Annotated in this window: 103 protein-coding genes, 1 pseudogene and 1 riboswitch (1 of these 105 cut by a window edge); of the genes and pseudogenes, 37 read left to right on the top strand and 67 right to left on the bottom strand. The window is 43.7% G+C overall.

Features of this window, described 5'->3' with window-relative positions:
* Positions 1-349: 349 nt before the first annotated feature.
* Together IHV80_RS19690 and IHV80_RS19685 are read left to right on the top strand one after the other, a co-directional pair.
* Positions 350-1,573 carry a DUF819 family protein gene (locus tag IHV80_RS19690; RefSeq protein WP_065112819.1) on the top strand — a complete coding sequence of 408 codons (1,224 nt, stop codon included), beginning with the start codon at positions 350-352 and terminating at the stop codon, positions 1,571-1,573.
* A 507-nt stretch (positions 1,574-2,080) separates the two neighbouring features.
* Positions 2,081-2,428 (top strand): hypothetical protein, encoded by a 348-nt coding sequence (locus IHV80_RS19685; RefSeq protein WP_192891977.1) that lies wholly within the window; start codon positions 2,081-2,083, stop codon positions 2,426-2,428.
* A 219-nt stretch (positions 2,429-2,647) separates the two neighbouring features.
* Here IHV80_RS19685 and IHV80_RS19680 read toward each other — a convergent pair whose 3' ends face one another.
* From IHV80_RS19680 to IHV80_RS19665, 4 genes are all read right to left on the bottom strand, one after another.
* On the bottom strand, positions 2,648-3,508 hold the full coding sequence (locus IHV80_RS19680; protein ID WP_192891976.1) for a hypothetical protein: 861 nt from the start codon (positions 3,506-3,508) through the stop codon (positions 2,648-2,650).
* Positions 3,509-3,844: 336 nt separating this feature from the next.
* Entirely contained in the window at positions 3,845-4,177 is a 333-nt protein-coding gene (locus IHV80_RS19675; protein ID WP_086712657.1) for a lipoprotein, read from the bottom strand.
* A gap of 152 nt (positions 4,178-4,329) precedes the next feature.
* The gene (gene tdh, locus IHV80_RS19670; protein ID WP_009845596.1) at positions 4,330-5,361 is read right to left on the bottom strand and encodes an L-threonine 3-dehydrogenase; all 1,032 of its coding nucleotides are present in this window, start codon (positions 5,359-5,361) and stop codon (positions 4,330-4,332) included.
* A 110-nt stretch (positions 5,362-5,471) separates the two neighbouring features.
* The gene (locus IHV80_RS19665) at positions 5,472-6,665 is read right to left on the bottom strand and encodes a glycine C-acetyltransferase (RefSeq protein WP_017094962.1); all 1,194 of its coding nucleotides are present in this window, start codon (positions 6,663-6,665) and stop codon (positions 5,472-5,474) included.
* Between the two features lie 368 nt (positions 6,666-7,033).
* Here IHV80_RS19665 and IHV80_RS19660 point away from each other — a divergent pair, with 368 nt between their 5' ends.
* The gene (locus tag IHV80_RS19660) at positions 7,034-7,765 is read left to right on the top strand and encodes an EAL domain-containing protein (RefSeq protein ID WP_192891975.1); all 732 of its coding nucleotides are present in this window, start codon (positions 7,034-7,036) and stop codon (positions 7,763-7,765) included.
* Positions 7,766-7,773: 8 nt separating this feature from the next.
* On the opposite strand, the gene IHV80_RS19655 is transcribed toward IHV80_RS19660, so the two are convergent.
* Together IHV80_RS19655 and IHV80_RS19650 are read right to left on the bottom strand one after the other, a co-directional pair.
* The gene (locus IHV80_RS19655) at positions 7,774-8,595 is read right to left on the bottom strand and encodes a helix-turn-helix domain-containing protein (RefSeq protein ID WP_192891974.1); all 822 of its coding nucleotides are present in this window, start codon (positions 8,593-8,595) and stop codon (positions 7,774-7,776) included.
* A 138-nt stretch (positions 8,596-8,733) separates the two neighbouring features.
* Positions 8,734-9,327, bottom strand: a complete 594-nt coding sequence (locus tag IHV80_RS19650; protein WP_017079740.1) for a cysteine dioxygenase — start codon at positions 9,325-9,327, stop codon at positions 8,734-8,736.
* Positions 9,328-9,702: 375 nt separating this feature from the next.
* Here IHV80_RS19650 and IHV80_RS19645 point away from each other — a divergent pair, with 375 nt between their 5' ends.
* Positions 9,703-10,635, top strand: a complete 933-nt coding sequence (locus tag IHV80_RS19645) for a LysR family transcriptional regulator (RefSeq protein ID WP_192891973.1) — start codon at positions 9,703-9,705, stop codon at positions 10,633-10,635.
* Complete coding sequence (gene gloA2 / locus IHV80_RS19640; protein WP_192891972.1) at positions 10,635-11,018, top strand: SMU1112c/YaeR family gloxylase I-like metalloprotein; 384 nt, start codon at positions 10,635-10,637, stop codon at positions 11,016-11,018. Before IHV80_RS19645 ends, gloA2 begins: the two co-directional genes overlap by 1 nt.
* A 96-nt stretch (positions 11,019-11,114) precedes the next feature.
* Here gloA2 and IHV80_RS19635 read toward each other — a convergent pair whose 3' ends face one another.
* The 5 genes from IHV80_RS19635 to IHV80_RS19615 form a co-directional block, all read right to left on the bottom strand.
* Positions 11,115-12,626 carry a PepSY-associated TM helix domain-containing protein gene (locus IHV80_RS19635; protein ID WP_192891971.1) on the bottom strand — a complete coding sequence of 504 codons (1,512 nt, stop codon included), beginning with the start codon at positions 12,624-12,626 and terminating at the stop codon, positions 11,115-11,117.
* 107 nt (positions 12,627-12,733) lie between these two features.
* On the bottom strand, positions 12,734-13,090 hold the full coding sequence (locus IHV80_RS19630) for a hypothetical protein (protein WP_192891970.1): 357 nt from the start codon (positions 13,088-13,090) through the stop codon (positions 12,734-12,736).
* Between the two features lie 301 nt (positions 13,091-13,391).
* Positions 13,392-13,787: a cytochrome b562 gene (locus IHV80_RS19625; RefSeq protein ID WP_192891969.1), complete on the bottom strand. Its 396-nt coding sequence runs from the start codon at positions 13,785-13,787 to the stop codon at positions 13,392-13,394.
* A gap of 177 nt (positions 13,788-13,964) precedes the next feature.
* Positions 13,965-14,711 (bottom strand): phosphatase, encoded by a 747-nt coding sequence (locus IHV80_RS19620; protein WP_192891968.1) that lies wholly within the window; start codon positions 14,709-14,711, stop codon positions 13,965-13,967.
* A gap of 157 nt (positions 14,712-14,868) precedes the next feature.
* Entirely contained in the window at positions 14,869-16,191 is a 1,323-nt protein-coding gene (locus IHV80_RS19615) for a GGDEF domain-containing protein (protein ID WP_192891967.1), read from the bottom strand.
* A gap of 355 nt (positions 16,192-16,546) precedes the next feature.
* Between IHV80_RS19615 and IHV80_RS19610 the strand changes: the two genes are divergently transcribed.
* Positions 16,547-19,561 carry an HD domain-containing phosphohydrolase gene (locus IHV80_RS19610; RefSeq protein WP_192891966.1) on the top strand — a complete coding sequence of 1,005 codons (3,015 nt, stop codon included), beginning with the start codon at positions 16,547-16,549 and terminating at the stop codon, positions 19,559-19,561.
* Between the two features lie 72 nt (positions 19,562-19,633).
* Here IHV80_RS19610 and IHV80_RS19605 read toward each other — a convergent pair whose 3' ends face one another.
* On the bottom strand, positions 19,634-20,662 hold the full coding sequence (locus IHV80_RS19605; protein WP_192891965.1) for a DMT family transporter: 1,029 nt from the start codon (positions 20,660-20,662) through the stop codon (positions 19,634-19,636).
* A gap of 91 nt (positions 20,663-20,753) precedes the next feature.
* On the opposite strand from IHV80_RS19605, the gene IHV80_RS19600 reads away from it, so the two are divergent.
* Positions 20,754-21,665, top strand: coding sequence for a LysR substrate-binding domain-containing protein (locus IHV80_RS19600; protein WP_192891964.1), 912 nt, complete (start codon positions 20,754-20,756; stop codon positions 21,663-21,665).
* 30 nt (positions 21,666-21,695) lie between these two features.
* The gene (locus IHV80_RS19595) at positions 21,696-22,016 is read left to right on the top strand and encodes a heavy metal-binding domain-containing protein (protein WP_192891963.1); all 321 of its coding nucleotides are present in this window, start codon (positions 21,696-21,698) and stop codon (positions 22,014-22,016) included.
* Positions 22,017-22,108: 92 nt separating this feature from the next.
* On the opposite strand, the gene IHV80_RS19590 is transcribed toward IHV80_RS19595, so the two are convergent.
* Positions 22,109-23,365, bottom strand: a complete 1,257-nt coding sequence (locus IHV80_RS19590; protein WP_192891962.1) for a peptidoglycan DD-metalloendopeptidase family protein — start codon at positions 23,363-23,365, stop codon at positions 22,109-22,111.
* Positions 23,366-23,511: 146 nt separating this feature from the next.
* Positions 23,512-24,351 (bottom strand): tetratricopeptide repeat protein, encoded by an 840-nt coding sequence (locus tag IHV80_RS19585; RefSeq protein ID WP_102277445.1) that lies wholly within the window; start codon positions 24,349-24,351, stop codon positions 23,512-23,514.
* A 323-nt stretch (positions 24,352-24,674) separates the two neighbouring features.
* Here IHV80_RS19585 and IHV80_RS19580 point away from each other — a divergent pair, with 323 nt between their 5' ends.
* A complete protein-coding gene (locus IHV80_RS19580) occupies positions 24,675-25,142 on the top strand; it encodes a cytochrome b (protein WP_264158483.1) in 468 nt (155 codons plus the stop codon).
* An 81-nt stretch (positions 25,143-25,223) separates the two neighbouring features.
* Here IHV80_RS19580 and IHV80_RS19575 read toward each other — a convergent pair whose 3' ends face one another.
* The 5 genes from IHV80_RS19575 to IHV80_RS19555 form a co-directional block, all read right to left on the bottom strand.
* Positions 25,224-25,658: a hypothetical protein gene (locus IHV80_RS19575; protein WP_192891960.1), complete on the bottom strand. Its 435-nt coding sequence runs from the start codon at positions 25,656-25,658 to the stop codon at positions 25,224-25,226.
* 144 nt (positions 25,659-25,802) lie between these two features.
* Positions 25,803-26,069 (bottom strand): hypothetical protein, encoded by a 267-nt coding sequence (locus tag IHV80_RS19570; protein ID WP_102555935.1) that lies wholly within the window; start codon positions 26,067-26,069, stop codon positions 25,803-25,805.
* 234 nt (positions 26,070-26,303) lie between these two features.
* Positions 26,304-28,088 carry an ABC transporter ATP-binding protein gene (locus IHV80_RS19565; RefSeq protein WP_192891959.1) on the bottom strand — a complete coding sequence of 595 codons (1,785 nt, stop codon included), beginning with the start codon at positions 28,086-28,088 and terminating at the stop codon, positions 26,304-26,306.
* Positions 28,082-29,845 carry an ABC transporter ATP-binding protein gene (locus IHV80_RS19560; RefSeq protein ID WP_192891958.1) on the bottom strand — a complete coding sequence of 588 codons (1,764 nt, stop codon included), beginning with the start codon at positions 29,843-29,845 and terminating at the stop codon, positions 28,082-28,084. The genes IHV80_RS19565 and IHV80_RS19560 overlap by 7 nt, the downstream gene beginning before the upstream one ends.
* 220 nt (positions 29,846-30,065) lie before the next feature.
* On the bottom strand, positions 30,066-30,584 hold the full coding sequence (locus IHV80_RS19555; RefSeq protein ID WP_192891957.1) for an NUDIX hydrolase: 519 nt from the start codon (positions 30,582-30,584) through the stop codon (positions 30,066-30,068).
* Between the two features lie 544 nt (positions 30,585-31,128).
* Between IHV80_RS19555 and IHV80_RS19550 the strand changes: the two genes are divergently transcribed.
* Both IHV80_RS19550 and IHV80_RS19545 read left to right on the top strand, forming a co-directional pair.
* On the top strand, positions 31,129-31,383 hold the full coding sequence (locus IHV80_RS19550) for a putative hemolysin (RefSeq protein WP_192891956.1): 255 nt from the start codon (positions 31,129-31,131) through the stop codon (positions 31,381-31,383).
* Positions 31,384-31,594: 211 nt separating this feature from the next.
* Entirely contained in the window at positions 31,595-32,272 is a 678-nt protein-coding gene (locus tag IHV80_RS19545) for a hypothetical protein (RefSeq protein WP_192891955.1), read from the top strand.
* A gap of 4 nt (positions 32,273-32,276) precedes the next feature.
* On the opposite strand, the gene IHV80_RS19540 is transcribed toward IHV80_RS19545, so the two are convergent.
* The gene (locus tag IHV80_RS19540) at positions 32,277-33,155 is read right to left on the bottom strand and encodes a YdcF family protein (RefSeq protein WP_192891954.1); all 879 of its coding nucleotides are present in this window, start codon (positions 33,153-33,155) and stop codon (positions 32,277-32,279) included.
* 357 nt (positions 33,156-33,512) lie between these two features.
* Here IHV80_RS19540 and IHV80_RS19535 point away from each other — a divergent pair, with 357 nt between their 5' ends.
* The 3 genes from IHV80_RS19535 (at position 33,513) to IHV80_RS19525 (ending at position 37,793) form a co-directional block, all read left to right on the top strand.
* Positions 33,513-34,883, top strand: a complete 1,371-nt coding sequence (locus tag IHV80_RS19535) for an L-serine ammonia-lyase (protein WP_192891953.1) — start codon at positions 33,513-33,515, stop codon at positions 34,881-34,883.
* 463 nt (positions 34,884-35,346) lie between these two features.
* Positions 35,347-36,810, top strand: coding sequence for a peptide MFS transporter (locus IHV80_RS19530; protein ID WP_451923563.1), 1,464 nt, complete (start codon positions 35,347-35,349; stop codon positions 36,808-36,810).
* Positions 36,811-37,010: 200 nt separating this feature from the next.
* Positions 37,011-37,793, top strand: coding sequence for a siderophore-interacting protein (locus IHV80_RS19525; protein WP_192891952.1), 783 nt, complete (start codon positions 37,011-37,013; stop codon positions 37,791-37,793).
* A gap of 126 nt (positions 37,794-37,919) precedes the next feature.
* On the opposite strand, the gene gntR is transcribed toward IHV80_RS19525, so the two are convergent.
* The 13 genes from gntR to IHV80_RS19460 form a co-directional block, all read right to left on the bottom strand.
* On the bottom strand, positions 37,920-38,921 hold the full coding sequence (gntR, locus tag IHV80_RS19520) for a gluconate operon transcriptional repressor GntR (protein WP_192891951.1): 1,002 nt from the start codon (positions 38,919-38,921) through the stop codon (positions 37,920-37,922).
* A gap of 177 nt (positions 38,922-39,098) precedes the next feature.
* Complete coding sequence (gene gndA / locus IHV80_RS19515) at positions 39,099-40,607, bottom strand: NADP-dependent phosphogluconate dehydrogenase (protein WP_192891950.1); 1,509 nt, start codon at positions 40,605-40,607, stop codon at positions 39,099-39,101.
* Positions 40,608-40,610: 3 nt separating this feature from the next.
* Complete coding sequence (locus tag IHV80_RS19510) at positions 40,611-41,108, bottom strand: gluconokinase (protein WP_192891949.1); 498 nt, start codon at positions 41,106-41,108, stop codon at positions 40,611-40,613.
* Between the two features lie 118 nt (positions 41,109-41,226).
* Positions 41,227-42,546, bottom strand: a complete 1,320-nt coding sequence (locus IHV80_RS19505; RefSeq protein WP_192891948.1) for a TRAP transporter large permease — start codon at positions 42,544-42,546, stop codon at positions 41,227-41,229.
* Positions 42,539-43,096, bottom strand: coding sequence for a TRAP transporter small permease subunit (locus IHV80_RS19500; protein WP_192891947.1), 558 nt, complete (start codon positions 43,094-43,096; stop codon positions 42,539-42,541). Before IHV80_RS19500 ends, IHV80_RS19505 begins: the two co-directional genes overlap by 8 nt.
* A gap of 65 nt (positions 43,097-43,161) precedes the next feature.
* Positions 43,162-44,178 (bottom strand): TRAP transporter substrate-binding protein, encoded by a 1,017-nt coding sequence (locus IHV80_RS19495; protein WP_192891946.1) that lies wholly within the window; start codon positions 44,176-44,178, stop codon positions 43,162-43,164.
* Positions 44,179-44,378: 200 nt separating this feature from the next.
* Positions 44,379-45,281, bottom strand: coding sequence for an EamA family transporter (locus tag IHV80_RS19490; RefSeq protein ID WP_192891945.1), 903 nt, complete (start codon positions 45,279-45,281; stop codon positions 44,379-44,381).
* A 158-nt stretch (positions 45,282-45,439) separates the two neighbouring features.
* On the bottom strand, positions 45,440-46,144 hold the full coding sequence (gene phnR, locus IHV80_RS19485; RefSeq protein WP_029189342.1) for a phosphonate utilization transcriptional regulator PhnR: 705 nt from the start codon (positions 46,142-46,144) through the stop codon (positions 45,440-45,442).
* A gap of 67 nt (positions 46,145-46,211) precedes the next feature.
* Entirely contained in the window at positions 46,212-47,921 is a 1,710-nt protein-coding gene (locus tag IHV80_RS19480) for a putative 2-aminoethylphosphonate ABC transporter permease subunit (protein WP_192891944.1), read from the bottom strand.
* Positions 47,922-47,941: 20 nt separating this feature from the next.
* On the bottom strand, positions 47,942-49,051 hold the full coding sequence (locus IHV80_RS19475; RefSeq protein ID WP_192891943.1) for a putative 2-aminoethylphosphonate ABC transporter ATP-binding protein: 1,110 nt from the start codon (positions 49,049-49,051) through the stop codon (positions 47,942-47,944).
* 271 nt (positions 49,052-49,322) lie between these two features.
* Positions 49,323-49,982, bottom strand: a complete 660-nt coding sequence (locus IHV80_RS19470; protein WP_192891942.1) for a haloacid dehalogenase-like hydrolase — start codon at positions 49,980-49,982, stop codon at positions 49,323-49,325.
* Positions 49,983-50,149: 167 nt separating this feature from the next.
* Complete coding sequence (locus IHV80_RS19465; RefSeq protein WP_192891941.1) at positions 50,150-51,568, bottom strand: FAD-dependent oxidoreductase; 1,419 nt, start codon at positions 51,566-51,568, stop codon at positions 50,150-50,152.
* Between the two features lie 152 nt (positions 51,569-51,720).
* Positions 51,721-52,731: a putative 2-aminoethylphosphonate ABC transporter substrate-binding protein gene (locus tag IHV80_RS19460; protein ID WP_017104203.1), complete on the bottom strand. Its 1,011-nt coding sequence runs from the start codon at positions 52,729-52,731 to the stop codon at positions 51,721-51,723.
* A gap of 382 nt (positions 52,732-53,113) precedes the next feature.
* On the opposite strand from IHV80_RS19460, the gene phnW reads away from it, so the two are divergent.
* From phnW to IHV80_RS19440, 4 genes are all read left to right on the top strand, one after another.
* Positions 53,114-54,217, top strand: coding sequence for a 2-aminoethylphosphonate--pyruvate transaminase (gene phnW, locus IHV80_RS19455; protein WP_192891940.1), 1,104 nt, complete (start codon positions 53,114-53,116; stop codon positions 54,215-54,217).
* The gene (locus IHV80_RS19450; RefSeq protein ID WP_192892178.1) at positions 54,214-55,653 is read left to right on the top strand and encodes an aspartate aminotransferase family protein; all 1,440 of its coding nucleotides are present in this window, start codon (positions 54,214-54,216) and stop codon (positions 55,651-55,653) included. Before phnW ends, IHV80_RS19450 begins: the two co-directional genes overlap by 4 nt.
* A gap of 97 nt (positions 55,654-55,750) precedes the next feature.
* Positions 55,751-56,569 carry a phosphonoacetaldehyde hydrolase gene (gene phnX, locus IHV80_RS19445; RefSeq protein WP_192891939.1) on the top strand — a complete coding sequence of 273 codons (819 nt, stop codon included), beginning with the start codon at positions 55,751-55,753 and terminating at the stop codon, positions 56,567-56,569.
* A gap of 440 nt (positions 56,570-57,009) precedes the next feature.
* On the top strand, positions 57,010-58,080 hold the full coding sequence (locus IHV80_RS19440) for an OmpA family protein (RefSeq protein WP_192891938.1): 1,071 nt from the start codon (positions 57,010-57,012) through the stop codon (positions 58,078-58,080).
* A gap of 130 nt (positions 58,081-58,210) precedes the next feature.
* Here the strand turns inward: IHV80_RS19440 and IHV80_RS19435 are convergent, their stop codons facing one another.
* The gene (locus tag IHV80_RS19435; RefSeq protein WP_192891937.1) at positions 58,211-58,609 is read right to left on the bottom strand and encodes an OsmC family protein; all 399 of its coding nucleotides are present in this window, start codon (positions 58,607-58,609) and stop codon (positions 58,211-58,213) included.
* 202 nt (positions 58,610-58,811) lie between these two features.
* Between IHV80_RS19435 and msrB the strand changes: the two genes are divergently transcribed.
* The gene (gene msrB, locus IHV80_RS19430) at positions 58,812-59,954 is read left to right on the top strand and encodes a peptide-methionine (R)-S-oxide reductase MsrB (protein ID WP_192891936.1); all 1,143 of its coding nucleotides are present in this window, start codon (positions 58,812-58,814) and stop codon (positions 59,952-59,954) included.
* Positions 59,955-60,072: 118 nt separating this feature from the next.
* A pseudogene (locus tag IHV80_RS19425) lies at positions 60,073-61,276 on the top strand (IS3 family transposase).
* Between the two features lie 65 nt (positions 61,277-61,341).
* Here the strand turns inward: IHV80_RS19425 and IHV80_RS19420 are convergent.
* Positions 61,342-62,709 carry a TrkH family potassium uptake protein gene (locus tag IHV80_RS19420; protein ID WP_192891935.1) on the bottom strand — a complete coding sequence of 456 codons (1,368 nt, stop codon included), beginning with the start codon at positions 62,707-62,709 and terminating at the stop codon, positions 61,342-61,344.
* Positions 62,710-62,735: 26 nt separating this feature from the next.
* Complete coding sequence (locus tag IHV80_RS19415) at positions 62,736-63,392, bottom strand: potassium channel family protein (RefSeq protein ID WP_192891934.1); 657 nt, start codon at positions 63,390-63,392, stop codon at positions 62,736-62,738.
* Between the two features lie 186 nt (positions 63,393-63,578).
* Here IHV80_RS19415 and IHV80_RS19410 point away from each other — a divergent pair, with 186 nt between their 5' ends.
* The 3 genes from IHV80_RS19410 to IHV80_RS19400 all read left to right on the top strand — a co-directional run bounded on the left by IHV80_RS19410 (position 63,579) and on the right by IHV80_RS19400 (position 67,813).
* Entirely contained in the window at positions 63,579-64,694 is a 1,116-nt protein-coding gene (locus IHV80_RS19410) for a mechanosensitive ion channel family protein (RefSeq protein ID WP_192891933.1), read from the top strand.
* 143 nt (positions 64,695-64,837) lie between these two features.
* A complete protein-coding gene (locus IHV80_RS19405) occupies positions 64,838-66,373 on the top strand; it encodes a mannose-1-phosphate guanylyltransferase/mannose-6-phosphate isomerase (RefSeq protein ID WP_192892177.1) in 1,536 nt (511 codons plus the stop codon).
* Between the two features lie 15 nt (positions 66,374-66,388).
* A complete protein-coding gene (locus IHV80_RS19400) occupies positions 66,389-67,813 on the top strand; it encodes a phosphohexomutase domain-containing protein (RefSeq protein WP_192891932.1) in 1,425 nt (474 codons plus the stop codon).
* A gap of 77 nt (positions 67,814-67,890) precedes the next feature.
* Here IHV80_RS19400 and IHV80_RS19395 read toward each other — a convergent pair whose 3' ends face one another.
* From IHV80_RS19395 to IHV80_RS19375, 5 genes are all read right to left on the bottom strand, one after another.
* Positions 67,891-68,298, bottom strand: coding sequence for a hypothetical protein (locus IHV80_RS19395; protein ID WP_192891931.1), 408 nt, complete (start codon positions 68,296-68,298; stop codon positions 67,891-67,893).
* Between the two features lie 183 nt (positions 68,299-68,481).
* Positions 68,482-69,534, bottom strand: a complete 1,053-nt coding sequence (aroG, locus tag IHV80_RS19390; protein ID WP_048612919.1) for a 3-deoxy-7-phosphoheptulonate synthase AroG — start codon at positions 69,532-69,534, stop codon at positions 68,482-68,484.
* A gap of 313 nt (positions 69,535-69,847) precedes the next feature.
* Positions 69,848-70,063 (bottom strand): DUF3820 family protein, encoded by a 216-nt coding sequence (locus IHV80_RS19385; protein WP_004730103.1) that lies wholly within the window; start codon positions 70,061-70,063, stop codon positions 69,848-69,850.
* A gap of 12 nt (positions 70,064-70,075) precedes the next feature.
* Entirely contained in the window at positions 70,076-70,747 is a 672-nt protein-coding gene (locus IHV80_RS19380; protein ID WP_192891930.1) for a DUF3313 domain-containing protein, read from the bottom strand.
* 100 nt (positions 70,748-70,847) lie between these two features.
* Positions 70,848-71,201 carry an XRE family transcriptional regulator gene (locus IHV80_RS19375; RefSeq protein ID WP_192891929.1) on the bottom strand — a complete coding sequence of 118 codons (354 nt, stop codon included), beginning with the start codon at positions 71,199-71,201 and terminating at the stop codon, positions 70,848-70,850.
* Between the two features lie 322 nt (positions 71,202-71,523).
* Positions 71,524-71,613, top strand: a riboswitch (cyclic di-GMP riboswitch).
* Positions 71,614-71,684: 71 nt separating this feature from the next.
* On the opposite strand from IHV80_RS19375, the gene gbpA reads away from it, so the two are divergent.
* Positions 71,685-73,151 (top strand): N-acetylglucosamine-binding protein GbpA, encoded by a 1,467-nt coding sequence (gene gbpA / locus IHV80_RS19370; RefSeq protein WP_192891928.1) that lies wholly within the window; start codon positions 71,685-71,687, stop codon positions 73,149-73,151.
* A 111-nt stretch (positions 73,152-73,262) separates the two neighbouring features.
* Here the strand turns inward: gbpA and cyoE are convergent, their stop codons facing one another.
* From cyoE to IHV80_RS19350, 4 genes are all read right to left on the bottom strand, one after another.
* Positions 73,263-74,237, bottom strand: coding sequence for a heme o synthase (cyoE, locus tag IHV80_RS19365; RefSeq protein WP_192891927.1), 975 nt, complete (start codon positions 74,235-74,237; stop codon positions 73,263-73,265).
* On the bottom strand, positions 74,227-75,282 hold the full coding sequence (locus tag IHV80_RS19360; protein ID WP_192891926.1) for a COX15/CtaA family protein: 1,056 nt from the start codon (positions 75,280-75,282) through the stop codon (positions 74,227-74,229). The genes cyoE and IHV80_RS19360 overlap by 11 nt, the downstream gene beginning before the upstream one ends.
* 98 nt (positions 75,283-75,380) lie before the next feature.
* Entirely contained in the window at positions 75,381-75,980 is a 600-nt protein-coding gene (locus tag IHV80_RS19355; protein ID WP_192891925.1) for a hypothetical protein, read from the bottom strand.
* Positions 75,973-76,902, bottom strand: coding sequence for an SURF1 family protein (locus tag IHV80_RS19350; RefSeq protein WP_192891924.1), 930 nt, complete (start codon positions 76,900-76,902; stop codon positions 75,973-75,975). Before IHV80_RS19350 ends, IHV80_RS19355 begins: the two co-directional genes overlap by 8 nt.
* Between IHV80_RS19350 and IHV80_RS19345 the strand changes: the two genes are divergently transcribed.
* Positions 76,790-77,020: a DUF2909 family protein gene (locus IHV80_RS19345; RefSeq protein WP_102434194.1), complete on the top strand. Its 231-nt coding sequence runs from the start codon at positions 76,790-76,792 to the stop codon at positions 77,018-77,020. The two genes, IHV80_RS19350 and IHV80_RS19345, sit on opposite strands and share 113 nt — an antisense overlap.
* Positions 77,021-77,060: 40 nt before the next feature.
* On the opposite strand, the gene IHV80_RS19340 is transcribed toward IHV80_RS19345, so the two are convergent.
* Genes IHV80_RS19340 through coxB form a run of 4 tightly spaced genes read right to left on the bottom strand, consistent with a single transcriptional unit; the run spans position 77,061 to position 81,476 of the window.
* Entirely contained in the window at positions 77,061-77,945 is an 885-nt protein-coding gene (locus IHV80_RS19340) for a cytochrome c oxidase subunit 3 (RefSeq protein WP_192891923.1), read from the bottom strand.
* 38 nt (positions 77,946-77,983) lie between these two features.
* Entirely contained in the window at positions 77,984-78,604 is a 621-nt protein-coding gene (locus IHV80_RS19335) for a cytochrome c oxidase assembly protein (protein WP_192891922.1), read from the bottom strand.
* Between the two features lie 11 nt (positions 78,605-78,615).
* Positions 78,616-80,277: a cytochrome c oxidase subunit I gene (ctaD, locus tag IHV80_RS19330; protein ID WP_192891921.1), complete on the bottom strand. Its 1,662-nt coding sequence runs from the start codon at positions 80,275-80,277 to the stop codon at positions 78,616-78,618.
* Entirely contained in the window at positions 80,274-81,476 is a 1,203-nt protein-coding gene (gene coxB / locus IHV80_RS19325) for a cytochrome c oxidase subunit II (protein WP_192891920.1), read from the bottom strand. The genes ctaD and coxB overlap by 4 nt, the downstream gene beginning before the upstream one ends.
* A gap of 462 nt (positions 81,477-81,938) precedes the next feature.
* Between coxB and IHV80_RS19320 the strand changes: the two genes are divergently transcribed.
* Positions 81,939-83,663: a phospho-sugar mutase gene (locus IHV80_RS19320; RefSeq protein WP_192891919.1), complete on the top strand. Its 1,725-nt coding sequence runs from the start codon at positions 81,939-81,941 to the stop codon at positions 83,661-83,663.
* Between the two features lie 125 nt (positions 83,664-83,788).
* On the opposite strand, the gene IHV80_RS19315 is transcribed toward IHV80_RS19320, so the two are convergent.
* The 4 genes from IHV80_RS19315 to yegD all read right to left on the bottom strand — a co-directional run bounded on the left by IHV80_RS19315 (position 83,789) and on the right by yegD (position 88,452).
* Positions 83,789-84,418 carry a LysE family translocator gene (locus IHV80_RS19315; RefSeq protein ID WP_192891918.1) on the bottom strand — a complete coding sequence of 210 codons (630 nt, stop codon included), beginning with the start codon at positions 84,416-84,418 and terminating at the stop codon, positions 83,789-83,791.
* Positions 84,419-84,568: 150 nt separating this feature from the next.
* On the bottom strand, positions 84,569-85,201 hold the full coding sequence (locus tag IHV80_RS19310; RefSeq protein WP_192891917.1) for a fumarylacetoacetate hydrolase family protein: 633 nt from the start codon (positions 85,199-85,201) through the stop codon (positions 84,569-84,571).
* A 353-nt stretch (positions 85,202-85,554) separates the two neighbouring features.
* A complete protein-coding gene (locus IHV80_RS19305; RefSeq protein WP_192891916.1) occupies positions 85,555-86,592 on the bottom strand; it encodes a porin in 1,038 nt (345 codons plus the stop codon).
* A gap of 507 nt (positions 86,593-87,099) precedes the next feature.
* Positions 87,100-88,452: a molecular chaperone gene (yegD, locus tag IHV80_RS19300; RefSeq protein WP_192891915.1), complete on the bottom strand. Its 1,353-nt coding sequence runs from the start codon at positions 88,450-88,452 to the stop codon at positions 87,100-87,102.
* 159 nt (positions 88,453-88,611) lie between these two features.
* Here yegD and IHV80_RS19295 point away from each other — a divergent pair, with 159 nt between their 5' ends.
* Positions 88,612-88,920 (top strand): cysteine-rich CWC family protein, encoded by a 309-nt coding sequence (locus tag IHV80_RS19295; RefSeq protein WP_192891914.1) that lies wholly within the window; start codon positions 88,612-88,614, stop codon positions 88,918-88,920.
* 102 nt (positions 88,921-89,022) lie between these two features.
* Here IHV80_RS19295 and IHV80_RS19290 read toward each other — a convergent pair whose 3' ends face one another.
* Positions 89,023-89,373 (bottom strand): HopJ type III effector protein, encoded by a 351-nt coding sequence (locus IHV80_RS19290; protein ID WP_192891913.1) that lies wholly within the window; start codon positions 89,371-89,373, stop codon positions 89,023-89,025.
* Positions 89,374-89,570: 197 nt separating this feature from the next.
* Between IHV80_RS19290 and IHV80_RS19285 the strand changes: the two genes are divergently transcribed.
* Positions 89,571-90,230, top strand: coding sequence for a PilZ domain-containing protein (locus IHV80_RS19285; protein WP_192891912.1), 660 nt, complete (start codon positions 89,571-89,573; stop codon positions 90,228-90,230).
* Positions 90,231-90,325: 95 nt separating this feature from the next.
* On the opposite strand, the gene luxQ is transcribed toward IHV80_RS19285, so the two are convergent.
* The 5 genes from luxQ to IHV80_RS19260 form a co-directional block, all read right to left on the bottom strand.
* Positions 90,326-92,902 carry a quorum-sensing autoinducer 2 sensor kinase/phosphatase LuxQ gene (luxQ, locus tag IHV80_RS19280; RefSeq protein WP_192891911.1) on the bottom strand — a complete coding sequence of 859 codons (2,577 nt, stop codon included), beginning with the start codon at positions 92,900-92,902 and terminating at the stop codon, positions 90,326-90,328.
* Positions 92,902-93,996, bottom strand: coding sequence for an autoinducer 2-binding periplasmic protein LuxP (locus IHV80_RS19275; RefSeq protein ID WP_192891910.1), 1,095 nt, complete (start codon positions 93,994-93,996; stop codon positions 92,902-92,904). Before IHV80_RS19275 ends, luxQ begins: the two co-directional genes overlap by 1 nt.
* A 308-nt stretch (positions 93,997-94,304) precedes the next feature.
* Positions 94,305-94,619, bottom strand: coding sequence for a GIY-YIG nuclease family protein (locus IHV80_RS19270; RefSeq protein ID WP_192891909.1), 315 nt, complete (start codon positions 94,617-94,619; stop codon positions 94,305-94,307).
* Positions 94,620-95,276, bottom strand: a complete 657-nt coding sequence (locus tag IHV80_RS19265; RefSeq protein WP_192892176.1) for a YceH family protein — start codon at positions 95,274-95,276, stop codon at positions 94,620-94,622.
* Between the two features lie 63 nt (positions 95,277-95,339).
* Positions 95,340-95,540 (bottom strand): hypothetical protein, encoded by a 201-nt coding sequence (locus IHV80_RS19260; protein ID WP_192891908.1) that lies wholly within the window; start codon positions 95,538-95,540, stop codon positions 95,340-95,342.
* A gap of 195 nt (positions 95,541-95,735) precedes the next feature.
* On the opposite strand from IHV80_RS19260, the gene IHV80_RS19255 reads away from it, so the two are divergent.
* The 3 genes from IHV80_RS19255 (at position 95,736) to IHV80_RS19245 (ending at position 97,231) form a co-directional block, all read left to right on the top strand.
* Positions 95,736-96,050, top strand: coding sequence for a DUF496 family protein (locus IHV80_RS19255; RefSeq protein WP_017105326.1), 315 nt, complete (start codon positions 95,736-95,738; stop codon positions 96,048-96,050).
* A gap of 151 nt (positions 96,051-96,201) precedes the next feature.
* Positions 96,202-96,828, top strand: a complete 627-nt coding sequence (locus IHV80_RS19250; RefSeq protein WP_192891907.1) for a D-Ala-D-Ala carboxypeptidase family metallohydrolase — start codon at positions 96,202-96,204, stop codon at positions 96,826-96,828.
* A gap of 166 nt (positions 96,829-96,994) precedes the next feature.
* Positions 96,995-97,231 (top strand): SMP domain-containing protein, encoded by a 237-nt coding sequence (locus IHV80_RS19245; RefSeq protein ID WP_102434211.1) that lies wholly within the window; start codon positions 96,995-96,997, stop codon positions 97,229-97,231.
* Between the two features lie 266 nt (positions 97,232-97,497).
* Here IHV80_RS19245 and IHV80_RS19240 read toward each other — a convergent pair whose 3' ends face one another.
* Positions 97,498-100,062, bottom strand: a complete 2,565-nt coding sequence (locus IHV80_RS19240; protein ID WP_192892175.1) for an ATP-binding protein — start codon at positions 100,060-100,062, stop codon at positions 97,498-97,500.
* A 908-nt stretch (positions 100,063-100,970) separates the two neighbouring features.
* Here IHV80_RS19240 and IHV80_RS19235 point away from each other — a divergent pair.
* Entirely contained in the window at positions 100,971-102,407 is a 1,437-nt protein-coding gene (locus tag IHV80_RS19235) for a glyceraldehyde-3-phosphate dehydrogenase (RefSeq protein WP_192891906.1), read from the top strand.
* A gap of 290 nt (positions 102,408-102,697) precedes the next feature.
* Here the strand turns inward: IHV80_RS19235 and IHV80_RS19230 are convergent, their stop codons facing one another.
* Complete coding sequence (locus tag IHV80_RS19230; RefSeq protein ID WP_192891905.1) at positions 102,698-103,756, bottom strand: hybrid-cluster NAD(P)-dependent oxidoreductase; 1,059 nt, start codon at positions 103,754-103,756, stop codon at positions 102,698-102,700.
* Positions 103,757-103,858: 102 nt separating this feature from the next.
* Positions 103,859-105,520 (bottom strand): hydroxylamine reductase, encoded by a 1,662-nt coding sequence (gene hcp, locus IHV80_RS19225; RefSeq protein ID WP_192891904.1) that lies wholly within the window; start codon positions 105,518-105,520, stop codon positions 103,859-103,861.
* Between the two features lie 275 nt (positions 105,521-105,795).
* On the opposite strand from hcp, the gene IHV80_RS19220 reads away from it, so the two are divergent.
* On the top strand, positions 105,796-106,026 hold the full coding sequence (locus IHV80_RS19220; RefSeq protein ID WP_004730036.1) for a hypothetical protein: 231 nt from the start codon (positions 105,796-105,798) through the stop codon (positions 106,024-106,026).
* Positions 106,027-106,079: 53 nt separating this feature from the next.
* A complete protein-coding gene (locus IHV80_RS19215; RefSeq protein WP_192891903.1) occupies positions 106,080-107,243 on the top strand; it encodes an alpha/beta hydrolase in 1,164 nt (387 codons plus the stop codon).
* 95 nt (positions 107,244-107,338) lie between these two features.
* Here the strand turns inward: IHV80_RS19215 and IHV80_RS19210 are convergent, their stop codons facing one another.
* The 3 genes from IHV80_RS19210 to IHV80_RS19200 form a co-directional block, all read right to left on the bottom strand.
* Positions 107,339-107,953, bottom strand: a complete 615-nt coding sequence (locus tag IHV80_RS19210; protein ID WP_192891902.1) for a LysE family translocator — start codon at positions 107,951-107,953, stop codon at positions 107,339-107,341.
* A 113-nt stretch (positions 107,954-108,066) separates the two neighbouring features.
* A complete protein-coding gene (locus tag IHV80_RS19205) occupies positions 108,067-108,987 on the bottom strand; it encodes a LysR family transcriptional regulator (RefSeq protein WP_192891901.1) in 921 nt (306 codons plus the stop codon).
* Between the two features lie 84 nt (positions 108,988-109,071).
* Positions 109,072-109,533, bottom strand: coding sequence for an Lrp/AsnC family transcriptional regulator (locus tag IHV80_RS19200; RefSeq protein ID WP_192891900.1), 462 nt, complete (start codon positions 109,531-109,533; stop codon positions 109,072-109,074).
* Between the two features lie 265 nt (positions 109,534-109,798).
* Between IHV80_RS19200 and yjeH the strand changes: the two genes are divergently transcribed.
* Positions 109,799-111,064 (top strand): L-methionine/branched-chain amino acid transporter, encoded by a 1,266-nt coding sequence (gene yjeH / locus IHV80_RS19195; protein WP_192891899.1) that lies wholly within the window; start codon positions 109,799-109,801, stop codon positions 111,062-111,064.
* Between the two features lie 15 nt (positions 111,065-111,079).
* Here yjeH and pdxR read toward each other — a convergent pair whose 3' ends face one another.
* Positions 111,080-112,540, bottom strand: a complete 1,461-nt coding sequence (gene pdxR / locus IHV80_RS19190) for a MocR-like pyridoxine biosynthesis transcription factor PdxR (protein ID WP_192891898.1) — start codon at positions 112,538-112,540, stop codon at positions 111,080-111,082.
* 90 nt (positions 112,541-112,630) lie between these two features.
* On the opposite strand from pdxR, the gene IHV80_RS19185 reads away from it, so the two are divergent.
* Both IHV80_RS19185 and IHV80_RS19180 read left to right on the top strand, forming a co-directional pair.
* Positions 112,631-113,290 (top strand): pyridoxamine 5'-phosphate oxidase family protein, encoded by a 660-nt coding sequence (locus IHV80_RS19185; RefSeq protein WP_192891897.1) that lies wholly within the window; start codon positions 112,631-112,633, stop codon positions 113,288-113,290.
* A gap of 70 nt (positions 113,291-113,360) precedes the next feature.
* Positions 113,361-114,287, top strand: coding sequence for an urea transporter (locus tag IHV80_RS19180; protein WP_192891896.1), 927 nt, complete (start codon positions 113,361-113,363; stop codon positions 114,285-114,287).
* Positions 114,288-114,339: 52 nt separating this feature from the next.
* Here IHV80_RS19180 and IHV80_RS19175 read toward each other — a convergent pair whose 3' ends face one another.
* On the bottom strand, positions 114,340-115,343 hold the 3' portion of the coding sequence (locus tag IHV80_RS19175) for an AraC family transcriptional regulator (protein ID WP_192891895.1). 4 nt of this gene lie beyond the right edge of the window; 1,004 of the gene's 1,008 nt are visible here — the last part of the coding sequence; its start codon lies off the right edge, out of view; the stop codon is at positions 114,340-114,342.

Genomic DNA, 115,343 nt, shown 5'->3' with positions numbered 1-115,343 from the left:
GAATTCAGTTTTTACAATTATGAAACATTACCTCATTGTATAAACCATACCTTAAACATGGCTATATATGCACTCATTTTAGCGACTCACTTGCCAACTAAAATCGCAATGACCATTTTCAGGGGTTTGAATAACATTGCATATATCAAAATCAGCCTGCCTCACCCCAACAAAATCATTCACAGAACCAATAAATTACGCGCTACATTCACAAATACAAACCATTTGAATTAACATAAACGTTTCAATATGTGTCTATCGTTACAATTTGTAACGAATGGAAGTTATCGGTATAGTCCTGCAATTCAAAAAGTGAGACCTTTGCGCTCACCTTAAAGGAGATATAATAATGATTACTAATGATGCTGTAATAATGGGCATGTTAGCTGTTATTCTTGGCGGTGTTTTTATCACGGAAAGTAGCCAAAATAGCGCACTGAAAAAATTCTACTCGTTCGTTCCGGGTTTATTGCTCTGTTACTTTGTTCCTTCATTGTTGAACAGCTTCGGCATCATTGATGCGTCAAACTCCAAGCTATACTTCGTAGCAAGTCGCTACCTACTGCCAAGTGCATTAGTTCTTCTGATCATCTCAGCAGACCTACGTAAGATTTTTGGACTAGGTTCGAAAGCCGTCATCATGTTCCTTACCGGTACTGTCGGCATCATCATTGGTGGTCCTCTGGCTATCTTGATCATCGACCAAATCAACCCTGACCTTGTATCTGGTGACGTATGGCGAGGCCTAACAACCGTTGCAGGTTCTTGGATTGGCGGTGGTGCAAACCAAGCCGCTATGAAAGAAGTATTTGAGGTTGATGACCAACTCTTCTCTGCAATGATTACAGTAGACGTTATCTGCGCAAACATTTGGATGGCCGTATTACTTATCATGGCTGGTCGTCAGAAGAAGATTGACGCATGGTTAAAAGCAGATACTTCATCTATCGAAGAGCTAAAAGAGACGGTTTCTAAATACCAAGAAGAGAACGCTCGCCCAACGACCACAACCGATCTAATGAAGATCACGGGAATTGCATTCGGTCTTACCGGCCTAGCTCACCTATTCAGTGACCTAATCGCACCTTGGATTTCGACCAACGCACCAGAACTCGCGAAATACAGCCTTACATCAGGTTTCTTCTGGTTAATCGTAATGGTAACAACGTTCGCGCTCATCGCATCATGCTTCAAATCAACACGCAGCCTTGAGCACAGTGGCGCATCAAAAGTAGGCTCGGCATTCATCTACATCCTAGTTGCAACCATCGGTATGCAAATGGATGTGACGGCTATCTTAGACAATCCAGGCTACTTCTTCATTGGTATCACATGGCTAACTATCCATGCCATTCTAATGATTGTGATGGCAAAGCTTATCCGCGCACCATTGTTCTTCATGGCAGTTGGTAGCCAAGCTAACGTTGGTGGCGCAGCATCGGCTCCTATCGTAGCGGCGGCATTCCACCCGGCATTGGCTCCAGTAGGTATCCTAATGGCGGTACTTGGTTACGCACTAGGCACATACGGCGCTTACATCTGTGGCCTAATCATGCAGGCTGCAGCGGGTTAATAGAGTTTCACCAAACAATTCATTGAATATAAAAATCCGATATTGGTTCGCCAATATCGGATTTTTTATTTGCGTTACCAAGACGCACTGAAACAGGAATTACAACTTAAATTTATGCTGATATTTGATTATTAGAACTTATCAAACGGCTATTTCTACTTCCTTCCTAAAACAAAATCGATTAATTACTCTTCCCTTCTACTCTCTTTGCATTGTTTACATTCAAACTAATTTAACGTCGGTTAAATTTATACATACATCTGTCATATTGCGCAGCAAGCCGTATGTGTTTAGCATCTATCCCCATAGAGAAAATTAAACTAAAGAGAAGAACTTCAACAAAAAAGAATGTATGGCGACAAACCAAGTCCTGCAAGATTGAAAGTCGCCACCCACAAAACTGTATAACAATAAATATATGAATGGTTATAAAATGAAACTATCCCAAATTACTTCTCTCAAAGAACCAAACTCTCCCACAAAGAACACTTTCCTCTAGGAGCAGGAATGAAGAATTGGAAAGTAAAATCGACAAAGCTTGATAAAGGTCAGTACCTAAATTATCGAATACGAGCGCACAGCATAAAGATTGACGCGAATGGACTGTTAGAGTTTTACGACATGGGTATCGTTGTATCTAGCTTTAGCAGTGACGAATGGTTTATCTGCTACCAAACCAATGTATTCGGCTACACCAAGAAAAGCCACTGCAACCCATTTCAATTTGCTCACTGTAAACAGCTGAAAGAGACAGAAGAAGCAAGACAAGAGATTGTCACGAACTCGCCATTAGCGCTCTTTATTAAGAATCGAAAATGTAGACCAAATCCGGTTGGTAGAAAACCAAATTCATAGTTAGTTTAAATTACGAGGAATATACAGAATGAGAAATATCCTTGATAAATTTAAAAAAGATATTGGAGTGTGGTTATTCTTAATTGTCATCTTTGGTTATTTTGTTTATGCCTCATTAAGTATATGTTGGGTCGAGATTTTCAGTTAAATGGCTAAAGCAACCTCTAGTAATGTCAATACTGAACCTTTAGCCTATTTAATGTCACAAAAGAAATCCAACTAATCGAATAAAGACGCTAGCTTATTTTCCACCACAGGGCTGATATTAAAGCTCAACATAAAATCAGGACGTGTTTCTTCGTCTTTCTCAAGGTAATAGTTCGCTTCAATGCCGAACTTCCAAGGGCGTCCGTTCAGGACCGTAGTTTTACTAACGCTGATATTTAACGGAATTTCCGCCTGATCCTTATTCCAGTCATACGAGAATGTCGGTGCAGAGCCTACCGTCCAACCACCACCTAATATTTCCACCCAAAAGACTTGAGTCGATGTCCTGTTGATTCGAGTATCAGAATGTTCGGCTCCGTCTCCAGACACACCATATAAGTGGTTGGGGAACATACCTACAACTCGTTCACTACTCGCCTTCCCGAGCATAAACTCAGGCCCGATAGCAAATTGATCCGCTGTTAAATCATTACTCCCCGTTGGCAAAGAAGCAAAGAGACCAAAAGCAACAATAGTACCCCCCTCAATTTTAGGCGCATAAGCTAAATCAAATGAGATGTCTGTAACGCCAGACTGATCCATATCCTGTGCGCTTGCCGGCCTGTCCTCATGAAAACCATTTTGCACATAAGAAATAGCCGGACGGAAGATCACTTTGTCACCATTATCCATAGGAAATGGCAGAGTCGGCTGCAGAACCGTAGCAAAACTATCCCCTCCTCCATCATACCCAGCAGAATATTGAAGTTTTAGGTTAAGGCTAGCGTAAGCTGTGTTGGGGTTTGCAAGTTCCTTTGCTGCCTGTTCTGCTGCTTGGTCGCTTTCAGTTTTCGAAATGTCGATCTTAGCGGTCGCAAAATTCGGCGTTAATAATATTCCCGTTATTATCAGTGCAAGTGGTTTACAAGCCATTGAAGCCCTCTTTAAAAGTTAAACGCGGTGTATTGCGCGTATTTTAAGGATTGCCGGTATTCAAAATGGCCATTCAGCGACATCGAATAATTACGGAGGAATTACAGATTAAGTATGAAGAGAAGTTGTCGAGTAAAAAGCAGAGTGTTCTCGATAAACATTCTGCCCTATTTACAATTTGATGAACTAAGTAGTAGCGATTACTTTAACGTTTACCATCCACTGCTATTGAAATAATAGTGCCTTAGAGCTTAACCATCATTCACTCATCTCAAGTGAGTAACTAAGCAGACGACTTTCCGTTAGTGACAGGTAATCATTAGATAAGAAGAGTCACTATTTAATCATCTTTGTTGGTGCTGTCGTACACCAAAAAAAGTTTAACGAATCTGGAATGCAAACTTCTGATTCATTACCAATCTCTTTTACTGCGATATAACGGTTTTGTGAGCCAATATAGTTCGTCGTTTCCGCCGCGACAGGGCGATATAGTTCATAACCGTCTTTCATACCCATTTGCTCGTAAACTCCGGGCTGATAGGAAGTCAGAAGAGCAGCGTTGGAAACTTCTTCTAGCAACAGAATCTGCTTACCCGTTTCCACATGAGTCACATTAGTACAGCCTGTTAAAACTAAAGCTAGTGAAGCGAGCGCGAGTACACGTTTCATGAAAGAACACTCCAAATGACTAAATAGTTTAAGGAGTGCTATTCTATATAATTACTGCATAAGTTTAAAGTACGATGTTCCAACAAAAAAGGCGACAGTAAAAACTGTCGCCTTTCTATTAAGCTTTCTTAAGTTAGCTTCCTAACTCAGAATTATTCCCAATCTAGGATTACCTTACCTGACATACCAGAGCGCATCATGTCGAAGCCTTTCTGGAAGTCGTCCACTTTGTAGTGGTGAGTAATGATTGGTGTTAGATCTAGGCCAGATTGAATCAATGAAGCCATCTTGTACCAAGTTTCGAACATCTCACGACCGTAGATACCTTTGATAACCAAGCCTTTGAAGATTACTTGGTTCCAGTCTACCGCCATGTCTGATGGTGGAATACCTAATAGAGAGATCTTACCGCCGTGGTTCATGTTAGTCAGCATGCTGTTGAACGCAGATGGGTTACCTGACATTTCTAGGCCGACATCGAAGCCTTCAGTCATGCCAAGATCAGACATTACGTCTTCAAGCTTCTCTTCCATCACGTTTACTGCGCGAGTTACACCCATTTGACGAGCAAGGTCTAGGCGGTATTCGTTTACGTCAGTAATGACAACGTGACGAGCACCAACGTGCTTAGCTACAGCAGCAGCCATGATACCGATTGGACCAGCACCAGTGATCAGCACGTCTTCGCCTACTAGGTCGAAAGAAAGCGCTGTATGTACTGCGTTACCAAACGGGTCAAAGATTGATGCTAGATCGTCAGAGATTTCTGCAGGGATCTTAAATGCGTTGAACGCAGGAATCACAAGGAACTCAGAGAACGCACCAGTGCGGTTTACACCAACACCTGTTGTGTTACGACAAAGGTGAGTACGGCCGCCACGACAGTTACGACAGTGACCACATGTGATGTGACCTTCGCCAGATACACGGTCGCCGATTTCAAAACCACGAACTTCTTGGCCGATGCCAACAACTTCACCCACGTATTCGTGACCTACTACCATTGGTACTGGGATTGTGTTTTGTGACCACTCATCCCAGTTGTAGATATGTACGTCAGTACCACAAATTGCGGTTTTCTTAATACGGATAAGAAGATCATTATGACCCATTTCAGGTTTTTCAACCTCGGTCATCCAGATGCCTTCTTCAGGCTTAAGCTTAGAAAGTGCTTTAATTTTCATAATGTTATCCAGTTCATCTCGCCTAACTGTAAGGCGAGAATCAAAAATCTATATGTTCTATTGGTTGTTGTTCTATCTAATCAAAGGATGCACAAGGCACCCCTTTAAAATTAGATGATAGCCATGTCTTTACCAACTTGGATGAACGCATCAATTGCGCGATCCAATTGCTCACGAGAGTGTGCAGCAGACATTTGCGTACGGATACGAGCTTGACCTTTTGGTACTACAGGGAAAGAGAAGCCTACAACGTAGATGCCTTTCTCTAGTGCGCGCTCTGCGAATTCAGCCGCTACTTTTGCATCACCCAGCATGATTGGGATGATTGCGTGATCAGCACCGCCCATAGTGAAACCAGCTGCTTCCATGCGAGTACGGAAGTGAGCAGAGTTTTCCCATAGTTGAGTACGTAGGTCGCCAGATTCCGCTAGAAGATCTAGAACACGGATAGACGCAGATACGATTGCAGGCGCAACAGAGTTAGAGAATAAGTATGGACGAGAACGCTGACGTAGCCAGTCGATCACTTCTTTCTTACCAGAAGTGTAACCGCCTGAAGCGCCACCCATTGCTTTACCAAGCGTACCTGTGATGATGTCGATACGGTCAACAACGTTGTGGAACTCGTGAGTACCAGCGCCGTTTTCACCCATGAAGCCAACTGCGTGAGAATCATCAACCATCACTAGTGCACCGTACTTGTCAGCAAGGTCACAGATAGCAGGAAGGTTAGCGACTACGCCGTCCATTGAGAACACACCGTCAGTTACGATAAGCGTGTGACGTGCACCCGCTTCTTTAGCTGCGATAAGTTGCTGCTCTAGCTCTTCCATGTTGTTGTTCGAGTAACGGAAGCGCATTGCTTTACATAGACGAACACCATCAATGATAGATGCGTGGTTTAGAGCATCAGAAATGATTGCGTCTTCTTTGCCTAGAATCGTTTCGAATAGGCCAGCGTTTGCATCAAAACAAGATGTGTAAAGAATAGTGTCTTCTTTACCAAGGAACGTAGATAGCTTTTGCTCTAGTTCTTTGTGAGAGTCTTGAGTACCACAGATGAAACGAACAGAAGCCATACCAAAACCGTGTTGATCCATACCGTCTTTAGCAGCTTCGATAAGGTCAGGGTGGTTAGCAAGGCCTAAGTAGTTGTTTGCACAGAAGTTTAGTACTTCTTCACCAGTCGAGATAGAAACCGCTGCTTTTTGAGCAGAAGTGATAATGCGCTCAGACTTGTAAAGACCTTCTTCTTTAACTTCTTCGATTTGAGTTTGAATCTGTTGGTAAAATGCAGAAGACATTGTCTATTCCTTCCTAATTATTATTCAGCAGCATCGCGCGCCGCATTATGTAGGGGATGTAAACGATTTCAATTCGATCATTTACACTGTAAAACTTATACCTCCTATTCTAGTTGAACATCCCCTTTTCGATTATCCCTTTAGTTGGAAAAACATTAATGAATCACAGGCATTAATAATAGTTCATCCCAGTGACACAGGGCACATTAATGCGTCTCACCTGTTCTTTTTAACGTCAAATCCCCCTTCCGTTCGTGTCTAATTTCGCTTTCATATCGAATATCAATTTTTCATCTCAGAACGATATAGTTGTGATTGTCTGCTTGTCCCAGAATGTGCGGCCGTTAAAAGTATGAGAAAGAACGCACATGACCCTATCCGATCACATCATCCAAGAAGCCTTCGAAAACGGCTGGTACACCTGCTTTTATCAGCCAAAGGTTCAGCCGAGTGTCGAGAAAGTGACTGGGGTTGAAGCGCTGTTTCGTTTAGATATTCCAGAAGAAGGGGTTTTCTCTCCAGGTGTGTTTATCGATCGTGCGTTTGCGTTGGGTTATGAAGAAGAGATCTTTTTTAGTGTGCTGGAGCAGTCGTTAACAGAGGTAAAATCGCTTTCTGTTCACTTAAACTTAGCGGTGAACATCAGTAAGAAAGTACTGGCGAATCCAGATAACGTGCAGAAAGTTCGTGAGTTACTTTGGAATGCCTCTTTCAAGGCCGAGCAACTTACTTTTGAACTCAGTGAAAATGATCAATTAGATGAGCAGCTTTGTAAGCAGATAAAGCGCTTTAAGTCTCTGGGAGTCAGAATTTCTATCGACGATTTTGGTATTGGTTACTCAGACATCAATAAGGTGATTAGCCTTAATGTCGATGAAGTGAAGTTCGATAAGTCGATTGTGAATAGTATTGAGCCAGCAAGCTCCGATTTAGTTAAGCGCACTTTGGCGTACTGCAAAGAGTCTGGCATTGAAACCGTTGCGGAAGGCGTTGAAGACACAGATACACGTCGACTGATCCACCAGCTAGGGTTTGATCGCTACCAAGGCTTTTTGTACTCAAAACCTCTACCTTTAACCGACCTAAGGTTGGTCATGTAGAGAACATCTTACAGGCTCGAGCTTAAAACAAACTCGACGCTTTTTTTCTTCTGCTTGAGGTCATGGTAACGGATGTACTTAAAGTAGATATCGTGTTTGTTTTGGATGTTCTGAGAAAAGGGATTTTTCACCACTTTCTTTATATCTGCCTTGAAAAACGGCATACCAAGCTTGCTCATGTAAGGCTCTAAATACAGGTCATACAGGAACTGACACATAGCAGGATCAAGGGTTGGAAACCGAAACTCAGTATTAGACAAATTATCCGCCATGTAATCGAAGATCTTACGACGAATCACAATGCTAACGGCGCCAACACTGCAAAGCATCTTACTTAAGCCGTCATACACCACATGACCAATAATGACTCCCTTGAAAAGAAAACAAAGCACCTGCATATCTTCTTTTTTCACACCCAGATGCTGAGAAACCTCGATAAAATCTTTGCCATAGGTTTTTAGATGCATCCCTTGAATCGACTTAAGCCTTTTCGCTGGAAGCACTCCCATGCTATATGACTCAACGCTAGTCACCTCATAGTCATACCCAATATCAACACTAAATGGACGCTCCACGTTCTTGGTTGCCGCTTTCACCTGTACCATTTCTTCTACTGAAAAGTCATAGTCGACCTGAAAGAAGCTCGCAATACCAAGGCGACGAACAAAACTAGGCAGCGTCTTTGACCTTTCCCACTGACTCACCATTACCTGATTGACACCAAAAAACGCTCGATGAGAATTGGAAAGCAATTCTGCAAATTCTTCCTGCGAAATGGAGATGGATTCACGAAGTCGCTTTAACTCTATTGGGAAATTTTCTTTATTCATCTGTCACTTACCTAGCTTTTTAACTAGTGTAGTTTACTTATCACTACTATGACATGAGGCATCGAACATAACCTCATTTAGTCAGAATCCACTCCAGAATTTGGTTGGTACTTGTAGGCAGATCGCGACAGAGAAATGTTAGATCTCGTAGGCCCAGCACTCTTGTTGTATATCGAGCAGTTCCGACTTGCCGCTCTCTAGCTGATAGAGGTGGAACTGACTTAAAGGGGGAGAATACACGTGCAACGTAATGAGCGGCTCATCGCCAGCCTGTAGATTCGATATCTGATGGATATCATTATCTTTACTAACGGTCACACTGCCCTCTTGGAAATGAGTCGACTGAGAAGCAAAAATATGGCCATTAGCCGCTGTTTCAAACAAGGTTTCCGTTGCTTGCCCATGTAGAACCTTTACGCCACAAGACGTATTCAAATGATCGTGTATTTTACTTCTTTGCCCATTTAGCCAACTCAAAATTAAAACTTCGCAGTGGTCATTTTTGAAAAGCCTTTGTCGGCAGTATGTTTCTTTATCAAAACTCGCCAACGACTTGATCTCTTCTTTACTCAGTTCGATGTTATCCAATATGAACCGAATAGAAGCCAGAGACATGGGTTTATTTGCCAGTTGTATTTGGTCCATAAACTCTTGGAAATTAAGCTCGTAATCGTTATTAATTAACGCGGCTAACGCGGGAGATTGCGTTGGGGTGATATCAGTACGTTGCAAAATACTTACCTCTGACTATGCTTTCGCTCTTCCGAACTCGAAGTTAAAAGTTCTCTTCGAACGATGAAAATATAGCTGATTCGATTCAGCACAAGTTGGGAGGATACTAACACCGTTTAAATGAATTTTAACAAGCAATCACAGGTATTTACATTCATATAACAAAAGCATCTAACAACCAATTTGAAGCAACTGAATCGCCATATTGACTTGAGATCTAAATAACTGAGTAATATGAAATAGGAACAACAAAGGTACGGCTTCCATCACGGCTACTATTGCGCGTATCAATTAATGAAATTGATTCACAAATCAGAAGAGATCAATCACAATCAAGGTTATGGTCACTGTTAAAATTAGTCTAACTGGATACTCATGATTAACCCAAAACTCATCGCCCTACTTCCCGATCTCGCCTCGTTTATCTTAGTTGTGAATGAAGGTAGCTTTACCGCCGCAGCAAAGCAGCTAGGCGTGACACCTTCAGCGTTGAGTAAACTGATCACACGTTTAGAAAAAGCGCTCTCAGTGAAGTTATTTGAACGCACCACTCGTACATTGATCATCACGCAGGCAGGCCAGTTGGTGTACGACCAAAGCGTGGTTATGATTAGTGCCGCGCAACAAGCGGTTGAGCTGTCTACCTCCGACCATACTGAACCTGCCGGCTCTATAACAGTAGCGGCGCCAGAAGCCTTCTTGAACTCCGTACTGCAGCCTTTCGTTGGTCCATTCTTAACTCAGTATCCAGAGATTCAACTCAAGCTAAGGGCGGCTGATGGCGACATCGACATATTACGCCAAGGCATCGACATTGCGTTTCGCCTTACCGACAAACCTGACGAGAGTTTGGTATTGAGAGAGCTCGGGAAAACAAACCTCGTGTTATGTGCGAGCCCCGACTATCTAGATGCCAAAGGAATTCCTAAGCACCCTACCGAGCTTTCTGAGCACGACTGCTTATATCTTGCAGAAACAGATAAAGACCACATTTGGGATTTCCTTAAAGATGATGAGTTTTACACTGTACCCGTCAGCGGACGTTACGCTGTGAACCACTCTCAGATGCGATTGAAAGGCGTTAAAGAAGGGCTTGGTGTGGGTATTTTCCATGACTTCGTGATTCAAGATGCATTAGCTGAAGGTTCTGTAGTGCAAGTACTGGAAGATTGGACCATCAAGAGTAATTACCATGGAGCTATCGCGATGCAGTTTGCTCAAACCAAGTATATGCCCGCCCGATTACGTGTGTTTATTGATTACGCGATGGAACACTTAGGTGACAAACTGGCAGGAGAAATAAACTGATGCTCGAAGGAATACACCACGCCGCCATTATTTGTTCAGACTACGAAGTCTCTAAACGCTTTTATACGGAAGTTTTAAAGCTTGAAGTGCTTGCAGAGAATTATCGTGAAGCGCGCCAGTCGTACAAGCTTGACTTAGCACTGCCTAATGGCGCTCAAATAGAATTATTCAGCTTCCCTAAGGCACCTGAAAGACCAAGCTTTCCTGAAGCTCAAGGGCTGAGACATTTGGCCTTTTGTGTTGATGACGTTCAACATGTCAAAAGCTACTTGGAAGAACAAGGCATTGAAGTCGAACCGATTCGAGTTGATGAATTTACGGGGAAATCATTTACGTTTTTCGCAGACCCGGATGGCCTGCCGTTAGAGCTTTATCAAATCTAGAGCTGTATCAAGTCTAAAGCCTTCCTCACAGAAGAAGCGCTCGCCTGATTAATAAAATGGACCTTCTCAAGTCGAGAAAGTCCGTTTGTGTACCAGTTAACTCAATGCGGTCTTGAATCTCTCAACGCGTGAAAACAGTAACCAATCCAATAGCATTGCAGCCACAATCGTTGCACCCGCGAGTGGAAACAGTACCGAAATAACAACCACAGTCACTAAGCCTGCTTTCCATAAGCCTGCATCACCAAACTTCGGTGGCGTCCCCAGCTTTCTTTGGCCAGAAGGTCTGCGCATCCACCACATTACTCCACCAGTCACCGACACCACAATGAATGCCAAACAGAACAACGCGTTTAGAAGCTTGTTGATGATGCTGATGTCACCTTGGTGCAGAGAAATACCAACGGCTAAAGTTTTGGCGAATAAATTGTAATCTTGCCATGTTACCTCTCCTAGAATGCGTCCTGAATATTGATCGAGGTGAGTCGTGCGATCTCGGGTTGGGTCGATGATGTCGCCTCCCATAGTATTCGCAGCCACGGTGTAAACGCCCGACTCTGAACGCGGGAAATTGACTTTATATTGCGTAAAACCAAGGGATTGAGCTTTTGCTATCACATCATCAATAGAGAAATTACTGGCGGATAACACATGCTGAGAATGATCCTCACCCATCTTGGAGTGATCATGAGATTCAGTCGCCTCTACTGCGTGATGTACGTGTTCGGCGGACTTATCTTGAGATAAAGGCAATGGCGTTTGCTCTAGGTTCCAAGGCATTTCCTCTTCAGAACCGTGATTTAAAGAAGCATGCGTTTCGTTAGACAAAGGAATGTCGTCCCACATCTGAGCAGGAAAAGTACTCCATGCTTGCACTAGCTTACCGCCCCAAAAACCTGTCCATGATAATCCCGAGAGAATAAACAACAGAAGAATGAATGACAGTGTTCCACCGATGTTCGCATGCAAATCACGCATTAATACACGTGTTCCTGAAGCAAATCTAAGCTTAAGAAAACCAGCGTAGCTCGCGTTGTCTCGAGGAAGCCATAAATAGATTCCACTTACTAACAGAAGGATCGACAAGCTGATTGCAACCTCAATGAGGTAATCACCCCAATCGCCAATCAGTAGTGTTCCGTGAATATCATTCGCGAGCTGATAAAGGCTATCGCTACGCGGGATTTCTCCTACCACTTCGCCAGTGTATTGATTCACCGTGGCGAAAACGGACGTTCCGTCTTCAAGTGCTACCGAAAAACGGTTGGCCAGATCAGGCGCTTTACTCGGTACAAATTGTGTCACCGAACCTTGTGGGTATTGATTTTGTACGGCAGCTAATTGTTGTGACACCTTGATCGGTTCGCCCGATACCGCAATTTCAATCGCGTCTTGATGGAAAGCAAGTTCGATTTCATCGTCAAACAGCATCACCAAACCAGTAATACTCAGCATCAACATGAATGGGATAACGAATAGCCCAGCATAGAAGTGCCAACGCCAAGTGAGGAAGTAGAGAGTTTTATTGCGATCTTTCGTTTTTACACTGCTTTTAGACTGCGAATTAGCTTGTGCTTTCGCAGTATTTTGAGATTCATTTCTCAACATTATTATTTCCTTTGACACACGCAAACATACCTTCTGAAAAAACCAGAAAGTAATCTGAGCATGGTTAACTTTACTTAATACTTTATTTTTTTAATTATTTTAGTGGGTTAGATAGAAGCAAAGTCAAAGGGAGGACCACGTGGGGCTTGCCTCGTGTAGCGTTCGCTTAGAGCCAAAAAAGCGTAGCTGTCTGAGACAATAGAACTCAGTCGAGTTGTCAGTAGTGTAGTTGGAAGTTCGTCTTGGTGAAACGTGGAAAAATGGCTAAAGGGACACGGCTTTCCTTTGTGAGTATTCGGTTCGCCTTCTTCAATTTGAACCAGTTCAAAGCCGTTGACCGTACATAACGACGCCCATACTCCCGCACTATTACCATGAGCATTGATAACAGGCATTAATGTTACTAGCACCCAGCTTAATGCAGTGGCAAGTAACATGGAGAAGTTGAACGAGGTTCGGCGCATTATTCCTAATCTTTATAAATTTCCCTTATTATGAGGCACTTGTTATATAGGTAAACGTAAAGATTAACATCAGGTTAAAAAATTGAAGCTAACGCACACTCTTTTTAGTTAAAAACTGGTTACAACGAAAGAGCCAAGAAAATGTGACGAAACTCTACTCAGCAAACTGTTTATAACAAAGACAATAAAAAACGCCGCCTTACAACTTCTTTATAAGAAGAATGTAAGGCGGCGTTTTAGAAATCGAATCTTGAGATTTTGCTCTTTGTTACGTATCTAGCAAACGCTCTTGATTAACGAATTAACCGAATATCTTGCTCCAAATGCTTGGATTACGCTTCTCGTGATACTCTTCACGAAGGCCGTCGATAGTACGAAGCTCTTGCTGTGCTGATTCAAATTCACCCTGGTCTAGCTTCTGCTCAATGCTATCAATTGATGCGCTGATCTTTTTGAAACCTTCCATGAAGTGTTCTTCTTTCTCAATTGGGTAAACACCCGTTTTGAGCTCAGCAACTAGCGTGTCAATACGTACGATAGGCTTTTGCATCTCTTCAATGTTTTGAGCTTCTGCCGCTTGTTTGAATGCAAGCTTCATTTCTTGCATGTTTTTCTTAAGGTCAATATTAGCAAAAGCGTTGCCAGACAATAGCGAAGCAGCGATTAAGCCAGATAACAGGATTGAGCGAGTTTTCATTGTTTCTCCAGGTGAAGCGATGTCTTTGAAGGTAGCGCCATCGTTATTGCGGCACTTCGACTTTATTATTTTCGGCTAGTGTATACAAAAATCCGTCGGGCACAAAAATTGATTGTGTCGAAATGCAAACTGGCGAGCTAATCAATTACTAAAACGTAAAAAGTACCGGGCAGTCTATTACTCAAATGCCGAAAACTCGACGATAGATTGGCGACCGCGCAATAACAAAAAGGCTAGGAATTGCTGTGGCGAATGGGTAATCACCTTACTCGAATCTACGCCCACCTCATCAAGTAATGAAGACACGAGATCCAAACCGCCCACATCTACACAGAAATGCGCATCGCTACCGGTAGTAATAAACGCACCTTTCGCTTTAGCAATTCTTGCGATCTCGTAACAACGGTCAACGCTGCCAACACGGCTATTGCCTTTAAGCGTGGTGTTATTAATTTCGATTGCTACGTTATGTTCTGCCGCGCATTGAATCACAGCTTCAAAATCGAAATCAAAATTAGGATTTCCTAAGTGACCAAGTGCATCAATACGACCACCTTTAATCACATTCAGGAGCGCTTCTGTATGGGTAGCAACATCCGATGGGCGAAAAACAGGCTCATGAAAACTGGCAATCACCCAATCTAAGTTCTTATCGACACTCGGATGAATATCAATTTCGCCCTGTGTATTCATGATGTTCGACTCAACACCACGGATGATGGCAACGTCTTCAATAAAACGAGGAAGCACACGCTGATTGCTGAAGAACCAATAATGTGGCGCGCCCGGCATAGACTCGGAATGGTCGGTAGTACAAAACATAGCTAAACCGTTTTGCTTCGCCGATTTCGCGTTTTCGATCAGCGTGCTGTAAGCATGACCACTTGCGTATGTGTGGGTGTGGGTGTCTACTTTAAGTTCCATAAATCAATGCCTTAATCGCTTGGTCTAGTCAATCAATTTTAAGTTCGGTTAGCCTAATACAGCTTCTTCAAAAAATGCCCAACAGACACCTGCTTAATGTGATGCTGAGTGATTTGAAATTATATACTGTTCATCATTCAGTATTGTTAAAATTAATTCAATCGACAATAACCTGATTTCTCCCGCTATTCTTTGCTTTGTAAAGGCGCTTATCAGCAAGCATAAACAGATCATTTGGCGATGTGCTTTTCGTCGGAACGCATTCCGCTGCACCTAGGCTCATCGTTACATGAGAAGCAATAGGTGAGGAACGATGAGGAATCGGCTGACTGTGCAAAACCGTTAAGAATGAATTAAGACGAGCTCTGCTTTGCTCTATAGATGAGTTTGGCAATATAATGGCAAATTCCTCGCCTCCTATGCGAGCAGCAAGGTCTGACGGACGATTGAAAATTTGCTTCCATAACTTTGCGACTTGTTTAAGGCAAACATCTCCTTGATGGTGGCCATACGCATCATTATATTGCTTGAAAAAATCAATATCACCGATCACCAAGGTTAAAGTTTGCCCTTCGCGTTCACATCTAGCCCATTCAGACTCAAACGTTTGATTAAATTTACGTCTATTGGAGAGTGAGGTTAGCTCATCAAAAAGTGCAATCTTTGTGAGATCTTGTTTTTCTCTCTGCAACTGCTCATCACGCAACTCATATTGATACAATGTTGCCAGCAACTCTTTTCTAGGAGCTTTAGTCAAATCCTTTATGGATAGTGGCGAACTAACAAACTTGGCAAAATCCCCCCTAAACAAAAAGTAGAAGATCAGCATTGGCACACTATAGCAGGCCGCAATCAACAACTTACCCAGTATATTTCCGAATATGATAGGAACGATTTGCGGGCTTAGGCCAAAAGCTAAAAGAGGAAACACTGCTCCATCCAAACAAAGGATAAAAACAAATGCTAGCGTGTAGATGAATGCCAACGCTGGTAAGTTGGAAAGGAACTTACTCACTTGTGTAAAAATAAACATCAATAACAATATTTCGAGGAGAATCAAAAACCCTCCAAGAACAAGAACTTTCAACGACACGTCAAAGATACTGAAAGGGATTGCAAAAGGGTTCAACACATATTCCGATTCCAGCAACCAAGCCATAAAGTTAAAACCAACAAAGGCAATCAAATCCACAACCACTACTAACCGAAACATGTGTTTAAAAGTGCTAAAATCTCGCTCAATAATAATGAGCATTATAGTGCTCATCATGAATGCACCGTAAGCAATATTTCCGCCTGAAATACTTAAAGCTTCGGATAAAGGAAAGGAATAAACGGCACCAGCAAGCCCTCCCACTAAAAGCACAATACTAAGATAGTTATAAAATGCAGCTGTACGCACACGGTTTTTTAACGTAGCAAAATACAATGGGAAAATTGAGTATATTCCTACATTGAGAATATATGCTTCTAACGTCATTACTGTCCCTTCTAGGCTCAACACATACAGCACCTAGATATTTTATAGATGTGCAAAATAATTGATAATATTAACATAATAACGATCGATTAATAAAACACCCAGAATGCTTGTTTTTCTAATCAGGAATATTAATAACACTAGATATGTATTGCCTACATCGAGCCTGTCCAGCATCTCGGAGCAACCCTACCAACCACATGTGACCATCAGCACTTAAAGATAAGGCTTTATTCTCATTACACTTAGTTATCGGAAGCACGGCTTAGTCGTACCGCCGCCTTAATTGCACCAATTTTTTGCAACCTACCCAAGTTCGTCAATACTTATACCAGTTAACAAGCTGGAGTGTTTGATGAGACGAAGACGATATCCGCTGAGTATCCACATCACTAGCCTTTTCCTAATTTTGACAACACTTGTTGGTGCCGTACTTATCTCAATAAGCTATCGCCATTCACAAGAGTTGTTGTTAGGGACAGTGCGCGAAATCAGTAATGAACATCGCGATAAACTGGAATCGGTATTTAAGCAAGCCATCGCCCCTGTTATCACAACCTTGAATGTGATGGCTGTGAGCCCGTTTGTTTCTCATCAAACTTCGTCTACTGAACAGGAATCTTGGATTGCCTCGATAGACATCATATTCAAACAAAATACCAATTTAGTCGCGCTGTTTTACGGGTCTAATGATGGAGAGTTTAGGATTTTCCGCCCACTGAGCACCAACAAGCAAAGACTTGAAAACAACGCACCAGCCAAAGCCACGATGATGGTCAGCACGATCAACCTAAAGGGAGAAAACCTTATCTCTTACCTTGATGGCGCACATAAGGTATTGAGCATTGTGCAACAAGAGAGTGAGTTTAACCCTACCACCCGACCTTGGTTCCGCAACGCTAAACCCGATGGAACAATCAAACTCTCTGAGCCTTATCTGTTTTACTTTCTTAAAAAGAACGGCATCACCCTTTCAAGGCGAACTTATGAGGGTAATCATGTGGTTGGCGCTGATTTCACTTTGGACTCTTTGTCCTCTCAAATAAGCCAACTCGCCTATTCACCACAGAGTCGCTTGGCTTTGTTTGACCAACATTTCAACCTGCTAGGCCAACACCAACTCGACCTAGAGATACCCAACCTAAAGCCCATAGGTGATAACAACCGCACCAACAGCAACGTAGGGGACAATAAAAGATCCGGTAGCGAGCAAAGCCAGCAACTATTCAACATCCCTAAACGTGCTCAAATGGCGGCCTTAAAGTCGTCTGTTCTAGCCCCTCTTATTTCTGATGAAGAGAAATTCAACCTCAACCTAAAGAACATTGAGTACAACCTAAATACTTGGGCATTAACATTAACGCCCGTGGAGTTGACCCAAGACGTCACCCTTTATTTGGCCGAAGCGACACCACACAATGATCTGCTTTCTGATCTTATCTCGATGCGTGATAAGCAAGTTGCCGTCGCGATTGGTATGTTGTTTATCTGTTTCGGTATCGTGTGGTTGGTTGCCAATCGCCTTTCTCAGCCTCTCAATACACTCATGCAGCTTACTGACAACATTGCTCGATTTGATTTCAGACGAACCCATTACCCCAAGAGCATGATCAAAGAAGTGGCCAACCTCGCCCATTCCATTGAGCTGATGGAGCACACACTTCATGATCTGATTAATTTACTTAGAGACACAGCAGGTAATCAGGAGTTTTCGAGATTAGCCAAGAACATAGCCCATCAAAGCTACCTAATTACCAAAGCTGAAACCATCGTGCTATTTACTCAGTCCGAAGAAAAGGATGTGTTTGATACGGCAGCCAACCTCGCCATTATTCCCTTCAAGGCCGACATCAATGACTTCATCAAGCATACCCCTTGGTTGTTGTGTCAGCTTAAATCTGGCGAGACCATTCACCTCAACCGAGAGGATAATGTTCTTAACTATTATCAAGATTCTATCTTCAATTCAGATCTGTACCTTTTTCCTCTATTGAATCGCGAGAAGTTGTTGGTGGGCATTGTTGTGATTGGCTATGAAAGACCGATCACCAAGATACAGGCAGATAAACACGCCTTTTTAAGAGAGCTGTTGAGCTTTGCCGAAATCGCCAAAGACAACATCGACCAAATGCAGCAGCAGAAAGACATGCTCAATGCCTTCATAGAATTGATTGCCTCTGCGATTGATACCAAATCGCCTTACACAGGCGGGTATTGCCAACGCGTCCCAGAGCTCACCAAATGGTTAACCCAAGCCACCATAGACGATGACCGTTACTACCCTCATTTCTCGCTCGATAACAAACAATGGGAAGAACTGATGTTAGCCGCTTGGTTGCACGATTGTGGCAAAGTGACCACGCCGGAATATGTGGTAGATAAGGCAACAAAATTGGAAACGATATATGACCGAATACACGAAGTTCGCATGCGATTTGAGTTACTCAAACAACAAGCAGAAACCGATTATTGGAAAGCCATTGCGAACGGTGCGCTCCAAGAAGAACAACTTAAAATACTCGAGCAAAGTGTGTCTGAATTGGATGAGGAATTTGCCTTCGTTGCCGACTGTAATCTTGGCGGGGAGTCGATGACGGACGAGCAACTCGAACGCTTAGACCGAATAGCCATGCGCCAATGGAAACGAACACTCGACGATCAGCTAGGGTTATCTTGGTCTGAAAAAGAGAGATTCAATCCACAACAAGACACGACAGAGAAGAGTAAAGCTGAGCCAGTAAGAAAAGACCCAACATTTCCGGTGATGGAACCACTACTTGCTGATAAACCCGAACATAAAATACCGTGGGATAATGGCTTTAACCCAGCTGATGTGTGGCAAGAAGCGTTTGTACTCAAGCCCGGTGAAGTAAAATACAACCAAGGCGAGTTGCACAATTTGAAAGTGCGTCGTGGCACCTTAAACGACGAAGAACGCTTCATGATCAACGACCATATCATTCAAACCTTCACCATGCTCAATAAGCTCCCTTACCCGTCTTATCTCAAGAACATTCCGGATATTGCCAGCGGACATCACGAGCGTATTGATGGTAAGGGCTACCCGAGAGGCTTAAATGAAGACCAATTGCCTCTGCCTTCTAGAGCGATGGCGATCGCTGATGTATTTGAAGCGCTCACCTCCAGTGACCGCCCTTATAAGAAAGGCAAACTCCTAAGCGAATCACTCAATATCATGACCGACATGGCCACCAGCGGTCATATCGACCCCAAACTGTATTTGCTGTTTTTAGAAAACAAAATCTATGACAAATACGCTAAACGATTCCTTGAAGCTAACCAACGCTGCGAGATTGATCAGAGCAAACATATCGAACGAGTAAAAGAGTACATACGTTCATTGTTTTAGGTTTTAGGTTTTAGGTTGCAGTCTGTAGCCTTTAGTCTTTAGTCTTTAGTCTTTAGTCTTTAGCCTCAATGTTTAGCTTTTAGCGGCAGACTCCAACACCGCAGCATCCGCTACAGTCGCTACAGCCACAGCGGCTCGCGGTGTTTGCTTAGTTTTTACTTTGCTATGTCTTTTAGCCAATAGAGTATTGGTTATGCTCGCCACGACTATCAAATTGATGCCGATTAACTGCTGAGTAGAAAACACATCATCAAAGAACAAGCTCTGCCATAACGCACTAAATAGCATGTTAGTAAAAATTAAGGGAGCCAATTGAGAACCGCTGTCTGCCAACTTGTACGCTTTCGAGCGGAAGATTTGCGTGTTAATAGTAAATAGAGCTAATCCAAAAGCGCCAAGTCCAATCCAACGCAACTCATCAAAAGATAGCAGAGCCGATAAGGTTCCATTGTCCGCTGCACTCTCAAGTACATCAGGAGCAGCCGATACTGAAGTAAACACAACCATTGGTATCACAATGATTGCCGCGACCAAGAACGTCCACGCGTTAAGTTCTGCGGGTGTCAGGCTTGTCTTAGAGGCTCGGTACAAGCTCACCTGTGAGCCAGAATTAAACATGCCCGCCAATAACCCTAGCAATAGTGCTGGCCTAAAGAACTCTGAGCCAAACTCGAACTGCGACCAATCCCCTGCCATCATCACGACACCGACAAAGGTAATCGCTAAACAAGCGATGGTCGTTGTATGAATTTTGGTTCCAAACATTAACTTTTCTAACAACGGAATAAACAGCGGGCCCGTGCTGAATAACACCACACCTTCAACCAACGTTAAGGTTTGTAGTGAAGTAAGAAAACACCACTGACATGCCACCATAAAGATCGCACGCATCACCAAAGGCTTCCACATATCAAGTGAAGGTTTCGTGATCTTGTAAAACATCAAGAATAGGAATAAAAACAGACTGGGTAAGAAAAAACGCACAAAACTCAATAACGAAATGGGCATCGTTTCAGACAGATACTTAGCCATTAAGCCACTTAAAGACAAACTGAACGTCGACAACAACATGAAAGTCGTCGCCTTGGTAATATCAGACATAATTATCACCTCCTATGACACCTATTTTAGAGGCGTGACGTGATTAAAAATAGCGAGTAATATTAACCATAACTGTAAGGAAAACTTACCAATGAAAAAACTCGTTCCGCTTAAATCCGTTTATGCGTTCATCGCTGTGGCTGAAACTGGCAGCATGACCGACGCCGCTCGTGTGTTGTACGTCAGTCACTCTGCGGTAAGCCAAGCTATCAAATCATTGGAGCAACTGGTCAATAAACCGTTATTCCAACGTGTCGGCCGTCGAGTTGTGCTCAATGCCGCCGGTAAGCGATATTATCGTAAAGTCGCGCCAGCACTGGAACAGGTGATAGAAGCGACAGAAGAGCTTGCCAGAACGCCTAACGATCACCGCATTACTCTCAACATGGTCAATTCACTCGCGATGCACTGGTGGATCCCTCGAGTGCCTGACTTTCAAGCCTTTGCTCCTTCTCTTGATATCCGTATTTCCACGTTAACCGGCCCTTTTGATATAGAGCAGGAAGGTGTCGATATTGCCCTTGTCCATGGCAAACCGAACGAGTGGGACAGATATTACAGCGAAAAGCTCGGTGACGATGATCTGGTATTGGTGTGCAGCCCTACACTATTGAAAAACCAAGTGGGGTTAAGCGTTGAACAACTTGTGAAACAAAACCCAACCATTGGTGCGTTTAACCCAAGACGACAACATGATTGGCAGGTGTGGTGTGATCATTACCAAATACCAATGCCGACGTTCCACAGTAACTTGACGTTCGATGTATCCATTCAAGCCGTGCAAGCTGCAATTCGTTCACTTGGTGTATTAGTCACTCACCGCTTGTTTGTGAAAGATGACATCAGCCATGGCATGTTGGTCGAAATTAGTGAACCTGTGGCTAACCCCCATCAAGATTTCTACTTCGTTTGCCCAAAAAACAAATTAAAACAAGAAAGTGTGCTAAAACTGAGAACATGGTTGAGGCATGAATTCACACGCTCAGAGACAAAGCTCAGCTAGTAACCAATCATCTAACTTACAGAGGCCACTATGATTATTACCACCACACAATCTGTCGAAGGCAAACGCATTGTCGACTACAAAGGGGTTATTGCCGGAGAAGCCATACTAGGGGTTAACGTTTTCAAAGATATGTTCTCAGGTATTCGAGATTTCGTCGGTGGACGTTCTGGAACTTATGAAAAGGAACTGGAGAAAGCACGTAACTTCGCATTCAAAGAGCTGGAACAGAAAGCAATTGAAGCCGGTGCAAACGCGGTGGTTGGCGTCGATATTGATTACGAAGTATTAGGGACGGGTAATGGCATGTTGATGGTTTCAGCCAGTGGCACAGCTGTCGTTGTCGCTTAATCCAATCTGCAATTATTTATAAACACTTGTTCCAACCTTCAGTTTTTCATCACCAGAAGGTTGGAATAATATAATCCGAGACTGAGCTTGATTTAAATCGTTGTGCCTTGTTGCTCAGAGATGACGTCATCAAAAGACGCAATTCGAGCAAGGAATGCATCCTTGTCTTTCGGCAATATAGAACTGGCCAAAGGTAGGTCAGCCTTCATCGCGTCGACCGCTTTTCCGCGTACTAACACTTCAAAATGTAGGTGAGGCCCAGTTAAACGGCCTGTTGCACCAGATAGCGCTATCTTCTGACCGCGCTTAACCTGTTGCCCTTTCTTCACCAAGAAACGACTCAGGTGCAAATAACGAGTTGTGTAAACACTGTTATGCTCAATCACTAGATACTTTCCTGCGTAAGGGTGGTCACGAAGCGCCACAACCCTTCCGTCTCCGGTTGAATAAATCGGTGAACCCACAGGCGTTGCGAAATCAGTGCCATTATGTGGTGATATTCTTCCTGTCACTGGGTGCTTGCGGAACGGATTGAATGGCGAAGTAATTCTTCGGAATTGTTTATCTATCGGGTATCGATTAAAAGCTTGCTCAAGGCTATTACCTTCTCGGTCATAGAAACGTCCATCCGGAGCAAGAAAAGCCGCCACTTCCCTATTTCGTAATTTGATGGAGATCCCTTGCACTTCAGTTTTACCCGTTAAGTGATCTTCCGTGTATTGCTCTTTAACCAACACATTGAAGCTGTCGCCAGCTCTGAGCTCTTTGGAGAAGTTAATCTTACCTTTCAGCGTTCGAGTGATATTGGCTATCTGTGCAGTCGTTAACCCCGCTCGATGAGCCGACATCGAAAAGCTTCCCGTCACGCCACCTGCGTACAGTTTTTCTTTCCATTCCCCGGGGGTTTCAATGAATTGATAACTGAACGTGCCGTCATCGTTTTTTGTATAAACAGCCTGCTCAACTAAGCTTTCGTGGAAGATCAACTCAACGAGCTGCTTCGTTTCACTGTCCAAAAGCAGCTCTAGGTGGTCGCCAGGTTTGATGGTATCCAATTTTAACGACTCAAGATCCGCTTCCAACACCTTATGAACGGTTCCATAAGGGAGTTGCCATGATGAAAATACGTTACTAAGCGTATCACCAACCTTTACGAAGTAATGGATTTTAACCAATGAACTTGGCTTAACTTGTGGTTCAGCGCTTTCCTCATCAGAAATCTGAGAGTTTTGATAAGGTGTTATTTGAATTGAGATATCTTTTGCAGGCTCAGGTTGAAAAGAGAGCAAAGCAGCAAGTGAAAATGCGCTGATCGCAGTAATGATCAGGCCAGTGCGAAGGAACTTCATAAAAATACTTAACGGTTATAACAATGAACTTTTCGCATGTTATAACATAACAATAGGCTTAATAAAACAAGCGAAATGTTAGAAACCGTTCCGTAAAATGGTGAAAAGTATGGTGAGTGTGCAAAGCTCACCATGTCATAAAATGACTACTCTTCACATAGAGCTTCAAAGCGGTCTAAACCTCTCAGCATCTCAAAGTCAGGCTCTTCTGCCAGAAGTTCTCTCATTGAGCCACTGGCCTCAATAGAACGCTCTAAGTCGTCTATTGCCTGACCTTCTGCACCTAACCTTGCGTAGGCACAAGCACGTTGGTACAAAGCATGTGCATTCTGGTCATCCACTTCTAATACACGGTTACATAAGCTCATTGCCCAATGGTATTCTTGCATGTCCATTGCCGCATCGGCTTTATAAGTCAGCGCTTCTAAATCCCCCGGACGAACTTTTAAGATCTCATCGTAAATCTCAATTTTCTGCTCAGCGGTCTGCGCGTTTTGTGCTCTGAGCCATAAATTGTGAATCTCATTGATGATCTCAATCTCTCGGTTGTTTTCAGAGATGATTCGAGTTTTCCTTTTAAGATCCCTTTCAAGTACATTAAATTTCTTTTCGTACTCTTGAGCGATAGAATTCAATCTCTGGTCTGCCATCTCTTTAGTTGTGTGCTTAAGCTCTTTCAGTGATTGCCACCCGACCAATGCGATAAGTGAAGCGACGCCCGCAATAATGTAGAAGAAATAAGTCACTGTAACGTTGGCGTAATTCAACGATTTATCTGCGACAGAGAGTTCACGATCGGTCATTTGGATCGTTAAACGCCTTTCGAGATCTTGTTGCTCCATGCGCAATTGCTTCAACTCATCCAAGATATAACGTTCCATCAATGGTCTATCCAAATACTCTTGATCTGAGTACTTAACCTCTTCGTTTGCAAAACTCATGGTCGTGAACATTGAGATAACTGCAATCAATAAGATTCGAAGCATTATACATTCCTTATATATTTAGCTTTAAACTAACTGTATCTCGTTATAGGCATACAAGCTAGGAAGTCGGCAAGTTTGCCGTGTCTGTATTGGAATTAACACTCTAAAACATCATTGATAATTATAAAACACCTGAAGCAACATCATTAATTTATAATTAAGGAGAATACGGCGTATTACTGTTCGATATAATTAATTCGCGATGCAAATATACTAAAAACTAGTTTTGGCATCTATTTGAAAATTATTGTTATAACGATCAGAACGAGGTTAATTTGAATAATCCACGATACGATTTACTAAGCCGTGTGTTGCACTGGGTAATGGCTTCTGTGATCATCTATGCAACCATTGCAGGGTATGTGATGCACTTTGTGACAGGTCATCCAGAGCTATTTTCTTTCCTGTCAGTGCTTAACATGTCACTGGCTACTGTCGCTACGCCTTTGCTGGCGATACGATATGTATGGAGTCATTTTAGAACCTCGCCGCCCATGCCTTCATCTGTGGCTGCTGGTCAAATATGTATTGCCAAGCTCGCCCATTCACTCATGTATCTCGTTATGTTCATGGTTTTCAGCACCGGTTATTTAATGCTTAAAGAACCGTATTCCTTATTTTGGCTGACGACCGTCGACAATCTAATAACGGACCCCGCAATCAACAGCTTCTTTTTCTATTTACATCGTGCTAGTTGTATTACCCTTGCTTGTTTGATCCTCTTGCATATTAGTGCCGCGCTCAAACATCACTTCGTCTCTAAAAATTACGTGTTGAAGATGATGATCTAGATTTAAATAATCCAAACTTTTGAGCACAAACAAAAAAGCCACAGCGTGTAAGCTATGGCTTTATTCAATCTATTTAAGTGCTCAGTTCTTTTGAGTATCGATCATCACTTGCCAATATTCACATTTGGCTAAGAACTCTTTTAAATAGAGCTCTGGATTCTCTAGTTTCTCACCGCCTTTAACATCAGCGCCAGTCACTCGCCAAAAACTACGGGTAACGAGATTACGATGATAAATAAAATCGCTGATTTCATTTTTTTGCAAAGGAAGTTGTTCGCCAAACATTTGTACGTACAAACTCAACGTTGAGTCTTGTTCACTTGGCTTCTCTCTTAGAAAGGTATCCAAGTCCAAGCCTAGTTGATGTTGCGCTTCCTTTGGTAATGCTTTAGTTAACTTAGAGATAACACTAAACAGAGCCAACTCAACTTTTTGAGACGCTAATAACGATGCACCTAAAAGCGCATGTTCATTGGAAATATGTTGCTCTGTTGACGAAACGGTCGCTGTTGTCACTGTGTTAACCTCAAATAATTATAACGGGTGTTACTGAACTCGGTTCTTTTGGCTGAACTTAGAGTATGACTAGCAAGAGCGCTGTATGGCTTAGACGCTTTTACTGGGCTGAATAGAGTCTTCCAGCTAAGCAGAACTTTTTAGCTAAGCAGAATCTTTTAGCAGAACACGCTCAGCATCAATAATGGTGAAGCCCGATGCATCTTCATTCTTCTCGACTTGCACTAAACCTTTAAAACCAATCTGCGACAACTTCTTCGCAAGATGATCCGGTGCTGTTTCAAACACAACGTTCATAAAAGGCAAAGATTCAGCATCAACAAAACCATGCTCGTTAAACAGCTCCATTGCTTGAGATAAATGGTCTGAGTCGGTTAATTCAATAATTTCTACAACTTCTTCCAACAACATCTTCGATTCCATATTCGCCAGAAAGTGACTGACACAAGCCGGTTCATCTTGCTCGCATACATCCCGATGCCCTAAGACACCCCTTTAGTAGTAGGGAGATCATAACATATTAATATTCGTAAAATATGTTTTATTTTCCCTAAGCTACTGGGAATACTAGAAAAGCATAGAAGCTTATTAAGCATAAGTAGCACCAATTCGAGTTGTCGAATCGGCAGTCCTGACTTGAGGAGATCAGGCTACCGTCACTTGGGAATCGCTCGTTTCTACAATCGATTCTTGTAACAAGCCGGCATAAATACCATTGTGTGCGACCAATTGTTGATGGTTACCTTGCTCAACAATTTCGCCCTTTTCCAACACCAAAATCGTGTCAGAGTGACGAACGGTACTCAGACGGTGCGCAATCGCAATCACGGTTTTATCCTTGAAAAGACGTTGCATCGCTTTTTGAATGAGATCTTCGGTGATTGAATCTACCGAGCTGGTTGCTTCATCAAGCATCATCAGTTGCCCGCCTTGTGCGACCGCTCTAGCAAACGAAATGAGCTGCGTTTGCCCCACAGACAGGTTGGAGCCGTTCTTTTCTAAATGAAAGTCATAGCCTTGTGGTAATTGTTCAATGAACTTATCGGCGTAGACATAGCGCGCTGCTTGTTCAACCTCAGCTCTAGTAAGATGTTCCTTACCCAAAGCAATATTGAACTGAATCGTCTCTTCAAATAAGTGCACATCTTGCATCATCATTGAGAACAAGTGAGCAGAATCTTCGCTTGAAATCTGCGACAGCTCTACTCCATTCAGCAAAATGCTGCCTTCATAATCCTGATAGGTTTTAGAGATCAGACGAAGAATCGTCGACTTACCTGAACCCGTTGAACCAACAAGTGCGATTTGATGCCCTTTTTTCAGCACAAAAGAGACATTCTTTAGAACATATGGAGAGTCGTCTTTGTAGCGGAAACTCACATTTTTGAACTCAAGACTAACAAACTTTTCAAGCTGGTTTTTGACTTGATGAGATGGCAATAAGTTGCGCCCTTCTTCTTCAGTAGGCTCAACAAACAACTCTTCAATATGATCAAAAGCCGCAAATGAACTTTGAATAGAGGCAATCTGGGAAGTAAAGTCGCGAATTGGGACAAACACCTTTTCGAGCGTGTTGATGAATGCGATCAGCACACCCAATGTCAACGCGCCTTCGATGACCTGCTCTGAGCCGTACCAGATCATAATCGCGATAGTAATTGAGGTAATGCCCGAGATAAACGAGAACAAAATCGCATCGTATTTGTTGATCTTCTTTTGCGCTCGCAAAAACTCATCCGTGTAGCCTTGGTATCGTTGCTCGACTTGTTCCTCCGCGCGATACATCTGAACGGTTTTCATACCAAATAAGACTTCTTGTAGGAAGCCAATACCACGAGCCAATGTTGAGCGAGTAATCTTGTACATCACACGTAGACGATTACGCACATAGACCGTCAAGTACATCACGGGAGGCATGATAATCAGCACAATCAAAGTCAACTGCCAATCAATGAACAGCATCATAATAAGCAGCGCAATGGTGTTGATGCTATCTTTAACCAACCCAACAACAGATTGAATAAACGTCTCGCCGATGGTTTCTAGATCGCTGGTCAAGCGCGAAAGAGTCACACCAATCGGTGTATTATCGAAATAACTACGAGGCAGTTTAAGCACACGCTCAAATAGCACTGAACGCATGTCTGTGATGGTGTATTGGCCTGTTTTTCGTAGATTGTACGAATAAGTGGTGTCGACCACATAACTGGCAATCAAGACCAGAACTAAGTAGAAAACATACTCAAGCAACCCGTCCATATCTCCTTGGCTCAAATGCACGTCGATCACTTGAATAATCAACCAAGGGAACAACAAGCTTGTGACCACCGACAATGGAAGCATGGCAATGCCCAGAATTGCCGAGCGTTTGTATTTCTTAGCAAACTTAAAAAAGTGCTTTAGATACTTAACATCAACACCTTTTAACATGCTGCTGCCTCCGTTTCATTCTGTTGTAATTGCCAAGTATCGTAGTAGTAAGCACAGGTTTTTAATAAGGTGTCATGGTCACCTTTCGCGATCACTTTCCCTTCATTCAGAACAATGATTTCGTCCATGTATTCAAGGGCATTGACACGATGTGAAACCACCAGCACAGATTGATTTTTCAATCGATTAAACAGGCCTTCTAAGATCTTTCTTTCCGTTTCATAATCGACTGCTGACAGAACGTTATCCATGATGATTAAATCTGTAGGCTCTAATAAAGCACGCGCAATACTTAGGCGTTGCTTCTGACCACCCGATAACATGATCCCTTTTTCACCGACTAAGGTTTGATCGCCGTTTTCAAAACGAGTGACGTCATTCGCTAATTGGCTCAACTCAAGAACTTCATCAACCTGACTCTTTGCGAGGTTGGTATCTAAGCTACCAAAACGAATGTTGTCTTCAACCGTTGCTGAAAACAGGTAAGGGTCCTGAGTAACCGTTTTAACATAGCGACGTAGATCACTGCGCGAGAAACTTGTTACATCTGTTTCCCCGAGAAAAACGGTTCCTTCCGGCACATCCAGATGGTGATTCAAACAGTTTACCAGCGTTGTTTTACCTGAACCAATTCCGCCTAACACACCAATTTTTTTGCCTGCTGGAATATCAAAACTGATGCTATCGAGAATGAGTCGCTCCTCACCTTCGTATTGGAAACTCAGGTTACGCACGGAAAACGCCTTTCCCTTGAGGGATTCAACGTCTAATTCAGACAACTTCGCTTCATCCAGTTCTGGGATTTTCGCATTGAGAATCGTTTGTGCGCTTTGAATGCCTACCATGCCACGCTGATAAATCGTCGCGATTCTGCCTAGCTGCATCAATGGCATTGCGAGTAAAACGGAGTAAGTCAGGAAAGCGGTGATCTCACCTAAAGTAAGCTCTTGCCTCATGAGCATAAAGCCACCAAGTCCCAGAATGATGATTTTCATTAAGTCGTTGGCGTAGTCGAGAACAGGCATAAAGAACACCTGAATACGAGTGATCTTAAGGCGACATTCAAGTAGTAGCTGATTGAGTTTTTCGGTTTCTGCCTTCACCCAAGGCGACATCTGTTGGCTCTTGATCAGATCAATCCCTGACAAGTAACTCATCAACTGAGCTGACAAGTTTTGCAGTCGCTTCATGTGTTCTAAGTGCAGCGTTTTCATACGTTTGAAGCCTACTCGGAAAATCACAAAAGCGATTGAGATAGGAATAATCGAATAAAGCGTTAATTCTGGAGAGATACGCCACATGTAAAGAGGCGTCAGCGACAAGGCGAGCAACGCATTGAAGAACTGCAAGAAGCCCACCCCAAACAGCAAGCGAATGCCGCTGAGGTCATTATTGATGATGGAGATCAGTCTGCCTGACGCAAACCTTTGGTGAAAGCTGTTAGGTAAACGATTTAATTTTTGGAGAAGTGTCGTCTTAAGAGCCGCCTCTGTAATCCGCCCAGGGTTAAGCGCATAGATGCGAGACAATATACGAACCACAACCATGGCGACCGACATACCAACCACAATCCAAACATAAGTTTGAAGCTGCTGATGACCACTTGAGGAGGCATCATCAATCAAATCTATTGCCAATTGGATGTAGCGTGGTATTTCGACCTGAAGCCAATTTACGAGAAAAATGAAAACTATTGCCAACAAATAAGAAGTGCGATTCATACGCAAATAATGGGCAATAAACTGTCTTTTATTCATGGAATTCTTTCTTTGAGGACGGGTTCGCGGCTGTACCATAGATTCGTCTGGGAGCTTGGTACATTCTCAGGTTTAAAGGTACACCAAAAAGACATAGTTGACAATATCAACCAAATTCATATCTTCGTTATCTCTACTGAATTATAGTCTTTCCAGAAACAACTTTGCCGCCAAAATGGCGGCAAATAATTAGCTAGATATTGAGTAACAAAGCTAAGTGTTAAAGCATCTCTTTGGCAATCAAGTGTAGAAGATAGGTTTCACGTTCAATGCTCATGCCCTTTTTAGCACTCTCGGCCATGGTTTTTTCGTTATGAGCGATCGCTTCATGGATATTCATCCACACAGGTTTCATCCCGTTTTTCACTTCATAATCTTCGTAAGCTGTTTCACCAAGCTCACGATCGATCTTGCATGAGTAGCAGTAAGAGATCATGTGCATCATATCCGCATCATCCTTATACCAAGGACGGAACTCTTCAAAAATCCCGAATGGCTTAATGCTGTGAATATTCTTGGCGCCAGTCTCTTCTTCCAGTTCACGGACCATACCTGCGATCACATCTTCACCTTCGTCCAAACCACCACCAGGAATGGTGTAATCGTGATAACGCTCTGTATAAAGCATCAAAATATCTTCGCCATCTAACACAATCGCACGAGCCGCGTTGCGCTTATATACCGTCTTATTGTCTAGGTGATCAATATCAGGGTGAATAGTGGTTTTTAGGTGTCTCATGATTCTGACTGCTCAACTGAAATTTGGCGGCATCATATCATAGTCATCAATAGATTCGAGGTGCACAATCGCTGACAAGGACTGTTGCCCGCTCATTTTCATTGCTGCTCACTCATCATTATCGAATGGTTATCGAACCACAATAACCATAAAACCAGTACGCCTCAGACAAGGGTACACCTGTCATAGCAATAAACAGCGCAGCTTGATCCAACACTCAAAAAGCAGCTAAACATAGGGAAATATCAACCTATTTCAATATCTTGACCAAATTAACACACCCTTTTTTGAAATCTAAAATATACTCATTTCATAGGGCTTCTAATCTAGTTCTGTAGTATTTAAAGCATTCACTTTTATACCAATCACAGTAAGTAAGTGTTCAGAGATAGCGTAGGACAAAAGCTTGAGAACAAGACAGAATTTTTCGATAAGTAGTTATTCTGCAATTAAAAATTCTAACGACGTTATCGAGATTTTTAACAAGCTAGGGAACCCGTTATTTACTACGATTGGTATTAGACTTATCACGTAGGAGATACACATGAAGAAAATTGGTTTGATGGCTGTATTTGCCGTTGTATTAGGCGGTTGTGCGAACGACTATGCAGAATATAGTGAAGGCCAACGAGTTTCAGTTGCTAACCCAGCCGCGGTTTACTGTGTTCAACAAGACGGCGAATTAGACACGGTGACTGAAAACAATCAACGCACAACCTACTGTGTATTCGATGACGGCGAGCGCATCGAACAGTGGGAGTACTACCGCAATAACCACGAGCAAGAAACCGAACAGTAATCACTTCTACTACAAGTTTCCAACCTCACCGCTGTAAAAAACCACCCAAAGAAATTCTATTAAATTACGTAAACTGTCTGCCTTAAGGCAGCGGTTTACCGTATACACACACCAATTGAACAGTGTTTTATTTATGACATTACTCTGACATTAGTGAGTTTCTGCCCGATAGAATGCCAGCCTGTTACAAAATATTACAAGCCGAATTGATATGAAAAGCCAATCTAAAACGAAAGAACAAACTCACATGTCACTGGAACTCCCAGAGTTCACACTCTCACAATCAACTTCTCAGGTTATCTATAAACGCTGCCAAACAGCACTGGTAGTATTAGCGATCAGCATTGTCGCAAACCTTGCACTTCGAATTGACTTTGTATTGTTGAATGGCAATGTTGGTGAGATCTCAGTGACAGAGATGCTGCAACAGCTATTGCTTATCGTGACATCTGCATCTTTCGCTTATTTAGCAAAAGAGAAAAATGAAGTTAAGCATGCAGCTCTGCTCATCAGTGCATTTTTCGCAGTATTGTTCATTCGTGAAATGGATTTTTGGTTCGACAAAATCGTACATGGTGCATGGGTTGTCCCTGCTCTATTAGTTGCAGGTAGTGCCATTTTCTACGCAATAAAGAATGGTAAGCGCACCATTGACCAGCTTGCGCTGATCCTTGCGTCTCCGCATATGAACCTTCTAGTTACTGGCATAGTGTTGCTATTGGTGTTCTCTCGCCTATTTGGCATGGGTAGCTTTTGGCACAATGTCATGGGTGATGATTACGTTCGCGTAGTTAAAAATATCGCCGAAGAAGGCACCGAGTTACTCGCTTATTGTTTGATTGCTTTTGCCAGTTTAAAAACGGTTCATGGCATCACGAAAAAGAAATAACCGTTTATCGCCACCAGCGATGTGTGTGATCCGATTCCGGGTCTAAATATCGGTTCAATAAAGTCAGGTTTGTGTCTAGCAGCGCTAGATACTCCCTGACTTTTTTAATGTCTGTACCTGCTGGAGTTTGTTGAATACAGCTTGCCAAAACAGGTTGCAAGGTATCTATGATGCTAAACTGAGGTGACTCTTTTAGAAGGCACTCCACTCTCGTTAAAGCCTCTAATGCTAGCCTTTCAGGTTCTCGCCTTACGGACTCTAATTCACATTCAAACGAACCAGCTACAACACCTTCAAGATAGACACGATAGGTGGTCAGCACATCCATCAATAGAAACAATTGTCCTTGAGTACTTTGATGAGGATATGGCACCGCAACATGAGCATCTAGCTGACGATCTATTTGCAGTTCCACCCCAAGTGCAGAACACTTCTCGACCAGAACCTTAAGCAAGCCTTGCTCGTCCATCAACATCTGGATCTCAAAAATACGTTGCAAGTGATAGTCATTTGAAACGAAAGTCACTTTTACACTCTGCCCGCGAGCAAACAACCCGCTTTCTATCATTTCTGAAGCCAAATTCTGAATGTTCTCGACCGTATTTGTTGAAAGCTGCTCCAGTAAGATCGCGCCCAATACAAACGGGGCTTCACGCTGACTTTCCAGCTTTCGAAAATACTGGTGCATTGCATCCGCTTCAGAGAGAGTTTGGCCTTTGGTCACCCCACCACAGAATGCAACCGCAGTTTGCTGATTCGACTCTTCTACCAAAAGCTCCGCTAAAAACTCAACCAAGGCATCAACTCGACTAATCCCTTCATCAGTCAATTTATTCCCATTAAGTCGCTTACCTAGCACAATAAGGAGGTGATTAATGCTCATTTTATGTTCAAGTCTCGTTTTAGTGATTAGATAGAGTGAATTATGTATACAATATCCAGTAACAAAAGTATTTTTAAATTCTCATAGGTTGCTCGCAATAACGCTCACTATTGATAGCAACACCATATGTAATGCAGGAATAGACGTGACGCTTAAAAGCAAACATAACACGCTCTTGTATTTCATCGATCTACGCTTGTTAACACGAGTTTCAATAAAAGAAACGTTTCAAGCAAAGAACCAGCCCAATCGAGAGTTGTTTCACCCAGAGAACACGTTCACTCAATAAAGTGAAATGAACAAAATACAAATTTTATACAGAGTTCGTTCATCGAACCGTCTTCACAGGAAGTTACTATGCTGTCTATTTTTGACATTTACAAAATCGGGGTCGGGCCTTCCAGCTCCCACACCAATGGACCAATGATCGCTGGGTTTGATTTTACCCAAAAGATTGAATCGGTACTTGATCAAGTTACCCGTATTCAAATCGATTTATACGGTTCATTGTCACTAACAGGTATTGGTCACCACACCGACCGAGCGACCCTATTAGGCCTGCTTGGCAATCGCCCTGATACGATCAAAATAACCAGCGCTAATTTAGCCATGCGTAAAGCGATTGAAGATAGATCTTTAATGGTTAGCGGTAACCACGAAATTCATTTCGATGTAGAAAGCGATCTACTCTTCCACAAAACCAATCTTCCACTTCATGAAAACGGCATGACCATTTCTGCGTTTGACGCAAGCGGTAGCCTTTTGGATATGGAAACTTACTACTCAATTGGTGGTGGCTTTATCGCGACCGCTGATGAGCTGCAAAACGGCAAGTCAGAGTCAGAAACACAAGTTGAATTCCCTTTTACTTCTGCCGATCAATTACTTGAATTATCCGAACAGCAAGGGCTTAGCCTTGGTGGTTTAATCCTCCGTAATGAAGTGTCTTTCCAAGACATGGATGTGATTGACCAAAAAGCCGACCAAATTTGGAAAGTGATGTCTCTGTGTATGCAACGTGGCTTCGACACCGAAGGCATCCTTGATGGCGGATTAGAAGTGACACGTCGAGCGCCTGCTCTGTTGAAAAAGCTTGAAGCAAATGCCTCGATTGAAAACGATCCAATGGAGATCATGGATTGGATTAATCTGTTTGCCTTTGCTGTAAGTGAAGAGAATGCAGCAGGTGGTCAGGTTGTAACATCTCCAACTAACGGTGCTGCCGGCGTTATTCCTGCGGTATTAATGTACTACCATCGCTTCATCAAAGAATTAGACACTAAGCAGTTAAAAGACTTCTTGGCAGTCTCTGGCGCTATTGGCATCTTATACAAAACCAATGCTTCGATTTCTGGTGCTGAAGTAGGTTGTCAGGGTGAAGTTGGCGTATCTTCTTCAATGGCAGCAGCAGGCTTAACTGCCCTTCGAGGTGGTAGTAACGAGCAAATCTGTATTGCTGCTGAGATCGCAATGGAACACTCACTAGGCATGACATGCGATCCGATCGGTGGGCTTGTTCAGGTACCGTGTATTGAACGTAACGCTATGGGTGCAATGAAAGCCATCAACGCATCACGTATGGCGCTGAAACGCACCAGCAAGTGTCTTATCTCGTTAGACAAGGTTATCGCAACCATGTACCAAACAGGTAAAGACATGAACAAGAAGTACCGCGAAACGTCTTTAGGTGGTCTAGCGGTGATCCACATGGCACCACCTTGTGAATAATTGAGGTGCAATGAAGCGAGTAATGAAATGCTACAAATAGTTGAAGTGCAATGAAGCGATCCGACTAAAAGAAGCCCTCAGTCAGACCTCATTATTGTTAACTTAGTTTTCAATATCCAAACAAAGCCAGCCGCCAAGCTGGCTTTTTTAATGGCTAAAACCCAACGGCCAATGAAATTGATACTCACTTGAAAAACTTTACAAGATGACCTTCGCTAACTTTTCCTTTATTCGTTCATTACTTAACCACAAATGAAAATGGTTGAATTTCACACAACCATGCATCCACTAGCAAAATCTAATATTGCAAATTTCATTCATGAGAAATATCAATGCATTCATAAGAAAAGGTATATCGAGCAAAGTTCGGTTTGGGACACATGTTTCAGTTTATGTATTACTAGTAATGATATTATAATTGGGTAATTACACTACATATCAATACAAATGTGAGAATAAAATAATGTGGAATAGATTAAACAAATCAATGATGTTCGGACTTTCGTTCTATGGCGTCATGGTGATCTTGACTCGTTTCTTCCTTGAAGATCTGAACTACAATGAAGCCGACACCATGATGGTTGTTGGTGCTTTCTCTGCAATCGGACCGCTATTTGCTATCGCAGGTGGCTTTATCGCCGACAAATTTTTAGGCGCATACCGATCTTTGACCATTGCCTTTTTAGGCTTCGCAAGCGGTTATGTTTTACTGGTACTCGGTGCAGCAGCAACCAATGTACCAATGGCATTATGTGGTATCGCTTTAGCAAGTTATGCACGTGGTTTGATGTCCCCTTCTTACCCAAGTCTTTACAAACGCACGTTCAAAACTCAAGAAGATTTTGAAAACTGCTACCCTATCAACTACTCAGTAAACAACATTGGTGCGTTACTAGGCCAATACTTGTTCCCAATGCTAGTGCTTGTTGTTGGTTTCCACGGTGGTTTCCTTCTTTCAGCGGTTCTAGCAGGTGCCGCGCTTCTAATGATGATCTTTGTTCGCAAAGGCCTTGTTGAAGCAAGTGCTGACATCGATCAGCAACCAGTAAGCACTAAGAACTGGGCAGCATTCCTTGGTCTTTCTGCAGCAATGATTGGCTTGGTATTCTTCATGTTTTCTAACATGGATATTGGCCAAAACATCGTATACGCAATCGGCGGTGCAGCGATCATCTACTTTGTTTCTTTGATGTTGAAATCGAAGAAGTCAGACATGCTGAAAATGGGCACTATCTTAATCATCACATTCCTAACCACATGTTTCTTCGTGTACTACGGCCAGATGATGACGTCGATGACAATGGTAGCGATCAACACAATGCGCGGTGACCTATTTGGCTTCATTCCTGTTGCTCCAGAAGCTTCAATGGCAATGAACCCACTGTGGTGTATGGTTGCTGGCCCTATCATCGCGGGCATCTTCTCTAACCTAGAAAAGAAAAACATCAACTTCTCTACCGCGACCAAAGTAGGTTTCTCGTTCATTCTAACGGCTATCGCTTTCGGTATCCTTACAATGGCCGTAACCACAGTTGGTGACGACGTTCTGATTCGCCCTGAAGTATTCCTAGCGATTCACTTCTTCCTAGCATTTGGTGAAGTTATTGTTGGTTCAATGGTTGTAGCCTTCATCCTATCTGTCGCGCCTAAGCACATCGAGAACTTCTCAGTAAGCTTGTTCTCTGTTGCAATCGCTCTTTCAGGCATTGTTGGCGCGGTGTTCTCAACGTCTATTGCACTAGAGAAAGGTCAACAAATCACGCAAGAGATCGTACAAACGGTTTATGGCGATTACTTCCAAATGCTAACCGTTTTAGCGGTAGTGATGGTGGGTATTGCAATGGCTGCGTCGTTCATTATTCGTAAGATGCTAGAAGCAGCGAAAGCGGCTGAAGAAACGATTGAACTAGAGCAAGCAAACAGCTAATTCTGCTCACGTTAACCCGCTCTAATACATCAAGCCCTTTAGTTTTCTAAAGGGCTTTTTGTTGAGGTTGTTGTCAATATAGATCAGAGCATTCAAATTACTTTGCATCTGTGTAAATAAAAGTAAATGATAACTATTAGTATTGAGTGTTTTCTGGTTCAGGATTATGATGTGGAAATCAAAATCTAAGAGAGCCCTATATGAGCAAGCCTAGCCCTATCACATTAACCGTTACTCAAACCTCAAAAATTACTCCAAACATGCAACGTATAACGCTTAGCGGTGAGGGATTAAGTAAATATCCAACAGAATGTGCTGGCGGCTACATCAAGCTTTTATTCTCGTCATTAGGCACAACCGATTTAAGCCAACTGAGTGACGGTGAGCGCCCAACCATGCGCACCTACACCATTCGTCAGTACAACCCTGTAGAAAACTGGATTGAGGTTGATTTCGTTCGTCACATCACCACAGATTTGCAATGTGGCTTTGCCGCACGCTGGGCAATTAACGCAGAAGTGGGTGACACGATTTCAGTGGCTGGCCCAGGGTTGATTCAAGGGCTAAATCTAGAGTCTGACTGGTTCTTCTTAGTTGCAGACATGACGTCACTCCCTGCGCTTTCAGCAAAAGTAAAAACACTTCCGGAAAACGCAACAGGTCACGCTGTTATTCAGATCAATTCAGCGGCAGACAAGCAAACACTTGAAGCTCCGGAAGGGATCAAGGTCACTTGGTTAATTGAAAATGAAACCTCAGAATCCCTGTCACAAACGGTTCGCAATTCAGAATGGTTAGAGGGTCAGGTTGCGGTTTGGACAGCATGTGAATTTGAAAGCATGCGTGAACTAAGACAGCACTTCCGTAACGAAAAAGAAGTAGCCAAAGAGAACATCTACATCAGCAGTTACTGGAAACGTGGCGTTACTGAAGATGGGCATAAAGTGTTGAAGCAACAAGATGCTCAGGCGCTCGCTGGTTAAAGCTGATTAAAGCTGATTAAAGCTGATTAAAGCTGATTATCGAATACTAAAACGCCCTTAACGAAGTTCATCTCGTTAAGGGCGTTTGGGTATGAATCCAATGAAGAGCAAAACCGACCTGTCAGATTAAATACTCTCGCCCACTTCAATTTCGTAGCCAAGATCCAGCTTAGCCACCCACTCTTTACTACCTTTTAAACGCGCCACAATTTGCTCTGCCGCGACTTTACCTATTTGCTCCCTAGGTGTTAGCACAGTTGCTAAACGAGGCGTCATCGCCACTGTGATGTCGTGTCCGTGGAAACCTGCTATCGCCATCTGTTCTGGAACCTGAATACCACGACGTACACATTCGTAGAAGGCACCAATCGCCAAGTCATCGTTAGTGCAGAAAATGCCATTCACTTGTGGGTGTTTCTCGAGTAGATCACCAATCAGTTTAGCGCCGAGAGTAAACGAGGAAGCGTCTTCCGTTTGCAGTGTTACAGGCGTTTTGTCAGCTTCCTGCATCGCATGTTCATAGCCGGCCATTTTTAAGCGAGTACGCTCATCCATACGAGCTGCTAAGTAAGCAATATTAGCTCGCCCTCTATCGAGCATGGTTTTGGTCATCGCTCTAGCCGCTTCGAAATTATCAAAGCCGACGGCTTGTTCAATTCTTGGCGATACCGAGTCCATAATCTCAATCACGGGGATTGAAGCGGTCTGCAGCATTTTTCGAGATCTATCTGTATGGACATTCTCAGACAGAATAATCGCATCAACATTGTACGAGAGCAGCGAAGCAATGCTTTGTTCTTCCAGTTCAGCGCTATAACCATAGTGGGCAATCATGGTTTGATAACCCGCAGGTGCGGTTACTTGCTCGATACCACGGATAACCTCAGCAAAAACTTGGTTGGTTAGCGAGGGAACCAGCACGCCAATAGCATTACTCTTGGCATTGGAAAGGATGTCTGGCGCACGGTTAGGGATATAACCCAGTTCATCCACTGCAGCGTTGATCTTATCGCGCAATGCTTCTGACACTTGAGAAGAATCTCTCAGACATCGGCTGACGGTCATTTTGGTGACACCAACTAGGTTGGCAACATCTTGTAATGTGGGACGTTTTTTCTTATTCGACATAATTAATAGTTATTATTTTTGGTTATGTTACTGGTAACAGTGTATCCAACTGACTTGGAATTTGAAGCCTTATCTAACAAAAGGTTGATACCGCGACAAGAACATAAAAACAGATATATTTAATGCTGCTTACAGTTCAAACAATAACGCCCTCATTGCGAGGGCGTTATACATCATTTAAGCGTTAACTTTTACTTCAGTTCTTGGAGACTGACTCCAAGTTACATGGAATTTTTCAGCCTCATCTCTATCGACTCGCGAATAAGTATGAGAGCCAAAATAGTCACGTTGCGCTTGCAATAGATTCGCTGGTAACACTTCACAACGCAGAGAATCAAAGTAGCTTAATGCTGAACTGATTCCCGGCATCGGCACACCATACAAAGCGGAGTTAGCAACTGCGATACGCCAAGCAAGCTCACGCTCTTCCACCTGTTTGATGAAAGCCTCATCAAACAACAGGTTCGCTAGCTCACTATTTTGTTGGTAAGCCGATGTGATACTTTGTAAGAAAGCAGCACGGATAATACAACCCGCTCGCCAAATCTTAGCAATTTGTGTGAAGTCGAGATTCCAGCCTTCTTTGTCGGACGCCGTTTTTAGTAGATCAAAGCCCTGCGCATAAACAGACAGCTTGGCACAATACAGAGCATCATGAAGTTCAGAAATGACTTCTGCTTTATCCAACTGGCTTGCATCAGCAATATTGCCTTTTAGTAGCTGGCCGCCTTGGATACGTTGTGATTTTTGACCGCTCATCGCACGTGCATAAACCGCCTGTGCAATCGTTGGCGTTGGGCAACCTTCTTGCAAGCTGTTCACAGCTGTCCACAATCCCGTGCCTTTTTGCCCTGCTTTATCTAGCACAACATCAACAAATGGCTTACCCGTTACAACATCTTCTTGTTGAAGAATATCAGCACTGATCTCCATTAGATAACTATTAAGAACACCGTTATTCCATTGCTCAAAGACTTGTCCAATCTCTTGAGCTGGCATATCAAGCACATCACGCATGAAATGATACACTTCGCAGATGAGCTGCATATCGGCGTACTCAATGCCGTTGTGCACCATCTTAACGTAATGACCTGTGCCAGAAGGGCCAACATACGCAGCACACGCCTCACCTGCTTCAAATTGAGCAACAGGCAAACCGTTCGCATCCACTTTTGCAGCAATCGCTTCCCACATTGGCTTCACATATTGCCAAGCAGACTGGTCGCCACTCGCCATCAGTGCAGGGCCAACACGCGCCCCCTCTTCACCACCAGAAACCGCGGTGCTAAAGAAGCGTAGTTTACCTTTGTAGTTCACTTCTCGGAATTCAGTATCAGTCCATAAGCTGTTACCTGTATCGATAACAATATCGTCGCGCTCTAAACCGGCTTCTAGCAAGTTATTTACCACGATATCAACCGGTTTTCCTGCGGGAACCGACAATGCAATCACTCGTGGTTTCGCTAACCCTTGCAACACATGCTCAAGGCTCGACCCTTGTGTGAACTGACCTCTACCTTCAAAGGATTCATTAAGCTGCTTTGCTTCAGAACTGGCGCGATCAATGTTGTCAGCGTTCAAATCAAAACCTGCTACGTTGAATCCATTGTCGAGTAGGTTGAGTGCAAGGCTTTTGCCCATCACTCCTAAACCAATCATCGCGATGTCATTTTTTGTCTGAGTCATGGTTTAGCCTATCTGCTTAATTTGTTTAAGTGCGCTTGCAACCACGTGTTCAACATCTTGTGAGATATCAACAAACAGCGCCTCACTCTCATTGGGTTCAACCAAGGTTGCGAATTGGCTTTTCAACATTTCTTGACCATTAAAGTAATGGTTTTCGCGTGCTTTGTGGCGATTCCAAATCGTATCGAAACTGCCCTGAAGGTACACAATCACTAAGTCTTCATTGTTCTCTCGCAGAATGTTGCGGTATTGAGGTTTCAATGCTGAACAAGCGATCACAGCACTTGGTTGTTCGATATATTGCTTATTCAGTGTTTCCAGCCATCCTTGACGATCATCGTCTGTCAGTGGAATACCTTGACGCATCTTTTCTACATTGCTTTGTGGATGGAAATCATCCCCATCAAAAAACTGAAGCGTTAATGCTTCTGCGATACGGCTACCAATCAGGCTCTTTCCGCATCCAGATACGCCCATCACGAGTATTTTTTTGCTTTTCATAAGGCAAGCCTTCCCTAAGCCCCAACCAAAACTGGGGCTGACAATCGAATCTAATAGTTAAACTTGTGTTGCTGTTGATCGATCCCTGAACACTAAATCCGCTCAGGAACCTTTGCTGTTATTGCCACCAAAGCGCTAGCTGAGGGAAGATAATAACCAGTGCCAGAACCAGTACTTGAAGTGCAATGAACGGCAGTAGTGAAGAGAATATTTCACCCAAACTGATGTCTTTTGGTGCTACCGATTTTAGATAGAAAGCCGCAGGACCAAACGGTGGTGATAAGAACGACACCTGCATGTTTAGGCAGAACACCACACCAAACCAAACTGGGTCAAAGCCAAGGCCAGTAATGATTGGTACGAAGATTGGCATTGTTAGAAGTGCTACACCTACCCAGTCAAGGAACATGCCTAGTACCAGTAAGATAGCCATCATGATTAATAGCGTTACTGTCGCGTTACCGCCACTGAGCGCAAGGATGGTTTCTTCTACAAAATCAATACCGCCCATTAGGTTGTAGATACCAACCAATGCACTTGCACCGATACCAATCCACATGATCATGCCGCAGGTACGCATTGTTGCCATGGCACTCTCTTTCAGCATGTTGTAGTTCAGCTCGCCACGGATTAGCGCACTTATCATGATGCCAACCACACCCAAAGCAGAAGCTTCTGTTACTGAAGCGATACCTGTGTAGATACTGCCTAGAACCGTTGCGACTGAAAGTAGTGGGAAGAACAACGCTTTAAAGTAGCTGATCTCTGGCTCGTCTTCTTCCATATCTGAATCGCTTGGAAGCGGAGCAAGAGAAGGGTTCAGCTTACAACGAATCAATACGTAACCGATGTAACAGCCCGCTAAGATAAACGCAGGTAAGAACGACGCTTTAAATAGGTCGCCAATAGAAACACTCGCTGTCATACCGTAGATAATTAGAACGATACTTGGCGGAAGCATGGTACCCAATGCGCCACCAGCACAAGTTGTACCGATTGCTAGCTTACGGTCATAACCCAAACGAAGCATTTGAGGCAAAGCAAGAATACCCAAGAGTACCGTTTCACCACCGATAACACCTGACATAGACGCCAGTAGCACGGCTACCAATAACGTTTGCACGGCAACGCCACCACGAACCTTGCGGCCAACGGATTTCATGGCATCAAACAGGTCACGCGCGATACCCGAACGGTCTAATAAAGCCGCCATCAATACGAACATGGGAACTGCGAGGAAAACATAACCAGAAGCAAAGCTGTAAGTACGGCTTGCGATCAAAGGCAGGGCATCAGGACCAAACCAACATAGAGTAAAAAATATCGCGACAAAGCCTGTTACGAAGGCCAGCTGCATACCAGTCAGTAGCAAGCCAATCATCATAACCAGCATGAGCAAACTGCCCCATGCGATACCAATAGAAGATAAATCAAACATCGTCATTCTTCCTTAGACCCATCAACTCTTGGATTAGGTGCAATACAAACTGGACAACAAGAACACACAAAACGACAAAGATCAGGCCTTTCAACAACGCAGGATAAGGCGCGTTTAACACTGAGCCTGATGTCTCAAGACGGAATTCACCCCAAGGCGCAAACCACGCTTCTTCCGCAGTAAAGTAGGCCGCGTAAGCCAACATACCCGCAAAGGCCAAACCAACAATGTGGTGAACAAGATTAAGATACTTACGTGTTTGGTTAGACACTGAATCGTAGATTAGAACAACACGTACATGTTTATCAGCCGCGAAAGCGTAGATGCCGCCAATAATGAAAAGGGAACCACCAATAAATGAAGCCGTCTCGTGTACCCATGTGGTTGGGGCATCAAATGCATAACGCATCACAACTTCATAAAATGAAATCAATACAGTGAAAATGAACAGCCAGCTAACAAAATTACTGATTTTTATAATGAGACGATCAAGCGCATTTTTTGGCTTTTCGTCGTTTTCTGCTGGAGCGTGAGAGGTTTTATCTGTCATGACCAAAATTTCCTGGGAGAGTAAGGGAGAGCAATGCCCTCCCCCGTCAGTAAACTAAGTTTGAATTACAGTAAGCCGTTTTCTTCTAGGAACACAGTTACTGAGGTGTAAACTTTCCCTGCGTTGTCAGAACGCTCGGCAAATACTTTCCATTGACCCTTCGCGATTTCACGGAACTTCTTACGCTCTTCTTGAGACCAGTCGTGGATAGTAATTTCTGGGTTCGCTTGAGCTTCTTTAAGCGCAGCTTGGTCAGCCATTTTCAGCTGAGTTGTCATGTCGTAAGAGAAGTCACGTACAGACGTTTTTAGAATAGTCTGTAGGTCAGCAGGCATCTTGTCCCACTTCTTCTGAGATACTGAAATATCGATAAGCGGTAAAGAGTGGAAACCAGGTTGAACTGGGTGCGTTGCGATGTCGTTCATGCCCGCTTTTTGGTTTGTTGAAAATACCGTGTAGTCAGCGGCATCGATTACGCCTTTGCTTAGACCAGTAAATACTTCAGAACCCGGTAGGTTTACTGGGGTCGCACCCGCTGCTGCGAATACTTGCTGTACTAGGCCTTCTGGAGCGCGCAGTTTAAGACCTTTAAGATCCGCTACGCCATCGATTGGCTTTTTAGAAATGAAAGACTCAACACCTGTCGTAGAAGCACCAACAAACTGAACACCGTAAGGCTTGTACAGTTCAGTCATTAGCTCGTTACCACCACCGTAGTTCATGTATTGCAGTAGTTGAGTTGTGTCAGACCATGCACCAACCATGTTACCGATAAGGCCGAATGCTGGATCTTTACCAGAGAAGTAACCTGTTGCCGTGATATGGCCATCTAGGATGCCCATTTTGATCGCGCCTAGCGTTTCCGTGTGCTTAACCACAGCGCCAACAGGAAGAAGATCGATATCGATACGTCCATTAGACATCGTCTCTACACGCTCAGCCCACTTCTGCTGAACCTTAAAGTTCAAATCACCAGATGGATCTGAAGATTGAATTTTAAGTTTAAAGTCTGCAGCCATTGCTGAAGTAGCAAATAGACCAGTGAGGGAAACAGCAATCAGCGTTTTAGTCAGAGCTTTCATTTGGGTATCCTTATGAGTTTCACAGAGTCCGGCTTGTTGTTATATGTTACCGGTAACGTTGAGGTGTATGTTACCGGTAACTTTGCAACCTTGTCTATGAGAAGGATCACATCTTTAACAATAGTAAAACGTTTGCTATCAATAAGGAAAATGTGACTGAAAAGTCACATTATAGGTTGGAGGCGTGTTTTAATTTCTTTTTAAGTCAGTGAGATAACTAAACCAGCAATGATAAAAATGACGCCTACACCGCGAGTCACGTGCCACTTTTCCTTTAAAAAGTAGATCCCCATCACTACGCCGAAGATGATGCTTACTTGCCTAAGTGCGACAACCAAGCTGACGTTCTCTGTCATGGTCATTGCAAACAACACCAGACCATAGGTCGATGCCATCATGATGCCAGCAATGGTTGCTTTTCTGCGCAATATCCATGCATTAGTAAACTCGATTCTTTGGTTGGTTGCGAATAACCAAATACTAAGCGGAATCACGATCGCCCAAAACTGAATACCCAGGTAGAAAACCGCTGTGTGTTTGTTAGTAATGGTGGGTGTACTTAGAGGCTCTAATAATAGAAGCGCCTCTTTATCAATAATGGAGTAACCCGTGGTTCCAATGGCGGCGATTAACGCCCACAACACACCAAGATTAAGGTAAGCCTTGAGCCTCAACTCAGAGAATTGCTTAAGCGGGACAAACAAACAGCCCAATGTAATCAGTGCAAAACCAATCCACTGATTCGGCGACAGTTCATAACCAATCAACACTGTGCCCAAACCAACCATCAGCACCGGAAGTGCTCGAGCCATTGGATAAATCACACCGATATCAGCTTGTTTATAAGCAGCACCCAACCCAATCAAATAGACGATTTGACAGATCCCACTCAAGAAAACCAGTTGCCAAAATGGAAGGGAGATATTTGACAGCCCAACACTGTGAACATACCAGATTAAGTAAGGAGTCAATATCGCTGCGGCAGCAACTCCAGAGGCTAAGAAGAAAGACGAACCCGATCCTTGATTAGACTTACCTAGGACATTCCAACCCGCATGAAGCAAAGCTGAAATTATCACGATTACAATGGCAGAGAATTCCATTTCATTCCTAAATTGATAACTGATAACTGATAACTGATAACTGATAAGAACAGTCGCTGAAAACAGAGGATAAAAAAGGCCTCCAAATAAGAGACCTTTGATCGTTTCAATTGGGCAAAACTAGCAAGTTGTATGTGTGCCAGCTTTTTAACGTACGACTAGCGCTCTAGCTGCGCGATCGACTCAATACTGATCGCGTCGTGACGCCAATACTCAATATCGCAGTCAATCAAATCACCGTTTTGGTTGTAGTTAACACGTTCGACAACCATTGCTGGAGAGCCAGAAGTCGCACGCAGGGCTTGCGCCGTTTCGCCAAGCAAAGACGTTGTGCTTACTCGGTAACGGATCTTCTGATAGACCACACCAAAGTGCTCTCGGTAAATGTCAGTCAATGACTTAGACAAGTCATAGTCCAGCAAGTTGGGGAACAGCTCAGGTCGAATATAGTTCGTTACATACACAACGGGCCTGTCTTCAAGGTAACGAACTCTATCTACTCGATAAACATCCGAAAAAGGTTGAAGCTCAAGAAGCTTAGTTGCTTCCTTGGTTGCTAACATCCCTTTCGCTGCCACCAACTCTGTTTTCGGCTTACGATTTTGCGACAGAGCCATGTTGGTGAAGTTTAGCGTTTGCGTCGGATCATAACGAAGCGGATCCGGTGAGATAAACCAACCACGTCGATCTTCTCGATAAATACGCCCTTCCGCTTCAAGTGAAGACAAAGCTTCGCGCAACGTAACTCGTGTTGTATCAAACGATTCAGCTAGCTTACGTTCTGCAGGCAGCTTCTGTCGTGGCGTTAACATCCCCGACTCTATCTGCTCTACAATGACGTCTTTAATTTTTACGTACTGCACTTAATTTCCTTTCATTCTTGTTCTTGTCGTCAGCCACTCCTTGGCCAACTGCAATATAAATGGTTCGCTAGCGTTTACGCCAAGCTTGGGTGCGCTTCTCGAATAATTTGTTGATTAGCATATGAACCAACTTAGCACTCGCCGCGGATATCATGATCATTACCGCCATGGCTGCGGCTGCACCAGTTTGCCCTGCATCATCCATATTCAATACTGAAACTGACGCTGGAATCGTATTGGTAGAATACAAGAATACTACCGCAGATGTGGTGGTAAGTGCATTAATAAACAGGTATGTCGCAATATCTAAAATCGCTGGCAGACAAACAGGCACCGTCACCTTAAAGAACAACTTGTATTGAGGTAGGTTTACCGAAGCCGCCGTTGCTTCAATTTCTGAAGGCAGCTGTTTTAATGCGGTTAACGCTGTCATGTGCCCTACCGTGTAGTAGTGAACCACGGTGTTTATCACCAAGAACGCCATCGTTCCATACAAGAAGTTAAGTGGATTGCTCAAGTCGTTAAAGTAGAAGATATACCCCAAACCCAACACCATGCCCGGAACAGCCATTGGCACAACACTAAGCATCTGCATTGCCTGACGAACCGGTCCAAATGCTCTGCCCTTCTCAATGCAGTACGCACCAAGGAAAATCAAAACAGTGCCAATAACCGCAGTCCAGCCACCAAGGGTTAAAGAGTTGAAAAATGGCGTCCAACCATAGGTACTCATTTCTGCGAAGTTATAATTGTTTAGCGTTAACGCCTTGTTCCAAGGCCAAAACGTGACCATAGAACCGTATATCGCCATGCCTAGCACGATAACCACAGCAGCTGAGATGATAGTGCAATAAAGGAAACACAAGCCATCACGCATTGTATTTGGTTCTGGTTGGTACGCGACGGATCGAGTATCAAACAAGCTCTTCTGTTTCTTTTGAACCCAGCGGTCCACTGTAAACGCGAGTAATGCAGGCAACAGCAACAAAATACTGGTCACTGCACCCATTGAGAAATTCTGTTGCCCTACCACTTGTTTAAAGATATCCGTCGATAGAACGTTGTAGCTGCCACCAATTACCTTTGGCACACCAAAGTCACAAACCACCAGCGTAAACACCACGATCAGAGTACTGATCAAGCCATACTTTGCTGCAGGTAACGTCACCATGAAAAAGGTTTTGAGCGATGAAGTATTGAGAGCGCGTGCCGCTTCATACAGACGAGCATCTGAGGTCCTTAACGAGGTGGTCAGAATCATCAAGGCATGAGGGAAAGTCCAAAATATTAAGCCAAGCGAGATACCAATCAAACCGTATACCGAATTTCCTCCTAACACTTCTTTGGCGATACCTTGGTTACCAAATAAGAAGATCAGACTGATCGCAGGAATCAACGACGGAGCTAGAATCGGCGCTGAACCCAACACCTGAAAAAGCCCCTTGAAAGGCATGCATGAGCGAGTCAACGCATAGGCATAGCCAAACGCTAATACGCCAACGACAACCGTTACCAGTAGACCCAAAGTAAAGGTGTTACCTACTGATTGCCAAAGGCTTTGAGAAGAAAAGTAGGTTGCGAAGTTTTGTAAACCTACAAACTCGCCATCTGAATTCTGAACGCTTTTCTTCAACATTGCCCAAAGTGGCATCAGAATGAACAGCGTCATGACTACGGACAAAAATGCCAAAAGCCCAAACAGAATTACGTTGTCTTTACTTAAGCGAGCAACGAAAGGTTGCATTCGTCGTTGAATAAGCTGCTTAGATTGCATCATTTGAGTCGATTCCATGATTGTTACGCAGCCTCGTCTTTCATCGCCTGTAAGCTTTCAGAGGGATAAGCTCTCAAGCCCTCTTCATCAAACGCTACGTAACGAATATCGCTGCGACGCAGCTTCAATTGATTGAACTCTTTGACTGACACATCAACGATGATCTCTTTCGCCGTTGAATCATGTTGTAATTCGCACTCAACTCGATAGAAAGCCCCTAGGAACTCGCTCGATACGATTCTGACTGGCAAAGACTCGTTAAAACGGTCAACAAACTGAATTTGTTCTGGACGCACCGCGATATCAAAACGATCGCCATGCTTTGGGGTCAAGTTATCTAAAACTGGCAGCGGTAACATCGACTCAGCAATACGCATTTTTCCTTTCGCAGCAACAGAAGCTTGAATGAAGTTCATACTACCAACGAATTCAGCGACAAAGCGGCTGACTGGGTTTTGATAGATTTCTTGCGGAGCACCCACTTGTTCGATAACACCATGATTCATGACCACAATACGATCGGCCATGGTTAAGGCTTCATCTTGATCATGAGTCACCATGATGGTGGTGATGCCCAACTTACGCTGCAATTGGCAGATCTCATCACGCAGATGTGTTCTTACCTTCGCGTCAAGCGCAGAGAGCGGTTCATCGAGGAGTAGCAAACCTGGAGACAATGCCAATGCACGAGCGAGAGCCACGCGTTGCTGTTGTCCACCAGACAGTTGATTTGGGTATTTCTGGCCAGATGTTGGTAAACCAATGGTTTCTAACCAAGACTCTACCGCTTCTAGAGCTTCTTTGGTCGACATACCTTGATTTTTAAGGCCAATCGCAATGTTTTCTTCCACAGTAAGGTTCGGGAACAAAGCGTAAGATTGGAACACGATGCCAAAATCGCGCTTCTCAGGCGGTAGGAACGTCGTATCCGCTCCATTCTGCTCAATCGAGCCTGAGGTCGGTAAATCCAGTCCTGCAATCGCACGTAGTAGGGTCGTTTTACCGCAGCCAGATGGGCCAAGGAAACAGACGAACTCGCCTTTATCTATCGATAGGGAGATGTCTTTTAACGCTGTAAATTGGCCAAATTGCTTTACAACGTTTTCGATATTCAAATAAGTTTGGTTGCTCATACTACAGCACTCTTTAAATGGTATATACCAAATTTAAACTTTGAATATTGCAGTTGAGTGACAAATTTATAGAAGCTAAGTGACAGTTATATTGCAGAAGTAAAACTCATTCGAATAGAGGATGATGTTAAACATGTTCGAATGTTCAATAAGTTACATTAAAGGGTTTGCCGTTCGAGAAGTATTTGACGATGAAAGCTAATGGGCTTCTCACCGCCAAATATCAATAGATGCTTTTGTTTGTAACGATTGTTTCTAGCAGAAATAGTTCCTAGCAATGACTAAGCTCATCACACCATAGCGGAGATCCCACACGAGTACCAAAACGTTGGTGTGGATTGACTAAGTGAGGGCGGTCGGCTAATTCATAGTGTGGTAAGTCGTTGATTGAATCACAACCTTGTTGCTGACTAAACACGCTATGGTAATCCCTAGTCCACTCTTTTAGGCCAACGAACTTCCCATATGGATGGTTAGGAAGACCTAAGATCTTAGTCGTATATTGACCGGACTCTTCCACCAATTCAATGCTAACTGCATTTGGAATATTGAGCCTTTTCGCTACGCATGCGGGAACAAATGAAACAACGGCAGATAAGATGACCATCAGCTGATCTTGTATTTTTAACGACCAACTCTCGCGCATAACGTGAGGGAAGATCTTGCTTAGAACTTTGCGATCAATGCACTCCTCTAATAAATCACACACCTCTCGATGTGTTTTATTCTTGAGTGGACGAGTAGCAAATGTAAGATAAGCCTCTTCATTAAGAATCCCTTGAACATACAACGCCATTAACCGGCGTTCTTCGTTCAAAAAACTAGGATCATTAACCAAGCCTTTCTCAACCAAAAATTCGCTCCAAATCATGGCACTGTTACCATCCATGAGTGTTTCTTCTAGATCAAATACATACAGAGGGGTCGTCATATCAATTCTCACTTCAAATCAAATTTCACTTCGAACTCAGCTCTTACTTAAAAACCAACCTTGTTTCAAACCTACTGTTACCTCAAAAAATTACTGCTACTTCCAAAACTACTTAGACTTAAAAACTACTCAGACTTAACTGATAAAGAACAATCTAAACCATGGAATTACTCCACCTTGTCGGCTTTACCTGCCGCACCCGCGAGCTTTGCCAATTGCTTATCCAGCCACAATGGCGTGTTACCAGAATCTTCCGCGTTCTCTTTTCTTCGTACCGCATCCCGAACCATCATGGCGCCTACCCAACGGAATGGTTCTGGAGGGAAATGCCCAAGCGGTCCTTTGGTCAACCCACAACACGTCCAAGCGTTATCGATATCAAGCACCATAGATGACAGAATCTTCCCGCCTATACGAGTTTGAGCCACACCATTACCTGAGTAACCGAGTCCATAATAGATGTTGTTTTGGCCTTTTAGATTACCGAAAAATGGCAATCCTGTGACGGAACGATCTGAACCGCCCGACCAGTTGTAATCGAATTCACTCTGCTCCAGTTTAGGGAACAGCTTTTGGAATGATTGATTGAGAATCGGCAGATAGTTGGTGGTTTGGTTGAACATGCTTTCGACTTTATTCGCGAACGAGAATTTGTTGCCGCCTTTACCCAGCATGAGTCGTCCATCTTGGGTGTCGCGGTAGTAATGAACAAAGATTCGAGAATCCACCACCGCCACTCCTTTTTCGGGACCAAACTGTTTAAGTTTTTCTGGGATTGACTTGGTCACAACCATATCTGACGAGACAACCACAATGCTGCGTTTGAACTCTTTGAAGTGATCGAGCATCCACGCGTTGAGCGCCAAAATCACTTTATCGGAATAGATCGTCCCGCCTTTGGTTTGAATTCGAGCCGGAGAGCCATAGTCGAGTGATGTCATCTCAGTGTTTTCATGAATTTCGACACCTAATTCGAGCGCAACTCGGCGTAAGCCTCTCGCTAATAAAGCCGGTTGCACACTGCCTGCGGCTTCCGAGTAATAACCTTCAATATGACGATCTGAACCGGCTTTATCAGGCAATGACTGATCGCACTTCTTCCAGCTATTTATGCCCTGCTTGACCAATTCATTCACAACAGGCTCCATTCCACCCTTTTGAGCTTGATTAGTCGCCGTGTAATAAGTACCGCTGCGATACAGATGCGCGTCAATGTTGTGTTCGTTACAGAAAGCCTCGATCTCGTAAATAACGTTTTCAGACTCCTTAACCAGCCATTTCGCTTGTTCTTTTCCATAGAGTTTTTTCAACGTTGGATACTTTGTCGACCACGTCAGCATACACCCGCCGTTCGCGCCAGAAGCACCGCTGCCACACAAACCTTTTTCAATCACCACAACGTGCTTTTGAGGCTGTTGCTGTTTGATTAAAATCGCCGTCCATAAACCAGTGTAACCACCGCCGACAATGGCGATATCACAGTTAACGTCTTTTTGAAGCGGCTTAGCTGAATCTAGTCCCGCATTGATGCTGCCAAATTCCTGTTCCAATGCTTGCTTGAACCAATATGAGTAATGCTTTGTCATTTGTTGTACCTTACTTAAAACCTAAAGGCGTAAAACTAAAAAAGGAAGACCGAAGCCTTCCTTTGCTGATTTCTAACTTCTAATGGGCTGCGTATTTAATGGACTAAATGTCTAATGAACCAAGTAGCCAATAAACTAACTAGCTCAGCAGATTAAGATTTTGGCTCTGATTTAGCGTCAAACTTCTCAGACCATGTTTTCAGAACATCTGCACGTTCGCTGCCCATGCGAGCGAAGTCCATTTTTGCCATGTTCTTCTCTACGTTCGGAAAGTTCTCTGCTTTGCCTGTTACATCTTGATGGCCAACAACTGGGTACATTTCGATGTAAAGTTCATTCGCTGCTTTAGAGATAGACCAATCGATAACACGTTGCGCTGCATCCGAAGGCTTCACAAGACCTACCGCTTCAGATTCCCAACCGATACCTTCAGGCGTAATCACAGAAAGTGGCGCACCTTGAGTTTTTAGCTTCGCACCGCGGCTCGCCATAGAAATACCGATAGCCACTTCACCCATACCTGCTTGAACACATGGCTTCGAACCTGAGTGCGTGTAGTGAGCAATGTTTTGATCTAGCTTCTGCATGTAGTTCCAACCTTGGTCTTCACCCATGTTTTGTAACCAAGCCGAAACCTGCATGTAGCCCGTACCAGAAGACGCTGGATTTGGCATCGCAATGTGACCTTTGTAGATAGGCTTCGTTAGGTCATCCCAAGATTTAGGTGCAGGTAAGTTAAGTTGCTTAGCAACCACTTCGTTGAAACAAACTGCATTAAAGAACGCATCATTTCCATACCAAGCTTGAGTAGATTGCGGGTCGTTAAGGTTTGCACGCAACGCCTCTACACCTTGAGGTGTGTAAGGCTTAAGAATGCCCTCTTCTTTAAGCAAAGCCATAGAAGAGCCCGCAAGACCCCATACTACTTCTGCACGAGGGTTGTTTTTCTCAGCCAATAATTTTGCCGTCATGATCCCGGTAGAATCACGCACCCATTTGATGTTGATGTCCGGGTTTTCACTTTCAAAAGCATTTTTGTACTTCGCTAAAATGTCAGTTTCAAAAGCGGTGTAAACCGTCACTTCCTGTGCTGCATAAGCATTACCAGCTAATAGAGTAACTAATGCTGCAAGTGATCCTTTCATAAAACGGTTTTTCATCATTTTCTCCAGTCAGGCTCAACTCTAAAGTGAGAAGTTGCCAAAATTAAAAGTTACCGAGGATTAAAGCTGCCGAGGTTTAACGTTTCTTAAATTAGAAGCCTCATCAGAGGCACCTATATCCATAAATTCATTTCGGTTGTTAGCACATAACTTCAACTTGGTATGTACCAGATAACGAGTACTAACCTAATCGACTTTTGTGACGGTTAAATGAACAAAAAATGGCAGTTTCAAGATCGAAAACTTTCTCAAGACAAGCGACGCATTTGAATATGAAGCTTTTATGAAAATGATGTTTGGGCTATTTACGACCGTTTAAATTGGTTGTTAAAGTAACCCCAAATACTGGTATAGTCCAAAATAGAAATCACGAGAATTGAACATGAGAAACGAATACTTACTACTGACACCAGGTCCTCTATCTACTTCTGAAACTGTTCGCCAAGCGATGCTAAAAGACTGGTGTACTTGGGATGATGAATACAACAAAGACGTTGTTGAAGTGATACGTAGCAAGCTAGTGACTTTGGCGACTAAGCAAGCGGGTTATACGAGCGTACTAATGCAAGGTAGCGGCACCGCTTCAGTTGAAGCAACAATCGGTAGCGTTATCTCTAAAAGCGGTAAGCTTCTTGTTGTTGATAACGGCGCGTATGGTGCTCGTATTGCCCAAATCGCAGAATATTTAGACATTCCATGCCATGTTGTTTCCCCAGGTGAAACATCACAGCCTGACTTGAACGAAATGGAAACGGCATTGGCCATGGATTCAGGCATTACTCACGTGGCGATTGTCCATTGTGAAACCACCACTGGCATGCTGAATCCAATTGAAGACATTGCCAAATTGGCAAAACAGTACAATAAAACCGTCATTCTTGATGCTATGTCGAGCTTTGGTGGTATCCCTATGGATATTGATGACTTAGGTATCGATTACATGATCAGCTCGGCAAATAAATGTATTCAAGGCGTACCGGGGTTCGGTTTTGTTATTGCCAAGCAATCGGAACTCGAGAAGTGCAAAGGCCAAGCTCGCTCATTAAGCCTTGATCTGTTTGACCAGTGGCACTGCATGGAAAGCAACCATGGTAAATGGCGTTTCACCTCTCCAACTCACACAGTGCGTGCTTTTTACCAAGCGTTGCTTGAATTGGAGCAAGAAGGCGGCATCGAAGCTCGTCATAATCGCTACCAAACCAACCAAACTACATTGGTTTCAGGCATGCGCTCTCTTGGTTTTGAGCCACTGCTTAATGATGACCTTCACTCACCTATCATCACCTCTTTCTATTCTCCAACTCATAGCGATTACCAATTCAAAGAATTCTATGACCGTTTGAAAGAACAAGGGTTTGTAATTTATCCGGGCAAGGTTTCAAACGCAGACTGCTTCCGCATCGGCAACATCGGTGAAGTTTACCCTTCCGACATTGAAGCCCTGATTGGCGCAGTGAAAAACGCAATGTACTGGGACATTAAATAATGACGACCAATCAAGAGCCAATTCTAAAGGCGACACACTTTCGAAGCGAAGGCGATGTGAACACCACACCAGCTCGTGAGAAATGGAACGAGTCGCTAAACGATGATGCGACTCAAGCGATGTTAAAACGTGACTCTGACGTATTTCTCCATCAAGCAATGTCAACGCCTTGCCTAGACACTCTTGAAGCCGCAGAAGGCATCTACATTCAAGATGCGACAGGCAAGAAGTACATGGACTTTCACGGCAACAATGTCCATCAGCTGGGTTATGGCCACCCACACATCATTAACAAAGTGACTCAACAAATGGCCTCATTGCCATTCTCGCCACGTCGCTTTACCAATGAAACAGCCGTGCAGTGCGCTGAAAAGCTAACACAGATCTGCGGTGGTGATTTAAATCGTGTGTTGTTTGCGCCAGGTGGTACGTCAGTTATTGGTATGGCACTCAAACTGGCTCGACATGTCACCAACAATTTCAAGGTCGTTTCATTGTGGGATTCATTCCACGGCGCGTCACTTGATGCAATATCTGTCGGTGGCGAAGCTTGTTTTCGTGAAGGTATGGGCCCGTTAATGGCCGGCGTAGAGCGTATTCCACCAGCGGTCTCTTATCGTGGTGCTTTTCCGCTTAATGACTCTTTTTCACTTCACGGGCAAAGCTCAAGCGATAACAATGAGACTGCATGCGATGTGCATTATGCGGATTACCTTGAGTACGTAATTGAAAAAGAAGGTGGCATTGGTGCCTTCATTGCAGAAGCGGTTCGTAACACGGACGTCCAAGTGCCAAGTAAGGCTTATTGGAAACGCATTCGTGAGATCTGTGATAAGCACAACGTCATGTTGATCATTGATGATATTCCAAACGGTATGGGTCGTAGCGGCGAATGGTTTACTCACCAAGCATTTGATATCGAACCTGACATCCTATGTATCGGTAAAGGTTTTGGCGGCGGCTTGGTTCCAATTGCGGCGATGGTCACCAAAGACAAATACAACACAGCAGCGCAAGTCTCACTTGGTCATTACACCCATGAGAAGAGCCCTATTGGTTGCGCGGCAGCACTGGCCACCATGGAAGTGATTGAGCAAGAAAACCTACTTGAAAAAGTGCAAGCAGACAGCGCATTCGTGCGCGAACAATTGCTTCAAATGAAAGAGAAATACCCAGTTATTGGTGACGTTCGCGGCATCGGCCTGCTTTGGGGCGTGGAGTTGGTCACCGACCATATCACCAAAACCCGAGCGTTCGATGAAGCAGAAGCAGTACTTTACCAATGTCTGAACGATGGTCTGAGCTTTAAGGTGTCACAAGGTAACGTGATTCAATTGAGCCCACCATTGATCATCAGCCGTAGCGAACTAGCAGTCGCTCTGTCTGTCTTCGAAAACGCAATAGCAAAAGTCTGCAAAGACTTTGAATACCTTTGATTCGTTATCTAAATCAACATTTAAACCAATAACCTCAAACAATCATTTGTTCTCCCAGTACTTTGAACTGAGAGTGACACAGAAATAGGACACTATTATGAATACAACATCACCTATCCAAGCGGTTATCTTTGACTGGGCTGGCACTATCGTTGATTTTGGATCGTTTGCTCCAACGAGTATTTTCGTTGAAGCATTCAAGCAAGGTTTCGACTTTGACATCAACTTAGCAGAAGCTCGTGAACCTATGGGTATCGGCAAATGGGATCACATCCAAGCAGTGGGTCGAATCCCTGCAGTTGACGCTCGTTGGAATGCCCAATTCGGACGCTCGATGACAAGTGACGACGTTGATGCGATCTACGCGGCATTCATGCCTCTTCAGAAAGCGAAAGTAGCAGACCACGCAGCCCCAATTTTAAACGCGATTGAAGTGGTGAATAACCTAAAAGAGAAGAACGTGAAAATAGGCTCTTGTTCTGGTTACCCACGAGAAGTAATGGACGTACTGATTCCTGCAGCAGCAGATTACGGTTATCTACCAGACAACGTAGTTGCAACTGATGACTTACCGCAAGGCGGTCGCCCTGCTCCATTCATGGCACTTAAAAACGTCATTGACCTAGGTGTGACGAACGTTGCTGTTTGTGTGAAAGTGGATGATGCAGCACCGGGGATCGATGAAGGCCACAATGCAGGTATGCGGACAGTAGGCCTTGTACTATCAGGTAACGAAGCAGGCTTAACCTACCAAGAATATGTGGATGCCGACGAAGCGACACTTGCAGCTGCGCGTGAAAAAGCAAGCGTGAAGCTAAACAAATCAAACCCGCACTACCTAATTGATACCATCGCCGACTTACCAAATGTCATTGCAGACATTGAAAAACGTCTGTTAGCAGGTGAGCGCCCATAAGCAAAAGCGGGCTATTCGCGTAATGTAAAGTGCGCGAAAAACATCTCTAATCGCTTGAATTCAAATCCCTATCCAATCATGTACTCACTCGAGTTCAACATGTTGGGTGGGGATTTTTGCTTTATAAGCATGATAAAGCGCAAGTTTTTTACTTATTCCCCGTAGACCCACAGGTAAATAGACGAGGCTAGGCTATCGCTTAAATATAATCATTCCAACAAATGATAAAACCAACAATAAAGGCATCTTAAATATATAATATTTAACAATTTCATTGACTCCAATACGCAATCAGATTAACAATATGAGTACTGAGAAAGAAATAGGTTCACCTGAACCAACACCTTGATTTACTTATTATAAGCAGTGTCGTAACCCAATAAGTGATCGTTTTACTGGTAAGTTCAGATAAAAATAAGAGTTAATCCAAGGAAAAGATTATGAAAAAATTGTCGAAAATCATGTGTGCTGTTGTAGCCGCTTCAGGCTTAGCAGCAGCACCTTCTATTGCTGCAACGACTTACGTGGGTGCAAAAGTGGGCGTGGGCTGGCTAGACAGCGCATGCGTAAGCGGTGAAAAGTGTGATGATGATGCAATTGGTGCTGGCATCTACTCTGGTTACAATTTTAATGACAAGTTTGGTATTGAGCTAAGCTCAGACTTCCTTGGCGACTACAAGACAAGCTTTTCAAAGAACGGCACAACAGCTGCGTTCAGCGATCCACTGATCGCAATCTCTCTAACTCCGATGTACCGTCTACCAGTACAACAAGAGTTTGACGTATTCTTCAAAGCAGGTCCTGCGTACATTTCACACGGTGGCGAAGATGACGTTGTTCTTTCTGCTGGTATCGGTGTAGAGAAGCAACTGTCTTCTGATTGGGCATTACGTGTTGAATACCAATACTTTGATGATTTCGATGACAAATTCGTTCAAGATCTAAACTCGAACCTACTTTCTGTTGGTGTTAGCTACAGCTTCGGTACAGGTAACACAACGGCATCAGCGGCGGCTGCAACAGCTTCTGCAGTAGCAGTGACTCAAGCGCCATCTGAGCCAATCACAGAGCCAGCAGTTGTAGTTGAAGAGAAAACAACAGTTGTTGTGACTAAAGCGCAAACAGAGAGCTACTCTCAAGAAATGTTCGCGACTAACAGCACTGAACTATCTACAGACGGTAAGATTGCACTACAACCATTGGTTGAAGTACTTAAAGCTCACCCTCAATCAACCGTTGTTGTTGTTGGTCACACTGACTCAACAGGCGCAGCTGAATACAACATGATGATCTCTAAGAAACGTGCTGCTGCAGTAGCTGCACACATCGAAGAGCAAGGCATTGCTGCTGACCGCATCACTGCAACAGGTGAAGGCGAAGAAAATCCAGTTGCATCGAATGATACAGCTGAAGGTCGTGCTCAAAACCGTCGCGTTGACGCAACGATCCCTGGTTTTGAATACCAGCAAGAAGTGAAAGTTGAAGAAGTTATCGTAGAAGCTGCTGAATAATAGCACTCTACCTTAGCTAAAATAATAAGGGCGGAGCACTTTCAAGTGCTCCGCCCTTTTCTTTATCGTCTTTGTCCATAAGCTTTAAGCCGTAAGAATCAGCTTAACGCCAAACGGTACAATCAGAAGACTAGACGATTTCCCAACTGTGGGTCATCTCTACTCCCGCACCCAGCATTAAACACACTGAGCAGTACTTTTCTAACGAATCCGCACAGACCTTAGCAACTAGTTCAGGATCAAGATTGTCACCAGACACTTCAAAGTGAATATTAATCACGGTAAAGATTTTTGGTGCTGTTTCACGACGTGTGGTTTCAAGCTTTGCGTTACAGCCAGTGATGCTTTGACCTGCAGCTTTCAAACCATCTACCACATCAACAGAGCTACAACCACCTGCAGCCATTAGCACCATTTCCATAGGGCTTGGCGCGGTAGCACCACCGCTTCCGTCCATAACGATAGAATGGCCTGATTGAGATTGACCTAGGAATTTAAAGCCTTCGACCCATTTAACTTCTGCTTGCATGCTGTTCCTTAGATGACCGATAACTGCCATCACTGTCTACTATTTAATTATTAATACCGACACCCTACTACTGGCGGCATTTATGAGCAAGATTTTCTCTGTGACATATTTTTTTTATGAATGATGCAATTTTTTCCATCTAAAACCTGTCTCTATTCGTACATTCAAAATCGAATGAAAAGAACGTCAAGATGAGGTATCTATGAATAAATTATCTAAAATATTGGTATCACTCGTGGTTGCACTACCACTGATTTCGCTGTTTGTGAGCCAGACTGGCACTGCCAATACAATGGATAAAACGGCTAATTCAGGCAAAAGTGAAATCGCGACACTAGCCGGTGGTTGTTTTTGGTGTACAGAATCCGATCTGGAGAAGCTGCCCGGTGTCACCGACGTTATCTCAGGGTATTCTGGTGGTGAATTAGAAAATCCAACCTACAAACAAGTTTCATCAGGTAAGTCTGGTCACATCGAAGTGATCAACGTGACTTATAACCCTGATGTAGTTAGCTACGAACAGGTGCTTGACCAATTCTTCAGACACATCGACCCAACTGATGACAAAGGTTCATTCGTTGACAGAGGCCCACAATATCGACCTGCGGTTTTCTATCATAACCAAGAGCAAAAAGACGTCGCTCAAAACTTCATGATGGAAATCGATAAAGCTCAGATCTTTGGTAAACCACTAAAAACTGAACTGATTGAGTTTGAGAAATTCTGGCCAGCAGAAGATTACCATCAAGATTATTACAAAAAGAGCAAAGTTCGTTATAACTACTACCGCTACGCTTCTGGTCGTGATCAGTACCTAGATAAAATCTTCGGTGATGATAGAAAAGAAACGCCGAAAACGATCCGTCAAATCATCGATGGTAAAAATGCGACAGCCAATGCTAAGACATACACTAAGCCGTCTGATGCAGAGATCAAAGCTTCTCTAACTTCACTGCAATACGATGTCACACAAGACGACGCAACAGAGCGCCCGTTTGACAACAAATACTGGGATAACAAGCAAGAAGGTATTTACGTCGATATCGTAACAGGTGAGCCTTTATTCTCTTCAAAAGACAAATACAAATCAGGAACAGGTTGGCCGAGCTTTACACAGCCAATCAGCGAAGCTTATGTTGTAACGACTACTGATTATAAGCTGCTTTACCCAAGAACAGAGGTTCGTAGTAAGTTTGGTGATTCTCACCTAGGACATGTATTTAAAGACGGTCCAAAACCGACAGGTTTACGCTACTGCATGAACTCAGCCGCAATGCGCTTTATCCCTGCGGATAAATTAGCAGAAGAAGGCTATGAGGAATACGTTGAGATGTTTGAGGGCTAAGCATTCGGTAATTAACGATAAACCTATAACAACAAAGCCAGCATATCGCTGGCTTTGTTATTTACAGTGTACCGTCCTAAATATGGTTGACACATTTCCAACATGAAATTGGAGTGTCATGAAAACAACAAGTAGACGTACTCAACGAGATTATTCTCTTGCCTTTAAATTGGCAGTCGTAAGCCAAGTTGAAAAAGGCGAAATGACTTATAAGCAAGCTCAAGAACGTTATGGGATCCAAGGTCGCTCTACCGTTTTAGTTTGGCTTCGCAAACATGGTCAACTAGATTGGTCTAAAGGAATAGAACAATCGAGAGCGTTAGGAGCGACTATGTCAAACTCTTCCTCAACTCAAACCCCAGAGCAACGAATCAAAGAACTCGAGCAGCAATTAGAAGAAACTCAGCTCAAAGCTGAGTTCTTTGAAAGCGGTTGTAAAGTCATGGATCGAGATTTCGGAGTCCGAATCTCAAAGAAGCGCAAGGCCGAGTTATTAAGGAAAAAACGGTCAGAAAGTTGACCGTCACCAAAGCTTGTCACTTCATAGGTATTACACGACAAGCTTTCTACAAGCGCTGTGTTGCAGAAATTCATCAGACAAAGAAAGATGAATCCGTACTCGGTTTTGTGAAGGAGCAAAGGATGATGCACCCTCGTATAGGGACTCGTAAGATCAAGTATTTACTTGCTCAAAACGATATTGAAATCGGGCGAGACCGCTTATTCTCTCTGCTGAGAATGAATCGATTATTAGTACAGAATCGAAGGGCTTACCATCGAACCACAAACAGTAATCATCGCTTTTACTGCCATCCAAATCGAATCAAAGAAGGCTTAATACCGGAAGGTCCAGAGCAATTATGGGTTGCCGATGTTACTTATCTAACAACGCGGCGTGGTAGTACTTATCTCAGTTTAGTGACGGACGCTTACTCAAGAAAAATCGTGGGCTATCACATAAGTGATGATATGAAAGCTCGCACGGTCAAGCAGGCCTTTTAAACGCGTTGAAAGAGCGGAAGAATACAGGTGAGCTTGTCCATCACTCAGATCGAGGTGTTCAGTACTGCTCTGTTGAATACCAAGAGTTGCATCGACAGTATGATGTATCTTGCTCAATGACTGATGGCTATGACTGTTATCAGAATGCGTTGGCAGAGAGGATCAACGGAATACTGAAGATGGAGTATCTGTTGAATAAGCCTAATGATTTAGATGAAGCAAAGAAAATGGTCGCTGAATCAGTAAAAATCTATAATGAATATAGGCCTCACACAGCTCTAAAATACAAAACGCCCGATGAAGTACATCGAGCGTTTTAGTCAATCAAGTGTCAACCCATATCAGGACGGGTCACAGAGCTTTATTTATTAGCCTGTTATTCTTATTAACCCGTTAACACAGTATCTTCGGGATATTTCAACAAGGAAGGTTCTGGACGAGCCAGCATGTACGCCAAAGTCAAAGGACCAATACGCCCTATTACCATCACGACAATCATGATGTATTTACCCGGTTCAGTTAAGTTTGCTGTTAATCCTGCCGTCAGTCCAACGGTTGCAAAGGCAGAAATCACCTCAAACATCACTCTGTCAAACGCGGCCTGCTCAGTAAGCATTAACAAAAACATCGCGGTAGTTAATAGCGCTCCACTGACCACTATAATGGCTAATGACTTTGTTACCGCTTGCCAAGTAACGGTACGCTTAAACATCACTACATGCTTCTTTTGACGCAAGAATGTCCAAGTCGCGACAAATGCAACCGCAAAGGTCGATACCTTAATACCACCACCAGTCGAAGTTGAACCAGCACCAATCAACATCAATACGATCATCACCAATAATGCAGGTTGCGTATACTGAGACAAATCGACACTATTGAAACCGGCAGTACGAGCACTCGCAGACTGGAAAAATGCCGCTAGCCACTGACCTTGTATAGAAAGGCCTTCCATCGTTGCAGAGTTATTCCTCTCCAATAACCAAAACATAACCGTACCCACCAACAGCAAAGTTGGTGTCGCGGTCAGCATGATCTTGGTGTGTAAATGCAAGTGCTGGAAACCTTTACGCCAGTTACTCGATAAGTCGCCGACCACCGTGAAACCTAACCCACCGAAAATAAACAAACCCGCTAAGGTAAAGATCACCAATGGATCATCAACAAAACTCATCATACTGTCTGAGAACAGCGCGAAACCTGCGTTATTGAATGCAGATATAGCGTGAAAGAGCGCATAAAAGCTTCCCGTCGCCCATCCCATTTCTGGAACCCAACGGAAACAGAGCAATACAAAACCGACAAACTCCGCCACCAATGCAAAAATAATGATCTTCTTCACTAACTTACGAAGGTTAATCTTACGATCTTGTCCTAGCGCTTCCTTCGCCAATGCTTGCTGTTTTAGACTTAATCGGACACCAAACATATAGAGCAGTACCGCAGACAGGGTCATTTGCCCTAACCCGCCAACCTGCATCAAAAACATTAGCAAGATTTTTCCCGCCAAAGTGAAGTGTTCACCCGTGCCGACAACGCCCAAGCCTGTCACACTAATTGCGGATGTGGCAGTAAACAGCGCATCTGTAAAACTAAGTCCGGTTACAGAAAAGACTGGCAGCGTCAACAAGATTGCAGAAGGGATAAGAACACCTAGGAAACTCGTAAGGATAATCTTCGGCTCAGAGCCTTTGCGTGGCTTTTTATCTGTATTGAGCGTGTAGAAAGTACCTTTTCGTTTCAACGAATTCATACGGTTACCTTATTACCAATTACCAATTACCAATTACGAAGTTTTCTAGACAAAGTCTCTTTCGGCCCAGCGATGATCACCACATCACCGATCTCTAAACTGACATCAAGTTCAGGGGCTTTGGTTAGGTTCGGGCCGCGCTTGAAGCCAAGTACTTCAACCCCTACCTCTTTGCACAGCTTTAGGTCGCGAAGTTGCTTACCTAATAACTTTGAGCCAATAACAATTTCTGTCATCGCTAAGCCACTACCTAGGTCGATAAATTCAAGAACGCGTCGGTCCAGCATTTTACGCGCAACTCGGATCCCCATATCTCGCTCTGGCATAATGATATGATCAGCGCCAATCTTAGCTAGGATCTTGCCGTGGAACTTATCGTTCGCCTTCACCCAAACAGCCTTAGCACCGGACTCTTTCACTACCAACGTCGTTAGAATACTTGAATTAACATCAGACCCAATCGACACCATCACCATGTCGTAATCGTCTAGCCTTAACTCCTTTACCGTTTCTTCGCTCGTGCAGTTCGCAACAATCGCTTGTGAAACAAAAGCCGCCGCTTCTTTCACTCGCTCTTCATCAATATCGACGGCTAATACTTGCGCCCCTGAGCTTTGCAGCTCTTTGCAGACAGATAGACCAAAACGCCCCAAGCCGATAACTGCATATTGTTTGTCGCTCATTTGAAGTCCTGTTTAGAAATTTTAATTACACGGGATAGCCAAAGCTACATTAGTTTCTATCTCAAAAAAAGTTAGTTTTTCGATAATAAGGTTATACTAGTGTCATAATCGCTTGATTTATAAAGGTAGAGAACAACTCCAGTTTCTGCTAATTTCCAATTCATAATTTCTGCGGCAGCACACACAATGAATGAATTCATCACCCAAGTACAAACCTACATCAACCAGAGCCATAGTGATTGGGGCAACAGCGTCCTATTCATCACTATTGCGAGCTTTTTCGCTTGGGTAGCTTGGCGAATTATCCATAATCGCCTAGAAATCTTAGTCAAAAGAACTCCATTTCATTGGGATGACCTATTATTAGAAGCCTTAAAAACGCCTGTTAGTACGCTACTTTGGTGTTGGCCTGGTACTGTGTCGCTTGGCTTGATTCTTCAAGACCAATTTGGCAATGAAATCAATTGGCTAAGAACACTTAAGCATATTCTGATTATATGTACCTTTGTTTGGTTCACTCTGAGAATGATCACGAACTCAGAGGCCTATGTTTTAAAACAAAAGACCAGAGACGAAACCACCGTTCAGGCTATCGCGAAAGTCGCTCGCTTGTTCTTCATGGTGATGGGTGGCCTGACGATCATGCAGGCATTCGGCCTTAGCCTTTCAGGCTTGCTGACCTTTGGTGGTGTGGGTGGCTTAATCGTCGGTTTGGCAGCTAAAGATTTACTATCGAATTTCTTTGGCGGAATGATGATTTACTTCGACCGTCCTTTTAAAGTCGGAGATTGGATTCGCTCACCTGATCGTCAAATTGAAGGGACTGTTGAACGTATTGGCTGGCGCATGACCATCATTCGTACCTTTGATAAGCGCCCTTTGTACGTGCCAAATTCCGTGTTCAGTAACATTGTTGTGGAGAACCCATCAAGAATGCTGAACCGCAGAATCAATGAAACTTTTGGGCTTCGCTATCAAGATGCAAACAAACTAGCGCTCATTGTGGATGACGTAAAAGCTATGCTCGAAACGCACCCTGACATTGATGCTAAACAAACGTTGATCGTTAACTTTGATAAGTTCGGGCCATCAACGCTCAACTTTTTTATCTATACCTTCACAAAAACAGTCAACTGGGTGAGATACCACGAAGTTAAACAAGATGTTCTATTACAAGTGTTAGCAATTATCCATAAGCACAACGCCGATATCGCTTTCCCAACACAAACACTCAAGATCGATCCTCAAGGCTTTAACGAAGCTCAAGCTATCGTCACTTCCAATCCAGAAGCTCATCAATAGCCACGTCGATATTACTTATCGTTAAGTCTACTTCTTGTTCATAAGTGAATGGGTTAGCGATAAGTAAACTGGTTATCGATAAGCAAACAAGGGGAAGCGTGGTAACATGGTGCCAGTATTCTAATGCACCCAATTACCACTCTATGATTTTACCTGTCATTCTAGCTGGCGGCTCTGGTAGCCGCCTCTGGCCACTGTCTCGAGAGCTCTACCCTAAGCAGTTCCTCAACATTGCTGGCGAACAATCAATGCTTCAGCAAACCCTTCAACGCCTGCAAGGTCTTGAGGGCCATCTAAAAGGTAATGAGTGCGCTGCTCCCTTAATCATCTGTAATGAAGAACATCGCTTTATTGCCGCTGAACAAGCTCGATCGGCTAACATCCAACACAGTGGTATTTTGCTAGAGCCTGTCGGTCGAAACACAGCTCCAGCCATCGCATTAGCGGCATTACAAGCTTTAGATAAATCAACCCATAATGAGCAGGATGCATCAGACCCGATCTTATTAGTACTGGCTGCCGATCATCACATCGCTAACACCTCTGAATTCCAACAAGTGATTAGTCGTGGTGTTGATTACGCGAAGCAAGGCAAACTGGTGACATTCGGCATAACACCCGACGCACCAGAAACGGGTTATGGCTATATCAAACAGGGGGAACCTCTTTCCCCTCTCGTTCAGACCGATACCAATGCTAAAGAGCTGTCAGCCCATCATGCTTACGCTATTGAATGCTTCGTTGAAAAACCCGATCAAGCGACAGCACAAGAGTGCATTCGCTCAGGACTGTACTTATGGAACAGTGGCATGTTCATGTTTAGAGCATCTCGCTACCTTGAAGAGCTTTCGGAACATCACCCAGAGATCTTGGCTGCTTGTAAACTCGCTTTGTCCAAGCAAAATACCGACCTAGACTTCATCCGTATCGACGCTGACGCATTTAAAAATAGCCCAAGCGATTCTATTGATTATGCCGTGATGGAAAAGACCTCACACGCCGCAGTGATCCCGATGGATGTCGGTTGGAACGATATTGGCTCGTGGTCTGCTATCTGGGATGTCAGTGAAAAAGATGAGCATAACAACGTCATTGAGGGCGATGTGTTAACCGTCGACTCTCAACACAACTACATTCATGCGGAAAATAAGCTGGTCGCGACGGTAGGCGTCGATAATCTAATTATTGTCGAAACCAAAGATGCAATATTGGTTGCGAATAAAGACAAAGTTCAGGGTGTTAAATCGATTGTTAGTCAGCTAAATCAAACTGGTCGCACAGAACATGTTCATCACCGAGAGGTGTTTAGACCTTGGGGTAAATACGATGTAATCGACCTAGGTAAGCGTGACAAAGTAAAGCGTATTACCGTCAAAGCGGGTCATAGGCTTTCGCTGCAAATGCATCACCATCGAGCTGAACATTGGGTGGTAGTGGCAGGGACTGCAAAGGTAACCAATGACGATAAAACGTATCTAATCAAAGAAGATCAATCCACTTACATTCCGCTAGGTCATGTTCACAGCCTAGAGAACCCCGGAGAAGTACCTCTCGAGATGATCGAAGTTCAAACCGGCAGCCATTTAAGTGAAGACGATATCATTCGATATCAAGACAGCTATGGACGAGACGTTCGAAACCAACAAGCTGATTCATCTCAAAGCAACAAATCGAAATAGAGCGGCGACAATCAAGTGAAACCAACATTAGACCTTAGCTGCTTTAAGAACAACGATATTCGCGGCATCATTGGTGACCAAATCAATGGGTATTTTGCGTACCTGCTCGGCAAGGCATTTGGCGAATACGTCCTATCCGCGACACCTGAAACTTCATTTGATGGCTTGACTCAAGTGGTGATTGGTCATGATAACCGAGAAACGTCCCTTTCATTACAAGAAGCCATGACCAAAGGCTTAATCGAGTCTGGGGTAGAAGTCATCGACCTAGGTATGACAGGCACTGAAGAAGTCTACTTTGCGACTCGTCACCTAAAAGCGATTGGCGGAATTCAAATTACGGCAAGCCATAACCCAATCAATTACAACGGGATGAAACTGGTAGGTTCGGGGGCTAGCCCGATCAGCAAAGACAGTGGTTTGAATGAGATCAAACAACGAATTCAAATACTAGATCAAGAGCTGAACAACAACTTACCTATAGGTCATGTACAACCAAATGACTCTGGCAGATCGACCAGCATTCTCGTTCCTTATGTCGATCACTTACTCTCGTATATAAACCCGTCAAAGTTATCACCAATGATGATTGTGGTTAACGCAGGAAACGGTGTTGCTGGACATGTTATCGATGCTTTAGAAAATCGTTTCAATGAACTCAATGTTCCTATCACCTTCATCAAGATTCATCACACTCCAGACGGAAAATTCCCAAACGGTATTCCTAACCCCTTAATCAAAGAAAACCAGATTGCGACACGAGAAGCTGTCTTAGCTCATTCCGCCGACATTGGTATCGCATGGGATGGTGATTTCGACCGTTGCTTTTTCTTTGATGAACAAGGCAATTACATTGAGGGTTACTATATCGTTGGTCTGCTCACCGAAGCATTCTTACTTAAAGAGCCTAACGCCACTGTGTTGCACGATATGCGTATGACATGGAATACGATAGAGATCGCAGATAAACTCGGTGGGAACGCTGTTGGAGTCAAAGCTGGGCATGCTCTGATTAAAGAGAAGATGCGAGAACTGAATGCAGTGTATGGTGGAGAAATGAGCGCGCATCACTACTTCCGTGACTTTGGGTATTGCGACTCTGGGATGATTCCTTGGCTCTTAGTGATTGAACTGCTCTGCGAGACTCAACAATCTCTTCATCAATTGACCAATTCGAGTATGGATAGGTTCCCTTCTTCGGGAGAGATCAATCGTAAGGTAACAGACTCTGAACAGGTTATGGCTAGTGTACTATCACGCTACCAAAATAGTGCTGTAAGCATCGATCATACCGACGGTATCAGTATTGATATGGACACGTGGCGTTTTAACTTAAGAAAGTCTAATACCGAACCATTAATCCGGCTTAACGTAGAAACCAAACGAGATAAAGCATTGCTCTCACAAAAGGTCACCGAGCTGCTTAGCCTCATAAAATAGACTTGTCCTGTTCCTACCATTTCCTTAATAAACAAAAGCCGTAAATAATTGCGGCTTTCCCATATAAGAAAACTGTACTATTTGAGCTGGCGAGACGTATAAGTTTCACTGATCACACCAGAGCCTTTGCGCTTTTTCATCGTTACTTTTACAGAGCGTTTAGCATCAGCAACATCATAGCGAATCGCTTGGCCTAAGAACTTATCATTACGTTTGAGTTCTCGAGCTTCTAACTTGATCGTTTTGTTTCCGCGGTTTACATCACAACGGTAATCCCAATCGTTATTGCCATCTTTCAAACTAAGTAGAATACGCTGATTGCTTTTTCCTGACGTCGCTTTAATACCACGAGGTTGCTTGTCAATCGCTAGTGCAAGGCCAGCTTTACATAGTTGCTCTGCGTTGGGCCCAGTTGCTGCTTGTGCATTTGATATAGAAAACGTGTTTATCGCAATTAATACTACACTCGCCAATACTACTTTCATTGGTACGACTCTTCAGTTTATGGAACACCACACCATTTAACCATTCAGCATACGATAAGTAAATATTTTTATGGGATAGCAAACCTTAAAATGAGGGGCGTATAAAAAAGCCCTTACTCACAAAAGCGAGTAAGGGCCTTCAATAATCTAAGTCGTTTTAAAAGCTAATTAAAGCAAACCAACTTACTTGTTGCGACGAGCTTCAACAGCGCCTGCCAGTTGGCGCAGTACTGTTTCAGTATCTTCCCAACCAATACATGCATCAGTAACAGATTGACCGTAAGTTGCAGCTTTACCATCAACAAGATCTTGGCGACCTTCAACCAGGTGAGATTCAATCATCACACCGAAGATAGCTTTGTCGCCGCCAGAAATTTGTGCGCTCACATCATCAGATACATTCATTTGACGTTTGAACTGCTTAGAGCTGTTTGCGTGGCTGAAATCGATCATCACCTTTTGTGGAAGACCTGAAGCTGCTAGCTCTTCTTTGATCTTACCAACATGCTCTGCGCTGTAGTTTGGCTCTTTACCACCACGTAGGATAATATGACAATCAGGGTTACCTGCTGTTTCAACGATAGCTGAGTGACCGTACTTAGTTACCGATAAAAAGTGGTGCGAAGCACTCGCCGAACGAATTGCATCTGTTGCGATCTTGATGTTGCCATCAGTGCCATTCTTAAATCCAACTGGGCAAGATAGGCCAGAAGCCAGTTCGCGGTGAACTTGAGATTCAGTAGTTCGTGCACCGATTGCGCCCCAGCTGATTAGGTCAGCAACGTATTGAGGCGTGATCATATCTAGGAATTCGCTTGCCGTTGGCATTCCCATGTCAGTGAGATCAAGCAGTAGCTTACGTCCTAAACGAAGACCATCATTTAGCTTGAACGTATCGTTCATGTACGGGTCATTGATTAAACCTTTCCAACCAACGGTTGTACGTGGCTTTTCAAAGTAAACTCGCATGACGATTTCAAGGTTATCACCAAGTTCGTCGCGCAACACTTTCAAACGCTTACCGTACTCAAGCGCAGCTTCGGTGTCATGAATAGAACATGGACCTACAATAACAAGCAAGCGGTCATCACTTTCTTCTAAAATATTGTGGATCGCTTTGCGGCTTTCAAAGGTTGTAGAAGAAGCAACTTCTGTCGCTGGAAACTTTTCTAAAACAGCAACAGGGGGTAATAACTCTTTTACTTTGTTAATTCTTACATCATCAGTCTGGAACATCGCTTACTTCTTCCTTTTTTCTATCCTTGAGCTGAATGTACGTTGTCTCACGTCACTTTCTATCAGCACTAATCTTCTTGTTCCCTGTAACTTAACTAGTAAAAACTCTAGTTTCAATCACTAATTGAAAATAAACGCAATTTTTTTTGTGTTTTATATTCAAAACACCTTGTATACCATTATTTACACGCTATCGATTGCGTAATTTATGACAGGTTAAGAACGGTTATACTTCAAGCGTCACCATACATGTAAAATTATGCAGAACTTGAAAATAAAAAAGCTCACGTGATTAACGTGAGCTTTTAACTAATTACATTCTTTTCAATGGCTTGACAACGCTATCAAGCCCTTCAATTTTTAATGCCAAACAGAGCTTGAGTAAGTCACCTAACTCACCAGAGGGAAAGCCTTTTTTATCGAACCACAGCAAATATTCTTCAGGCAGGTCAATAAGTGTACGACCCGCGTACTTTCCAAATGGCATCTGCATTCGAGCCAACTTAATCAAGTTCTCTTTCTCTAGCATTATTCGGTCTTTCTATGCGTCATCTATGTGCTGTAGAGTATCACCTAAACGCTCAACCCAATAGTTGATTGCATCTTTGGCATCATCCAGTGAATCAATCATTGTCGAGAAATCTTTATTGCCAGCTTCGCGATCTATGGCTGCAAACAATGGTGTGCCCTCTTGAGCATCGCTTACCAAGAGCTCAACACTGGCGCTTCCCACATTGGTGTGCTCACCGGTCGTGACCTTAGATATGGTAGACATCGCAAGACCAAACGGCAGTACACTACTGGTCACGGCTAAGATGGGGTTGGGTGTTTCAACGTTACTCAAGGCAATGCTTAGGCGCAGCGTATTCCCGGTAGGCTCATCGACAATTGTTTTATGGGGCGATATTTTCTCTTTCAAGCGCGCAACCATGTGATCAGTGAGTTCCTGAATGTCTTCCTGCTCTAACGACCCTTCTTCTGCCAGTACAAAAATTTGGTCGATCACCACTGAATCATACTCATCGAGTTTAGCTTTCAGGCGTTTTGAATCACGTAACCCTATCCTTGCCCATACAAGATCGACGCCTCCATCAGGACCGGCGCTAAAATCTTCATAACTGGTGAATTTGGTTGCGGTTTTAATTGGGCCGCCTGCACAACCAAACAAAAAGATGCTGGTTGCAACAAGCAAGAGAAGTTTTAAAGGTGTCATAGCGCACTTCGGTTAAATTTAGGAATCCGACTAAGTATGCCATACCCTATGTAAAAAGGTTGTAGAAAAAGGGGGGTAAAAATCAGAGCTCACTCAAAAATCAATCATGTTGAACAGTGTGTGCATACTCGACAATCACTTGATTACCTTCAATGTATGCATTTTGAATCTCACCATCTACACTCATTCGGCTTTTCAAATACACCACTTTAGGCCCATTCTCTCGACCTTCTTTCAACGACGGGAAGACATTCCTTGGTTCTAAATGAAGTAAACGACAAAAGTGACTAATGAAAGACATGGTTAATGGCGTCTCCCCTCTTAGCACTCTTGAGAAATCAAGTTGGTTCATCCCTAGCTTTTTTGAAAACTCCATCTGCGTAATTCGCATTCTCGATTTTTGTGACATCCAGGTTTGATACAACGCGTCTCTGTCTAGTTCTGTGAATTCCATACCGGCTCCTTTATATAATTCATACCAATCAATTGTCCGGCTTTTCATACATGGCGTGTCAGGGTTTGGTTAGTGGAAACCAAAGGTTTGGTTTTGATATGCGCGCAATTGTCGTACTGAACAAAGCACAACAATCAAAAGCATTCATATAAACAATTAGAGCAAATACTTTCTTCATTTATATCAATAATTTATACGTTAATTAACTAAACATATAGCAAGTTAATTTGTATTAAGAATTAAAAGTTCGAGATTGGCATTCCACATTTCAATCGATTGATTCGCATTTATAAAACTGGTTGGCTACATTTCGCTTGCTCAAACGCACTTCTGGCAAACTATTTGAAAGAATAGGACGCAAAGCCACCGGTCTGTCGACAAATATTCTGTCTATGATAGCGGGGCCGCCACTTAATAGGATTTAAGTGCAAATGCATGCCGGAGTGTTCTCTTTTTGTCGGCCAAATACAGTAAGGACAAATAATGAAACAACTCCCAAAAAAATCACTTATCGCACTATCGCTACTTAGTGTTAGCGGTGCAAGCTTCGGTCACGGTTATGTCTCGGCATACAATAATGGCGTAGCTGAAAGCCGTGTGGCGCTATGTAAGTTCCCAGCGAATGATACACAAGAGAAAAACACCAACTGTGGTGGTATCCAATACGAACCACAGAGTGTAGAAGGCCCTGAAGGCTTCCCTGAAGTCGGCCCTGCCGATGGAAAAATCGCCAGTGCGCAATCGTCTTTAGCGGCAGCGTTAGACGAACAGACTGCAGATCGCTGGGTTAAACGCCCTATCAAGTCTGGTTCTCAATACTTTGAGTGGACGTTCACAGCGAACCACAAGACTAACGACTGGAAATACTACATTACTCAACCAGACTGGAACCCAAACCAACCTTTGGCGCGCAGCTCTTTTGACTTAACACCATTTTGTGTTGTTGAAGGAAATGGAGAACAACCGCCTATGCAAGTAAGTCACTTGTGTAATGTGCCAGAACGCGAAGGTTATCAAGTGATCCTTGCTGTATGGGATGTGGGTGACACAGCAATGGCTTTCTACAACGTTATCGACGTGAAATTTGATGGCGACGGCCCTATCATTCCTGATTGGGATCAAGGCGGTCAAATCAACCCAACTCAAAATCTAAACATTGGTGATGCTGTTTACACTCGTGTCTTCGATCAATCGGGTGAGAACGCTTCATACAGCACTGAGCTCGTAATTGAGAGCAACGAGCAAGGTAAAGCGAATAACTGGTCTTACGCGCTTGCCTCTAAGATCAACAAAGAACAAACACAAATCAAAGCAGGTCAGCTGAACGACCAAGGCGATTTCGCACCCATTTACGGCACGAACCCTGTGTATCTAAAAGCCGGCTCTGGCTTTAATAGCGTCGAGATCGGTTACAAGATTGATACTCCAGAACCGGATCATGAGCTAGCAGTGACAGGTCTAGAGTCTGAATACATTATTGATGAAAGCCAGCCTACACAGCTTGATCTGACATTAGCGGCAACTGGCGATATTCAAGCAGAACTGACTGTGTACAACCATCACCGCGAAGCACTTGCTTCTCAGAAATCCGAACTAGTAGACGGACAAGTTGAAGATGTTCAACTCACCCTGTCTAAGTCTGAAGCTGGCCACCACATGCTTGTGGTTGTGACAAAAGATGACCAAGGCAACTTAGTGGATCAGAACACGCTTGATTTCCACCTAATGGACGAGCAAACACCTCCACCCGCTGGCGATTACGACTTCGTATTCCCTGAGAGCATTGAGTCTTACACAGCAGGTACTAAGGTACTGAGCAGCGACGGCGGCGTTTATCAATGTAAAGAGTTCCCATACTCTGGTTACTGTATTCAATGGGCTCCAACAGCAACTCAGTACGAACCAGGTGTCGGTTCACACTGGCAAGATGCTTGGAACAAAGTGGACTAATTACTAGCCAGTAACTTACTTTCTAGTAGGTACGTTCTAGTAATCAACCAAACAAAAACGGATGCCTAGCGCATCCGTTTTCTTGTTCTGCAATAGCTGAAACATCAGTTATCAAAGTAGATAGTGGTCCGCCAACAGAGCGACAAACAAGATCATGAGATGATAAATGGAGAACTTGAAGGTCTTCATGGCCATATTGGGCTCGTCACGATATTTAAGTACCCAAGCGTGATAAACAAACCCGCCGTTTAGCACCAAAGAAGCGCTCAAATATATCCAGCTACTCATGCCGACCAACACTGGCAAGATACATACGATGCTTAGCAGCAAGGTATAGAGTAGAATCGATGTTTTGGTGTAAGCAATACCATGGGTCACAGGCAACATCGGAATGTTCACCTTAGCGTATTCATCACGACGATGAATTGCCAATGCCCAGAAGTGCGGAGGCGTCCAGATAAAGATGATCATCACCAACAACCAAGCGTTTGAATGCAGTTCATTGGTGACCGCCGTCCAACCCAATAATGGAGGCATTGCACCTGCTATCCCTGCTATGACAATGTTCTGGGGCGTCGCTCGCTTCAAGTACATGGTATAAATCACCGCGTAGCCCAATAAGCTTGCAAAGGTTAACCACGCAGTTAGTTGATTGACCCATAACACCAACGTGGCGAACCCTAGTAATCCGATACCCGCAGCAAAGGCGAATACACGTACACTACTCAGATCACCCGATGGTAAAGGGCGTCGATTGGTTCGAGACATCTGTCCATCGATCTTCTTGTCGATCAAATGGTTAAATGCAGCGGCTGAACCTGCCATTAACCCTATCCCTATCATTCCGAATAACGCTTGCTGCAAAGGCAACCCATTAGGTACGGCTAAGCACATCCCAACCAATGCTGTAAGCAGCATTAACGCCACCACCTTGGGCTTGGTCAGCGTTAAGTAGATTTTCCAAGTGGCTTTGTTTTTCGAGGCCAGCTGATTTTTTAGAGCACTTTCACTGTTGGCAGCTATCTCTTGGCTTGAAGCTGCATCTTGAATTACCACTCCATGTTGTGTTGATGTTCTAGTGACCATGATTACCTCCTTGTAATACATCGTTCTTCATCAAGTACGCACTCGGTTGACGTTGCCAAACCACAAAGTTTGTAACAACCATGGTGACAAGTAATAGAGCAGCCACCAAATTATGTAAAACGGCTACCGATATCGGTAGGTGAAACCATACATTGCTGATCCCTAAACTGACCTGTGAAAACAACACCGTCGCCAGAGTGAGAGCCAGCTTTTTCTGCGCTCCTTTCTCAAGCTTCCAAAGTTGATACACAATCATCAACACCGTTAGTGTTGCGACAATAGCCCCGAACCTGTGCATGACATGTATGGTTAACCTCGCGGGATATTCCAACACACCAAACTCATAGTTATCATGGCCGTGTTGAGCAAAATCGAAGGCATTCTTGAAATCTAAATAGCTTGCCCAATTCCCCTCACAGATGGGTAACTGGGTACACACCAGAGCGGCATAATTAGACGATGTCCATCCACCAAGCAATATCTGTCCAACCACAACGATTAATCCAAACAATGCCCAGGCCTTAAGAGATGAGTGAGAAACAAGCTCACCAAAGCGATGTTGGAAATTAGACAGGCGACAATAGAGTAAACAGAGCAGCGACAGTAGCGTGAACCCGCCCATAAGGTGTGCCATCACCACAACAGGCATCAGCTTTAGAGTAACTGTCCACATACCCAACAGGGCCTGAAAAATCACAGTGGCGGAAATAAGCAAAGGAAGTCCGACAGAGGTGATGTTCTTTTTGATGCACCAAGCGACAACAACGAAGATAAGCAGCCCGAGTGAACCAGCAAAGTAACGATGTATCATCTCTATCCATGCCTTGTCTGCTTCGAGAGCTCGTTCTGGGAATTGGAGGTTAGCTTCACTGATTGCTGTGGCATTCGATGGCACGGCCAGATTACCGTAACAGCCTGGCCAATCAGGGCAGCCAAGACCAGCATCCGACAAACGAGTATAAGCGCCGAGCACAATAACGGTGAGTGTCAGTAAAACAGTCAGCCTCATGATTATCATGAGTAACTTGGGCGCTCCATTTTGCATCGCTTATCTCCCTATCTCGAATCACTGACAACGAATCATCACATCTTCGCTAATCCCAATATCTGTTTATTTGTCTATTTAGTCAGCATTACCACTTATTAACCCACACGCGATAATTTGAGTAACTTCCTTAGATCGTGGATCATCCCTTTGGATTGGCTAACTAATTGAGACGGCTCAGAAACGCTCTTATACTCCATAACAAGTTGGCCCAGTGGGTCAATAATCACAATCGACGCGGGAGCAAATTCTCCTCTCAATTGATCTCCACCAGCGAGAAACTCTAAATCAGGCTTGTTAATGGTTCCCTTTAAAGAAACACCCTCAGCAACAAACACCACCGCAGTGACTCGCTCTTTATTCTTACCTAAAGCCAAGTAACTTTGATTGAGATAATGTAGTTGTTGTTCACATAAGCTTTCGCATTCTGTCGGGGCGATATATCCAACCAACCAACCTTCTTCCACTACAGGCAACGTGATACCAAAATCTTGCAAGGTCACCCTTGGTTCAACGAGTTCTCCGGAATTGGTAACGCCTGCTGTATACCAATGCTGATCCAGCACGGTTTTAGCAATAATGGCGGGCAAAGCAAAAATCAGAATCAGCCCTATCAACATCAGACGACCTTTCGAGCGACGCTTCTGCAATAATCGCGTCTCTTCTTCTGTTTTGCTTAAAGCTTGAGGTTTATCCATGTTCGTCCCTTACCTTGGCTGTCCCTTTCATATACCGATAACCAATTAACACCATCAAAAACAGCAATACCCCAGCCATTACGAACCACTGAACCGAGTAACCAAAATGCTTTTCAGATTTCATTGCCGTTGGCCTCCATAGAAACTCATAAGGCCATGAATCTAAGTTCTGCGGTTGAAAAACAAAGGGCATAACTTCTTGTTTAGTGTATTGAGATAGCTCATCGATATTAAGATTCTGAATGCGTTTCGGTATCGTTTCCTCTAAACCCAATGTTTGACTCAGAGGGTTAATCGACCGTGTGTACAAACGCCCAGACATCGTGGTTGGTAATACCATGTCACCTAATTCCGGTAACTCTTTTCTGTCATTACTCGCAGCAACAAAACCAAGATCGACCAAAATCCGTTTATCTACGCCTTGCGACTGAATATTGCCCAGCATGTAAATCACATAACCGACGACACCTTGATTGATCTGATTATCTAATAAGAGGACTAAGCCATTTGGCTCTGCCAGAGTGACGTTGACCTTTTTCCCATTCCAAATCTGACGGGTTAAATCAACTTGAGTTTGTGTGTTGTCCCGTTGCCAGTCGCTGATCACTAACTCCAAATCCTTAGGCGATTGCTGAGCTCTTTCTAACAATTGTTGTTCATATTGCAGTTTCTCGTTACCTCGGTCTAACTGCCAAAAACCCAACTTGATTAAAAGGCCGACTGAAACCACAGTTAAAATAGCCGCAACCCAAAGCCCTGTACTGCGGAATTTTTTTTCATCATGAATCAAGCGGTTTGGAGTTAGCACTATGATGTCATCAACCTTTGTCTTGTTATTTAAAGTGGTTCTCGTTGTTCTGTTGCTGGTTATTGTTTTCAATCTAATGAAAGCGCTTATCCAAATCGCGTCAGGTAAGCACAATGGAAAGCGACTGAGTCACTTCTTGGGTCGCCGAGTCATGCTATCAGCCATTGTCGTGTTGTTACTTCTGCTTGCTTTGGCTTCTGGGGTCATCACTCCTAACCCTCGCCCTTATTGATTCGGTTTATGCTCAAGTGATTACCAAATTCGGGTTCTCACTACAGCACGTACACAAACACGAACAAACCTAACCAAACCACATCAACAAAGTGCCAATACCAACTCCCTGCCTGAAATGCAAAATGGTCTTTCGGAGAAAAGTGGTCTTTAGCGACCCTCGCCAATAGCACAATCAAAAATATGGTACCTAAACACACATGCAGACCGTGGAAACCCGTCAGTAAGAAGAAGGTATTGCCATAAATCCCAGACTGGAGTGTTAGCCCCATCTCTTGATAAGCATGAACATACTCTTCCACTTGGAAGAATAGGAAGAACCCAGCCAGCACAATGGTGATTTCTAGCCATACGATCAATGCCATGCGTTTATTTTGTTCAAGACTGATATGTGCCATGTGTAGCGTCACAGAGGAAAGCAACAGAATAATGGTGTTCTTTAACGGAATGCCTTGCCAAGACATCGCCTCCGTCGTTACGCCATCAGGTGTGGTTGTTAGCGGCCACATTGATTGGAACATCGGCCACAATACCTCATGGGTCATTTCATTATTGCCCGCACCACCAATCCAAGGCACAGAAATCATCCGAGCATAGAAAAGCGCGCCAAAGAAAGCACCGAAGAACATGATTTCAGAAAAGATAAACCAACTCATTCCTTGTCTAAAAGAGCGAGATATTTGCTCGGAATAGAGACCGCTTAACGATTCCGTGATGACGTTGCTAAACCAACCGGCAAGCATATACAGCAGCACAGCAAAGCCAACGAACAGCACTGCTTTCCCAAACACACCACCAGCCGCGTCGGTACCCATGTTTTGTACCGTCAAGCCAGCGCCAACCGCGACAAGAAACAGAGCAATAGCTCCGACTAGAGGCCAGTGGCTTTGATGTGGAACGAAATAAACTTCCTTTTTAGAACTCATCGCTCAACTCCTTATGTTGATACTGGTTCTGTAAATCCCTAGTTACTTGCGAGTGTTTCAGCTTGAGGTTGACTCTTGTTCAAGCCAACATCACTCGTGATATTAAACAAGGTGTAAGAGAGAGTAAGCGTATGAATCGATTCTGGGATCTCAGGTTCAATGTAGAAGATCAGCCCCATCTCTGCGCTTTTGTGTCCATCCAGAGGCTGCTGATTGAAGCAAAAGCACTCCATTTTATTAAAATATGTCGCTCCATTTCCGGGAGATACCGATGGCACAGCTTGCCCAACTAGCGAAAGACCCGATAAGTTTTTCGCAATGTAATTCGTTTGAACCACTTCCCCAGGGTGAACCTCTAACACTCGAGTTTCAGGCACAAACTGCCAAGGCATATCTGGCTTGATGTGCGACATGAACTCCACTCGAACCGTGCGAGAATAATCAGGTTGCATTCCTTGAGGCTGAACCGCTGAAACCGTGTTGGTTTTCCCGTTGATCCCCAAGGCTTCACACATCACGTCATACAGAGGAACCAGAGCGAAACCAAAGCCAAACATACCAATCACACTCAGCACCAAGTAGCCCGTCAACGTCTTTGTCGAACGTTTGGGTGACGGCTGGTTATCGGCGTCTTGTTGATGGTTTTTGTTATCGCTCATACTCCTTCCCCTTAATCAATTTTAGGTGGATGGGTAAACGTGTGATGAGGCGCTGGGCTTGGAACCGTCCACTCAAGGCCTTCAGCTCTGTCCCATGGCTTGCTTGGTGCAGGGTCTCCGCCTCTGACACACTTGATAACTAACCATAAGAAAATCAATTGCGATAAACCAAAGGCGAAGCCACCAATCGACACCACTTGGTTAACGTCAGCAAACTGAATCGCGTAGTCAGGGATTCGGCGAGGCATGCCCGCTAAGCCTAAAAAGTGCATTGGGAAGAAAAGTACATTGACCGATATGACTGATGTCCAGAAATGCCACAAGCTGAGTTTGTGGTCGTACATATGCCCCGTCCATTTCGGCAGCCAATAATAAGCCGCAGCCATGATGGAGAACACAGCACCCGTCACCAACACATAGTGGAAGTGAGCAACCACAAAATAGGTATCGTGATATTGGAAATCAGCAGGCACTATCGCCAACATCAACCCAGATAAACCACCAATCGTAAATAGGACAATAAACGCGATGGCAAACAGCATTGGTGTTTCGAACGTCAAAGCCCCCCGCCACATCGTCGCTACCCAGTTGAATACTTTCACCCCAGTGGGCACCGCGATCAACATGGTGCAATACATGAAGAACAACTCAGCAAATACGGGCATTCCGGTGGTAAACATGTGGTGCGCCCAAACCAAGAATGACAGCAATGCGATACTACAAGTCGCGTACACCATCGAGTGGTAGCCAAACAAACGCTTGCCACTGAATGCAGGAATGATCGCAGAGATAATACCGAAGGATGGCAATATCATGATGTACACTTCGGGGTGCCCAAAGAACCAGAATATGTGCTGGAACATCACCGGATCCCCACCACCCGCAGCATCAAAGAAGCTTGTTCCAAAATATTTGTCGGTTAATACCATAGTGACCGCGCCAGCCAGCACGGGCATGACGGCGATAAGCAAGAAAGCCGTAATCAACCAAGTCCAAACAAACATAGGAAGCTTGAACCAAGTCATTCCCGGCGCGCGCATATTCACGATGGTGACGATCACGTTAATCGCCCCCATGATCGAACTGATCCCCATAATATGCACAGAGAAAACAAAGAGAGCGGTGCTATCTGGGCCGTAAGTTGTAGAAAGCGGCGCGTAGAATGTCCAACCAAAGTTCGGCCCACCACCTTCTGTAAACAAAGAGCCAATCAAGATCAAAAACGCAAAAGGTAGGATCCAAAAACTCAGGTTGTTCATACGGGGTAACGCCATATCCGGCGCGCCAATCATCATCGGAATCATCCAGTTCGCCAAACCCGTAAATGCAGGCATCACGGCACCAAATACCATGATCAAACCGTGTACTGTGGTCATTTGATTAAAGAAGTCTGGCTCAACAAGCTGCAATCCCGGTTGGAATAGCTCAGCTCGGATCACCATCGCCATAGCGCCGCCCGTTAAGAACATCGCAAAACTGAACCACAGGTAAAGGGTGCCTATGTCTTTGTGATTGGTAGAGTACAACCAGCGAGCCCAGCCCTTGGGTGCCGCGTGAGAGTCATGATCATCAATGATGGTATCGGTGTCACCTAAAACGCCTTCGCTTACATGACTCAACGTTTGCTCGTCAGCGGGAGCCGATTTTACAGGTTTATCGATTGGTGAACTCATAACTGCTCCTTAACATCACTTTGTGCTTCATCCGTTGAGCTTTCTGATCCGCCTGACTGTTTAACCTTGTAAGCGTTAATATCTGAAGCCTGAACAACATCACCAGTATCATTACCCCAAGCATTTCTTTGGTACGTCACAACCGCCGCAATCTCTTTCTCTGTTAACTGGTTATCGAATGCTTGCATCGCCGTGCCTCCACGACCATAGACGATGGTATCGATATGAACGCCAACATCACCAAGCGCAACTGGGCTTCCTTTGATGGCAGGAAATGCCCCTGGGATACCTTCACCGTTCACTTGGTGACAAACCGCGCATCGAGTTTTATAAACGTCTTCACCTAAAACATTCAACTCGTCCAAAGAAAGTGACGCGTCTAATGCATCTTTCGCCACCTGCTGTGCGGTTAATTGCAATTCTTTCTGCTCAGCTAACCATGAATCAAATTCTTGCTCTTCCATTGCATGTACCACTATCGGCATAAATCCGTGCGCCCGACCACACAACTCCGCACACTGACCTCTGTATACACCCGGTTCATCTATTTTGGTCCACGCTTCATTAATGAATCCGGGAACCGTATCTTTCTTAACCGCAAACGCTGGCACCCACCACGAGTGAATTACATCGTCTGATGTCATCAAGAAGCGAACTTTGCGATTAATCGGCAATACCAATGGCTTATCCACTTCAAGCAGGTAATGAGCGCCTTTGGTCTCTATCCCTTCAATCTCTTTATCGCTGGTTGCAAGTAAGCTAAAAAACTCAACATCTTCACCAAAATAGTTGTAATGCCATTTCCATTGTGAGCCGGTAATTTTGATTGTTAGATCTGATTGAGAGGTGTCTTCCATCGCGATCAAGGTTTTCGTTGCCGGAATGGCCATAGCGATAAGAATAATGATGGGGATGACGGTCCAAAGGATTTCTACTTTCGTACTTTCGTGGAAATGGGCAGCAACCGCGCCCTTCGACTTTCGATGCCTAAGAATGGAATAGAACATGACGCCAAATACAATGAACGCTATCGCGCAACAGATGTAGAAGATCAACATATGAAGTTCATACACCTGACCGCTGATATTTGTCACCCCACGCGTCATGTTGTATTCGCTACTTGCGCTTACTAAAGGGGAAACAAAAGCCATAACAAAACTATTCAACAGCCACGCTAGCCTGACCAGTAATCTCTTCAAAAGATCTCTCCTCACCCATCCTAATTGGATACTTGCGACCTATATGTCGTTGTTTATCTAACGACACTCATTGTTAATCCGACTACACATGAAAGGCTGAATCCGAAGCTACACATCACATAGCGTTTAACCTTAATTCGCCGGTTCGTATCAAAAAACCATACGAACTTATACGGTTCAAAAACGTTTAAGGTTTTAACCAAAGATTCAAATACGACGAAATTGTTAGTTTTTGTTATATTTATGTAAAAGGCTAGTTAGTGATATCCAATTGTTCAAGGTAAGTTTACTTACTAAACAGTCAATTATTTGAAGTCGCTTGACCTATAAGCCCTTCCTCTTCCCTTGCAGTTGGAATTTATTTTAAATTGAGTTTTACGATTGCCTTAATAGAAATAATAATCAATATCATTTAAATTAAATCAACAGTAAGTCATCCCGACATTAAAAGGTTTAGTGATTATGCAAGATGCTATGAACTGGTTAGCGAGAGACCCAGATCCAAGAACTCGCGAAGAGCTTCAACATCTCATCGATAAGAAAATGCATGCCGAGCTAGAAGATCGTTTTACACAGCGATTGGAGTTCGGTACTGCTGGCCTGCGCGGCAAAGTAGGATGTGGCCCAAATAGAATGAACCGCTTGGTGATACAAGAAACGGCGACAGGACTTGGCCATTACTTAATTGAACATATCGCCAATGCAACTATTCGTGGTGTGGTTGTTGGTTATGACGGACGTCTTGATTCTAAACAATTCGCCATCGATACCGCTTCGGTACTGACGGCTTTAGGTATTAAGGTTTATTTAACTGCAAACGTCGCAGCAACACCCATTGTTGCCTTTGGTATCGAACACTTCAACGCAGCAGCCGCTGTCGTTGTGACAGCCAGCCACAACCCACCTGAATATAATGGGTTTAAGGTCTATTGGGAGAATGGTGCTCAAATCATTCCACCACACGATGCAGGCATCGCCGATGAGATTGACGTCGCGTCAACCAAACCAATCCCACTAATCAGCCTCAGTGACGCAGAAAAGCAAGGAAGCTTAGTTTGGTTAACCGAGGGTTACTATCAAACCTACCGCGCTGCGATAAATCAAAGCCCTTATGTGCGCAACGACATCGATTCAGCGCATACAACTGTGACCTACACAGCAATGCATGGTGTCGGTGCACAAATGGCAGAAGATCTTCTGCACGATGTTGGATTCCATAAAGTATTCAGCGTTGCGGAACAAAGAGAGCCCGATGGTCACTTCCCGACGGTTAACTTCCCCAACCCAGAAGAAAAAGGGGCGATGGATCTCGTCGTCAATCTGGCGAAAAGTGTCGATGCCGACATCGCTTGCGCCAACGATCCGGATGCAGACCGATTTGCCGTTGCCGTTAGAACTGACGATACAGCTAGAACCAATGATGCTTCCTATAAGATGCTTACCGGTGATCAAGTCGGTGTGTTGTTTGCTCATTACTTACTATCGAAGCCTCATACCAAAAACCAATTAGTCGGCAACAGTATTGTCTCTTCGACCTTGCTCGAAAAAGTCGCCAACTCTCATGGCGCTACCTATTTCCAAACACTGACTGGCTTTAAATGGTTAGCGAATATCGGGATGCAGCTGGAAGATGAACAGAATGAATTCTTGTTTGCCTATGAAGAAGCGCTGGGCTATACGATTGGTACTCAAGTTCGCGACAAAGACGGACTTTCTGCATTGGTAGTATTTGCTCAACTGGTTGAAGAGTTGAAGTCTCAAGGTCGAACTGTTTGGGATCTTCTTGCTCAAATTTCGTTGGAACATGGTGTACATACCAACGCTCAACGCAGTATCGCGCTTGATCCGGATTCACCGTCGATAGGTTCAAAACTTAGATCGGCACAACCTAAAACTATTAGTGGCGTAACTGTCTCGGTAATTGAAGATCTGCAATCTTCTTTACGATACATCGTTGGTGGAGATACTGAAACCATTAACTTACCAACGAGTGACGTATTAATTTATCACTTGGAGGATGGATCTCGAATTATCGTTCGACCTTCTGGCACAGAACCGAAAGTAAAAGTCTATTATGAGACGGTGACAAAGTTTGAGGGTTCAGAAACGTACGATGAAGCTCGTCAACGTGGAGAAGAGTATACAAATAACTTGATTGAACAACACCAGCAAGAACTCAGTGCTTAAGCGTGCAGTTCAGTTCAGTGTGAAGCTTATATCTGATGAGATAAAGTAGCCAGTTGAACATACAAACCATCAAAACAAAAATGGACGCTAATGAGCGTCCATTTTTCGTCTTATTTACAATGCAACTAACCGATGAAGGAAGATAGCATCCAAATCGCTAAAACGATGAACACAGCGCCCATCACTTTCTGTTGATAGGTACGAAACTTTGCGTTTTCAACAAGAGACTTACCAACCGTACCCACTAAAGCAACCAACAAGAAATTGAATGTCAAACCAAGAACATTCAATAATAAGCCCAGCATCAACATCTGCTCACCCGAAGTCGCTTCAATATTCGTAGACACAAACTGAGGTAAGAACATAACGAAGAAAATCAGAGCCTTCGGATTAAGTAAGTTACTAATCAATGCTCTTTGGTAGTAGGTTTTCGCGGCAGAATTATCGCTGAGTTCAGGCGCATTCCCCTGCTCAGTTCGCAGGCAATCCCAACCCATCTTTAATAGATAAGCGCCACCCAACAAATTCAGGGCTTTTAAGGCAACAGGACTCATGGCGATCAACGCCGATACACCCATGGCTGCCAATACCGTCAGAATAATCCCAGAGGTTGCATTGCCTAGGCTTGCAAATACACCGACTTTTCGGCCATAACTCATACTAGAACTGGCAATAAGTAACATATCTGGGCCAGGTAAAAGAAGAAGTGCAACAACGGCAGTAAGGTAGACGGGTAATATAGCTAAATCGATCATGGGTTTCAGTATTGATAAAAACGGAGGCGGATTTTATATCAATTACCTACACCCTTCCAGATGCAATCAGTTGTCATGAGTTAATTATTTCGAATTAAACACCACAATCAGTCAACAAAGCCAACTTATTAACTATAAAAATTAGGCTAACTAGCTCGCTACCCACTCGATCTCAATCAATGTAGCTTCACCGCACTTTAGACGACCAAGGAATATGTCACCTCGGTGTACGGATCCAACCCCTTTTGGAGTGCCCGTCATCACCACATCACCGTCTAGCAGCGTGGTATAAGACGAGAGTTCTTCCAAGATAGTCGAAGGTGAGTACAGCATTTGCTCTACGTGTCCTTTTTGGACTCGAACGCAATTAATGAAGAGTTCTAGATTTAGATCCGACAAATCCAACCCATCAGTCGGTACGAAACGGCTCAAGACAGCCGAACCATCAAATGCTTTTGCGCGTTCCCAAGGCAAGCCCTTCGCTTTTAAATGGCTTTGTAACTCTCGCTTAGTGAGATCTAAACCTAACCCTACTGCAGAGTATTCACCGTTTTCAACAATGAAGCAGATCTCAGCTTCGTAATGCAGGGCTTCTTGGTGGAAGGAACTTAGAGAGGAGGTAACGCTGGTACTCGGCTTGTTGAAAACAACCATAGCGTCAGGGATAGCATTGTTGAGTTCTTCAATATGATCCACGTAATTGCGCCCAACACATAAGACTTTTGTTGGTACTGCCGTTCGTTTGGAGTTCATCAACTGTTCTTGATCTACAACGCTGCTCATAGTTTATCCCTGAACTATTTTTAGGAGTTCAGAGTTTAACGCATCATAAAGACAGAATCTTTGACAAGATGGTGGCGAAGTTCAAATTTCTGATCTTGAGCTCAATTTGTTGATTTGGCTAATTTTAGACGGTTATCGATGTCAAGGGACATCTAATATTCGAGGGGAGAAACCATTAGTTTCGAACAACTCGATAAATTGAGAGGTCTAATCACAGGGTTACATTTTACGTAGAACAGAACGAAAAATGCCCTCTCCAATCAAAAGATCAGAGAGGGCTTAGCATTGTGCCTAGGACAGTATCCTAAAAGGTAAGTTTAAGGAGTAAACACTATGCTAAATTAGTTTTCGGCTTACAGGTAGTAACGAGCACCAAGTAGCCATTGGTCGTCAGCTTTTTCTTTGTAAACGCCAGAACCTTGTAGGTCGAACTGGTAACCAGCAAAGCCTACGAACTGAGATGTGAAGTTGTATTCAGCTTGTAGAGCAGTAGTGCTGTACACAGTTTCGCTCTTCTTATCATCTTCTACAGCTTCATAGTTAACGCTTAGGTTAAGGCTGTTAGAAAGTGCGTAAGACGCTAGTAATTCAATAGCAACTGACTCTTCAAGAATCTGGCTGTTGCCAGAGTTCATGTAGTTGTTCATTGCGTAAACACCCGCAAGGTATAGACCTTCAGCGCCGTATGAACCGTATGTTGCACTCAGTACATGAGAATCAGCAGTTTTTGAACCAGCAACGCCAACGTAGTCAACATCACCTGTGTTGTACGCGTAGTTTGCAGTGAAATCAGCAATTGCGTAGTTCAATGCAACTTGACCACGGTTACCGTAATCATTTACATCAGCTTTACGACCTTGCCATGCAACAGCTGCGCTTAGAGAACCTGCGTTTCCGAAGTCGATAGCGTTACCGTAGCTCACCATCTCTTCACCACGACCAGTACCTAGGTTACCATGATCTTCGTAGATGAAGTCATTCGCGAATGCGATTGGCATATCTGCTACACCAGCAACGTTGTAGTAAGGTGCCCATTGAGTACCAACAACACCACGACCGAAGTCTTCGTGAGTTAGACCAATGTAGCCAAGACGAGTTGTGAATGACTCATCACCGCCGTCAAGCATGTTTAGCGCCCATTCACCTTTAGCATCAGCAGTAAAGCCGTTACCAAGATCATGAGTTGCACCGAAGTTGATACGTGGAGAAACAGACTCAACACCAATATCATCACTACCTAGACGGTCATCGCTGTTAACATCACCAACCGCAACTGACACGTGACCGCCAACAGAGAATGTTGTGCCGTCTTCGTTATAAAGTTCTACTGCAACTGCCTGTGTACCAAATACCGCACCAGAAATTGCTAGCGCTAAAAGTTTCTTATTCATTGTCATATCCATTATGTAACTGGGTGAGTTATTCACTAACAACCTCCGTGCTTTAGGGAGAAGTTGTTACCTGCGTTTAACAAGTAGGAAAACACTAATCTATGAATGTCGAAAAAGTTGCATTAAAATATATAAAATAACAAAAACAATACTATAAAAAACAAAAAAGACATTTCAAACAAGCACTTATATTATTCAAAACGGTGATTTTTGTGTTTTATTTACATCCATCAAAATGATTTTTTGTTTTTAAAGTCATAATAAGAGCATTAAAAGTCAAATTAAAAATAGACTCATCAGACCATCAAATAAGCCATGGTAGAAAATGAAACATCTTGTAACACTTAGAGCCCACTAGAAATCTTTAAAGGCGTGAAATAAGCCCCCTACTTCTAATGCAAAGTAGACCTTTAAGTACCCAGACAAATACTGGATATAAAAAAGGGTAATCAGCCAAAGACCAATTACCCTAATGAATCACTTAACTTATTGTTTTATTAAACGGATTTATTTAAAGCAAACCTCAGCCCAACGCGCCAAACCTGCCGTTACCGAACCAAAATAGTTTCCACTTACGATTGGAACATTCGGCACCGCTTGCTCTACAGCTTCACGCAGTATTGGAGAACGAGCAGAACCACCCGTCATATAGATAACGTCTGGTTTTTTCTGGCCTTGTTGGATTGCTTCTTTTACCAACTCAATCATTTTTGATTTCGGAGTTTCGATAGCATCCACCATCTGCTCAACTGAGATGTCTACTTCAACTAGCTCAGAAGCGACATTAATCGCAGCTCGATACTGAGCGCACTCTGCCAACGCAATCTTAGCTTCTTCCGCTCTGCGCACAATGCTGTAGCCTAGCGTGTCGTGATAAACCTTCATCAAGCGATCCAACTTTTGTGGCTCAGCTGCTTCTTTACGAAGTAGCTTCAAAGCCGCAAGGTTTTCTCGAGAATAGAAATTCTTCTGAGCTTCGACGTTATTGATTGCGATCGGGTTCCAGAACTGGGTCAACGGCATATCGATACCAGAAGTCCCTTTACTGCCAATACCAAAAGGTGACATCAATTGTTTGAAAGCAAGATAGATATCGAGGTCATTACCACCAACTCGCTGGCCACTGTGTGCCAGTAGACTTTGAGTTCGATCCGATTTACCCGACCAGGTCGGTCCCATTTCAAGTAATGAGCAATCTGTCGTACCACCACCAATATCGACAACTAATACGGTTTGGTCTCGAGTCAGTGTACTTTCATAGTCAAGTCCCGCAGCAACGGGTTCAAACTGAAACGCAATATCTTGGAAGCCAGCACGCTTAGCTGCGCGAGACAAAATATGTTCAGCTTGTCTGTTTGCTTCTTCCCCACCACGCCCGTGGAAGTTGATTGGTCGGCCGATAACGGCTTGTTTGATCTGCTCTTGAGTCGTCAGCTCGGCTTGATTTTTAATATTCGCCATCATGGCGCACACTAAATCTTCGAAGAAGCTCACCTGAACATCATGTAAACCACTAGCACCAAGGAAAGACTTAGGAGACTTAACATAATAAACGTCACGTGGATCTTCTAAATAGAGGTTCAACGCAGCCTGACCAAATGCCATGTCTTCCGGCACCAGATCGATACTCTCTTCACGGTTCAATGCAATAGCGCGTCGCAACACCTGTTCACCGATAGCATCACTGGGCTTGATGTTTAAGTGACGAAATAGATGCTCAGAAACACTTTCTCGGGTCGGTGCAAACACGGTTGAGGGAATATAATGACTCTTACCTTCTAACTGCAACAAGCTTGGCTCTCCATTAACCATAGCTGCAACGGAACAGTTAGCTGTTCCATAATCAAATCCAATAAACATAATATCCCCCACTCAACAAAAGGGGCGAGATGCTACATGAAAAGCCTAAAAATTACGAGGTCATTTCTAAATTTACCTGAGTAATTTCTTAGCTTTCTGGCTCTTCAAGAAGAAACAAATATGCTACATTTCAGCACAAATGAATGACGGGTCAGATAGATGAAAACACCTTGCTTAGCGGCTTGTAAAAATAATGGTGGCATATGCAGCGGCTGCCACAGAACGATGGATGAGATTATAAGTTGGAAAGACTTAACTGAAAGCGAAAGAGGTTCAGTGATGGATAGCCTTAGCGGTTCGAATTCAACTCATCAGTGCCCACAGTGTAATGCGCCTGCTCATTGTGATATCAGCGCGGGTAAAGAAACCTGCTGGTGCTTCGAGCTAGAGAAACGTGATACTAGCAGTATCCCTAAAGGCAGTGTTTGTATGTGTCGCAAGTGCTTGTCTGCATTGCCTATTCAATAGAGAGTAAACCTGTCTCAACACCTAAAACATAAAAGAAGCGAGATGCCATTTCTCGCTTCAGATAGTAATGCTTCAGAATACGAATGTTCGCCTGGTCAGTGTTTACTTCGCTTTTACCGTCAGTGCAGATTGAGAAAACTGTACACCACTCCAACCATGAATCATAAAATTACGAATGTTTTGATGGTCGGTATTCTCAGGAAAACCTAATACATCGTTGCGATAAAACTGCCCAAAACAAGCCAGTGTTTGTTCGGGAGAAAGATCTTGAGCTAAACCAAAAGCAAAAATCTTACACGAACCATTGTTCTGTCCCGCCATATTCACTACATCACCATTGCGAAACTCACTCTCAGAAAAGTCATAGTTCGCCTCGATCACCTGCATCGTATCTTCAAATTGAATGCTTTCTGGGGTTTGCGTCAGCGTGTTTAGTAAAGTTTCCAGTTCCATTTAATATTTCTCCATCAGTACATGATTAACGACATCAGTGTATCGTGTTTTGAGGTAAGAGTAAGCTGAGTTTTAGTTTTGGAAAGCCATTCACTTTTTGACTCAACTTTTACAATTACTTAAATGAAACTAATGACATACATTTATCAGGACGTTATATTATTTGAACAGATGATTAACATTGTTCATTGAAGAATATGCATAAAGATAAAAACTTAGAACTGTTCAGATACCTAAAACCCGGTACAAGAACAGCAGGTGTGTTGGAATTTGGCCCGGATGACTCAATTCAGATAAGTACGCTTTACATCGGACACAAGCAAGATCAGTACTTGATTCTTGAGCTTTCACAAAAAGCCACGGAAGCACTAACGCTAAGAAAGCTTAATAATGTCCATATCATTGTTCGTGCTATTACCGATACTGAACTTGGTCACATTGTCGCATTTAAGACCAATGTACTGGCTCACATCACATCGCCTGCACACCTTATATTCCTTCGTCCACCCTCAAGCTTTGCAACAAAACCTATTCGCGAGCATGAAAGATACAAGGTACGACTCGAATGTGAAGTCACCTTTGACACCTTGTCATTAGATGCAACCTTAGTGGATTTTTCTGCATCAGGCTGCGGTATCTATCTTACCCAGCAATCGGATATAGATATCGGCTGGAAGATTAAGGCCAACTCGATCTTGAGTGAGTACTTAAATAGCGAACTTGTCTACAAGGTAGTGAGTAAAAAAAGACAAGACCAAGGTTGGTTGTTGGGAATACAGTTCCCTGAACACATAGAGATGAATGACGAATTGAGAACGTTACTGTTGGAGCAAGCCTTTACTGCTGGTTCTTTATAAAAACAAGAACGCTCTATTCGCTCCTGTCTTTATCACAATCTCACTTTCATCGTAATGAGAAACGCAACTTTGCTTAGGTTGGTTAGCTTCATTGATTAGATCGGTTGTTCCATGTCACCCGAGTATACATTTTTGAAATGTACAAAAGCTTGGTGCAACGATTCCTCTTTGATCGGCTTAACTATTACATAGTTGGCACCAGCTGCCATAAAGCTGTCTCGGGTCGACTGTTGTGCATCGGCTGTACAGGCATAAATCGGTGTTGATATTCCAATTTCGCTTCTTAATTGCTGAGTCGTTTCTACGCCACCTAAGTTAGGCAGCTGGTTATCCATCAAGATAAGATCAAACGTCTCTGCTTTCGCCAACTCTATCGCTTCTAAACCATCTTTAGCCCAAGTCACGGCCATCCCATACTTCTTACAGAAAGCTTGTGCGATAAACGCGTTCGTGTGATTGTCTTCCACCAGCAATACTTTAAGGGAGTGGCTAAACAGCGCTTGAGGATCAATGTGAGGTTGCTGCGAAGAACCTAGTAAGGGTTGTGAAGATAACTCTACAGGGATCTCGATAACAAACTCGGAACCTTCTCCTTTAACACTTCGAACTTGAATATCACCTTCCAGCATCTCGACAAGGTTCTTAACAATAGTAAGCCCTAAACCTGTGCCGCCATACTCTCGAGTCGTCGTCTCATCTTCTTGAACAAACGGTTCAAAAACAGCATCAATTTTACTGCCATCAATTCCAATACCGGTATCTTTAACCCGAACAATCAAGCTGGCTTGGTCTGAATTAAAAATGCTTTCAAGTTCGAAACTCACCGAAATACGTCCTTGATGAGTAAACTTAAGGGCATTACTCAACAAGTTAAACATGATCTGATTAAGGCGCACTTGGTCTGTGCTTATTTCGATATCACTCGCCAAATGATTATCGATGGCAAAAACGACCGACTTATCTTCACACAACGGACGATAAATGCTGTCTAGCGTGTTAACGAGCTCAACCAAACGGAAGTTTTTCTTTTGAATATTGAACTGTCCCTGCTCTATTTTTGAGAAATCCAAAATATCGTTAAGTACCGCAAGTAGGTGTTCCGCACTGTTACAAAGTACATCGATCTGGTCTCGATTGTCTTCACTCTGTATAGAGCGTTTCATTAGCTGAGAGACGCCGAGAATACCGTTTAACGGTGTACGGATCTCGTGGCTCATCTTAGCTAAGAAATCTGCGCGCACATTCGCAAGGTGTTCAGCTTCCTCACGGGCACGATCGGCTTGTCGCTCCGCTTCGATAAGCTTGGTAATATCTTGCCCTTGAACGACCACTCCCGTAATGCCGTGCTCAACTCTGATTGCCGATATGTTCCAACGAAACACTTTATCTCCGATTGGCACGTTAATACCCGTCAGCTTTGACCCTTGAACCACCATTTGAATATTAGGTAGCATTCGTTGCTCAAATTCCTGAGCAATCACACCATAGTTATCATTTTCATCAAACAAAGCCATTCGAGCTGCCGGGTTCATCTGGATCAAATCGCCTTTGTCAGACCAAACCAATATAGGTGAATGAGCAAAGTTAAACAGGTCTTGGAATTTTTGATTTTGTTCAGACAATCGTTCAAAAGTATCTTCTAACGTACAGCCAATATGGTGGAATTCGAAGATGTTGGAGCCATCAAATTTGTTGTAGTCTTCGTTGCCACTTGCTGAGCGAGTAAAGTCCATTAACTTATCGAGTTCAGCCGCGACCTTTCTCTGAATCCAAGCTTTTGCAAAGAAGGATACGAGTATGATCACGACAACGACGACAATGATCGCGCGTTCATAGTTTTCTTCTAACGCAATAAAGTTAGTGTTCTTTTGCACGGCGCGGATAATGAGTGGCGTATCGACCGCATTAATCTTAATCGTCGCAATGGTCACAAAGTGACTTAGTAGTTGATCATGCTGTTTGTAATTGAGGATATCCGTGATCGTGTAACTTTCATCCCCACTGAATGTAGAGGTAACAGGCGTACCGTGCGCCTCTATTACAATGTTTTCGCAGTTGCTTCCCTGTTGAATCGATTCCGCGAGAGAGAAGTTATTATCCAGCACTATGGCGATATACAGCTGGCCCAGAACCTCACCCGTTTCGTTATCAACAACTGGCGTGCGTCGAGCTAATAGATGACGCTCTCCAATCTCCGTCGTCAACTTTAAAAAATGCCAATTACTGCTGAATGCGACCTCATTAGAAATTTTTTCCAGATTGGTGTAATCCAAACCGTAAAACTGACCATTACCATCGTCCCAAACGACACCATCGTGAGTCGCGACAAAGCGCATATCTGGGGCGTGATTAGGTTCACGCTGGTCAACACCAAAGAAAAAATAACTCAGCGCTTCTTCGTCATTGGTATCAAAGTACTGTCTCAACACCGCACTGTGCGAACTGCTATCTTGGTGAATCTGTAATACCGATAAACGGTAATCAAACATGTTCTGTATCAAGCTAGAAGTCTGCTGAACCGTCCGATTCGTTTCTTGCTTTACAATGCGACTACTGGTTTCATAATTATGAATAAGCACGCCAAGCGCCATAACCCCTATAACTAAAATAACGATACGGGTAATTAATTTGGCTAGAGTGTTTCTTGGTGTACTGGCGTAACTTTTCTTCATTATTGACCTGAGTATCTAAATGCCCGCTGTTTGAGTTCAGAAATACGTTCGGGAGAATCTTCTTTGGTGACCAATTCAAAATCACCAGAATACACGGTAGGCACTTCTAAACCAGCCAGATCCCATTTAATGGCTTCTGCCATCGCAATGCCAGTGTCATCATTCATCCGCATCACAGTCACGTCTAGATCACCTTTTTCGATAGCTTCAAGTTCGGCAGAGCCTCCGCCCCATCCGTTAAGAAGAATATCTCTGCCTGATTCACGAATCGCATCTGCAGCACCCAGTGCCACATCAGTTGCACATGCATAAATAAAGTCTAGGTCTTTATCCTTCTCTATGCTGATTTTCGCCGCTTGATAGGCGCTTTCTTTGTCAGACTTAGTATAAAAGGAGGACTTGAGTGCAAAGTTCGTATCGGTGTTCACTTCGTGGATAAAAGTATCACCGCGAGCATCACTGATATAGCCTTCTGAACGGTACAAAACCGAATATTGGCTGTCTGATTTACTGTTATTTTTAAAGTACTCCGCCAATTTTAAGCTGCCTGTCGCATGGTCAAAACCCACGTACATGAATGGCTGTCTATCAGCCCACGCTCGAACTGGTGTAGTGATATTCTGAAGAATCAACTTGGTATCCGTTGACGTCAAAACATGTTCAATAAATTTACGATGACGAGTGGTATCAAGAGTAAAAATTAAGTAGTCCGTTTTGTTTTCGATAGCTTCTTGTAATGAAATACTTTGCTGGGTGATATCCGCATTAACTCGTGTAAAGACCTGATTGATCTGATAATTAATTCTTAGCCTATCGAGCCTTTTTTCAAAAGCCTCAATATTGCGAACCCAGTAATCGGAGATCTGTTGCCCTGGATACACCACAGAGATTGTAATGGGTTCATCTTGGATTTTTCTTAACGGAACCGGGTGGTTTTGCACTGCTTCAACCATTTTATCGGTCAGTGCTTTTTGCTCTGGAAATTTAGAAAGGTAATCTTGGTATTCCCAGTAACCATTGAGGACATGGGTACCATGGGAGAGAGCGGACGCAGAAAATACGGCAAGTCCCAACAACATAAGTAAACGTTTCATATTTTTCTCGTTTTATATGAGCTACTTTGGCTCATTTTTTAACCTAGCATGACACCATATCTTTGTATGGCTACGAGATATTATGTAGGACAACGATGATAAATGATAGCGTCTAGCACTAATTAGAACGACATTCTAAATGTGCAATATGTCAATTTGGAAGAGAGATTGTAATCAGTGAGTTCTTTGATGCGCTTAGGTCAATCCGAAACCAACAAATTACACTTTACGTTCAATAACTTAATGAGCATTCACAAGAAGAAATACATTATTAACATTTAATCAATAACGAACGTTTTTGCTATGAATTATGAGACTTCGATATATTGAATTTGGTCTTCTTGCCACTCAATAATTAGTTTGAGTGATACCAGTTTTTCTTTGCGAGGCTTCGGTAATTGTTTGATCGCGTATTCGGTTTTCAATGCCTCACTTTTTGATCTAACATCAAAACTCCAAACCAGCTCAAGTGGGCCTTTGCCTTTAAGGGCTTTTGCACCTTTACCGGTTTGATGTTGTTCAAATCGACGTTCTAAATTGTTCGTTACACCGCAATAAAGGGCATTGTGTCGATTGCGGATCAAGTACACCACCCAACCCGCATTGTTATCTAAGGTAGACATCTAAAGTAGTGATTCAACCATTTCTTTAAGTTCTGCAACTTCCGCCTTTAGGCTCGCGACTTCGGTTTCCAGCTCTTCAAGTCTTCCGCTATTCGCGGTTGGTTGAGAAGCTCCTACAGACGCAGTTGCCAATGACTCAACATCCACTTCACCACTCAGTAAATGTTGGTAACGAGATTCACGTTTACCCGCTTCACGTGGCAGCTTCACCACTAAAGCACCCGCTTCTCTTACAGCTAATTTATCTAGTGTTGCTTCCACTTCCTTAACATCACTGAAATTTGCAAGACGACCTGTTCTTGTGCGCAGTTCGCCAGGTGTTTGTGCGCCGCGAAGAAGCATACAGCAGATGATCGCGCGCTCTTGTTCAGTGAATTGTAAGTCACCAAATTCAGTATTGCAGAAGCGGTGTTGATACTTATTCACGCGGCTATTAAAGCTGCTTTCGTCACTCACTAGACGACGTGCTATTAATCCATCAACGGCATCTAATACTTCAGATTCAGAAAGAGAGAGCACAGGCTCACGGTTACTCTTTTGATTACATGCCGTCGTTAAGCTGTTTAACGTTAACGGATAATGATCAGGAGTGGTGACTTCTTTCTCGATCAAACAACCGATAATTCTCGCTTCAATTAGGGAAAGTACTGTGTTCATCATTTTTCCTTTTTATTATTTTGATTGCTCCGTCTCAACACTGAAGAATGCAGCCAATGATGGCTAGTGCTCAGACAAAATAGGTACTCTTTTCTTTCGGCCTTGTTCATCAATCATTATGATTTTAGAACGGTTTAGCTCTATTTCCACGACTTCAAGGTAAGTACGCTCTTTCACATACGCCTTACGAAGCTTGCTCTGTTCTGCTGAAGATTCGGTAACACTCTCTACCAGATCGTCTGTTTCTAATTGTTGTTGATTCATTTCACATTTCGTATCAATGAAGTATCTATACTGGATACTAACTTGAACTCTTAGATAAAAACAATCGCACTTAAGCGAGAGTGCCGAATAATTATACAACCTTACTTTTGCTTTGATCTAAAGACTGTTACAACACCAACTGATGTGCTTTAATCAGAACCAGACAACGTATTTGACGATTAGGAAAAGGAATCTATGAGCAGCGTATTTGAAATTGTTAACCAAGCACGACGTAAGAACAAACTTAAGCGTGAACTTTTAGACAACGAAAAGAAAGTTCGTGACAACCGTAAGCGTGTCGACCTTCTTGATAACCTACTTGACTACGTCAAGCCAGAAATGACTCATGACGAGATCCTAGGCATTATCAAAAATATGAAAGCTGACTACGAAGACCGTGTTGATGACCACATCATCAAGAGCGCAGAGATTTCTAAAGCTCGCCGTGACATCAGCCGTCGCATTCGTGAACTGACAGAAGAAGATAAGCAAATCCAAGGTAAGAAGTAATCTAACCTCGCGAATTTACTTGTAACAATGTTAGTAACCCACTCTTAGTAGTGGGTTTTTTTATACCCAAATTCTAGCGTCTATACTTAAGCGAACGTAAGACTGAGCATCTGTAAAACTAACTAGGTGAACCTAAGCAATGGAGTGACCTATGTACGCAAGTATTCTGATTACCTTAGCGCTATCAACGACTCAACCCTATCCAGAAGAATTTGAAAGACTGTATACCGAAGAAACAGAAATCACTTACGACGACCTCGTGGTGGACGTTCATGGTTACAAGGTTCCGACTCGTTCAGCATTTCGTGGCTGGATGCTGCTCAACCGCGCAGAAGAGAGAGTAAGAGAGATAGGGCAGCAACTAAAAGATGCGGGCATAACCCAGAGCATGCCCTTACATCTGGTGCTGTTGCAAGGAACGGACTGGGCAATGAGTAACACAACTTTATTTACCCTTCCGGACAAAAAGAATGTATCGAATATGATCAACACCTTGAAATACATTCAACAATACATTGAGCCTGAAATCGGTGTCGTGATTCCTGTATCTGGTGAAAGAACTCAGATTTATAACCAACAAGCTGGCGGTGCACTGCGAAGTAAGCACTTAGAATTTTGTGCCTTAGACCTTGTTCCTGCCAACGGTATTTCTCGAGAAGACCTACACGCTAAACTCAAAAAAGTTCATGCCGAATTTGGACAAAAACATAACGTCGGACTGGGCTTATACGCTGGCGTGCGATTCCATATCGACACTTGTGGCTTTAGACAATGGTAAGAACAAAAGGACACCAAAGAGTCAATTGGACGCCATAAATCAACACGTCTTTTTGACTCAAAACCACGGGGAAATAAACTAAGCCACTGTAAGATAATAATAAATAAAACTGGAACGCTAATTGCTATTAATAACTAATCAGCATAATTATTAATAGGAATACAACATGAAGAACATGACTCAACGCTTCCAGACTCTACTTTCTGTTTCAAACTTCAGTTTAGCAATAACCGCTCTGGTTATGCTCCTCAGCATCATAGTGGCTTATCCTATGGCCGATCATTTTTCACTGCCAATCCAAATTGTTGCGCACATCAGCACAATATTGGTGGCAGCCTTATTAAAGATAAGCTACGTCGGACGCTGTCTTGCTCAATATAATCTTGGGCTAGAAGTTAGATAGGAATAAAACAACAACTAGGGCGTGTTGCTCTTTCGCGGTTAAATTTTGTTCGAGATAAAAGCGTTTGCTGGTCATTCCTACTACGTTATCGGCTTCTCATGTAGGCTAGCTACACATCGAAGCCTCTGCCTTGTATAAGTACCCAGCAACTCGCTGCAAAAATCAGCTCGAAAGATCAACACGCCCTAGTAACAGCACAAGTCAAATTCCACGTACCTCTTTGATGAAGTACGCTCAACGACTTCATCAAAGAGGTGTAAGTTGGCTTATACGATATCTAAGCTACTAAAAAGATCATACAGTTGGTGGGATTTATAAGGTTTAGGCAAGTAAGCATTCATACCAGCTTCAAAGCAATCTTTAATGTCCTCGTCCAACACGCTGGCTGTCAGGGCAATAATCGGTAGCGGCGTAACGCCCTGCTCTGTTTCCCAATCTCGGATAGCTCGAGTCGCGGTAATGCCATCCATGACAGGCATCATGCAGTCCATTAGAATCGCATCAAACTGAGCGCCTTGAGTAATCACATCGACCGCTTCTTGGCCATTGCTGGCAATCAGATATTCATAACCCGCTTTCTCAAGAAAGAAACTCGCTATCTTTTGGTTCATCAAGTTATCTTCGACGATCAATATACGTCGATTTAACGACCGAACCTCTTCCGTTTCAAACTCCTCTTGCTCAACCTCTTCTTCGCCAATGTCGAGCGACAATAGGCTATTTAAAAATCGCTTACCTAAGAAGGGTAAAGTATGCGTGAAATGAACTGGCTCCGTGATCAAGTTGGTCTTAAATAGGTGGTGTTGGCACACGATCACACGAGAAAGAGGATAGAGCTCCTTAAGCGCAGCAAGATCTTTGTCCATAGAGTGGTGTAACGTGTGGCAATAGAATATTAGGTCACTCTCAGTGATACTCGCATCTAGCTCAGAGATGGATGGAACCACCTGCGCTCGAATACTAAAACGGTCACACTCTTTGACCAACTGATCTAAATAGCTGAAAGAATTTGAGACTATCGTTGCATGGCTTAGGTTCTCAAAGGTTTGAACATGGCATTCTATAGTATCGACGTACAAACAAAACGAGAACGTAGACCCCTCGCCTTTCACCGATTGTGCGCTGATATATCCACCCATCAAATCAACAAGCTGGCGACAAATCGCAAGCCCTAAACCTGTGCCTCCAAACTGTCGAGTAATACTGCCATCTTCTTGTGTGAAAGGTTCGAAGATCGATTCTAGTTTCTCTGGTTCAATCCCGATACCGGTGTCAGTCACGGTGCAATCAAGCTTTCCTCGACCTAGTGACATGGGCGTATAAGCAATATCGGTAGTGATTGAGCCTTTAGACGTAAACTTAATCGCATTCGATAATAGGTTAGTAAGCACCTGCCTAACACGATACTCATCAAAGAAGAGTTGTGGTGGAGTTTGTGGGTCAATATTAATATCGAGTTCAATATCTTTGCTCATCGCTTTCGACAAAATCACGCTCACAGAGTCATACACCGCTTCTCTAAGGTCAGCGTTATGTGGCGACAGCATCAAGTTACCCGACTCTATTTTAGAAAGGTCGAGAATGTCATTTAGTAGAACTAACAAGGAGTGGGAAGACGACTCGATATCGCCCAGCACTTCTTGTTGATTAGCACTCAGTTGGCTCTGAGATAATATCTCGGCCATACCGATAATCCCATTGAGCGGCGTACGTATTTCATGGGACATGTTCGCTAGAAAGGCACTTTTGGCTTTATTGGCCGAAATCGCATCTTCTTTGGCTTTTATTAACTCTTTGTTGTGATGATAGTTACGTTCCATCACTCGATTTAGAGTTTCAGTAAATTCAGCGAGCTCATCGTTCCCTTGAATGTGAATCACCTTGGGCTTTCCATAGCTAACTGCACATTCCGACACCCCTTTTAGGATCGATGATAGATTTCGATTTAAGCGCAGAGAGGTGGCGATACTGAGCCATAACAGAGCGCCTGAAGCGACCAGAATTAATAGTGTTATGACCAAGGTTTGTCGTTTTTGTAACGCGATGTTCTTTGTCAGATCAGATTGTAATTGCTTGGTATAAGCACCAATCGCTTGTGAAATAGCACGTTTTTTCAGCTCTAAGTCATTCAAATGTTGATAGATTTCTGGCGATGAAAAGTCACCTTTGAGGATTCGCGATGTAAATTTGTCTTGAAATTCATCTTTGGAGACAGTGTCTAACAATTGTCTAATATTTGAAGAGCGAGTGGCCGAACGAAAAAACGTGTCTAATAACTGCTGTTGTCTTTCCAAAGCACCAACATAGCTCAATAGATATTGACTCTTCAACTCTGGAGAACGATACAAACTGTAGCTTAACCACGCTTCCCTCTGAGTCCAAAACACGTAATGAGTAAGATTGATAAACATCGCATCCGCTTGACCAATATTTTCATCAACTAAAGCCATGCGATATTCAGACAGCTCCATTAAAACGTCTTTTAATAAGTCGAAAGCGCGTTCTGTCAATTGCTTGCTGTCTGTGGTTTCCGGTGTACTAGCAAGACCCATCAACAGCTTTTTCAATTCAGCTAACTGAGGATCAATACTCCAATTACTGTCGAATTGTTGAAGTCGCATTCCATACTGAGTAAGTCTATCCAGTTCTGATTGCAACGTTAAAAGCAGCTGACCTTTCTCAGGGGAGTCATTAGACAGCACCAACCATCGATAAGCACCACTTGAAACCGTATTAAAAGATTGAAGCGCTTCGACCTTAATACGCGTTGTTTCAAGGTGATTCATCTTCTCATTATTCTTAAGCACTTCATTGACTGTGACCCCAAACATAATGAGAACAGAAACCGTGGAAAGAAAAATAAGACGCCATCTAATTGACATATTTATCATTTTTATAACGACTCCCTTCCCGAAAGTAATTTTACCTAGCCCAAGTTAAGGATAGGACATTAACAGAGGTTATTGATCAAATTGGATATGAGCTGACGATACTCTGAGCCCAAAATAGACATTTATATCAACTGACATCGCTTTCGGTACTTTAAGAGTGGGAGGCATTTATTTGAGTAAATGAGATGTAAACCCATGAGGTTTAGGTAAGAGAGGTTTATACAAGTGAAATGAAATAAGACTTATCAAGTTATTATCGGTCGCATAACAAGTGAAAAAGACAGCTTATCGGCTCTACAAGGCAGCAAGTAACAACTCTAGACATTAATAAAGTCGACAATTAGGTGAAATTTGTGAGATCTAATCGTTTGCGTCATGCACTTTTCGCACTCAACCTTAGCTTATACCGAGGTCGAACAGGAAAAACGGTCAATTTGCTTATCTGTTGTTTACCATTTACGTGTAACTTGAGTTAATGATCACATCTTTAATGATCATTATGACCTGTATTACATATTATATTTTGAGTTGAGTATTTTTTGGCGAAAATTAAGTGCTACAGATTATTAAAGTCAATAGCCTTTATTGACGCTAAAACCTTGGTTTATGACTAATATAGAGCCAAGTTTCAGATAATTTACCTGCATTTATTTTTCCTAGCAGAATAACCCGTCGTACCTTACAATCCTGCCACATAAAAATTACAAGTTACACACAAGGCATATCAAGCGCATTTTAAGTGGCATTAAAGACCACCAAAGCTTAGATAGCTCAACTCCCCCATGCTCTCATGGCTACCCTACATTCGCTATGATTGCAGAAATTAACGTGAAAGGTCCCGAGTAAAGATGAGTCCCGAAAAGCACCTCCTAGACTGGCAAACTAGTCAAACTATTGCTGAATCAATCGCTCCTACTTTAGGTCAGTTGTACCGCCAAAAAGGCGTTGAAGTTATCCTGTTCGGTAAAACACTGGTTAACGCGACAACTATCGACATCATCAAAGCTCACCGCATCGCAAAACGTTACACAGGTTCTCCGCTTACAGCAGAACAGACTCAACCAATCATTCAACACCTTCTCTCTATGGACTTGTCTCCATGTCGTATCGATGTTGGTCGCCTTGCTCATACATTCTGGCAAGATCGCGAAGACACAAACGGGTTGGATGATTTCCTACAGACTGCACTTTTAGAATCGCTTGAAGGCGATGCGATGACAGAACCTCGCGATGTTGTCTTGTACGGTTTTGGTCGTATTGGCCGCCTGCTGACTCGTCTATTGATCGAAAAAAGTGGCCCAGGTTACCCACTACGTTTACGTGCAATTGTTGTTCGTGGCGGTAAAGACGGTGACTTAGAAAAACGTGCAAGTTTGCTACGTCGTGACTCAGTTCATGGCCAATTCAACGGCAGCATTGTTGTAGACCAAGAACGTAAAGCGATCATTGTTAATGGTAACTTCATCCAAGTTATCTACGCAAACAAGCCAGCAGAAGTGGATTACACCGCTTACGGTATCGAGAATGCACTTGTAGTTGATAACACAGGTGTGTGGCGTGACGCTGAAGGCCTAAGCCAACACGTTGCGTGTAATGGTGCGAAGAAGGTTCTACTGACTGCGCCAGGTAAAGGTGAGATCAAGAACGTCGTATTTGGTGTGAATCAAAATGACATTAAACCAGAAGATACGATCATCTCTGCTGCAAGCTGTACAACAAACGCAATTACGCCAGTATTAAAAGCGGTTCACGACAAATTTGGTGTCCTGTCGGGTCACATCGAAACGGTTCACTCATTTACCAATGACCAAAACCTGATCGACAACTTCCACTCAGGTGATCGTCGTGGTCGTGCTGCTTCATTGAACATGGTACTGACATCAACTGGTGCTGCAAAAGCAGTATCAAAAGCGATGCCAGAAATGGAAGGTAAGTTAACGGGTAATGCGATTCGCGTGCCGACGCCAAACGTTTCAATGGCGGTAGCAAACCTAAACCTTGAGAAAGGCACAAACAAAGAAGAGTTGAACGAATACCTGCGTGAAATGGCGCTATCTTCGACTTTATCTGCACAGATTGATTACACCGACTCAACTGAGATTGTATCTACAGACTTAGTTGGCTCTCGTCACCCTGGTGTGGTTGACGGTGTTGCAACTATCGCGCAAGACAACCGCGCTGTTCTCTACATTTGGTACGACAACGAATTTGGCTACAGCTGCCAAGTTGTTCACTGTATGGAACAGATGATGGGTGTTCGTTACAAGACATACCCTGAAGTTTAAACGACTTCGATCTTGTAACTAATTCAGCGTAACCAGCTCCACAACATAATAACTATATCTGCGAAGTCTATTATGGGCTTCGCAACCCCTTTTGTTTTGCTCCCCCGTATAAACAATAGGGTTGCCACTTAGGTCTGCTCTCTCTAACGATCTAAGTGGCCTTTTTATATCTGTCACGGGTTATATCCGTCACACGCTATTTCGTCTAAACGCTGTACCTTCCACACATTGCATCTTCCACACGAACGAACCTCGTTCCCATCGTGCTTCATTCTTCTTGTATAAGACGGCTACAACTCAACCTCAACATCTGACTGAATCGTGCTTGAACACGCCAACACGTATCCCTGCTCAATTTCTTCAGTTGTCAGTGTCTCTTGGCTGCTTGATTCCACCGAACCTTTGGTCACTTTGCATTTACACGAACCACAAATACCGCTACGACAAGCAATGATGATGGGAACGCCTGCGCTTTCTAATGAATCCACCAATGGCGTGCCCACGTCAGCTTCCACTTCTTTACCAAATGCAGGAACAAACACCTTAACAGCACCATTTGAATCCGCAGACGCTTCTGCCTGTGATTCTTCTGATGAAGTATTGCTCAGGGTCGCTGGGGTGAAGCTCTCTTGATAGAAGTTATCCATGTTGAACTCAAGTTCTTTCAGATAGCTTTCTATGTCTTGCATAAACCCAACCGGTCCACAAAGATAAACGGTTCTGTCTAAAATATCTGGGCTCAGTTTCACCAACCAATTCTTATCCAATCGGCCTTCAGGCGCGGTTGTTCCTTCATTATCTTTCAGCAACAGTTTTAGGTTGAAATTAGCGTGTGTTTCGTCGAGCTGATGAAGTTCTTGAAAGTAGATTGTCTCGAGCTTATTACGTGCCATATGAACGAAATCTATTTCCATCTCGCTATCTTGAGACAACCAATATTTCACCATCGCCATGACCGGTGTGATCCCACAGCCCGCACTGACTAATGTCACTTTTTTACTAGTAGTAGGCATACAATCAATGCAGTTAAAGCCACCAGCCGGTTTTAAAACAACAACCTCATCACCTTCATCAAGCTCGTCGACAATAAAGTTAGAAACCAACCCACCTTCCACACGCTTTACTGTCAGCTTTATGCGGTTGTCTTCAGGGCAAGAGGCTACAGAGTATGCGCGGTAATCGGTTTTTGTCGGCATATCCAAACCCAGCGTAATGAACTGGCCGGGCTTAAAGTTGAAATGTAGGTCTTGTGGAATACTGCCAAGCTCAAAGCTGACCGTATCTGGCGTCTCGTGCCATTTCTTTAAACACACTAAATTGATTGAATCGCTATCCGACCATGCATACATAGTTCACACACCTTGCTGATGACTAAAGATTAAAATCTAAAAAGCCCCGACGTTACCAACTCTAAAAGAACAGCAACAAAGGGGCTTAGGAGTGGGCTTAAATTAAGCCGCTAAGATTGTTTTAAGATCTTGTTCTGGCGTTGAGATAGAACGCATGTCGAACTCGTCTTGCATAATCTTAAGTAGGTTCTCAGTTAGGAACGCAGGTGCTGTTGGGCCTGTGTAAATACCTTTCACACCTAGAGCAAACAGAGTAAGCAGGATAACGATCGCTTTTTGCTCGAACCAAGATAGAACCAGCGTTAACGGAAGTTCGTTGATGCCACAATCAAACTCTTGAGACAGTGCGATAGCAAGCTGAATCGCAGAGTAAGCATCGTTACATTGGCCAACATCTAGCAGACGTGGGATACCGTTAATATCGCCAAATTGGTTCTTATTGAAACGGAATTTACCACATGCAAGAGTCAGGATAACTGAATCTTCTGGCGCTTGAGCTGTGAAGTCTGTGTAGTAGCTACGCTCAGATTTGTCACCGTCACAGCCACCGACTAGGAAGAAGTGTTTGATGTTGCCTTCTTTCACTTGCTCAATAACCGCAGGTGCCGCTTCCATCAGTGCGTTACGACCAAAGCCAACAGTGATCATTTGCTCGATCTCGTCGTGTTTGAAGCCTTCTTGCGCTAGTGCACAATCGATTACTGCGCTGAAATCGTCACCTTCAAGGTGATCAACGCCCGGCCAGCCCACGATGCTGCGTGTAAATAGACGGTCTGCGTAAGAACCTACATCTGGGTTAAGCAGGCAGTTAGACGTCATTACAATTGCGCCAGGGAAGTTAGCGAATTCTTTCTGTTGGTTCTGCCAAGCGCTACCGTAGTTACCCGCAAGGTGTGGGTACTTGTTTAACTCAGGGTAACCGTGTGCAGGTAACATCTCACCGTTAGTGTAAACATTGATGCCCTTGCCTTCGGTTTGTTGAAGGATCTTTTCTAGATCATGCAAGTCGTGGCCAGAAACAAGGATACAGTGACCTTGCTTAGTCTTCACATTGACCGTTGTTGGTTGCGGGTGACCGAATGTATCTGTCTCGCCTTTGTCTAGCATTTCCATTACTTTGTAGTTCATCAAGCCAATCTGCATTGATGTATCAAGTAACTGTTTTAGATCTGATGGGTCTGTACCTAGAAACGCCATGATTTCATGGTATTCAGCGAAAATAGCGTTATCAGTTTGACCAAGAACACGAGCGTGCTCCATGTAAGCTGCAGCGCCTTTTAGACCGTATAGGCAAAGAAGACGAAGGCCAATCACATCTTCATGTTGAGAATCGTGACCACGGTTAACCGCGGCTTGTGGTGCAAGTGCCAATAGCTCTGAAGAATCAGTTGGAAGATCGAACTGCGCTGCTGCAGAAAGCGTTGGGATTTCAAAGCCAATCAAAGTCGCTGCTGCGCGAACTTGTTGCTCTAAACGCTGTTTGAATTCGTGAGATTGTTGTCCAAATTCGATGATACGAGCAGGGTCGAAGTTAACGTTGGTGAGAGTTGCGAAAAACGCTTTTGGCGCCCACTCATCAATTTCAGTATCAATAACATCGCAAGTGCGACCTAAATTTGCCCAAAAAGAGACACCTTGAAGAGAATGCACCAACACGTCTTGAAGGTCAGATACTTCTGACGTTTTGCCACACATGCCTTGTGCGAAAGAACAGCCTTTTACGGTTGGGGTTTGAATTGTTTGTTCACATTGAATACAGAACATATAAGGGGCTCCAGTAATTTTTTATTAGCTGTAAGTACTTTGCTTACAGTGACTTATTCCAAACCCTATAGAGCATCAAGCGTGCCAACTTTTAAGCTGTTGATTTTTATAAACTTAAATAAACTCCATGTTTTTAGTGCGTGAATATGACTACATATAAACTCTCAATCCACACACGCCTGTGTCATAGTGACTCTCTGATATTTATTAACGGTGTTCATGTTTCGTTCAGAATAGAAGCGATATAGTGACAACATAGAAAAAGAGGAATGAATATGAAAAATATATTAGTTACGATTGTTGCGTTGTTTACTGGCCTATTGGCGTTATTCACGAGCTTGATTCTTGCTATTCCTTTAGCTATTGCAGCTTTAATCACTGGCAAGCGCATTCAGAATCAAATGAAAAAACAGGGTTTCGCAGCTCACATGAACACACGTCAATCATCTACCAGTGATGCCGGTGTTATTGAAGGTGAATACGAAGACCTTTCAAGCAAAAAATAACCTAAACTTTAGTTTCAGACCTAGTGAACGCACAACAGAGACAACATTACATAATGCAAAGAAAGCTCCTCCTAGCACTGCTGGCCATAACGACTTTAAGTCTCGTTGGTTGCTCCAACGAGACCATTGCACCCGCTTACGAAACTTCTCCAGATTTGCCTAGCTATCAGCAAGACAGCTTTGACGCCTACGTGAACGACACTCAAGATTGGTTACTGAAAAACCGTGTGTTCATGACCAAAGACAAGCAGCTAGAGATTCAACTCAATTCACCTACCGAATATCAACCTGCGACACCGAACGGTAAGGCAGTTCTACTGGTTCATGGATTGGGGGATTCACCCTACTCATTTAAAGACATCGCGACACATTTAGCAGAACAAGGTTACCTAGTGAGAACGGTGTTACTACCCGGTCACGGCAGTCGTGTTGGTGACTTAATGCAGCCAAACTTAGAAGATTGGCAGGGTGTGGTGGCTCACCACACTAAGTTACTAGAACAAGAATATGATTCGGTGTGGCTTGGCGGTTATTCAACAGGTGCGAACCTCGTGACTTCACAGGCGATGAACGATCCTAAGATCTCTGGATTACTTCTGTTCTCTCCTGCGTTCCAACCGAGTTCGTCTGCAGTTCAATATGCAGGGCTAGCAAGCTACTTTGTTACGTGGGCGGATCAAGATCCTGAAGACAATGTACTTCGCTACAACTCACTACCAATGAATGGCGCCTCGGTTTACTACGAGACATCAGAAGTGGTTCGCGAAGACTTACAAGATCAACACTTCGATAAGCCGGTGTTTATTATGATGAGTGAAGGCGACAGTGTCATTGACACCAACTTCGTGCAACAAGCGTTTACTGAGTCTATGCCAAACCCAAACAATGTGTTGGTTTGGCAAGGGGAAGCCACACTTGACGATCCTCGCGCGGTTCAATACAGCATGAAGATCCCAGAGCAACGAATCTCGAATGGCTCTCACATGGGCTTGTTGTTCTCGCCAAGCAATCCGTATTACGGAATCAATGGTAGCGAGAAGATATGCTCTAATGGTCAGGCTGAAGGCTTTGAAGCCGAGTGTAACGCGACAAGTGAAGTTTGGTACTCGGCGTGGGGATATCGTGAAGAAGGTAAAAACCATGCGCGCTTGACCTACAATCCATATTTTTCCGACTCGATGAAAAAGCTCGATACTGTACTGAATTCGGAAGGTTAAAAAGCCGCTTCGACGAAAAACAAAAAAGGCTCACTAGATAACGTCTAGTGAGCCTTTTTAGTGGATATCGTTTCTTACCAGTATATGGACTGCCGCTATATCGTCCACACCACACGAACGGCAAGCAGGATTAAAACCACACCTGACAATCGATCGATCAACTGCGCTTTTGCTCGAATGCGCTCTACGATAAGCGGGCTAGAGAGCACCAAAGTAATAAAGGTATACCAAAGGCCATCAACAATCAGTGGCGTTGAGACAATGATCACTCGATTACTAAGTTCATTACCTAAAGCCACAAATTGGCTAAATAGAGCGATAAAGAACAGCGCGATCTTAGGGCTCAAGATAGAGATCAAAAAGGCCTCGCGAGCAGACTGCATGTAGCTCATCTGTTCACCCGCTTCCAATTTCGCAGCAACCCCACCTTTTGAGCGTAACGCATTCACTCCAAGGTAAAGTAGATATGCTGCACCCGCCAAACTGATCCCTTTAAATATCATTGGCGATTGCTCAAGTAACACCGCTAAACCGACAATAGTTGCGAACGCGTAAATACCTATGCCAGCCGCATGTGACCAAGCCGCGATAAGCCCGTTCATACGACCACCAGCCAAACTATGCTTAGCGATCATCGCCAAGCTTGGGCCCGGAGACATTGCACCCAACAAGCAAATAGCTAATAAAGAAAACCAAATTGTTACTGTCATTATTCCATTCCTAATAAAACCATGCGTTCCGAGTGAACGCCTTGTACTTGCTGCTTACAATAATTCGCTATAGGTATTATTTGAAATCAAAGATTATCATCATGCCTATGATTTTAAGTCATACCAATATTGTAACTCGACTTCTGCATCGCTTGGAATGCTTTCTCTCGCGCCCATTTGTGAGCAGAATCGTTGTCATACTTAGGGTGCCACATTAACCAATAGGTGTGCATCTCCGTTTCAAATGGCAAAGAAAAGTAGGTCGTTTCAAGGTGTCTACCTAAGTTATAGGCGATATGTTCAGGAACGATCATCAGATAATCGTCTTGCATTAACACGGTACCAGCGGATGAAAAGAACGGAACCTGCAAAGCAACTCTGCGCTTATGCCCCAACTTCTTTAACGCAATATCCGAATAACTGTCTTTGTCTCCCCCACCTGTCACTTTGATGTGTGAGTAACTGACGATATCTTCTGTACTCAAAGTCGATTGCAGAGCTAATGGATGAGATTTGCGCATCAAACACACCGACTTATCTTCGCCAAGTCTGGTACTAGAAACATGTTCTGGTTTCTTAGGGAAAATACTCGAAGCCAAGTGAATACCTGACTCGTTCAGAGCTTCAAGGTAGTTTGGCTGCCACAAACGATACGCTAAATTGATATTCGGCGCTTCGGCAGACACCTCTGCAACAATCACTGGCAGAATATACTGAGCCACATAGTCACTCGAAGACAACACCAACTCACCTTGCCAATCTTTCGGTTCGAACGGCTTATCATCTAATAGGTGGTCAAACTCCCCAAGCAAGTCATCGAGCTTGTCTGTAAGCTGCAGAGCACGATTGGTAGGTACCAGTTTGTTGCCATCGCGAACCAACAGAGGATCGCCACACAAGTCTCGTAGTTGACTGAGCTGGCGACTGACAGCCGATTGCGTGATATGAAGGCGCTGTGCTGCGCGGCTTACATGGCATTCTTCAAGAAGCACATGCAGCGAGCGCAGCAGATTTAAATTAATATTCCCTAGCAAAATTTAAGCTCCTACCAAAACTTAGGCTTCTAGCGAGGTTGAAGCTCTTAGCCAAATTGACGCCCCTAGCGAAATTGATCGCTCCTAACATGAACGACCTGATGAATTTTGTTTGTTAAAAAACTCAGTCAATACTGTATGAGTCACTAGGTGGCGCAGATCTGGATAGCTTTGCAGTTGATCGCGAACTTGGTTTAAATGCTCCATGCTTTCCACTTCAACGTACAACATCATATCTGTCTCACCGCTGATAGAGTGACACCATTGCACACCATCAATGCTCTGGATTCGTTTCGCATAAGACTCACAGCTATGGTCGCTGCTCGACATGTCGAACTTCAACAAGATGTAAGCGCACACATTCTTCGTTTGGTTAGGCTCCGCCACTTGAGCGCAATAACCCGTAATCACTTTGTCGCTTTCCAGTTTCTTGATTCTGGCATTCACCGCCGAGCGCGAAAGGCTGACATCTCGGGCGATATCGCTCACTGAGCAACGTGCATTGGTTTTGAGAATATCCAAAATCTGGCGATCAAATTTATCCATGCTTCTGATTCTTTCCACTTATTGTTCTATTTATAGTACCTAATTTGACACAACTTCCCTGCTTATAACAGTCGACGTTTATAACAGCCGACACTTTCACGTTTAATCAGATTAATACCGTTAAATTGGCGGCGTCTTAAGACGTTTCGCTAGCTGTATTATTGATGTCGACAATGTATGCTTTCAGTCTCAGTCTCAGTCTCAGTCTCAGTCTCGCAAGACGGCACGATAAAACCGACAGCACAGCCAATAGCTAGGAGAGCGAATGTCACAACTCAAACAAGAAATCACGCTAATGTCCGGAATTGGACAACTCTCTACGACCTTGCTTGGTACTGGGCTCTTTATGATTCCCGCTATTGCGGCTGGTATCGCAGGGCAGTTGTCATTACTCGCGTGGTTAATCCTGTTTATCGCTATTTGCCCGATCGCCCTAACCTTTGCTGCATTGGGAAAACGCTACCCGAATGCAGGCGGCACTGCCTATTTTGTGCGCCAAGCGTTCAGCGAGCGATTAGAAACGAGCGTTGCTTGGTTGTTTGTTAGTGTTATTCCTGTCGGCATTCCCGCTGCGATTGCATTAGCAGGCGGCTTTGCTCAACAGCTGTTACCGGCACCACTCGACACACCTCTGGGTGCTCAGTCCTTTACCGTAGCTCTGCTTATTGCCGTCAATCTGATGGGCAGTAAGTCTTCTGGCCGACTGCAAACCGTGATTGCTTTGTCTATCTTTGCCTTAGTTAGCGCTTTTGTTTGGAAAGCAGACATCACGGTAGCAGATGTCGCGATTCCCGCTATTTCATCCGATTCAATGTGGTCTATTGGTGCTGCACTGGCAGTCATGTTTTGGTGCTTTGTCGGAATAGAAGCCTTTGCTCACATGGGAGAGGAATTTAAAAATCCACAGCGTGACTTCCCAATCGCCATCATTGCAGGGTGTTTCGTCGCAGGCTTGGTGTACTGGGCTTGTTCGGTGGTTATAATCAAGCTAGGGGCTTATGGTTCACCAGAATTTGATGCTGCCTCTATCCCGTGGGTGACAGAGCAACTGTTTGGCAATGGCTTTAAAACCGTCATCAGTGTGCTTGGCTTCTTCGCTTGTTTTGCTAGCCTAAATCTTTATACCCAAAGCTTATCTCGCATGATTTGGGCTCAGGCTCGCCAACACACTCCGACAAGTAAAATGGCGCAACTTAATAGCCGTGGCGTACCACTTTATCCAACCTTGGCTATTGGCTTTATTGCGCTTATCTCGTGTGTAATCGGCGAGCTGTCTAATTTGGATCTCGAATTCTTTCTTAAACTCGCCAATGGTATTTTTGTTTTGGTTTATCTACTGGCGATGTTAGCAGCCTGCCGATTACTGACTGGCGCATCTAGATACACAGCCATGATCTCATTGGTCATCTGTACCCTGGTGTTCATCTGCCTAAGTTTGTCAATGCTCTATGCTGTGACTGTGTTTGTGACATTGTCACTCCCTTGGCGAAAATGGTTAGGTAAACCCACCGTCTCTATCGACAAATTGTAAGCCAGACCATAAACATTATTGATAGAAAAGCCGAGCGATCTGTTTGATCTTCGGCTTTATGTCAACCAATCGGATATTGCCAAAGCCGAGTATCACGCCATTCCAATCGCGAATATTGGTTGATCCATACTCGTAGAAATCAAAAGGCCTGATTACGATATTTTCCAGCTCAGCCCGTCGGCTCCACTCGTGTTCAGATATCCCTTGGTACCACTTCACCGTCACATGTAATCCTGCGGCTTGGCTTATCACTTCAAGATCACCGTTAAACTCACTTTCAATGGCGTCAATCATCGCTTCATATTTGAGTTTGTATGAACGACGCATCTTTCTGATATGTCGCAGCAAGTCGCCTTCATGGACGAAATCAGCCAGCGCTTCTTGTGTATGGGACGCCGTGTCTCCGGTGAGCGCGTCTTTAATCTCGAGACACCTTGCGACCAAATGTTCAGGCACGACCAAGTATCCCAAGCGTAAGCCGTTAAACATGACTTTACTCAGTGAGCCGACATAGATAATTCGGTCGTCAAAACCTAGCTTGCCCGCCAATCCTTGCATGCTGGTATAAGGGCGATGAGCAAACTGAAACTCACTGTCGTAGTCATCCTCAATGATCCAAGACTGATGTTTGTTGGCCCAATCAATCAGTTTCAGGCGTTGCTCAGTGTTGAGTGTTGTCCCCATTGGATATTGATTACTTGGAGTCACATACAAAGCTTTGGCATCACTTGCGAGAATTTTTCCAATATCCAGCCCCACTTTTTCACGCACACTAACACCATCAAGATCGAGCTTTAACATATCGACAATTTTATGGACCTGTCGATAACCAGGTTCCTCCATGAGAATTTGGTCACCCATCACCAACGTGGCCATTAAGCCAATTGAGATCGCTTGCTGCGCGCCTGCCGTGATGATGATTCTGTCTGCATGACACAGAACTGAACGGCTACTCGCGAGGTAACCACTTAGTGCTTCTCTCAAGGCAAAACTGCCTTGAACGTCTTGATTACCCGCGATGTTCTGACGCGTTCCGTGTCGCTGCAGCAACCTTTGCCACTTAGCAAAAGGGAATGCATCCAGATCGGGGACACCCGGAGCAAAACTTCGGTTGATATCATTGAGGGTCACTCGCGCGCTACTTAGTGTATCAACCTCTGCGCTCAAATCATGTGAACTCTGAATACTGCTCGATTGAGATAAACTCAAGAAATGCTCTGGCTGCTCAACCGACACATAAAAGCCTGAACCTTTCTTACTCTCGATATAGCCTTCGGTGACCAGTTGCTCATACGCGTAAATCACTGTATTTCGGCTTACTGACAATTCCACAGCCAACTTGCGTGTTGAGGGTAACTTACTGCCTTTACTCCATAAATCTTGGACAATCTTTTCTCTTATCGCATGAAACAAAGCGGTTTGACGCGTGTCGTGTTGATCGTCTAACTGTAGGTCACCGACATCAATAGGCTGCATAACTGGATCCAAATAGTGTTTTAAAGTGGCTCTATTTAATAGACCAGTTAATCGCTACATTGACCAAAAGGCAATGATTAAGGAGCGATTATGTTATCTAACACGAAAAGAACCACGATTAAGAAAGGGGCTCACAAGGCCGAATTTGAACCAGAAAAACTGCATCAAATCATTGATGAAAGCTTGATCGCACACATTGCACTAGAAGGTGAGCAAGGCCCGATGGTTATCCCAATGCTCGCATGGCGAGTGGATGACATGGTCTATATCCATGGCGCTAAAAACAGTCGTCTTCTGAAAGGCTTAAAAAAGGGAAACCCTACCTGCCTAACATTTACTTTATTTGATGGATGGGTGTTAGCACGTTCTGCTTTTCATCATAGTGCTCATTACCGTTCAGCAGTGGTATTTGGGTCTTTCTCTGTAATTGATGATAACCAAGAAAAAGATCGCTTATTGAACATCTTCATTGAGCAAATCGCACCGGGCAGAACCGATGAAGTCAGGCTCAGTAATGAGAAGGAGCTCACCGCGACCGAGTTATTAGCAATACCGTTAACGGAAGCGTCTGTAAAAATTGGTAAGCATGGTGTGAATGATGATAAGGCCGACATGGATACCCCTGTTTGGGCTGGCGTATTACCTTATCGCACCGTTGTTGGGCCATTAGAGACAGTTCCAGAACAAGAAGGCCTTGTCGATAAGCCGGACTATCAAGCAGCCTATGGCGAACGTTGGTATCAGAATTAGTATTCTATAATGGTCAACGCGATAAAATTGTATACAATCTGACGTATCAAAAATTTAACATAGTCAGAAAATGCAAAAGAATAAGGACATTCTCCCTCTTCAAGGCTTGCTCAATGGTATTGGGCAAGTCTATTTCACGTCATCTGTCGTGACTTCCCTTCTGCTATTGCTCGCTATTTCAATTGACTCTCTGCCACTGGCTTTTCTTACCTTATTCGGTGCGAGTTGCAGCTACAGTTTTGCCCTGTATACCAATAAACCGTCTCAAGATATTGATAATGGTATGTATGGGTTAAATGGCGCGCTGATTGCTTTATTCATCGGAAGTTTTTTTGATGTGAATGCGTGGCTGATTTCAGTCGTCGCTCTCGGTTCGCTGATTACCGTACCCATCGCCAAGATTGTGTTTAGCTTTAAAAAGTATCGCGGTTACACAAGTGCCTTTATTGTCACCTCTTGGTTTATCTACATGTTTCAATCAGGCTTGAACCTCCCTTTTTTCAGCCCCTCAAACACTACGCTGCAGTCGACAGCGTTTTTAGCATTCAACGATTGGTTGAACCTACCAAGCATTGCCATAACGTTGTTAAAAGGCATCAGCCAAGTCAGCTTCATCAACAATGAGTTATCGGGGTTGGTTATCTTGGCTGCGATTGCATTTAACAATATCAAACATGCGTTATGGGTCGTGCTTGCGGTGATTGTCAGCACGGCTTTCAGCTATTTAATCGGTGTCTCCGACGAACTGATCCAACAAGGCCTGTATGGCTACAATGCTGTACTTGCGACCTTAGCGCTTGTGCTTTACCAACGTATCCCTTGGCCGCTCATTATCCTATCTATGTTACTAAGCTGCTTGGTCACTTTGGGCTTTCACAAGTTGCAGCTCGTTCCCCTTACCGCACCATTCATTTTAAGCACGTGGGGCATGGTTTATTTTGCCAGCCTGCTTAGAAAGAAAGGGGCGGCCAATACAAGATCGACTCCAGCTAAATAATCATGCTTATGGTCATATTTATAGTTAACGACTTGATTTACTGGCAATGAAGCTAACTATCTAACTGAAAGCGCTCTGTATATTGCTTGGGCGTCAAACCTCGATGCTTTTTGAACATACGATTGAAGCTCGCCACGTTGGTATAACCTAAACGTTTTGCTACCTCTTCAATGGGCAATGAATACCTCAACAACTCAACCGCTATATTGCTGAGTACGTAGCCAGTGATGGTTGAAAAGTTAACGCCTAGGTCGTGTAACCGACGCTGAAACTGCTGCTCAGACAAACCCAATAAACTGGATACCTTACTTAAGGTGGGCAAGCCAAAGTGACGGCTATAATTGATCATTTCATAGGTGACTTTATGGTCATCGGCGGCATCAGGCATATTCAGATAGTTATCCAAATCATGAAAATTCATAGCCAGACTCATTTTGCTGACCGACGGAGATTGATTGGTTGAAAGCCTTAACTTACTTGGCAACCACACCTCGGTTCTCGGTTTGTCCCACTGGATATTGCAACCAAAGTACTCCTGATAAAGTGCAACATTTTCTCGACGCCCTGCAATTGTCACTGCTGCTGGCTTAAAGTCCTCGCCTAGGTAACAACGCAATATCTTCATCATGAAGATAGCGACTCGAACCGAATCATGAACCTTCCCCGCCTCCGAGTAAGATGGGTTGTGATAGCACCACTTGATAAGGTTCCCCACTTGAGCCCCATACAAGTAAGCACCCGACTGTAAGCAATGTAGACCGGTGTTCACTCGGCGGATCGTCGAGGCCAAATCGTGTCCTGAGAAAATCCAATTCGATAACGGACCAAGCTTTTCAATTTCTACACGGTCAGCAAGCTTTAATATGATGTCAGGATCGTTGGTTTGTTGCTCAAGGCCCACAAACCAACGGTCTACTTCACGTACGGGAATGAGGTTCATCGGGTTCTTGAATACCGAGTTTGGAATACCCAATTGTTCGGCATCAACACCATCGTAAGCAACTGCGTACTGGTATATTCCCCAAATACCTAATGCTCTTAGGAAGTTAGAATTAT

It is taken from the genome of Vibrio bathopelagicus (assembly GCF_014879975.1).
Taxonomy (GTDB): Bacteria; Pseudomonadota; Gammaproteobacteria; order Enterobacterales; family Vibrionaceae; genus Vibrio; species Vibrio bathopelagicus.
The sequence above is the reverse complement of the archived record's forward strand: the minus strand, read 5'-3'. Positions and strand labels throughout refer to the sequence as shown.

Coding starts and splice junctions, on each gene's coding strand:
- IHV80_RS19690 (WP_065112819.1), top strand. CDS start 350: ATGATTACTAATGATGCTGTAATAATGGGCATGTTAGCTGTTATTCTT.
- IHV80_RS19685 (WP_192891977.1), top strand. CDS start 2,081: ATGAAGAATTGGAAAGTAAAATCGACAAAGCTTGATAAAGGTCAGTAC.
- IHV80_RS19680 (WP_192891976.1), bottom strand. CDS start 3,508: ATGGCTTGTAAACCACTTGCACTGATAATAACGGGAATATTATTAACG.
- IHV80_RS19675 (WP_086712657.1), bottom strand. CDS start 4,177: ATGAAACGTGTACTCGCGCTCGCTTCACTAGCTTTAGTTTTAACAGGC.
- tdh (WP_009845596.1), bottom strand. CDS start 5,361: ATGAAAATTAAAGCACTTTCTAAGCTTAAGCCTGAAGAAGGCATCTGG.
- IHV80_RS19665 (WP_017094962.1), bottom strand. CDS start 6,665: ATGTCTTCTGCATTTTACCAACAGATTCAAACTCAAATCGAAGAAGTT.
- IHV80_RS19660 (WP_192891975.1), top strand. CDS start 7,034: ATGACCCTATCCGATCACATCATCCAAGAAGCCTTCGAAAACGGCTGG.
- IHV80_RS19655 (WP_192891974.1), bottom strand. CDS start 8,595: ATGAATAAAGAAAATTTCCCAATAGAGTTAAAGCGACTTCGTGAATCC.
- IHV80_RS19645 (WP_192891973.1), top strand. CDS start 9,703: ATGATTAACCCAAAACTCATCGCCCTACTTCCCGATCTCGCCTCGTTT.
- gloA2 (WP_192891972.1), top strand. CDS start 10,635: ATGCTCGAAGGAATACACCACGCCGCCATTATTTGTTCAGACTACGAA.
- IHV80_RS19635 (WP_192891971.1), bottom strand. CDS start 12,626: ATGTTGAGAAATGAATCTCAAAATACTGCGAAAGCACAAGCTAATTCG.
- IHV80_RS19630 (WP_192891970.1), bottom strand. CDS start 13,090: ATGCGCCGAACCTCGTTCAACTTCTCCATGTTACTTGCCACTGCATTA.
- IHV80_RS19625 (WP_192891969.1), bottom strand. CDS start 13,787: ATGAAAACTCGCTCAATCCTGTTATCTGGCTTAATCGCTGCTTCGCTA.
- IHV80_RS19620 (WP_192891968.1), bottom strand. CDS start 14,711: ATGGAACTTAAAGTAGACACCCACACCCACACATACGCAAGTGGTCAT.
- IHV80_RS19615 (WP_192891967.1), bottom strand. CDS start 16,191: ATGACGTTAGAAGCATATATTCTCAATGTAGGAATATACTCAATTTTC.
- IHV80_RS19610 (WP_192891966.1), top strand. CDS start 16,547: ATGAGACGAAGACGATATCCGCTGAGTATCCACATCACTAGCCTTTTC.
- IHV80_RS19605 (WP_192891965.1), bottom strand. CDS start 20,662: ATGTCTGATATTACCAAGGCGACGACTTTCATGTTGTTGTCGACGTTC.
- IHV80_RS19600 (WP_192891964.1), top strand. CDS start 20,754: ATGAAAAAACTCGTTCCGCTTAAATCCGTTTATGCGTTCATCGCTGTG.
- IHV80_RS19595 (WP_192891963.1), top strand. CDS start 21,696: ATGATTATTACCACCACACAATCTGTCGAAGGCAAACGCATTGTCGAC.
- IHV80_RS19590 (WP_192891962.1), bottom strand. CDS start 23,365: ATGAAGTTCCTTCGCACTGGCCTGATCATTACTGCGATCAGCGCATTT.
- IHV80_RS19585 (WP_102277445.1), bottom strand. CDS start 24,351: ATGCTTCGAATCTTATTGATTGCAGTTATCTCAATGTTCACGACCATG.
- IHV80_RS19580 (WP_264158483.1), top strand. CDS start 24,675: ATGGCTTCTGTGATCATCTATGCAACCATTGCAGGGTATGTGATGCAC.
- IHV80_RS19570 (WP_102555935.1), bottom strand. CDS start 26,069: ATGTTGTTGGAAGAAGTTGTAGAAATTATTGAATTAACCGACTCAGAC.
- IHV80_RS19565 (WP_192891959.1), bottom strand. CDS start 28,088: ATGTTAAAAGGTGTTGATGTTAAGTATCTAAAGCACTTTTTTAAGTTT.
- IHV80_RS19560 (WP_192891958.1), bottom strand. CDS start 29,845: ATGAATAAAAGACAGTTTATTGCCCATTATTTGCGTATGAATCGCACT.
- IHV80_RS19555 (WP_192891957.1), bottom strand. CDS start 30,584: ATGAGACACCTAAAAACCACTATTCACCCTGATATTGATCACCTAGAC.
- IHV80_RS19550 (WP_192891956.1), top strand. CDS start 31,129: ATGAAGAAAATTGGTTTGATGGCTGTATTTGCCGTTGTATTAGGCGGT.
- IHV80_RS19545 (WP_192891955.1), top strand. CDS start 31,595: ATGAAAAGCCAATCTAAAACGAAAGAACAAACTCACATGTCACTGGAA.
- IHV80_RS19540 (WP_192891954.1), bottom strand. CDS start 33,155: ATGAGCATTAATCACCTCCTTATTGTGCTAGGTAAGCGACTTAATGGG.
- IHV80_RS19535 (WP_192891953.1), top strand. CDS start 33,513: ATGCTGTCTATTTTTGACATTTACAAAATCGGGGTCGGGCCTTCCAGC.
- IHV80_RS19530 (WP_451923563.1), top strand. CDS start 35,347: ATGTGGAATAGATTAAACAAATCAATGATGTTCGGACTTTCGTTCTAT.
- IHV80_RS19525 (WP_192891952.1), top strand. CDS start 37,011: ATGAGCAAGCCTAGCCCTATCACATTAACCGTTACTCAAACCTCAAAA.
- gntR (WP_192891951.1), bottom strand. CDS start 38,921: ATGTCGAATAAGAAAAAACGTCCCACATTACAAGATGTTGCCAACCTA.
- gndA (WP_192891950.1), bottom strand. CDS start 40,607: ATGACTCAGACAAAAAATGACATCGCGATGATTGGTTTAGGAGTGATG.
- IHV80_RS19510 (WP_192891949.1), bottom strand. CDS start 41,108: ATGAAAAGCAAAAAAATACTCGTGATGGGCGTATCTGGATGCGGAAAG.
- IHV80_RS19505 (WP_192891948.1), bottom strand. CDS start 42,546: ATGTTTGATTTATCTTCTATTGGTATCGCATGGGGCAGTTTGCTCATG.
- IHV80_RS19500 (WP_192891947.1), bottom strand. CDS start 43,096: ATGACAGATAAAACCTCTCACGCTCCAGCAGAAAACGACGAAAAGCCA.
- IHV80_RS19495 (WP_192891946.1), bottom strand. CDS start 44,178: ATGAAAGCTCTGACTAAAACGCTGATTGCTGTTTCCCTCACTGGTCTA.
- IHV80_RS19490 (WP_192891945.1), bottom strand. CDS start 45,281: ATGGAATTCTCTGCCATTGTAATCGTGATAATTTCAGCTTTGCTTCAT.
- IHV80_RS19480 (WP_192891944.1), bottom strand. CDS start 47,921: ATGATGCAATCTAAGCAGCTTATTCAACGACGAATGCAACCTTTCGTT.
- IHV80_RS19475 (WP_192891943.1), bottom strand. CDS start 49,051: ATGAGCAACCAAACTTATTTGAATATCGAAAACGTTGTAAAGCAATTT.
- IHV80_RS19470 (WP_192891942.1), bottom strand. CDS start 49,982: ATGACGACCCCTCTGTATGTATTTGATCTAGAAGAAACACTCATGGAT.
- IHV80_RS19465 (WP_192891941.1), bottom strand. CDS start 51,568: ATGACAAAGCATTACTCATATTGGTTCAAGCAAGCATTGGAACAGGAA.
- IHV80_RS19460 (WP_017104203.1), bottom strand. CDS start 52,731: ATGATGAAAAACCGTTTTATGAAAGGATCACTTGCAGCATTAGTTACT.
- phnW (WP_192891940.1), top strand. CDS start 53,114: ATGAGAAACGAATACTTACTACTGACACCAGGTCCTCTATCTACTTCT.
- phnX (WP_192891939.1), top strand. CDS start 55,751: ATGAATACAACATCACCTATCCAAGCGGTTATCTTTGACTGGGCTGGC.
- IHV80_RS19440 (WP_192891938.1), top strand. CDS start 57,010: ATGAAAAAATTGTCGAAAATCATGTGTGCTGTTGTAGCCGCTTCAGGC.
- IHV80_RS19435 (WP_192891937.1), bottom strand. CDS start 58,609: ATGCAAGCAGAAGTTAAATGGGTCGAAGGCTTTAAATTCCTAGGTCAA.
- msrB (WP_192891936.1), top strand. CDS start 58,812: ATGAATAAATTATCTAAAATATTGGTATCACTCGTGGTTGCACTACCA.
- IHV80_RS19420 (WP_192891935.1), bottom strand. CDS start 62,709: ATGAATTCGTTGAAACGAAAAGGTACTTTCTACACGCTCAATACAGAT.
- IHV80_RS19415 (WP_192891934.1), bottom strand. CDS start 63,392: ATGAGCGACAAACAATATGCAGTTATCGGCTTGGGGCGTTTTGGTCTA.
- IHV80_RS19410 (WP_192891933.1), top strand. CDS start 63,579: ATGAATGAATTCATCACCCAAGTACAAACCTACATCAACCAGAGCCAT.
- IHV80_RS19405 (WP_192892177.1), top strand. CDS start 64,838: ATGATTTTACCTGTCATTCTAGCTGGCGGCTCTGGTAGCCGCCTCTGG.
- IHV80_RS19395 (WP_192891931.1), bottom strand. CDS start 68,298: ATGAAAGTAGTATTGGCGAGTGTAGTATTAATTGCGATAAACACGTTT.
- aroG (WP_048612919.1), bottom strand. CDS start 69,534: ATGTTCCAGACTGATGATGTAAGAATTAACAAAGTAAAAGAGTTATTA.
- IHV80_RS19385 (WP_004730103.1), bottom strand. CDS start 70,063: ATGCTAGAGAAAGAGAACTTGATTAAGTTGGCTCGAATGCAGATGCCA.
- IHV80_RS19380 (WP_192891930.1), bottom strand. CDS start 70,747: ATGACACCTTTAAAACTTCTCTTGCTTGTTGCAACCAGCATCTTTTTG.
- IHV80_RS19375 (WP_192891929.1), bottom strand. CDS start 71,201: ATGGAATTCACAGAACTAGACAGAGACGCGTTGTATCAAACCTGGATG.
- gbpA (WP_192891928.1), top strand. CDS start 71,685: ATGAAACAACTCCCAAAAAAATCACTTATCGCACTATCGCTACTTAGT.
- cyoE (WP_192891927.1), bottom strand. CDS start 74,237: ATGGTCACTAGAACATCAACACAACATGGAGTGGTAATTCAAGATGCA.
- IHV80_RS19360 (WP_192891926.1), bottom strand. CDS start 75,282: ATGCAAAATGGAGCGCCCAAGTTACTCATGATAATCATGAGGCTGACT.
- IHV80_RS19355 (WP_192891925.1), bottom strand. CDS start 75,980: ATGGATAAACCTCAAGCTTTAAGCAAAACAGAAGAAGAGACGCGATTA.
- IHV80_RS19345 (WP_102434194.1), top strand. CDS start 76,790: ATGATGTCATCAACCTTTGTCTTGTTATTTAAAGTGGTTCTCGTTGTT.
- IHV80_RS19340 (WP_192891923.1), bottom strand. CDS start 77,945: ATGAGTTCTAAAAAGGAAGTTTATTTCGTTCCACATCAAAGCCACTGG.
- IHV80_RS19335 (WP_192891922.1), bottom strand. CDS start 78,604: ATGAGCGATAACAAAAACCATCAACAAGACGCCGATAACCAGCCGTCA.
- ctaD (WP_192891921.1), bottom strand. CDS start 80,277: ATGAGTTCACCAATCGATAAACCTGTAAAATCGGCTCCCGCTGACGAG.
- IHV80_RS19320 (WP_192891919.1), top strand. CDS start 81,939: ATGCAAGATGCTATGAACTGGTTAGCGAGAGACCCAGATCCAAGAACT.
- IHV80_RS19315 (WP_192891918.1), bottom strand. CDS start 84,418: ATGATCGATTTAGCTATATTACCCGTCTACCTTACTGCCGTTGTTGCA.
- IHV80_RS19310 (WP_192891917.1), bottom strand. CDS start 85,201: ATGAGCAGCGTTGTAGATCAAGAACAGTTGATGAACTCCAAACGAACG.
- IHV80_RS19305 (WP_192891916.1), bottom strand. CDS start 86,592: ATGAATAAGAAACTTTTAGCGCTAGCAATTTCTGGTGCGGTATTTGGT.
- yegD (WP_192891915.1), bottom strand. CDS start 88,452: ATGTTTATTGGATTTGATTATGGAACAGCTAACTGTTCCGTTGCAGCT.
- IHV80_RS19295 (WP_192891914.1), top strand. CDS start 88,612: ATGAAAACACCTTGCTTAGCGGCTTGTAAAAATAATGGTGGCATATGC.
- IHV80_RS19290 (WP_192891913.1), bottom strand. CDS start 89,373: ATGGAACTGGAAACTTTACTAAACACGCTGACGCAAACCCCAGAAAGC.
- IHV80_RS19285 (WP_192891912.1), top strand. CDS start 89,571: ATGCATAAAGATAAAAACTTAGAACTGTTCAGATACCTAAAACCCGGT.
- luxQ (WP_192891911.1), bottom strand. CDS start 92,902: ATGAAGAAAAGTTACGCCAGTACACCAAGAAACACTCTAGCCAAATTA.
- IHV80_RS19275 (WP_192891910.1), bottom strand. CDS start 93,996: ATGAAACGTTTACTTATGTTGTTGGGACTTGCCGTATTTTCTGCGTCC.
- IHV80_RS19270 (WP_192891909.1), bottom strand. CDS start 94,619: ATGTCTACCTTAGATAACAATGCGGGTTGGGTGGTGTACTTGATCCGC.
- IHV80_RS19265 (WP_192892176.1), bottom strand. CDS start 95,276: ATGAACACAGTACTTTCCCTAATTGAAGCGAGAATTATCGGTTGTTTG.
- IHV80_RS19260 (WP_192891908.1), bottom strand. CDS start 95,540: ATGAATCAACAACAATTAGAAACAGACGATCTGGTAGAGAGTGTTACC.
- IHV80_RS19255 (WP_017105326.1), top strand. CDS start 95,736: ATGAGCAGCGTATTTGAAATTGTTAACCAAGCACGACGTAAGAACAAA.
- IHV80_RS19250 (WP_192891907.1), top strand. CDS start 96,202: ATGTACGCAAGTATTCTGATTACCTTAGCGCTATCAACGACTCAACCC.
- IHV80_RS19245 (WP_102434211.1), top strand. CDS start 96,995: ATGAAGAACATGACTCAACGCTTCCAGACTCTACTTTCTGTTTCAAAC.
- IHV80_RS19240 (WP_192892175.1), bottom strand. CDS start 100,062: ATGTTTGGGGTCACAGTCAATGAAGTGCTTAAGAATAATGAGAAGATG.
- IHV80_RS19235 (WP_192891906.1), top strand. CDS start 100,971: ATGAGTCCCGAAAAGCACCTCCTAGACTGGCAAACTAGTCAAACTATT.
- IHV80_RS19230 (WP_192891905.1), bottom strand. CDS start 103,756: ATGTATGCATGGTCGGATAGCGATTCAATCAATTTAGTGTGTTTAAAG.
- hcp (WP_192891904.1), bottom strand. CDS start 105,520: ATGTTCTGTATTCAATGTGAACAAACAATTCAAACCCCAACCGTAAAA.
- IHV80_RS19220 (WP_004730036.1), top strand. CDS start 105,796: ATGAAAAATATATTAGTTACGATTGTTGCGTTGTTTACTGGCCTATTG.
- IHV80_RS19215 (WP_192891903.1), top strand. CDS start 106,080: ATGCAAAGAAAGCTCCTCCTAGCACTGCTGGCCATAACGACTTTAAGT.
- IHV80_RS19210 (WP_192891902.1), bottom strand. CDS start 107,953: ATGACAGTAACAATTTGGTTTTCTTTATTAGCTATTTGCTTGTTGGGT.
- IHV80_RS19200 (WP_192891900.1), bottom strand. CDS start 109,533: ATGGATAAATTTGATCGCCAGATTTTGGATATTCTCAAAACCAATGCA.
- yjeH (WP_192891899.1), top strand. CDS start 109,799: ATGTCACAACTCAAACAAGAAATCACGCTAATGTCCGGAATTGGACAA.
- pdxR (WP_192891898.1), bottom strand. CDS start 112,540: ATGCAGCCTATTGATGTCGGTGACCTACAGTTAGACGATCAACACGAC.
- IHV80_RS19185 (WP_192891897.1), top strand. CDS start 112,631: ATGTTATCTAACACGAAAAGAACCACGATTAAGAAAGGGGCTCACAAG.
- IHV80_RS19180 (WP_192891896.1), top strand. CDS start 113,361: ATGCAAAAGAATAAGGACATTCTCCCTCTTCAAGGCTTGCTCAATGGT.